This window comes from Bacillus sp. RC51 (assembly GCF_044908115.1).
Taxonomy (GTDB): Bacteria; Bacillota; Bacilli; order Bacillales; family Bacillaceae_G; genus Bacillus_A; species Bacillus_A mycoides.
Genome location: NZ_JBIYCW010000003.1, coordinates 1 through 115,343, shown reverse-complemented (window position 1 = coordinate 115,343; position 115,343 = coordinate 1). Strand labels below are relative to the sequence as shown.

The window sequence follows — 115,343 nt, the reverse complement described above, 5'->3', positions numbered from 1 at the left end:
ATATTGCGCATTGGTTCTCCTAAATTTTCACGACGGTGTGCTGTCATAAGTACAAGACGATCATTTCCAAGTTTCTCTAACACCGAATGGCTATAAGTTTCTTTTACAGTTGTCTTCAGTGCATCGATCGCTGTATTTCCTGTTACGAAAATGCGTGACTCATCTTTATTTTCTTTTTGTAAGTTCGTTGCTGATTTTGTTGTAGGTGAGAAATGAAGATCCGCCATTACACCTGTTAGTTGGCGATTCATCTCTTCTGGATATGGAGAATACTTATCCCATGTACGAAGTCCTGCTTCAACATGTCCTACTGGAATTTGATTATAGAAAGCAGCTAAGCTTGCAATAAATGTCGTCGTTGTATCACCATGCACAAGTACGATATCAGGCTTCGCTTCTTTCATTACTTTATCTAAACCTTCTAAACCACGTGTTGTAATATCGATTAACGTTTGACGATCTTTCATGATATTCAAATCGAAATCTGGCGTAATTCCAAAGATATTTAATACTTGATCTAACATTTGACGGTGTTGTGCTGTTACAGTCACAATTGATTCAATCTTTTCTGGATGCTTTTGCAACTCTAATACAAGAGGTGCCATTTTAATTGCTTCTGGTCGTGTCCCGAAAATTGTCATTACTTTTAAACGTTCAGTCATTTCATTGCCTCTTTTCTTTCACTAGTTAAAACTTCTATTATCGCATATAAAAATATGCATGTGAAAATACAGTTTTTAACGCGCCTGAGAAACATTACTATTACAGACGTCTTTTCGCCCAACTGAGTAATAATCTAATCCATGCTTCTCGGCATCCTCATTAGTATAACAATTTCTCCCATCAAATAGAATAGGTTCCCTCATAAGCTGTGCATACTTTTCTAGCGGATAATTTCGAATTGATTCCCATTCTGTTACGATAAAAGCTGCATGCGCCTCTCTAATCGATTCATCTATACACTCAGCGTATCGTATCGTATTTCCAAATAAACTTCTTACATTTTGAATAGCTTGCGGGTCATATAAAACCACATCCGCACCTATATTAATTAATTCCTCTATTATAATGAGAGATGGCGCTTCCCTAATATCGTCAGTATTCGGTTTGAATGCTGCACCAAGAACCGCAATTCGCTTCTTCTTCATATCTATAATTTTCTTCGCTTTTTCAACTAACAACAACTGTTGTTTATTATTCACTTCAATGACTGCTTTCAACAAGCGAAAATCATGAGAAACATTCCCTGCAATTTGCACAAGTGCTTTCGTATCTTTTGGAAAACAAGATCCTCCATATCCGATGCCTGCATTTAAAAAAGATGCACCAATTCTCTTATCCATCCCCATCCCTGTAGCTACATCTACTATATCTGCACCCACTTGCTCACATATATTAGAAATTTCATTAATAAAACTAATCTTCGTAGCTAAAAAAGCATTAGATGCATATTTAATCATCTCAGCACTTCGAATATCTGTAATATACGTTTGTAAGCTTAATTTGCTGTACAAATTCTCTACTTTCCTTGCAGCTTCTTCACTACATGCTCCAATTACGATACGATCACCCTGAAAAAAATCATAAATACCAGAACCTTCTCTTAAAAACTCTGGATTCGATACAATATATAATTCATGTCTACCTTGTAGTTTATCCTCAATCCATTCTCTCATTACATCATTTGTCCCTACAGGAACCGTACTTTTCGTAACAACAATAATATCGTTATTCACATATGTTCCAATATCATCACAAGCGCTACGAATATACGTTAAATCTGCTGTTCCATCTAATAAAGATGGCGTTCCAACTGCAATAAATATAAACTCTACATCATTAAATGCCGCTGATTTACTTGCTGTAAAAGTTAAATGATTATTCTCGTATGCTTCATTTATTAATTCATTTAATCCACATTCATAAATAGGTAACTCGCCTTGTTTAATCCGTTCAATTTTCCCACTATTTATATCGAAACATGTGACTGAATGTCCCAATCTCGCCAATCCTACTCCTGTAATCAATCCAACATATCCGGTACCTATTATCGTAATTTTCATTTTCTTTTCGCACAGGAATATACATAAGAAAATATACGAATACATAGAACTCCCCTGTGCTTCCCCCTCTCACACTAAGAATGAGAAAACTCTTTCACTTCTTTATTATATGAATCGTTTTTTTATTATTTTTTAAGATTTTGTAAAGTTAAATGATGCAATATATACAAAATGTAAATTCCCACAATTTAACACGGAACTTACTCATTTTACGTGCAACACTTATAATACTGAAACAAAAGTCATCGCTATATGAGAGGAGAGTACAATGTCATATTACAAGCCACAATATGAAATCAACCTTCTCAAAGGACACAACATTCCATATCCAATTGTCATATATTCTATTCACTCCCCTTTACAGTCAAAAGAAAAAAAGATTGAATTCTAATCTTTTTGTGATACCATATGTTATGAGCCTGTAAACAAACATCATAATTTTCAGATAAATACGATTGAAAAAATTACGTTAAACTATAAAGGGTGGGGTATTAATGGACTCACAAGTGATTTATGCCATTTTGGCATCTTTCATCACTGTACTCGTCGTTACTCCTTTAGTTATTAAATTAGCTTTCAAAATAGGAGCAACAGACAAGCCAAATGCGCGTAAAGTACACCAAAAAATTATGCCTCGTCTTGGCGGGTTAGCAATTTTCATCGGTGTAGCCGTAGGATTTGTTGTCGGTGGATTGTACGAACAAAGAATGTTATCGATAACTTTAGGTGCTATCATCATTGTTATCATCGGGATTTTAGATGATATGTACGAACTATCTGCGAGGGTAAAATTCGGTGGACAACTATTAGTTGCCATCATGATTGTAAAAAGTGGATTATTAGTGCAAGTATTATATATTCCAATTCTTGGAGATACTGAACTCGGATGGCTTGCTTATCCAATTACTGTATTTTGGATTGTAGGTATTACAAATGCCATCAACTTAATTGATGGATTAGATGGATTATCCGCAGGGATTTCATCTATCGTACTTGCAACGCTAGCATACATGGCCTTCACTAGCCCATGGGGTACTGGAGCAGCTATTATATTACCTCTAGCACTGATTACATTAGCAAGTACAATTGGATTTTTATTCTACAACTTCCATCCAGCAAAAATTTTCATGGGAGATACAGGAGCACTATTTTTAGGATACTGTATTTCTGTTATATCGTTACTTGGATTATACAAAAGCGTAACGTTATTCAGTTTTATCGTTCCAATCATTATTTTAGGTGTACCTATATTTGATACGACATTTGCAATTATCCGCCGTATCGTAAATAAAAAGCCTATTTCAGCACCTGATAAATCGCATTTACATCACCGTTTGCTTGCAATGGGATTCTCTCATCGTAAAACGGTACTAATTATTTACGCATTGGGTATTTTCTTTAGTGTAAATGCAATTATTTTCAGTAGTGCAACATTATGGTTATCCATTATTCTTCTTTTCATTTTAATCTTCTTTACAGAAATCATTGCTGAAGTAATCGGTCTTGTACACGAACGTTACAAACCAATTATTTCCTTCTATAAAAAAGTGAAAAAACGCGAAGACTAATTGTAGTATAGCCTTTACTATTATGAAATATTCAAATAGCATCCTCTTTTCATAAGAGGATGCTATTTTTTATTTTTTAATCCTTATTCCCCATTTCCAAAATATAGATTGTTTGAGAGTGCCTCTATTGGAGAAAGATATACGTATAACGAAAAAAGTATCAAATTTTCATTTTTACATCTTGATTGTCAAACTGAGGGTGAATGTTATGATCAAGCGATTACTTCAATGTATAATTTTATTTTTAACTATTACTATGTACGCATCATCGAATACAAAAGCAACTACAGACATTCAAGTAAAAGATTACCAAAGTACTCAAACTACCTCTCCTACAACAAAAATTGCGTACTTAACATTTGATGACGGACCAAATAAATACACACCACAAATTTTAAATATTTTAAAAGAGAAGAACGGAAAAGCAACTTTCTTCGTTATTGGCGGAAAGGTGCCACATTATAAAAAAACGATGGAGCGATTGATTAAAGATGGACATTATATCGGTCTCCATAGTATGTCGCATGATGTAAAACGTCTTTATACTGGCGATCCATCTGTTTTAATTGCAGAAATGGAGCAAACCCAAAGCATTGTCCAGCAAGTTACACATTTAAATACACATCTCGTTCGGGTCCCATACGGTAGCATGCCTTACTTAAAAAAGAATTACCGTGACGCACTCGTATCGGCCCAGTATAAAATGTGGGATTGGACAATTGATACATATGACTGGAAAAGCTATGATAATCCTTCCGCAATACTAGAAAGAGTACGAAATCAAAGCGATGAACAAGTAGAGGTTATTTTAATGCATGATTCTAGTGTCACAGTGCAAATACTCCCAAAAGTAATTGATTATTTACACTCACAAGGATATAAACTACTTCCCTACAATCCATCTTCACATCTCGAAGTGAATTTTTGGAAAGACACAAGATTGTAACAGCTTTAGTGCCTATGTACTAAAGCTGTTTTACCCCGCGTTAACGGGCAATTGGTGAAGGCTAATAATCAGTGGGAATGAACAAAAACCCCACTGATTAAAGTTTCACTTTATTTTTCTCTTCCCACACTTCTCATTTTTGTGTAAAATTTTAAATAGTGATGAAGTTTCGAGGTGAATAGAAATGAAACGAATAGATCTCATTTTTAACGCAATACAAAAAGGGAATTATACAGAAGGTATAACAGCATCAGAAATCGCTACGCTTCTACAGTTAGACCGTGCAAATGTTAGTAGCGATTTAAACAAGCTTGTGAAAGATAATCGTTTATTAAAAACGAGTACACGCCCTGTCCGTTTTTATATAGAAACGAACTCTTCATTGGAAACGCATTCAACAAAGGGCACTTCATTAGATACATTTGCTATTGAAAATACAAGCCTAAAAATTGCAATTGAAAAAGCAAAAGCTTCTATTCTCTATCCTCCAAACGGTATGCATACTTTATTACTTGGAGAAACAGGTGTCGGAAAATCGATGTTCGCTTCTTTAATGCACGAATACGCAATTGAAGTGGAACAACTTCCAAAAGATGCACCTTTTATCGTCTTTAACTGTGCTGATTATGCAAACAATCCACAACTACTACTTGGACAGTTATTTGGGATAAAAAAAGGAGCTTACACAGGTGCCAGTGATCAAAAAGGGTTAATTGAAAAAGCACATGAAGGAATCCTCTTCTTAGATGAAGTACATCGCCTTCCTCCAGAAGGACAAGAGATGCTCTTCACATTTATTGATCGCGGAGTATACCGCCGCCTTGGAGAAACGGAAAATGAACGTAAGGCACGAGTGTTGATTATTACTGCAACAACCGAAGAACCGAATTCATTTTTATTAAAAACATTTACAAGACGTATTCCGATGACCGTTACGCTTCCACCACTTCGTGAGCGAACACATAAAGAACGGTTTGCTTTACTACAGCTATTTTTCACAAATGAAGCAATTCGTCTAAGGAAAGAGATTCATGTTAGTCCAAATACAATGCGTGCTTTCGTCTTTTACAATTGTCCAAATAACATCGGCCAATTGAAAACGGACGTACAAATTGCCTGTGCGAAAGCTTATTCTGATTTCGTAACAAAAAAACGTGATTCTGTCTGTGTTTCAAGTACAGATTTACCTTGGTATATGAAAGAAGGATTATTTATTGAAAGAAAGAGCCGTCATCTATATCAAATACCAAATGAAACATTTGTATTTACAGGTGATGAAGGTTGGAGTAAACATACAATAAAACCCGAAGGAAGTCGCTCTTCTATTTACGATTATATTGATTATAAATATGAAGAACTTCAAGCACGCGGCATTGAAGAGGAAGAATTAGAATTACTAATAGAAAATGATATTCAAAGCTTTTTCGTCCAATACTTTAACCAAATATCTAAAAAAACAAGTCATGAAAATGTTTTTAAAATTGTGGATCGTAATATCGTTTCCGTATGTGAAAAAATTGCGGAACTAGCTGAAAAATATTTATCTAAAACTTTCGATGAAAAAGTATTTCTCGCTTTAAGTTTACATGTACAGACAACTCTACAACGTTTACAGGGCGGGAAACAAATTCACCACCCACAATTAAATCAAATTCGTACGAAATATAAAGAAGCTTTTTCCGTAGCTATGCAATGTATTCAGCTATTAGAAGAAGAATTACAAATAACAATACCTATTGATGAAGCTGGCTTTTTAACAATGTTCTTCGTTGTTGATCCAATTCCTGCCTCACAAACAGAAGTAAAAGTATTAATATTAGCACACGGTAATGGTATCGCAACAGAAATGGCAAACGTTGCAAACGAACTTCTCGGTATTGATGAAGTAACTGGTATCGATATGCCCTTGCATGAATCACCAAAAGACTTCCTAGAGCGTGTTAAAGTGTATATGAAAACACTTCAAAATGTAAACGGGCTTCTCTTACTTGTTGATATGGGGTCTCTCGCTTATATTGGTGATATATTAGAAACTGAATTCAAAATCCCTGTACGTGTTCTTTCCATGACGAGTACACCACACGCACTAGAAGCAGCTCGAAAAGCTCAGCTTGGCTATTCATTAGATGCACTATACGAAACAGTGAAGAACTTAACGCCGTTCTATTTAAACGTACAGGAAGAAAAGAAAAAGCCACTATCGCCAATGAAATCCGTGATTTTAACAGCTTGTTTAACCGGCGAAGGAAGTGCTTTAGCAATTCAAAAAATGTTAGAGAACTATTTACGCTTTGATAAAGACTTAATTGAAATTATTCCGATTAGCATCGTTCATGAAAAAGATTTAACGAAAATGATCGAGAACATAAAAAAAGAGCGTAATATCATTTGTATCGTCACGAATTTCGATATGCAAATACCTTGCTTAACATATCATTTCCAAGACATTGTGAACTACACAGCTATTCAACCAATTCAAGAATTGATTACGTATGAAGAAACATATGCAAAAATGGCTGATATTCTTGAACAACAAATGCAGCGTAACGATGGAGCATTACTTATTAAAACAATTCGTTATGCGTTAAATACAATTCAAGAATTGATTTCTTTACAGCTAACTCCCGACAGTTTAATGGGTGTGATTTTGCATATGAGCTGCATGGTTGACCGTCTTCAAAAAGGCGAAAGTCTCCTCCCTCATCCTGATAAAGAGAAACGAAGACAAGATGAGTACTGGATGTATATGAAAGTGAAAAAAGCATTGCAACCTATTGAAAATACATTTGAAATACAAATCCCAGATGACGAAGTATTTTATATAATGGACTTCTTCATTAAAAACCAGCCTGTAAAAAATTAAACTAGGCAGTTTTTTAAATATATCGACCGTAACGCGGATTATATCAGCGATTTTTTAAATATATCGGCGTAACCCGGATTATATCAGCGATTTTTTAAATATATCGGCGTAACCCGGATTATATCAGCGATTTTCAAAATATATCGATTTACTGACAATAATCGCTAAAATTTGCACCTTATAGCAGAAAAGACTGTTCCAAAATGTTTTTTGGACAGCCTTTTCTCTTACTTCTTTACTTCCCTTATTCTCCCCCTTATTTCTCCCTTTTTATTAGATTTCGTATTAACATTTACATATACATTTGCTTGCATTATCTCTTGAAACAAGCTGTCAAATGCTCTCCCCTGTAAAGGCCCTTCAAAATCCTCTACTCTAGCTACACCAGTAACGACTCCTTCATTCACACTAATTCCTTGCTCTAACGGACCAAACAAACTTAAAATAACTGGACCAATTTGATTCGCTTTTCCTAAATGAATTTGGCATGACGTGATTTTTTTTATATTTTTTAATATGACCCGATATTGCAACTTCTTTAAATCTTCACTAAAAATGAGCTCTGTTACACCGTAAGCTTCTGTATTTACAGGAGGTACTTCCCTCTTCCCTGTTAACCTAGCAAAGAAATGTGTTGTCATACGGGCATTCTCCTCATATAAATTTCCCAGCACTACTTCTACTACTTTATGGTTTAGACATAATCATTTATGACTTTTTCAAATTTTAATTACGAAGAAAAGATTCACACAATATTTACATTAAAATCGTTTCTTTTGCTTTACTCCCTCTTGTATAATGCACTTAGAAAAACAGTCTAGGAGGAAATTTTGAAAAATAATAACTACTCTTTCCAATCATTAATAGAGATTTTTCTCGTATCATTTAAATTAGGACTTACTTCATTTGGTGGTCCCGTCGCCCATCTTGGTTATTTTCATCATGAATACGTGCAAAAAAGAAAATGGATGGATGAACGAAGTTACGGAGACTTAGTAGCACTATGTCAATTCCTTCCTGGCCCTGCTAGCAGCCAAGTCGGGATGGGAGTTGGCTTATTGCGCGGCGGATTATTAGGAGCCATTATTTCATGGATCGGATTCACTCTCCCATCTGTGCTCGTTTTAGTTTTCTTCGCTTCATTTCTTAACCAATTCGAGCTTGGAAGTACTGGCTGGATTCACGGGATGAAACTTGTAGCGGTCGCAATTGTCGCTCATGCAATATGGGGAATGGCTCAAAAGTTAACACCAGACCGAAACCGTGCAACAATCGCAATTGCAACTGCCGCAATCGCCCTATTATGGCCAAGTAGCTGGACACAAGTAATTCTCATTATAGTAGCTGGTTTCATCGGTTGGTTTTTATATCGCGATCAACCAGTTAGCCAAGCTCATAAAATAAACGTACCTATTTCAAAGATGGTAGCCATATCTTGTCTCGTCTTATTCTTCGGACTATTAATACTGTTACCGATGTTACGACCATACTCTTATTTCATCTCTTTATTTGACAGCTTCTATCGCTCTGGTGCACTTGTATTTGGCGGAGGGCACGTCGTACTTCCTCTTCTTGAAAGTGAGTTTGTACAAAACGGGATGATGACAAAAGAACAATTTCTTGCTGGATACGGATTAACACAAGCAGTGCCAGGGCCACTATTTACATTCGCTTCTTATATAGGAGCAGTGCTAAATGGAACCGCCGGAGCAGTTGTTGCAACGATCGCTATCTTTCTTCCCGCCTTCCTGCTCGTTGTTGGCGTTTTACCATTTTGGGACAGTGTAAGGAGAGTATCTTACATACAAGGTGCACTACTTGGAGTAAACGCAGCCGTTGTCGGCATTTTACTTGCAGCTTTTTATGATCCAATTTGGACGAGTACAATTATGAATTCTGTAGATTTCGTTTTTGCTTCTCTTCTATTTTGCTTACTCGCTTTTTGGAAAACACCACCTTGGGTTATCGTTATAATCGGGGCCTTCGGTGGATATGTTCTATCCATTTTGTAAGCACAAAAAACGACGGCCCCATTTAGCCGTCGTTTTTTCTATTAAAACTTCACAAGCTCCATTCCCTCAGGCAACTCACTCTCCGTTAAAATACGCAACTCTTTCACGCGATCCATTACGTAAGAAGAACGCTTCACAAGCTCTGGGTCAATATAAGCTGGATGCACCATAATTTCTACCGTTTGCTCGTCCTGCACTCTTTCCTTTAACTTCACAAAGTAATCTTCCGTCACACCGTCAGCGTAAAAGTCACTGTAAAATACATCTGAAAATGGGTGCACCGCTCGCTCTTCCTCACAACGACGAATTGGAACATTGTATTTACTTGCTAATCTCTCAAGAACGTCGTGTAAAAGCGGTAATCCATGCACGTGATGATGGCTATCTAAATGAGTTGGTGTTAATCCGTAAGATAAAAACTTCTCAATTTGAGCAGTCCATTCTTTTTCTACCTCTTCTGGATTTATATTTCCTTCCCATACAACACTTTGTTTATGAAACAATCCATCGCTACTTACAAGTGATGGAACGTCTTTAAGAAGCGGTTCTCCTGCCGTTAATACGAGATGAACTCCTATCCCTAACGTTTTATACTCTTTCGCTAAGCGTACGGCATGCTCTGTCCCTGGCATATTCATCATCATCGTCGTTGAATTTACAATCCCGTTTTTATGTCCATCAATAATTCCGTAATTTGTACCTTCCGTAAGACCGAAATCATCTGCATTTACAATTAGTTTAATCATCGCAATACCTCCTACTAGAATTAAAAAAAGCGGGCTAAACAGCGCCGCTTTTTATTTCTCTATCTTCTTAAAGAATTGTGGAAGATGTTCTTTATGTGCTTCCAACATTTCATCTAAAATTTGTTTTGCAACTTTATCTGATGGTACAAGTGGGTTAATTGTCATAGCAAGCAGCGCTTTATGATAATCCCCTGTAACAGCAGCTTCAATTGTTGTGCGCTCAAATGATTTAATTTGCTGTACTAAACCGCGAACTGGTACCGGAAGATCTCCAACCGCAATTGGTTTTGGACCTTCTTTCGTAATAATACAGTTCACTTCAACAGCCGAATCATGTGGCAAGCTTGCAATTGTTCCGTTGTTTCGTGTATTAACAGGCTGGATATCACCTTTATTATTGTAAATAGACGTAATTAAGCTACATGCTGCGTCACTATAATAAGCTCCGCCGCGCTTTTCTAATTGTGGTGGCTTAATATCTAAATTCGGGTCTTTATATAGCTCGAATAAATCATCTTCTAATTGTTTTACTACTTCTGCACGTGTACCTTTTTCAATCGAAGCTGCTTTCTCTTCTTCCAACATTTCACGTGTTTTATAGTAGTAACGATGATATGGACACGGAATTGCACGAAGACCGCGAATAAAGTCTGGCTCCCAGTTAAGCGCAGCAATGTTTTCCATCGTAATTTGCTTTTCTGGATCTGTTACAAGTTCTAATACACGATCCATTACGCTTACGCCATCCAAGTATACATCTAATCCGTATACCATGTGATTTAAGCCTGCGAAATCAACGTGTACCCGGCTTGCATCTACTTCAAGTAATCTCGCAAGACCCATACGAATTCCAATTGGAACGTTACACAGACCAACTACTCTTTGAATGTTTGTATAACGAAGGACAGCTTCTGTTACCATACCAGCCGGATTCGCAAAGTTAATTAACCATGCATTCGGACAAAGTTCCTCCATGTCCTTACAAATATCTAAAATAACAGGAATCGTTCTCAGCGCTTTGAACAAACCACCAGGACCATTCGTTTCCTGACCAATTACATCATATTTTAATGGAATTGCTTCATCTTTTGCACGTGCTTCTAACAAACCAACGCGAAGCTGCGTTGTTACGAAGTCAGCATCTTTTAATGCCTCACGGCGATCAAGTGTTAAATGAATATCAATTGGTAAACCTGATTTTTTCACCATACGTTTCGCTAAGTCACCAACGATTTCTAACTTCTCTTTTCCTGCCTCAATATCTACTAACCAAATTTCACCAACAGGAAGCTCGTCATAACGTTTAATAAACCCTTCAATTAACTCTGGTGTATAACTAGAGCCACCGCCGATTGTAGCAATTTTAATTCCAGTCATGCTTTATTCCCCTTTCGCTTCTAGCTTTTTATAAAGGTCAATAAATTCTGCTGCTAATTCTTTTACCGTAATAGAATTCATTAAATGATCTTGCGCATGAATTAAAAGAACACTAATCTCTGTTTTTTCTCCTCTTGCTTCTGATTGTATGAGCTCTGTTTGGAAATGATGCGCTTCATTAATCGCTTCTTTCGCCTTTACCATCGCTTCATCAGCCTCTACCATTTTCCCCTGTTTGGCAAATTGAAGTGCCTCCATTGCAAAGCTTCGTGCATTACCACTATTTAAAATTAATTGGAATGGAATTTGTTCTGCTGTAGTCATCATAATTACCGCCCTCTCTATTATGGTTCAACCGATTTAAATACCCCTTCAGTTTGAACATGTCTATTAAATTATTATTTTATTAATGATAGTTTGGTGTTCTTGTAGATGGGTTTCATCTTTTTGAACATGATATAAAGGTGATTGTTCTCACAGATAATGTTACCTGTGAGAACAATTACTATGTTACATAGGTACAGAGTTGTTATTTCCTTGTGCTGCTGCTTTTTCAGTACGAACAACAGAACGGTCAGATAATACAACGAATGGATAGTAGATTACCATCGCAATTACAAAGTTGAATAACTGTAGAATTGCACCTGAAAGATGTCCACCTGTTACAAGATAACCACTAATAATTGGTGGTGTTGCCCATGGAATCATCACAACTGTTTTTGGTACCCAACCAATAGATAGAGCTGTATAAGAAGTAATTACTAATACAATTGGTGTTAGGATAAACGGTAAGAATAAAATTGGATTTAAAATAATTGGTGTACCAAAGATTACTGGTTCGTTAATATTGAATGCACCTGGTCCAATTGATAAGCGAGATACACCGCGTAATTGTGCACTTTTCGCTACAAGTAATACGACCACTAAGAACGCTAATGTTGCACCAGAACCACCAAGATATACAAAAGTATCAAAGAATGGTTTTGTAATAATGTTTGGAACATCAAATGCAGATGTACCACCTTTGAATAACGTCATATTTTTCTCTAATGCCGGTAAGTATAATGGCTCAATAATACCACCAACGATATTTGGCCCATGTAAACCGAAGAACCAAAGAAGATGAACAAGGAGTACAATGACAATTGCACTTGGTAATGTCCCTGCTAAACTTTGCAGTGGTGATTGAATCGTGTTAAAGATAAATTCATGAACACTTGTACCAGCTAATTTCACTGCTAATTGAATACCTGCAACTACTGTTAAGATAACAAATGCTGGAACTATAGCTGCGAAAGATCTTAAAACTGCTGGTGGTACTCCATCAGGCATTTTAAAAGTAATGTTTCTTTGTACAAAGAAACGGAATACCTCAGTAACAAGGAGTGCCACGATAATTGCTACAAATAGCCCTTGTGCCCCTGTCCAAGCTAAGTTCAATCCGCCTTCTTTCGGTGTTGTTGGCGTAAGAATAATTAACGCACCAAATGAAATAATACCTGCTGACAAACCATCAACGCCGTAAGATTTTGCTAAGTTATAACTTGTTGTAAATGCTATGATTAGTGCTAGAATTGCGAAAGAACCAGTCCACATTCCACCGCCAACTTGTTTCCACGTTTCACCAAACAAACCTTTCATGAACTCTTGGAAAGCTTCAGACGGAAAACCATTAATTAGTGATGCCAATGCACCAACTAAAATAAGTGGCATAACTGCAATAAATCCATCACGGATCGCAGCTAAGTGACGTTGCGATCCGATTTTACCAGCGACAGGAACAATATACTTCTCCATAAATGCAATAAATTTTTGCATTTCGCTTCCCCCCTAATTATTTTTTAAGTGTTAATGCGTGATCTAAAACTGCTTCTCCATTCATCATGCCGTAGTGCATTGAGTTAATAACATCGACTCCAACATTTTTCTCATCGGCAAGCGTTTTCATTGTAGAAAGCATGTAACGAACTTGTGGTCCTAGTAATAATACATCTGCTTGATCGATATTGTTTTTTACTGCATCCCCAGATACAGCCCAAATTTTACCTTCTAGACCACGAGCTTTTGCAGCCGCTTCCATTTTTGTAACTAGTAAACTTGTAGACATCCCTGCTGAACAACATAATAAAATATTCATTTATAAATCCCCCTTGTGTAGTATAAAAATTTTATGTTTTATTTATTTTTCTTTACGCTATTTATTAATGCAATTAGCGTGCCAACTTTTCAAAACGCCTAAAATCAGCGTTTTTTCGAGTGATTTCTTTGTGTGTTACCGCTTTCAATCAGTGTGTCCCAAAAAAAACACACAGTGTGTTATAAAACACCTCACTTTTAACACATAACTGTATGAAAATAGATTAGTGTTTAGTTGTCTAGTTGTGTTTAAACAAAAAAAACACTAAATTATTTTTTAACACATAAAAAAACCTTGCATATGCAAGGTTCATTTATCATCTTCTAATTTCCTATATAATTCTACAAACTCACTCGCCAATTCCTTCACCGTAATTGCATTCATTAAATGATCTTGCGCATGCACCATCAGAAGGGTAACTTCGGTTTTTTCCCCGGCAGCCTCTTTCTGTATGAGCTCTGTTTGTAAGCGATGCGCCTCTTGCAATTCATTTAAAGCTTCTTGTAGTTTAGCTTCCGCTTCCTTAAATTCACCGCGCTTCGCACAATCAATTGCTTCCATTGAACAACTTCTCGCATTTCCTCCATGCAAGATTAAATGAAAAGCTTTCGTCTCTATCGTATCCATGTTATTTCTTTACTCCCCCTTTTCTTCCGCTACTTTTTGTTTATCCCATATTTTTAAGAATGGCAAATAAATAAAGAATGCAATCGCAAAGTTAACGAGCTGCAAAACAACTCCTGAAATTTTCCCACCTGATCCTAAATATCCACTAAAAAGAATAGGTGTAGTCCAAGTTACAGCAGCTCCGCTCGGACGTCCAACCCATCCCCATTCCATTGCAAAATAAGAAACAACCGTTAACACGACTGGAACCAGTATAAATGGAATAAGTAAAAGTGGATTCATTACAATCGGCATTCCGAAAGTCACCATTTCATTAATATTAAAAATACCAGGTGCAATCGACAATCGTCCTAAACTTTTTAATTGCTGACTTCGTGCAAATAATAACATTCCGACAACTAAAGCAAGTGTTGCACCAGATCCACCCATATAAATCCATAGGTCAAAAAACTGTGCTGTAATTGTATTCGGTACGTCTTGCCCAGCCTGAAAAGCAATTCGATTTTGATCCATTAACGATAACCAAATTGGGCTCATTACACCACCTACAATTGTAGCCCCATGAATTCCGCATGCCCAAAGGACATGAACGAGAATAACCGCTATAACAGCTCCCCAAAGACTAGCACCAAGTACACTAAGTGGTTCTTGCAGCAACTTCCCTACAACATTATGAATGCTACCGAAAGTCGTGTGTTCAAAGATTAATCTAATAATCCAAACAACTGTCACAACAATAAATCCTGGAATAAGTGCTGCAAATGAACGTGTTACTGCTGGTGGAACTGTCTCAGGCATCTTTATAATCATCTTTTTCTGTACAACAAATCGATAAAGTTCAGTAGATATAATTGCAATAATCATCGCTACAAATAAACCTTGGCTTCCCATTAATGCCGCTGGAATTACTCCATCTACCAGTATACTTTCTTTCGTACCCGGAACGATATATGCAACTTGAAATGGAGTTGCAAGCAAGAAGGTTACAAGCGATAATGCACCAGATGCTAAAGCATCTACTTTATAATACTCACCAAGTCTGTAAGCGATTCCAAAAACAGCTATTAAAGCCATTATATTAAAAGTTGCACTAACTGGATACCCTAATGCTACGTTCCAATTTTTCCCGAACAAACTCGCCATGAATTCATTATACCCGGGGATTGGTAATGTACTAAGAATAAGAAAAACTGATCCTATAATTAAGAAAGGCATCGTCAATACAAGTCCATCACGAATTGCTAGCAAATGCCTCTGCTCTGCAACCTTCCCTGCCACTGGCATCACATATTTCTCTAAAAACTTTATCATCTATCCCACTCTCCTCATGGTTTCATGGACAAAGCTGCTTGTAAGATAGCCTCTCCATTACAAAGTCCGTAATGGACGGATTGAATGACATCAACAGGTATTCCCTTCTCCTTACATAATTCCTTCATTTTCGGTAATAAATAACGTACTTGCGGTCCAAGTAAAAGTACATCTGCAGTATCAATATGATTTCGCACTTCTGAACCTGATACTGCCCAAATCTTTACCTCTATCCCTCTTGCCTCTGCTGCTTTCTCCATTTTTGTAACAATCAAACTGGAAGACATTCCCGCTGCACAGCAAAGTAAAATATTCATCTCGCTCCCCTCCCCCTTTTTCCAAACCTAAGTTATGGTGTAGCCCTTGCCACTACTAGGTTACAAATATATATGTCTAGATTTCTAACTGTATGCCGAGCTTAAAAACAAAAATTTCTCGGTTTTCACGCTATTCCATCTATCCGTATTTTCCTAGTAAAGAAGTCTCTAACTCGCTATAATGATTCAGTATGATTTTTTATAATCGATAGGAGGGTATATTTATGAAGGCATATCGCTTTCCGCTTATTTTATTATCTTCTATCCTAATTGGTGGTTTCATTGGTTATTTCATGGGTGCCGATGCAGTTGCTTTAAAGCCGCTTGGTGACATTTTCTTAAACTTAATGTTTACGATTGTTGTACCTTTAGTATTCTTTAGCATCGCGTCATCTATTGCTAATATGGATGGATTAAAACGTTTCGGTAAAATTATGTCTAGTATGGCTGGAACTTTCTTATTTACAAGTATTTTAGCTGCTATTTTTATGATTATTATCGTGAAAGTATTCCCGCCAGCACAAGGTGTTGTATTAGAACTAACGCAGCCTGATAAAGCTGAAAAAGCAGTTAGTGTTGCTGATCAAATTGTTGGTATCATAACAGTATCAGACTTTTCAAAGTTACTATCTCGCGAGAACATGCTAGCTCTTATTTTCTTCTCTATCTTAATGGGGGTTGCAACTTCAGCAGTTGGTGAAAAAGGGAAACCATTCGCTACATTCCTACAAGCTGGTGCAGAAATTTCAATGAAAGTTGTATCTTTCATTATGTACTACGCTCCAATCGGACTAGCTGCCTACTTCGCAGCATTAGTTGGTGAATTCGGACCACAACTTCTTGGAACTTACTTCCGAGCAGCAATGGTATACTATCCAGCTTCTCTTATTTACTTCTTCGTATTCTTTACATTCTATGCGTACCTTGCAGGTCGCAAACAAGGTGTACAAGTATTTTGGAAGAACATGGTCTCTCCTACAGTTACATCACTTGCAACTTGTAGTAGTGCCGCAAGTATTCCCTCGAACTTAGAAGCAACGAAGAAAATGGGTATTTCTTCTGACGTTCGTGAAACAGTTGTCCTTCTTGGATCTACACTTCATAAAGATGGATCTGTTTTAGGCGGGGTATTAAAAATTGCTTTCTTATTCGGTATTTTCAACATGGAATTCGAAGGACCGAAAACATTAGCAATTGCACTTGTTGTTTCTCTATTAGTAGGAACAGTAATGGGTGCTATTCCGGGCGGGGGTATGATTGGTGAAATGTTAATCGTTTCTCTATATGGATTCCCACCAGAAGCATTGCCAATTATCGCAGCAATTAGTACAATCATCGATCCTCCTGCAACAGTGTTAAACGTAACAGGAGATAATGCTTGTGCCGTAATGACAGCTCGTCTTGTAGAAGGTAAAAACTGGATCAAAAATAAATTTGCTTAATATATAGAAAGAGGATGCTCGTTTGGAGCATCCTCTTTTTGTCGTTATTTGTTAGTGAATCGACATTTTGGAAGTTACCATAGATATATTAGCAAAACCGTTAATATAATCCCATCCCGCCACAAATTTGTTATAATCTTCACAAATATTCCACACCTTTCATCCTTTCTCCGTACTATAATCATGTATGGAAAAGGAGATGGACATAATGGTACAAAGTGCACCAGAATTCAAAGTTTTGCAAAGCATTGCATTTCTTGCTGTCGTTTTGCAAAGTTCCTTATTATATACAATGAATCAAGGAAATGTCTTACTCGAGCAATCCCTCATTATGGGCATGCTATTTAATCTTGCAAAATTTTCAGCACCTGCATTCATATTTATCGTCGGCTTCCATTTAATTCGGCAATATACGAAGAAACTCGTTTATACAGAGTATATTTATGAAAAATCCACACATTTACTCATCCCTTATTTCTTTTGGTCTATTCTTTATCTATTAACAACAAACGATGTCATTACACTACAAGGCGGAATAAAAAGTTTATTACTCGGAACAGCTGCACCTCATCTTTGGTACGTTATTATGATGTTCCAAATTCACTTATTGTTCCCTTTACTATGCACACTATTTTATTGGTTTCAAAAACGAACAGAAAATAAAAAAGACATATATAAATATATGACCATTTTCGCTTGTCTATATTTTTTCTTAATGTGGTACTCTTCTCACTACATTTTTAATGGAGAGAAACTGACTAGTTCAACCATTTTACATTATACAGATCGTTCCTTCTTCTTCTACTCATTCTATTTCGTCATGGGAGGAATAGCTGCTGTATCATTAAAAACTTGGCGTATATTTGTCATGAAACATATTCCGCTTATCACAATACTATTTTTCATCTTATTTTTATTCATCAATTATGAGTTATTTAGTTTTTACGGCGCCAATTCTATTCATTTAACGGTTTCTACTTATTTAAAACCGTCCATGTTTTTATATATTGTTTGTGAAATTATGATACTGTACGTGTTATCTATTACAATTGTACAGCGACGTGGTTTCTTATATAAAGCTTTACGTTTTATCGGGAATTACACGTATGGCGCTTATTTAGCTCATTTTTTCTTCTTACAACTATGTACAAAATTTCTTTCTTTATTTACATTGCAAGAAAACACAATATTATATAGCCTATTATTATTTATACTAACGGCCACATTCTCTATTTTAGCAATGGTCATTGGCAGCATACTACCATTTCATACGTGGATTACAGGACCTTCCCCTACGACAAATATGAAATGGGCGAAGATTGTACTTCGGAAAAATCACGAAAAGGTATTCAAACCATATATTTGATATAATAGTATTTCATATAAGAAAAGAAAGTAGGACACACCTATGATTAATCAAATTGGACAAATTATGTTATATGTAAATAACCAAGATGAATCAGTACAATTTTGGACAGAAACAGTAGGATTCCAAATTATTGCGGAAGAGAATAACGGACAAGGGTTTCGCTGGATTGAAATTGCGCCGGCAAAAGAAGCCGGAACAAGCATCGTCCTTCACGATAAAGCGTTAATTGCGAAGATGCAACCTGAATTAAACTTAAATACACCTTCACTTATGTTCTTCTCTAATAACTTAGATCAACTGTATAAAGATCTTTCTGAGAAAAACGTTACAGTTGGACAAGTTGTAGATTTACCTACTGGTAGAGCATTCAACTTTGCTGATAATGAAAATAATTACTTTGCGGTAATGGAAAAGAAATAAGAAAAAGCTATCCGAAAAGGTCGTAATAAAACCTTTTATCCGGATAACTTCTTTATATTATGAAACTTGCTCTGCATTCGTTTCCTTATGCTGTATATGACTCGTAACCCATGTGATTCCACCAGCAACAACGAGATAGCATAACAATATTAAAATTTGCATTCGTAATTGCGACCAATCTCCTAAAGAGATAACATCTTGTAATCCTCTAAGAGAATGGGACATTGGGAGAAATTGTCCAATTTTGCTAAGAACAGCTATATTTAATTCTCCTGGGAAAGTACCCCCGCTCGTCGCTAATTGCAGGACGAGAAGCGTTACTGCTAAGAACTTTCCAACAAGACCAAATACCGTTACTAACATAAGAATAAATGTCATGAACGTAAAGGAAATAATAATACTTGATAAAACAAAGAGTGGCACACTTGCAACTTCTAATTTCATAACTCCTAGCACAGCCACATCCACAAGTAATGCTTGAATAAGTCCAATTAAATATACCAATCCTAGTTTATTAATAAAATGTACTGTTCCGCTTACCTTCATATTTTGTCTACGGCCAAGAGGTAAAATATTCGATGCCATAATTCCGCCAACATAAAATGCCAGTGATAAAAAGTATGGTGCAATACCTGAACCGTAGTTAGGCACATCAGAAACTGTCGACTTCACTAATTGAACCGGCTCTGAGAACATCGTATTGCGTGCATCATCATTGCGAACATCCGCTATCTTCTCTGCGCCCTCTCCCAATTTCGTAGAAAGTTCTTTCGCACCATCGTCAAGTTTAACAAGTCCGTTCGTTAACTTATCAGCACCATGATTCAGCTCTGTTCCGCCACTCGCAAGGTGATTTACACCTTCTTGTAATGATGTAAATCCATTTCCCCACTTCGTAAATCCATCAGCTAAATTCGAAGTACCATCTGCTATCTTTTTCGTTCCAGCGGTAGCTTCGTTTAACTTAACTCCGAATGTATTCATGCCTTCCTCAATCTTATGCTGACCATCAGTAAGCTTCCGCGCACCTTGTGTCAATTGTTGTTGGCTATTATTTAAAGTGTTTGTTGCTTTAGCTAATCCGTTAGAAGTAGCAATGATCTTTTGAAAAGCAGGATCTTGCTGTGCTTCTGGATGACTTTTCACGTACTCTTCTAATTGTTGTTTTACACTATTTGCTGCATTGTCCGCTTTCACTTGCCCTTCAGCAAGTTTCTCACTTCCGTTCACCCATTCATTTGTACCAGCACTTAATTCACTAACTCCTGATTGTAAAGTTTTTTCACCTTGCGCTAGTAACTCCATACCACTATGAAGTGATGTCGCTCCTTGACTAAGCTCATTTGCACCGCCACTTAAGGCAGATTGGCTAGAAGCAAGTTTTTCACTTCCCTCTTTCACTTTTGATGTCCCGTCACTTAAACGATGAATACCATCTGCAAGCTGATTTGCCCCATTTTTTGCATCCGTCGTTCCTTCATATAACTTCTCAGCACCATTACTTGCATCACTCAACCCTTGTGCCAAATCTTGAAACTTTGAAAAGACACCTTCTGTATAAGATTTCGTAATACTATTTGAGATTTTTGTTTTCATATTTTCAACAGCTGTCGTTCCAATTTGAGCTGCTACAAAGTTTTTCCCTGGATTTACTTTGTACTGCAGCCTCGCCGGCTCTGGTTTCTCATCCATTAGTGTACTTACCTTTTTAGAGAACTCCTCCGGAATCGTAACCACCATATAATACTTATCTTCTTTTAGCCCTTCATCAGCATCTTTTTCTGATACGAAATGAAACGCCAATTCCTTATTCTCTTTTAAATTTTTAACAAAATCGTCTCCAGCCTGGATTGTTTTTTCATCCATCACAGCACCCTTATCTAAATTAACAACTGCGACAGGTAATTTATCTAATTTTCCGTACGGATCCCAATATCCAGCTAAGAAGAATCCTGAATAAATTAAAGGAACGATTAATAAAAAAATTAAAGCGATACGTCCATGTTTATGGTTCCACATCGCCTTCCAATCTTTAAATATAAGTTGAATTCCCTTCATGAAACATACTCCTTCTCCTAATTTAACACCCTTCGAATGGTTTAACAGATTTACTATACACGTCACTTTCCATACTGTATAATACATCTTTAATTATCAATTCATTCCTTTTGGTCTATAGAAAGGAGATTCGAAGTGGAACTTCTTCAATTAAAATACTTTCAGACAGTCGCACGACTAGAACATATGACAAAAGCAGCTGAAGAATTGCATATCGCGCAGCCTTCACTCAGTAAAACAATCGCTAGACTAGAAAAGGACTTAGGCGTCCCCTTATTTGATCGCCAAGGTCGACAGATTACATTAAACTCTTTCGGCAAAGTATTTTTAAAACGAGTAGAACGCATTTTTCATGAATTAAGTGAAGGGGAACGTGAAATTAAAGATTTAGCTGAATTACAACAAGGCTCTATTACGCTTGCAGTTTCTATTCCAAGAATATTACCCGAGCTACTCGGTTCTTTTTTACTAGAACACCCTAACGTTCGATTCCAACAATTTCTCGCATCTACTCCTTCTATGAAGCGGCAACTAGATAATATGGAAATTGATTTTTGTATCTCCTCTGTACCAATTGAAGGCGAGGAAATGGTTTGGGAACCACTTATCACAGAAGAAATTTTCTTAGCTGTTCCTTCAGGACATCGGTTATCAAACCGCGAAAGTATCTATTTGCATGAAGTAAAAGACGAATCGTTTATTAGTATGAACACCGGTTACGGATTTCGGCACTTAACAGATGAATTTTGTAAAAAAGCTGGTTTCACTCCACATATCGCTTTTGAAGTAGATGAACCAACCGTGATTAGCGATCTCATTAAGCAAGGTCTTGGCATCGCCTTTGTCCCAAGTTTAACTTTATTAAAAAACTCTACTTTAGCATCAAATAAGTTACGTATCATTGAACCTAATTGCGAACGAACTATCGGCTTAAGTTGGTCGAAGAAGCGCTATTTATCAAACACCGCCCAGCAATTTCGTGAATTCGTGATTGATTACTTCTCCAATATTAGGGCGTAAAATTATATCGCTTTACAAACAAATAACGACACAAATAGAAGGTACCATCCCCATAGGGTGGCACCTTCTATTTTTTACTCTTATCCAATTCCATTTCCGCTAAAAGCGGCAATACGTTATCGAAAATATGTGTATTATTATTCTCACCTGTTACATATCCACCATAATATCTACTAAATACATTATCATTTCGAAATGTAGTCATCCGCTCATACAATTCCTTCGCAAACTTTGTATCACCTGTTTGTAGTACGTACAAAATTGTTAATCCGTAAGATGCTGGTGATTCATAGTTCACAGCTTGTTTTCCCGTTTCTAAGTTATAACGACCATATAACTTTTCGTCTTCGCGAAATTTCTTCTTTATAAATTCCAAATAAGCATCTGATGAAAGACCGCCTAAACTACGATGATAAGCAACGTATGATTGATCAATAAGATTCACTTCTTTATCGTACGTAAATGTCCCATCATCTTTATACTCTTTCGGGAATGCCCAGCCCTGCCTTGGATAATCCGCTAAAAACTGAACAACTTCCTGATACTGCTGTGCAGAAATTTTTCCATACTTTTTCATATAAGAGAATGCATGCGGATTTATGTAAGATGTTGTTGCAAAGTTATTTTGTTTTCCTGTATCTGCATCGTAATAATCAACGTAATAATCACCTTTTTTATTATAACGAAGTACAGAATCACTCAATTGATCTGCAAGGTTTTTATAGCGATCTTCCTTGTACATTTCATAAGCACGATATAATTGTTCTATAATACGAAGATCATCGATAAGTGCATTAGTAGCTGACTGCATTTCTCCCTTTTCAGAGATTTTCCATATAACGATGCGATCCTTGTGTACAAAGTTATTTTGAATAACCTTCACTTGTTCATCAAATAAAGCTTGATCATCTTTATCAAGTGTATATTGTAGCCATAACCCTGCAGATTCTGATAAAGCTTCACGGCCCTTCGCTTCACCCTTACCTGCCTTTGTATCCTCTAAGCGATACGTTGCAAGTGTCCCATTTTCATTCACCATATGTCGTAAAATAAAATGCTCGGTACGATTTCCTTGTAAAGCTGACCAAAATACAACTCCACCTAAAGCGATTAAGAGAATAACCCCAATCCCTATATATAAACGTTTTCGCAAGCTTTTCACCTCCTTTTAAGGCTAACCTTAATTTTACCAGAACATACGCAAATATAAAAAAGACAATCCTTTAGATTGTCTCTCTCACCTTATCCTTCGCAAGCCTCTTTAGAAGGTCTATATAGCGATTCCACAAGTCGATCATATTCACGACGCGTAATTTCTTTATTATACAACTTTAATAATAAATCTCTATGCTCTCTTGAAAATGCCATCTTTTTAATGACTTCAGGATACATAAAACACCCTCTCCATTTCACATAAACTTCTTCATCCTGGAAACAGAACTTACGTTCGCATAAAAGATTATAAAAGATTCAGCCCTAAAAAACAAATAAAATATTACCAAATATCAATTTCTTTTTCTTTAGAATATTTAAACATTAAATTATCGTACTCATTTTTTAAATACATATATATTTTTGGTAGTTTTTTGAATAAATTTTCCAATTAAATCAGAAAATAATGGCAAAAAGAAGAGGAGTATACATATGGATACCGTAACATTAGCAAGGGCATTTTTTGGTTCTTCATTAGCATTCCACATTATCTTTGCAACGCTTGGAGTCGGGCTTTCTTTAATGATTTTTATAAGTGAAATACTCTATCACTGGAAGAAAGATTCCGACTATGCCATTATGGCAAAAAGATGGACAAAGGCTTTTGCTATCCTTCTCGGTGTAGCAATTCCAACTGGAACAATTGTTGGTGTACAAATTTCACTTCTTTGGCCTGGTTTCGCCAAAATTGTTGGGCAAGTTATTTCCGTTCCGTTTCAAATTGAGATTTTCGCCTTCTTTTTAGAGGCTTTATTCATGTCTATTTACGTATATGCGGCTGATAAACTGCCTCCAGTTATGAGATTAATCTCGCTATTTTTCGTTATGATTGGCGCCACTGCATCTGCCGTGCTTATTACATCGGCAAACACATGGATGAATACACCTGCGGGCTTTTCAATGAATCCAGATGGCTCAGTTTTTAACGTTGATCCGTGGAAAGCTTTCTTTAATCCGAGCTTTGGCACAAGTGCATTCCACGTCGTTATTACGGCCTATACAACTGGAGCAGCTGTTATCGCTTCTATCGCTGGATTTAAATTATTAAAGAAAAATTTAAGCGCTCGTGAAATTGCTTACCATAAAAAAGGATTACTGCTCGGGCTTGTCGTTACATTTATCACAGGTGCTACGATGTGGCTTTCAGGACACGAATCTGCTATTGCCTTACATAAACATTCACCTGAAAAACTAGCATCTGCTGAAGCTTTGTTTGAAACGACATCACACGCGCCTTTATCGATTGGCGGGGTTGTGGACCCTAACACACTTGAACTAAACTATGCCCTTGAAATTCCGAACATGCTTAGCTTATTAGTGGGACTAGACCCTAACACCGTTGTAAAAGGTCTAAAGGAATTCCCACAAGAAACATGGCCACCATTTTACACACATACACTGTTCAACTTAATGGTTGGCACCGCTGCCTTTACCTTTGCAGTTGCAGCTATTGCCCTCTTATATTGGTACTTTGTTTACCGAAAAAAAGGAGTAGAGTTACCGAAGTGGCTTCTTTGGGGAGCTGCCGCCTGTGGACCCGTTATGTTGCTCGGTATTGAATTCGGATGGATTTTTAGTTGTAGTGGTCGTCAGCCATGGACAATTTATGGCATGCAACGCACGGTAGATGCTTCTACGCGCGCTGATTTCGTCGGTCCTTTATTTGTTTTATTCATCATTTTATATATCGGACTCGGTATTTTAACAGTCTTTGTACTACGGACATTCTTTAAGAAACATCCATTAAAGAATGATTTACATCACGAAGGAGGCGATTCTCGTGCATGAGGAAAGCATTGCAATCATCATCTTATGGGCTCTTATTTTCGTATATAGCATACTAGGTTCTATTGATTTTGGAGCTGGTTTTTGGGGCATGGTATACGCTAAACACCCGACACTTGCTGCCAAGCTTGCTAATCGGTACTTATCACCAACTTGGGAAGTAACAAATACGTTTCTTGTCTTTGTCGTCGTTGCTTTTCTCGGTTTCTTCCCAAAAGCGGCCTTTACCCTTGCAACCGTTATGTTTGTACCAGTTATGTTAATTTTAGTACTCGTTGCGATTCGTAGTACTTTTATGGTATTTGCTTACTCCCTGCCAAAATACCAACACCTTCTTCGGATTATTTCAGGTATTACTGGGCTCTTAATCCCAGCTCTATTAATTACCGTTCTGCCAGTTACAGAAGGTGCCTATATTACGATGTCTGAAGGAAAAGAAGTGCTCCTTTACGGAAAACTTCTTTCTAGTCCCGTTATTTATTGTTATATGCTCTTCGGACTAACTTCGGAACTATTTCTATCATCTCTCTTTCTTGCTGATTTTGCTAGGGAACAAGGTTCTGAAGATACGTACCGAATTTATAGAAGAAATGCCATCATACTTGGTCCTGCAACGCTCGTGACTGCTATTATCGCTCTCGTTGTAATGGACCCTGAAACACACTGGCTTATGCAAGGACTCATAAAGCAATTCCCATGGTTTACAGTCTCTATCATTTTATTTGTTATCGGATACTCTTCCCTTTGGTGGACAAATAAGAAATATGGCACACTAGGCTTTCCTCGCATTGCAGTTTTAGCTGTCGTCGCTCAATATGCATTTGCAAGCTACGCTTACGGCGTCGCCCATTTACCTTATATTATTTACCCGGACGTAACTGTATTTACAAGCTTTACGACGGTCGAAACATTCTATGCACTTCTTATTCTTTACGCAATCGGGATTGCAATTTTACTACCAGGATTTATTTTCTTCTGGAATTTATTCTTAAAAGATCGAACATTTTTAAAGGAAAAATAGTAAATGAGGGGCATTCACACATTGAATGCCCCTCATTTATTAGACTCCTCTCCTAATAGTTATTACACTACTACTTATACTTGCCTTATTGCTCAAAATACACATATTCACTAGATTCAGGTAGATGCCTAGTTCTTCTTATTTTCTTTTGAATATAATGCTATATAAACTTGAGACAAGCTACATTTGTTCAAGGGAAAATAGAAAGGTAGGTTAAATATGAGCATTGAAATATGGATTACTATTATTGTATTCTTCTTAACGATGATTGTTATCTTTTGGCGCCCTCGTGGTATAAATGAGGCGTGGCCGGCAGCAGTCGGCGCCGGCATTATCCTCATTACTGGACTTGTATCAAAACCAGACGTCATAGACATTATAAGTAAAATTGGAGGCGCCTCCATAACAATATTAGCGACCATCGTTATGGCAGTTATATTAGAAAGCTTCGGCTTCTTCCACTGGTCCGCAGCAAAACTCGCAAATTTAGCGAAAGGTTCCGGACACCGCCTATACTGGTACATTCAATTACTATGTTTTCTTATGACTCTTTTATTTAATAATGACGGTAGTATTTTAATTACAACTCCAATTTTAATCCTTCTTCTGAAAAATCTTCAATTAAAACCTCATCAACAAATCCCTTATTTATTAAGTGGCGCTCTAATTGCCACTGCATCTAGTGCACCAATCGGTGTAAGTAATATCGTAAACTTAATCGCATTAAACATCGTCCATATGACTCTTTATATGCATACTGCTATGATGTTTGTACCTGCAACACTAGGACTACTGTTTATGTCATGGCTTATGTATACAGTTTTAAAGAAAAAGCTACCAGAAAGATTACCTGTTTCTTCATATGATATTGAAGAAATTTTCTTCACGAAAAACTTCCATCCGTTAAAAGGACAAAATTCTGTTAATACGAAACAAAAACGTACGAAATTCATGTTAAAAGTATTAGGCTTCGTCTTCCTTATGCGCTGTCTTCTATTCGTTGCATCCTTCTTATCGATTCCAATCGAAATTGTTGCCGTACTCGGTTCACTCGTTCTTCTCATCTGGAGATGGTACTACTTACGAACAAACCCAGTCGATATTTTGAAAAAGACACCGTGGCACATTTTAATTTTCGCCTTCTCTATGTACGTAATTATTTACGGGCTTCATAACGCAGGATTAACAGCGGCGCTTGTCCATTGGCTCGAACCAGTTGTAAGTCAGCATCTACTCTATGCCAGCTTTGCAATGGGCGGACTCGTTTCCCTCCTCTCTAACGTCTTCAATAACCACCCTGCACTTATGATTGGTACAATCACATTAACAGAAATGGGACTAGATCCAGTCACATTAAAAACGATCTACCTCGCAAATATCATCGGTAGTGACATCGGTTCACTATTATTACCAATCGGTACACTAGCTTCCCTCATTTGGATGTATATCTTAAGACAAAACAAAATTAAAGTGAAATGGAAAGATTATTTAAGCGTATCTCTCATCGTAATCCCACTCACAACAGTCGTCACATTATTCCTCTTATACTACTGGATACAATTATTCTTCGCCTTATAGACGACAGAAGCCCCCTTTGCTACCGTCTTAGCAAAGGGGGCTTCTTCTATATTTAAGTTAGGTACAGTGTGATCAATCAAGTAAAGAGGTGTGACGTGTTATTGATATAAGTGACTACCAGTTTCTTTGAATTCTACCGCTTTCTCTTTCATTCCTTTTTCAATTGCTTCTGTCGTTTCTAAGTCATTTTCTTTCGCATATTCACGAATATCATGTGAAATTCTCATACTACAAAACTTTGGGCCACACATTGAACAGAAATGCGCTGTTTTCGCCCCTTCTGCTGGCAACGTTTCATCATGGTACTCCATCGCGCGTTCAGGATCTAAAGATAAATTAAATTGGTCGCGCCAACGGAATTCAAATCGTGCTTTTGAAAGTGCATCATCACGCTGATGAGCCGTTTTATGCCCTTTCGCAAGATCGGCTGCATGCGCAGCGATTTTGTACGTAATAACCCCTTCGCGAACATCATCTTTGTTCGGTAAACCTAAATGTTCTTTCGGTGTTACATAACAAAGCATCGCCGTTCCAAACCAGCCGATCATCGCAGCACCAATCGCTGAAGTAATATGATCATAACCTGGTGCAATATCTGTCGTTAACGGCCCAAGTGTATAGAACGGCGCACCCTGACAAATATCAAGTTCTTTCTCCATATTTTCTTTAATTAAATGCATCGGTACATGCCCAGGTCCTTCAATCATAACTTGCACATCATGTTTCCAAGCGATTTTTGTTAATTCACCAAGTGTTTCAAGCTCAGAAAACTGCGCTTCGTCATTTGCATCTGCAATAGAACCTGGACGTAATCCATCTCCAAGAGAGAACGAAACATCGTACTGCTTCATAATTTCACAAATCTCTTCAAAGTGAGTATATAGGAAGTTTTCTTTATGATGGAATAAACACCACTGCGCCATAATCGAACCACCGCGCGAAACAATACCTGTCATACGCTTTGCAGTAATTGGAATGTAACGAAGTAATACACCAGCGTGAATCGTGAAGTAATCAACGCCTTGCTCCGCCTGCTCAATTAACGTATCACGATACACTTCCCACGTTAAATCCTCTGCAATTCCGTTTACCTTTTCAAGCGCTTGATAAATTGGCACAGTTCCAACTGGTACCGGAGCATTACGAATAATCCACTCACGTGTTGTATGAATGTTTTTACCTGTAGATAAATCCATAATCGTATCTGCACCCCAGCGAGTCGCCCACGTCATCTTCTCTACTTCTTCTGCAATAGAAGACGATACAGCAGAGTTTCCGATATTTGCATTTACCTTTACGTGAAAATTACGTCCAATTATCATCGGTTCCGCTTCAGGATGGTTAATGTTCGCCGGCAAAATCGCACGACCTTCTGCAATCTCCTTACGAACAAATTCAGGTTCTACCCCTTCACGAATCGCAACATATTCCATCTCAGACGTAATAATGCCATTACGCGCATAATGCATTTGCGAAACATTTGCACCTTGCTTCGCTCTAAGCGGCTTACGATCCATTTGCGGGAAAACAGGTATATGTTTTGAAGCCACTTTCACACCGTCATCCTCAGGTTTAATTTCGCGTCCTTCATAAGCTTCCACATCACCACGCCCCAAGGTCCAAGAGTGGCGCGGCGCATGCAACCCTTTTTCCAGCTCCACTTTATACTCTGGATCTGTATAAGGTCCACTCGTATCATACACACGGATTGGCGGATTTTGAACACCGTTCGTATCGCTTTGTTCAATCTCGCGCATTGGTACTTTCATACCTTCACGTGTTCCATCCACATACACTTTCTTACTTCCTGGTAAACTCGATTTCAATTCAATTTGCTCAGCTGAAACAGACTGTTTCATAACCTTTGTTGCCCCCCTGTTCGTGACAAGGACGAGATATGGCCAGCGCATGCCAAAATAAAAAGAGCCAGGTCCATAAAAGAATAAGGACCTGGCTCATAAAGACATAATTATGTAAAGCCGTTAACTTCCCTACGCTGGTACGAGCCAGATCAGGTCCAAAGGGTTAAGAAGTTCACACGCTTCTCTCTCAGCCTACGCATACGTTAGGCACCCCTAGTTTATCACTGATTTAATTTTCAATACTTTCCCATCATACACTATAATCTGAAAAATGCAAAGTTTATTTCTTTTGTTGTTTACGGGATCATCCAAGTTAAATAATAAGCCTGCACATACGTCATAATCCCAACAATAGTAACGAAGAATAAACTATGCTTCAATGTAAAGCGGAACAAATCTGACTCTTTCCCAGCAAGTCCAACTGCCGCACAAGCAATCGCAATTGATTGCGGAGAAATCATTTTACCTGTTACACCGCCCGTTGTATTTGCTGCAACGAGAAGTACTTCAGATACACCGACTTGCTGCGCTGTAATTGCTTGTAAATTCGAGAACAGTGCGTTCGCTGACGTATCTGATCCTGTTAAGAATACGCCAATCCATCCTAAGAATGGTGAGAAGAACGGGAATAATCCGCCAGTTCCTGCAAGTGCTAACGCTAATGTAGAAGATAGACCAGAATAGTTTGCGATAAATGCGAATCCTAATACGAATCCAATAGATAGAATTGGCATTTTTAGTTCATTTAACGTTGCTTTAAATGTTGCTACTGCATCTTTTGCACTCATTTTCAAAATAAAGATAGAAATGATACAAGCAATTAAAATTGCTGTTCCAGTCGCTGATAAAATATCTAATTTCAAGATTGCTTCATAAGGTGTTGGTTTATTTACAATAGGCTCTGCTTTCATTACTAAATTGTGCAAGCTTGGAACTTCAAATTTAAATACGAGACTTTCTAAAGCGCCGCCCGGGGCGAATAACGCTTTAAAGAAACTCTGGCTCCAGATGACTACCATCACAGTCAAAATAATGAACGGAGACCACGCTTTTACTACTTTTCCTACCGTTAGTTTCGGCATAGATGTCGTTGTCGTCGCCGCGGCTACTTCACTATTCGCTTGCTTAGTTTGATAAATTTCTTTCGGCTGCCAAACTTTTAAGAATAGCGATAAACTTACTAAACTTACAAGCGCTGACGTAATATCCGGAAGTTCTGGTCCTAAAAACGTCGCTGTAATAAACTGTGTAATTGCAAATGAACTACCCGCTACAAATAAAGCAGGCCACGTTTGTTTTACTCCTTTAAAGCCATCCATTAAAAATACGATAAAGAACGGAACAAATAAAGATAAGAACGGTAATTGATGCCCAGCCATTTGTCCAATTTTATGCGGATCAATGCCTGTTACTTGTCCAGCAACTGTAATCGGAATCCCCATCGCTCCGAACGCTACTGGTGCAGTATTTGCGATTAAACAAAGACCTGCTGCATATAAAGGATTTAGCCCAAGGCCTGCCAGAAGCGCTGCCGTAATCGCTACTGGTGCACCAAATCCTGCTGCCCCTTCCAAAAATGCTCCAAATGAAAATCCGATTAAAATAACGAGTAAACGATGATCATTCGTAATGGATAATACAGATGCACGAATGACATCAAATTGACCTGTTTTCACAGAAATTTTATATAAAAATACTGACATAATGATAATCCACGCAATTGGCCATAATCCGTATAAGAAACCGTATCCGGTCGCTGCCATTGCCATTGTGAATGGCATTTTATACGCAAATAACGCCACCAAAATCGTTAATACAACTGTAATAAATCCTGCCACATACCCCTTCATGCGGAAAACTGCTAAAGCTAAGAAAAAAAAGATGATTGGAATAAGTGCGACTGCTGCCGAAATCCAAATGTTACCGAACGGATCGTAAACTTGTGTCCATGTGTTCATTGTTCTCTCCCCCTAAAGAATCCCCTTTTAAATAGATATAACCTTATCAATAGACTATCAGGTCATCATACCTTTAAGTCCAAAAAAATATAAAACGTTTAAGAAAACGTTTTCAATAATTTTATCACAACAATTTTCATTTAAAAAGATTTTTTTGAAAATTTTATCATTTAAATAGAAAATCTTACAAAAGCGTCACGTTCTTGTAATGTTAATCGATAGGAAGCTCGCCAAATTTCCTGCATAATAAAAGTATAACAACGGACATTATTTATGAGGTGATATATATGAACGGAAACAAAATATTAGCAGCTTTATCATACTTTAGTGTATTATTTGCGCCCATCTTATTCCCTATTATCGTGTGGATTGTGGGCGACTCTGAAACGAAACCACATGCAAAACGTGCTCTATGGACACATATCATTCCAAGCATCGCCACATTTATTGGATTAGTTATTTTAGGAATTATGGGTATCGGATCGGATCTGATCAATCAGACGTAACACTTGGAATCGGAGCAATGATTGTCTTATGCATTTGCGGAATCATTAGCTTATACTACTTCATTTGGAATATTGTAAAAGGGATTAAGGTACTGAAAGCTTAGTTTTAAACAAACATTTGTTTAAAAAGAAACTGTCCAAAAATTGATGTCGCATGATGGTAAATAAAATTTTATCGGCGATTCGACAAGGAATATCGACTTAACTACAAAATACGACAAGAGTAACCTACCTATTAATAAGAAAGAAACCGTCCCAAAATACCTTTTGGGACGGTTTCTTTATCTTCTGCGTTTCTTCTTTTTTCTCATCATTTTCTTTCGGCGCGTATTCGCTTTATCCGCTATAATGTGGAGCGTACTTGCCACAACAATCCCCATTACAAACGTTACAATTTCAACCTCGTGTTCCTTCGCAATTTCTATTAAATTTCCGCCGAATGCGATTATATTTAATAGGAATAAAAACGGAGAAAACACGATTAACATGTATGCAATACGAATAATATCACCAATTATAATCGTATGTGTGAAGAAGGAACGATGGGGCATTACGCTCCTATATGGATACCAAAAAATACGGAGGAATCCCCATTTATTATACGCATTACTGTACGTATCTAAATCCGGTGTTAAAAATGAAGTACCTACTAAAAAGCCAATTGCAAAAGTTAATAAAAAATCAAAACTTGTTAATCCATACGAAAAGAGCATAAACAAAACAATCGGAAGGGATATTAAGTTTATTTTCGTATGCGTTCTTCCTGATGGCATAATGCACTTCCTCGCTTACGTTCGCCCTGTCATCCTATGACAGTTCTCACCTATTGATCTAATTTTTGATCGATAAATGATGTGTCTATATCCGAACCAAACCATTCTGCCAACTTCACTCGCGACTTATCTTTCACTTCTTCATTTACGTATATCGATGCTTGTAATAGTGCGGCCATTAACGCACCTAAATCATCCGTATAACCGACTCCAGCAATGAAATCTGGAATGGCATCAATCGGTGCAATGAAATAAGCAAGTGCTCCGATTACAATAATTTTCACTCGTTTTGGAACATCCGGTCTTTGCAAAACGTAAAACAACAATAAACTCGCATAGATTACCGACTGCCCTGCCTGCTTCGCAACATGTTTTATTTTCTTCCAAAACGCTTCAACTGAAAATTTTTGTTTCATTCAAAAGCCTCCCTATTTTCAAAAGAAATAAGCTACAATATGTTATGTTATCAGTAAAAGTTCATCAAAATTACACATAATCTATCAATGAAATTTCATTGTAACAAACAAAACCAAAAAGAACAAGTGTTCGTTAATTTTTTCATATTTTCCTTCATATAATAGTTTTCTAGACAACCACTTAAAGATTTCTATTCCATATTTCTCAACCAAAAAACTTTCAATTCCGCTTAACATTCTTTTCTATTTTTGTTATATTTTCTAGTTGACGGGCATATAAACGAATGTTAAAGTTTTCTCTGGTAGAGACAAATCACATACAAAAAATGTAAATTGTTATAGTGTTTCTCAGAAATGAATTTTGTTGTATAATACAGAAATGACGTTATGCTTATGAGCAGCACAAGAAACCAAAAAGGGTATGCATAGTTAAAGTCGTATATGGGTGAATATAGAAACTCTAATTATGGCCAAGAAAACTATGTATTTTTTATTTTAGCATTTTTCGCTCCAAAATCGACCAAGCCTGATAGAGAAAGGGTGGAAATGAATGAAAGAAACCATGAAATCACAATTTCAAAATGTGCGTTTCACTTTATTCGTAGCTTTGGCCGTATGGCTAAAATCCTACATCATTACACGCACTAGCTTCGATTTAAAACTTGAATCTTTCATGCAAGAATTCATTTTATTCATTAGTCCATTAGCAGCATCATTACTGTTTGTGGGTCTTGCATTATTTGCAAAAGGGAAAAAACGTAACTATATAGCACTAGGAATTAACTTTATCTTAACGTTCATTCTTGTTGGTAACGTAATGTTCTACGGATTCTACAATGACTTCGTTACTTTACCAGTACTAGGACAAACGTCTAATTTCGGAAGTTTAGGTTCCAGTGTGAAAGAATTATTTAACTTCAAAATCATCCTTGCATTTGCGGATATTATCGTATTCTTCGTTCTATTGAAGAAGAAGAAAGATTTTGCACCGACAGAGCGTGTAGCACGTCCGATGCGTTCCCTATACTTCGTGTCAACAGTTGCTATTTTCTGCGTAAACCTAGGATTTGCAGAAGCTGAGCGTCCAGAACTATTAACACGTTCATTCGACCGCGTTATGCTTGTTAAAAACTTAGGATTATATGTACACCAAGCATACGATCTTGGCCTACAAGCAAAATCAAGTTCACAAAAAGCGTTTGCTGATAGTAGTAAATTACAAGAAGCAGAAAACTATGTGAAAACAACACAAAGTAAACCAGATCCAAATATGTATGGTACTGCAAAAGGGAAAAACGTAATTGTTGTCTCTCTTGAATCATTACAAACATTCTTAATTGGTGCGCAAGTTAATGGACAAGAAGTTACACCATTCCTAAACCAATTTGCGAAAGAAAGTTATTACTTCGATAACTTCTTCCATCAAACTGGGCAAGGTAAAACATCTGATGCTGAATTCTTAGTAGATACTTCGTTATATCCACTAGACCGTGGTGCTGTATTCTTCACACACGGTAACAACGAATATACAGCAACTCCAGAAATTTTGCGTGAGCAAGGGTATCACACATCAGTATTCCATGCAAACAACGCAACATTCTGGAACCGTAATATTATGTATCCGGCACTTGGTTATGATCGTTACTACAACGAACTTGACTACAAGATTACGCCAGAAACAAAATTAAACTGGGGACTAAAGGATATCGAATACTTCGATCAGTCTATCGATATGTTAAAACAAGTGAAGCAGCCGTTCTATACTCGCTTCCTTACTTTAACAAACCATTACCCATTCACTTATGATGACAGTACGAAATTAATCGACGAGTACAATTCTGGTGATGGAGTATTTGACCGCTATATGGTAACAGCTCGCTACTTAGACGAAGCAATGAAGCACTTTATTGAGCGTCTAAAAGCTGAAGGTATTTACGACAACTCTGTTATCGTATTCTACGGTGACCATTATGGTATTTCTGAGAATCATAACCGTGCAATGGCACAGTTCTTAGGAAAAGAAGAAATCACTACATTTGACCATATGAACTTACAAAAAACACCGATGTTTATTCACGTTCCAGGTCAAAAAGAGGGTAAAACAATTTCAAAACCAACTGGTGAAATTGACATTAAACCAACAATTCTAAACCTACTTGGTGTAGATTCTTCGAATCAAATCCAATTCGGTCATGATGTATTCTCACCAGACAATAAAGGATTCGTTGTTCTTCGTGACGGTAGCTTCATTACAGATAAGTACATGTACACAAACAGTACATTCTACGATCGTAACACAGGTGAAGTTGTACAATTACCGAAAGAAGAAGCTCAACCACTTATTGATCGTGCACAAAATGAATTGCACATGTCTGACAAAATCATTGAAGGCGACTTACTTCGCTTCTCTGAAAGCAATAAGATCAAAACTGGTGAAGTAAAAACGGTTATTAAAGAAGAAAAGAAGAGCGCTGAGTAACCTCAGCCTCTTTTTTATTTTCCTCTCTACACATTCTTCTATACATTAACTTTAAAATTACATAACCTTCACCTAATATTTACACCACATTAACGAAACATCTTTATAATAAAATATGTAAACAAGGTTCTACATATTTCTTATCTCTCATCTTCAATAAGATCCCTTAAAGAAATATGTTCATCATTTGTTTTCAACTTTCTTATAATTGTCTTTCCAAGTGTTTTGTTTGCATTAATGAAACCTTTAAAGACGATGTCCCTATGAAAGATAGCTACCCTCCTTTTGCAACATTCCATACGAATGTTGCTTTTTTTTTTCAAAAAGCAGGATTCTTATTTCTCATTTCCGAATTTGTATATACAAAATGCTATAAAGTGAAACTTTCATCAGTGGGGGTTTTGTTCATCCCACACTGATTATTCGCCCTCACCAATCGGGCATTTACGGGTAGTTAATGCGGGATAAATCACCATTACTTCTCTGTGATTTACAAATACATATACGTCATATGTATAGAATTGCTTACATAAAAATTACTATAGTGATTTTTATTCATGTACTAACGAAAGGATGGGACGAAAATTGGCATACGAAAGATTTGTACTATGGAATGATGCAGTTATTGATACAACAAAACATCGCGCGTACATAGAACTTGAAGAAAGAGGTTTACAATTTGGCGATGGCGTCTATGAAGTTATTCGCCTTTATAACGGAAACTTTCACTTATTAGACCCACATTTAACAAGATTATATCGCTCCCTTGAAGAAATAGAATTATCACTTCCTTTCTCAAAAGCCGAACTCATCATCTTACTCTACAAATTAATTGAAAACAATAATTTCCACGAAGACGGAACAATTTACTTACAAGTATCTCGTGGTGTACAAGCTCGAGCACATGCATTTTCATATGACACATCTCCGACAATCTATGCTTATATTTCAAAAAAAGAAAGACCATCTTTATGGATTGAATACGGTGTACGTGCTATATCAGAACCTGATACACGCTGGCTCCGCTGTGATATTAAATCGCTAAATTTATTACCAAATGTATTAGCTTATACGAAAGCTGAACGCAAAGGTTGTAAAGAAGCACTTCTCGTACGAAATGGTATTGTAACTGAAGGTAGCCACTCTAACTTCTTTCTCATAAAAAACGGAACACTGTATACGCATCCAGCCAATCACCTTATTTTAAACGGCATTATTCGTCAGTACGTCCTTTCTTTAGCTAACACTCTTCAACTTCCTGTAAAGGAAGAGCTTTTCAGCGTTCGCGATGTTTATCAAGCAGATGAATGCTTCTTTACGGGAACGACTATTGAAATTTTACCGATGACCCATCTCGATGGAACTGCGATTCAAGATGGTCAAGTTGGCCCTATCACCAAATTACTACAAAGGTCATTTTCTCAAAGCCTTTTAAAATCCAACAGCACATCTTCCTAAATACGAATAATCTTCTCATTTTCCACATCAAATATATGTATTTAAATGGAAATCAAGGTGCAGATTTATACCTTGATTTTTTTTTGTAACCTTTTTGTCATATTCAGATTACCACATAAGTCTTGACAGTAATCGACATGCTCTTTAGAATTTTTAACAGTTGGTAAATATTTCTTCACTACATTACAGACAGAAAGGAATCGAAAAATTATGAAAAAATACCTTGCCGGTCTTGCGGCAGTGTCTGTAGCAGGAGGAGCAGCTCCTACACTTGATAGTGTTCAAGCTGCCCCTGAACAAAATACACAAAAAGCTGCTACACAAACTGTCCAAGCTTCCGCATCAAACAATTCATCATATACGGTGAATGCTAGCGTACTACACGTTCGTGCAGGATCAAGTACTTCTCACGACGTCATCTCTCGCGTTTATAATGGTCAATCATTAAACGTAATTGGAGAAGAAAATGGTTGGTTCAAAATTAACGTTAATGGACAAACTGGTTTTGTTAGTGGCGAGTTTGTATCAAAAAACGGAGCAACGAATAACAATGTAAGCACAGGTGGAAACAATAAAGTTACTGCTGATGTATTACGTGTACGTACAGCTCCTAACACTTCTAGTTCTGTTTCAGGACGTGTATATGAAGGACAAACATTAAACGTAATTGGTCAAGAAAATGGTTGGGTGAAAATCAACCATAATGGGCAAGTAGGTTATGTAAGTAGCGAATTTGTATCAGGCGCTTCTTCAAATACAGGTTCTACAAACAATAATAACAATCAAACAAATGTACAACCAGCAAGCGGAAACTACACAGTAAATGTATCTTCTCTTCGCGTTCGTACAGGTCCTAGCACTTCTCATCCAACTGTAGGTTCTGTTAAACAAGGACAAGTTGTACAAGTTGTAGGCGAAGTTCAAGATTGGTTCAAAATCAATTACGCAGGACAAACTGCTTACTTAAGCAAGGACTACGTAACAAAAGGCGGTTCTAACGAAAACGTCACTCAAGGTAACAACCAAGAGCAAAATAATAATGGAACTGTTCAAACTGGCGGTACTTACGTTGTTAACGCAACATCTCTACGTGTTCGTACAGGCCCTGCTGCTTACCATAGTGTAATTGGCGGCGTGTTAAATGGTACAACATTAAACGTAGTTGGATCTGAAAACGGCTGGTTTAAAGTAAACTACCAAGGAAAAACAGGCTATGTTAGTAGCGAATTTGTAAAATTCGTTAAAGGTGGCACTGCTACTCCTGAACAACCGAAACAACCTGATCAAGGTGCAATTGGTGACTACTACATTAATGCTTCTGCACTAAATGTACGTAGCGGCGAAGGTACAAATTATAGAATCATAGGCGCACTTCCACAAGGACAGAAGGTTCAAGTAATCTCTGAAAACTCTGGATGGAGCAAAATTAACTACAACGGTCAAACTGGTTACATCGGAACACGTTTCCTATCTAAAACACCAGTTGGTGGCGCAGTAGATAATAAGCCTAACGACAACCAAAATAACAATCAAAATAATAACAACAATAATAATACTAATAATAGCGGTGACAGTTCTTCTCTACTTGCATACGCGAAATCTATGCAAGGCGTACCATACGTTTGGGGCGGTACTTCTGCTAATGGTGTTGACTGCAGTGGTTACATCTACCACGTATTTAAGAAATTTGGTCATAACATTAGCCGCCAAAGTGTTGCTGGATATTGGAGCAGCTTGCCACAAACTTCAAGTCCACAACCTGGAGACTTGATTTATTTCAAAGATACTTATAAAGCAGGTCCTTCTCACATGGGTATCTACCTTGGCGGGGGATCATTCATCCAATCCGGAGATAAAGGTGTAGCAATCGCTTCATTAAACAACTCTTATTGGAAAAGCCATTTCTTAGGGTATACGAAAGCACCTTAAGTTATAGTTTCAGAGCCTTCTAGTTTACTAGAAGGCTCTTTTTAAAAGACTCAACATAGTAATCCCCTTTCATTCTCTCTACGAAAAAATTATGCGTTCATTCTCCTATTTCATACACTATATTCTATTGAAATTGCCCAAAACGTTATCATAATGAATATATTTCAACAAAAAACATAACCTATTTCATGTCTATTCATTTTATATGTGTTTTTTCAAAGAATTTTCTTTTTATTTAAACTTTTCGTTAGACGTTTGACCTCCGATGTCCATTATGATAAGTTACTTAAGATGTTATATTCGCAAAAGTATAGACAACTGGTTTATACACTTTTTTACTATGAGGAAGGAGCATACACTGCATGAATGTTTTATGGGGAATTGGCGGCGTGATTGGAGTATTAGCAATTGCTTTCTTACTATCTTCTAACCGCAAAGCTATTAATTGGCGCACAATTTTAATCGCGCTAGCATTACAAATGACATTTTCATTTATCGTATTGCGATGGGATGCTGGAAAAGCAGGCTTAAAAGTTGCTGCTGATGGCGTTCAAGGATTAATTAATTTTTCTTACGAGGGAATTAGGTTCGTTGCTGGGGATTTAGTCAACGCAAAAGGCCCTTGGGGATTTGTTTTCGTTATTCAAGCACTACTTCCAATTGTATTTATTAGTTCATTAGTTGCAATCTTATATTACTTAGGTATTATGCAGAAATTTGTTAGTATCGTTGGTGGTGCATTAAGTAAACTTCTTGGAACTTCTAAGGCAGAAAGCTTAAATGCAGTAACAACTGTATTTTTAGGACAAACAGAAGCACCAATTTTAATTAAACCATACTTAGCACGTTTAACTAACAGTGAATTCTTCACTATTATGGTAAGTGGTATGACAGCTGTTGCCGGATCAGTTCTTGTCGGATATGCAGCAATGGGAATTCCATTAGAACATTTATTAGCAGCAGCAATTATGGCAGCTCCATCAAGTTTATTAATTGCAAAACTAATTATGCCAGAAACAGAAAAAGTAGATAATAATGTTCAACTTTCAACAGAGCGTGAAGACGCAAACGTTATCGATGCAGCTGCACGCGGTGCATCTGAAGGTATACAACTTGTTATTAACGTAGCTGCAATGCTAATGGCCTTCATTGCATTAATCGCTTTATTAAATGGCTTATTAGGATGGGTTGGTTCTTGGTTCGATATTAAACTTAGCCTTGATTTAATCTTCGGTTACTTATTATCACCATTTGCAATCTTAATCGGGGTTTCTCCAGGTGAAGCTATCCAAGCAGCAAGCTTTATCGGTCAAAAACTTGCAATCAACGAATTCGTTGCATACGCAAACTTAGGACCACACATGGCAGAGTTCTCTGCAAAAACAAATATGATTTTAACATTTGCAATCTGTGGTTTTGCAAACTTCTCTTCTATCGCAATTCAATTAGGTGTAACAGGAACGTTAGCTCCTACTCGCCGTAAACAAATTGCACAATTAGGGATTAAAGCAGTTATCGCTGGTACACTAGCGAACTTCTTAAACGCAGCAGTCGCAGGTATGATGTTCCTATAAACTCATGTAAAGTCTCCTCTTTTAAAGAGGAGGCTTTTTTATATAACATAAATATAATTTTCGTATATATTAAATACTTTATGTATAGATGTATAGACGCTATGTTACAATAATTAGTATGTCTGTTTATTTTTTCTTATAAAAGAGGGATACTACTTGATGTATCTCGCCCCAAACAACTTCCAGCTACATGGTCATTTCTTAATAATTGTGCATACTACAAATATCCAGCACGAATTATTTTTAAGGAGGAAAGTTTCGTGAAAGATAAGTCCTATAAAGTCCTCTCTATGTGGATTTTACAAATTTTATTTTATTTTACTACTGTACATGTGACGAAATATGAGCACGCGCTCATTTTTACAATTATATATGTCATCATAAATGTACTATTCTTATTTTTACCTGATAAAACAGCATTTATTTTCTTCATACTGGGAACAATCATTTCAGTATTCTATTTATTTTATCAAGCGTGGCTTCACTTATGGAGTACATCAGATCAATGGGAATATATTATTACCCACTTCCTGATGGCAGCTAACTTCTTCATTGTTTATATTTCAACCCATCTATTAAAAAAGGTTATCCTTAAAAATAAAGAGTTAACTGAACGGGTAAGAGTGCTTGAGCAATACATTGGAGAATCAAAATTATTAACAAGACAAGAATTCGAAAGACGACAAGCTTTATTAACAACTGCGATGAATCGTCGTAATGAAACAGGCATTATCATTTTCTTTGATTTCACTTCCTTTAGTAAATATACGAAAGAAAGTGTCATGGATCGTGTAGCTTCATTATTAGTTGATACAGTCAGAGCTGACTTTGACCTTGCTGCTGAATATGACAGCAACACATTAGTTATTTTATTACAAAATACAAATGAAGCCGGTGCTGACATTGTAATGAACCGTCTACATCCAAAAATGGCACAATGGCTTGCTGCTGAAGCAATTCAAGATATTAAAATAAAACGAGAACAAATCAATGCAAAGGGACATATCACATTATGATGACACTCGTTATGCTTCTTTTATTTATTTTGTTTTGTGTACTTGTTTTCTGGATTAGCATCACATTTTCAATTAAATATGTATTGATTTTTACGGCCTTTCTATTCTCTGCTTTACTCGTTTATTACTCTTTCTTAACAATTGCGGGTTTAATTCATCGAAATAGTAAACGAAAAGATCGTACGCTAGAACATTATCCAAGTGTAGATATTTTAATACCTGCCCATAATGAAGGGGTTGTTATTAAAGATACATTAGAAGCAATGGCAAAGATTGAATACCCAGGCAAACTAAACGTTTATTTATTAAACGATAACTCTCAAGATGAAACACCTGAAATTGGAGATGATTTCGACAAAGCTTATGCTCATATTCATCACATTCGTGTACCACCTGGCGAACCGAAAGGAAAATCGCGTGTATTAAACTACGGCCTTAGCATTTCGGATGGTGAATATTTCTGTGTTTACGATGCAGATAATCAACCTGAACCACATGCACTGCGAATGCTCGTAGAACATGCTGAAACAACAAAGGATGCCGTTGGAGCAGTTGGACACGTTCGTACAGTAAATGAGAAAAGAAACTGGCTTACACGAATGATTTCATTAGAATTTCAGATTTTCCAGCTCCTTATGCAATCTGGACGCTGGCTATTATTCCAAACAGGTTCACTAACCGGAACAAACATGCTTCTTCGTCGTTCCGCATTAGAGGAACTTGGCGGCTATGATCCTTATGCAATTGCAGAGGATGCCGAATTAACATTAAGAATTACCCAAAAGGGCTATCTCTTACCAATCGTCCCGGAATCGATTACATGGGAACAAGAACCTGAACATTTAAAAATCCTTATAAAACAGCGGACACGTTGGCTTCAAGGAAACTTATACATTTTAGAAAAAATGTTTTCTTCGTTAAGCTTCTTTAAAGGAAAACTTCTCGTCCATTCCTTACAACAAGTTTTAGTGTATGTCGTATTTTGGCTATTCCTAATCATTTCAAACGTTTGGTTTGTAATTGGACTGCTCGGCATATTCCAAATTCAATATAGCATTCCATTACTATTTATGTGGTATGTCGCATATATTACATATGTTTCTCAATTATTTAGTGCCCAGAGCGTCGAACGAACCTTTACACCGACCAACATTTTCATAAGCGTCATTATGTACTTTACGTACGCACAGCTCTTTACGTATTTGTTTATTCGCAGTCTCATTCTTTACTTACGTGCAAAGAGCAAGAAACAAGTAATTGGTTGGGATAAAACAGTACGATTTAAAAAAGAAAAATAGATTTCATTAAAAAATAAGCACAGAGCGCCGTATGCTCTGTGCTTATTTTTTACCGTAATACTATATATATCAGACAATACCCCTTAGCTGAAAGTTATTTCACGTCCATCCCCCAACGAACGATCGACCTTCATTTATATACGAAAAAGTGATTGCTATTTTTGTAGAACCAATTGCTTCTCTTGATGCTCTTTACGAGTCTCAGTCTTTGGTTCCGTGCTTTCTTGGGCATTTCGATGTGCCACACGTTTCAAACAAATATGCTTCCACTTTCTTTCGTAACGTTTCATTATTCTAGTTGTCCCCCTTGAATGCGCTTTAAAACTATTTGAAATCGCTTACAGGAAATAATATAGCACATATACATAAAAGTGACAACACATTTCCGACATATTTTTGTCAAAAATATGAATATAATGTGCAAAATATCGGATAATGTCGAACTATATCGATTTTTCTTTTTAAATTAACGATATCTATAGTATTCCGCAACAAAGTAATGCTTTTCCTACAATAGTATAAAACAGTGAAAAAGGACTGCCGAATGTCGGCAGTCCTAATACTATTTATATATACAGAATTTTTTTCTTCTATTATTAATGTTGTTTCATACGTCCTTCTTTTTGCAACTCTTTAAATAGTGCTGCAATCATAAAGAAAATAACAAATACGAACGGGAAGGCCGCAATAATCGACGCAGTTTGCAGCGCCTCTAATCCTCCGACATACAATAAGATCGAAGCTAACGCCGCTAGAACAATACCCCAAACCATTTTAATACGATTTGGTGGGTTTAAGCTACCATGTGTCGTTAACATCGCTAGAACAAACGTAGCAGAGTCTGCCGATGTAATAAAGAATGTTGAAATAAGTAAAATGGCTAACACACATAAAGCTGGTCCCATACTACCCATTTGGTCTAACATAGCAAACAACCCTACTTCTGTGCCCATTTCTTTAATTTGTCCATATATATTTGCACCATCAAATAGCTCCATGTGAATACCTGTTCCTCCGAAAACAGAGAACCAAAGCGCACCAATTACTGTTGGTACGAGTAACACACCAACAACAAATTCACGAATTGTACGCCCGCGTGACACACGAGCAATAAACGTACCTACGAATGGTGACCATGCAATCCACCATGCCCAGTAGAAAATTGTCCATGACTGAATCCATTGATTTCCGCCTTCATTTAATGGACTTAAACGGAAACTCATACTCGGCAATTCTTGAATGTATGAACCGATTGTTGAAGTGAAATAATTCATAATAAAGTTTGTTGGACCTGCAAATAATACAATTATCATAAGTGCAAACGCTAAAATAATATTCGCATTACTTAAATATTTAATTCCTTTATCGAGTCCCGTTTGCGCAGATAGCATATAAAGAACAGTTACAATTCCGATGATTACTAGCTGCGTTGGTAATGAGTTTGGAATGGATGTTAAATAACTAACACCACCCGCAATTTGCTTTGCCCCAAGTCCTAATGATGTCGCCACACCAAATACTGTCGCAAATACAGCTAGAACATCAAACATATGGGCAATACGGCCATGTTCACCGCCTTTAAATAGCGGACCGACCGCCGCACTAATTGTACTTGCTCTTCCTTTTCTAAATGTAAAATACGCAATACATAATGCTACAAGTGCATATAATCCCCACGGATGTAATCCCCAATGGAAAAATGAGAAACGAAGTGCAAGGCGTGCACTCTCTTCAGTCGCACTCTCTCCAAACGGAGGTGTGTATAAATGGTTCATCGGTTCTGCGACACCCCAGAAAACCAAACCGATTCCCATACCGGCACTAAATAACATAGCAAACCATGTCATATAACTATAATCAGGTTCATCATCATCTTTACCTAAACGAATCGAACCGTACTTAGAAACAATTAAGAAAATAGCAATTCCTAAGAAAATAGAAACGGAAATAATATAGAACCATCCAAACTTACTAACTAACGCAGCTTGAATTACAGTCGTTACATTTCCTAAGCTACCTTTTCCAATAATAGATTCGGGAATAATCCCCCAAAGTGTAAATGCAATACATAATGTTAATGAGACAATAAATGTTTTCGTCAGTTTCCTCATCAAATCCCCCTTCGTATGTTTCATTTCTTGTAAAAATCATAAATTCCGATATGTTAAATCGGATAGAAAACCATAGTTTTTTGTGGTGATTTTCTTTCGGCTTTCTCAAGTTTGCCTTCACCAATTAGAGTTCTTATGGACAGCCTTACCTTCCGTACAACCTTTCCACTCTGCAAGAGCTACAAGATTGGAATACTACTGTCAAATTGTGTGAGAAAAATGCGGATGGGAAGAGATTTTCCCAAAAAAGGATGTGTTACAGTTTTAAAAAAGGGCAGATTTATTCTTTACAACCCTTTCTTCTTGTAACAATTATGCGGTTTTTTGCTAGTATATAGCGCGTGTTTATAACTTCACAAACGAGATGTTTATGTTTATATAACTATATTACCCATAAAACGGTAAAATACTCAAGGAATGTAACTGTATAGTAATCATTATGTAACACCCTTGTAATATTTTTATTTACGCCGAAAAAAATACGTTGTATTAAATATTTTGAATATAGCTAGAAACCTACTAATTATATGGAATGAAAAACGCTTTCCTCTCATTCTAGTTATATTACAAAGTGTTAACGACTTATTACGAATGGTTTGTAATTGTGTGTTTTCCCAAAATCCGAAAAAATCTGTTGCTATAATGAGGACACGAAAACAAACGCAATGGAGGCTATCATGAAAAAATTAATTGGAATAGCAACAGCAGCAGTTTTTGGTCTTGGGATTTTCACCGCATCTGCTAATGCAGAAACTGTTGTAACAACAGACGTACTAAACGTACGAGAAAACCCTACTACTGAATCAAAAGTTGTCGGTAAATTACAGAATGGTCATAAATTAGATGTTCTAAATACAGAAAACGGATGGTCACAAATCAAATTAGATGGTAAAGACGCATTCGTAAGTGCAGAGTTTACAAAGAACTCTTACTACGTAACAGCTAACGTATTAAATGTACGTGCTGAAGCGAACACAAACTCAGAAATTCTTGGAACGCTTAAGAAAGACGATATGATCGAAACAACGAACCAAGTACAAAATGAGTGGTTACAATTTGAATATAACGGGAAAACGGCTTATGTTCATGTTCCTTTCTTAACAGGTACAGCACCTGTTATCGAGAAACAAGAAACGCCTGCTCCTGCTAAAGCTGCAGCACCAGCTAAGGCTCAAGCACCTGCACCAGTAAAAACAGCTGCTAAGCCTGCTGTGAAAGCTGCTGAAACTAGCGAACCTTCTAATGGTCGTGAGTTAACAGTTGTAGCTACAGCATATACAGCTCATCCGAGCGAAAACGGTGGCACATACGGCGGCCGTGTATTAACTGCAATGGGTCATGACCTAACAGCGAACCCAAACATGAAAATGATCGCTGTTGACCCGAAAGTAATCCCATTAGGATCTAAAGTATGGGTAGAAGGTTATGGAGAAGCAATCGCTGGTGATACTGGCGGTGCAATTAAAGGTAACCGTATCGACATTCTACTTGGATCAGATAGCGCTGCTAACAAATGGGGACGCAAAACTGTTAAAGTGAAAATTTTAAAATAACCAATGACTGCTAAGTTACAGCCGGTTCTCTTTATTGAGAGCTGGCTTTTATTTTTTATATAATACATATAAGGAGGTGACGTCCATGAATTTACAAGCTAAGGTAGACTGGGTCGGTACACCAAAACCGTACATATATAAAGATGATATAACATATGATGCTATCGCAATTGACTTCTCACTCGCAAGTGATGACAATCGCTATAAATTAATTGTGCTCAAGTCTGAAGAAAATACACATTACAAACTCGTACAATACGGAATAAAACCAGGCTCTCAAAAGCCATTCCCTATTGATATTCCATTCGAGCAAGAAATGCTACCGCTCATAAAGCAAATATTAAATGATCCATATGTAGAAGCGATATTAAAGGAAGCCCGCTTCTAATTGCAAAAAAGGATATCACCTAGTAGGATTTTCCAACTAGGTGATATCCTTTTTACTTTCCCTTCATGAACACGAGTAGAGAAAATTATATCAACGGTTCAACATGGAATATCGATTTACCGACAAAGATTGACAATAACGGCAAGCTACCTAAAGAAAGAGGCTGTTCAAAATTGAACAGCCTCTTTCTTATATTAACGAGTCGGACCAGATACTTCCTCTGATTTCAGCGTATTATTCGCTCCAAGAGAATGGTACAATATCTTTCCATTTCCATTAACAGTAACGATATGGTCATTATTAAAGCTCTTGAATTTTACAGAGCCGTCACCGTAACGAATATGATATTCTTCATATGTCGTTACTTTATATTTCGTTGCACTTTGACGTTCTACATTGCGGATATTCATTGTCAATAAATCTTCTGTAATTCCTTTTTTGTGTAGATATTGTAAGTAATCACGGTCTTCCTTATACGATTTCCCGCTCTTATCATAATTATTTTCAATTAAACTAAAATCGTTTAATGCAATTGCACGCACGTTATTATAAATATGATTTTGTACAAAATCTCCAACCGCTGAACTAGAAGCTTCTTTTGGGAACTTTAAGTAATATGTACTTTGATCTCCAACTTTAATACTTTCAGATTTCATCACACCAAATTCAGCGTTTTTCTCCAAATGTACTTCTACCGTTTCATCCGTCGGTACAGGACCAAGTTTATAACTTCCGTAATTTAACTTTCCGCGTTTCTTGCCATTAACAAATACAGTTGCATCATTTTCATCAGACGAAATGGTTACATAATTTCCTTCAAGTGATAAATTCACTTCTACTGTCCCATTCTTTTCATCTGCTAAATCCACTTCTTTTTCTGTCTCTAATTCAGCAAGTTCCGTCTTCGCCTTTGCCTTTACAACATAAGCACCCGGGAAGTATGGACCTAATTCTTTCGAAGTTTTATCACTAGAAAGCTCTGTTTCTTTTTTATCATTCACATATATTTCAGCATTCTTTGCAGTTGTGCTAACATTCATGTAATACGATTTCATGCTGAACTTATACTTCGGATACAAGAACCATTCTTTCCCGTCTTCTATAATTTTCCCATCTTTAAAAGATGCTTTATCACTTGCTAACTTTTGATCTACTGTCTCTCTTTGCAAATATGATAACAGTTCTTTATTATAAGAAGGATTCTCTTTTAAATAACGGATATACGCCTTAATATCTTCTGTCTTAACCTTTAAGGTTGGATCGTCTACTTTCAAAATCTCATCGATTGCATTCACATCTTTATTTTGGAATGCTTCAATCATTGCATTTACTTGCTTTTCCTTCGAGAACTTGCTCGCACCGAATTTATATGCGCCAAACAAAATAGCAAAAACAATGACAAAACCTATAAGTAAAAACATGTTTTTCTTACTTTTCACTGGCTTTGTTTCTCTCCGCATTTCTGAATGAGAAGAAGCTGTTTGATCAGCAATTTCTTCTACTTTACTTCCGCAATCAGGACAAAAGTTCAAATGATCCGCAACTTGTTTATTGCATGTTCCACAAAACTTCAAGTATTTCTCCCCCTTATTTTTTTACTAATTTCATACCCACGAATGTTAATACGTAAGAAATAAGAAAACTACCTACTATTAAATATAGCGTGTTACTTTGAATAGATAATATCGGTCCAGAAATTCCAGCGAACTCCTTCATAATTTCCTTACTTCCTGAAGCTGTAATATGAATTTTTGCTAATCCATTTACACAAAGCATCATCACAGTATAAACAGCGCTAAACACTGCTATAGTTACGTACATATTTCGCATACGATATTGAGCCAATTTCATTCCAGCCCTAACTAGTAGAATACATGGTAGAAAAATTAATAATCCCCACCAATGTAAATATGAATTAAAATCATCAATATCTTTTATACGATCAGCACTAGCACCATTAGCGATTTCCAGGTCTTTTAAAGACGTACCCTGTATTGATATGCCTGACATATACGATACATGCAGCGGCCCTTTTTCGACTGAATATCTATGCATTTCTCTCTCCATATTCCCCCACTCAATTTCAGTTGGAGAAAGGTGGGCCATATTCCACATGAAAGGTGTTGCTTCTAAAGAAAGTAATACTTTATACGCCTTCTCTGGAAAATCAATTGGACCCATTGATTTTGAACTACTAAATAAAATCGTAATAAGCATAATACCAAATGTAATAAGTAGTCCTTTCAAAACAGTCACTATACTATAATAAATAGACGTTACATACGGGACAAACTGACTAGTAGAAGAAAGCATACGATGCGGTCCTGCTTCAATACTCATACCAATAAAGCTGAATAATAGGCCAAATATAATACCAAACAATAAACTAACAACATGAGAATATACAACATCAATAGTCATCGTTTGATAGAAATAAGAAATAGATGTAGAAGAACTTGCCATAAAGCTTACAATACATAAGAAAATACCGTATATCATGCCAATTACACATGATGTCATGAACTTCTCTCGCCAACTAATTGAAGGTTTTTTTCTTTCAACAAAAAATCCACTTCCACCTAATATAAGTGCCGGAATAGTTACCAAGATGAATAACGGGATATGAAGAAGGAATGACATCGTGTATGCCCCGCTCCCGCTAATTTCAATACCTATTAAATGACACATTAAAATTAATGGTGCTATACCAATAAATGATTGATTAATGGTAGTCATATTCAACATACCATCCGTATTTCTAACCGCTGTCTCCACTACATCATTTATAGCAGAATCTATTATTAAACTGCCAATGAAGCCTGCAATGAACATGCATACAATTGCAAAAGCACCACCGAATAATCCTTTTTTCAGCATACTTCCTGATGCATTTACATGTAATTGCGCTCCTGCATTTGGTAACTTTATGTTCGATTCTTTTTGGGCGACTCCTAATAAAGAATCACCGCATTTCTCACAATATGTAGCATATTCTTTACTTTCCTGTCCACATGTTCGGCAATACTTCGAAGATTGCGGGACTAACATAACATGGCTATCTATACTATCCGTACTTGAGCCGTCATGTGTACAATAGTTTACTGCCTCAGGCTGTTCTAAACCGCAAATTTTACAATACATGTTCCTCACTCCTTACTTTGCTTCATACCACATGCGGGACAGAATGTAGCTTCCGTTGCAATTTGTTCACCACATGAAGAACATGCTTCTTTTTCAATATTTTTTGATTGAAGGAGTAACTCATTTTCTTTACCGCACTGCCCGCAAAATTTATCATTTAATGATAATGGACCACCGCAACTACACTGTCCTTTTTGTTCTTGTCTCTGTAAATTAGAAATTTGTCTGCGCGTGTTATAAATAGCAACATCAAGCTCTTGCACTGGTGCTACAATAGCTTTCAACAAATCTACTCGAACTTCATCATCACGAAGTTGCATATACACCGTTTGACCAAGTTCAAGTAAAATTTCAGTTTTTTCTTGTAACTTCTCTTGTGTAATCTTCTTTAATTGCGCCATTTCCTGTGCTACTTGCAACTTCATCTTGCCTTGCTCAATTCCCTCTTGCAACTTATTCATGCCATTACCAAACTTCGATTGTAAATCTGACAAACAAATTCTCTCCTTTTAATTACATGGTAATATACAAAATTAACATTATATATATTACCATGATTTTCTAATTGTGTAATTAGAATTTCATTTTTTCTGTTTTGAGCATTTTTTGTTTATAATGGTAAAGGAAAGAAATCTGTGTACGGAGGAATATTATGCTGCAAGACTCAATTACGAAAGATGAAATTATGATGATTGCGAATGAGTTCGTTCAAGGGCTTGATCCACAGCAAGTTGCTGATCAAGAGCATGTCGCTACAGCTCGGCAACTATATCGTAGTGGTGTTGTCTATAACGTTGACTTTGATGGCTATACGCTATCCGGAACTGTAAATGCTGAAGGCAGTGTATATAGCGTTCACATCCCGATTCGTAATGTCACTGAAAGCTATTGCGATTGCTTCGCGCCAACGCAATGTCAGCATATGCTTGCTGTGTTACTATCTGCAGCTTCTAGTTTTGGGCAAGTAGGAGATGTATTAACTTTATTCAAAAATAATACAAAACCTTCTCTTCCTCCTATTCGAACTGCACGACAAGTATTGCAATCATCAGCTTTTGAAGAAATGGATTATAAAAGTTGGCAAACATACTTTGAAAATGAATATGAATCATTTAAAAAAGAACAAGCGCGGCTCACTTATAAACAAATGTATTTTCTTATGAGTCTTTTTACAGACTTCTATACAAAATTAGAACGGAAAGCTCCGCGCATCGTTGCTATTCATGAATTATTTAAGTTGCACGCGGCACTTTATTGCTTTCAAAAATTATTAGAAGAAATTCAAGAATTTGAAGCAAACAAACTATATTCTTATCACCAACCAGTTAACGTCGTTCGCCTATTCGTTGATAAAGTTGAATCTACCGTTAGGGACCTAAAAACAGAGGCGATTCCAGAAGAATCCAAACCGATTTTAGAAGAAACAGCGCGGCTCATACATGAATCATTCTTCTCTACCGATGCCTATACACAAGAGCGATTCTTCATTTATCGTCACGTATGGGGTGAACTGTTACGAACAGAAGAGCAGCTACAAGAAGAAAAGAAACGAATTGATACTAAAATCAATCCACTTTCCAAAGCATTAGCATCTTCTCATCTGCTCTTTTTAAACGGTGAAGATGTATCGGCAATGGAATTACTGGAAAAACAGCCTTCTTCTGTTGTGAGCCTTTACTTCTATTGGTTAGAAGAATTATTAAGTGCGATGGAGTGGGACCGCGCTAAAGATTGGCTTTCCTTTACTTATAAACAAGTAAAAGAAACGATAACGGAACAAGAGAATACCGTCTTCATACAAGATATCGTTCGATTATTTGTGATGATGTATGAGACATATGCAACGCATACGAATGAACAAGCGGGATTAGAAATGATTTTACAAGAACTATTACCGTATAGTTTCACAAATTATGAACAATATGTACTTGCGAAGAAACAATACCATGCATGGACGGAACTTCAGCTCTTATATGGATTCGAAGTAATCGAACTTTTGAAAGAACCATTGAAAGATATTGAAAAAGAAGCACCCGAAGCAGCACTTCCTCTCTATCACCATGCCGCAATGGAAGCAATTGAAGAGCGAAATCGCAAATCATATAAACGTGCCGTTCGTTACTTAAAGAAATTACGTATGCTTTATAAACGACTGAAGCGAACTGATGAATGGGATGCTTTCATTATTCATATCGCTAACTTACATTCACGTCTGCGTGCACTACAAGAGGAATTACGGAGAGGAAAATTAATCGATGATCATACAAACTGAAGTAACAATTAGGCTCCAGCACGTTAGTCAAGGTTGGTTCCTTTGGGGAGAAGATGATAGCGGTACTCTCTTATCCGTAGCAACTTGGAAAAAAAATGCGTTCGCATGGCACTCTACTTCTTTCTACGGGACGTTTTTAAAAGAAGCAACGTACGAGGGCAAACAAGGCGTTATGTTAACGAATGCCCAGGCATTTGAATACATCGCAAATAAACCGATGAATTCATTTGCAAATATGCAAATGAACGGTCCTATTACGGCACTTACAAAGGACGCAAGTGAATTATGGGACGCTTTCGTCAGCGGCAGCTTCGCACCTGACATGAAGCATTGGTCTCAGCAGCCATCTTGGAAAGTTCAGAATACCTCAATTGAAGATGACATGTTAGCATCTCTTTTCTCTGCCGCTGTGAACGAAAGTATTTTGCAAGATGCTCGCTCAAATGACGGATGGGAAGATGCAAAGAGACTATATGAACATTACGACTTTACGAAAAGGCAATTGGAAGCAGCACTACATGAAGAAGATTGGCTTCGAAAAATTGGTTACATTGAAGATGACCTTCCATTTACAGTCGGCTTAAGACTACAAGAACCGCAAGAAGAACTTGAAATGTGGAAGCTTGAAACAATCGTTACACCAAAACGTGGTGCGCATCGCATATATGTATATGAAAGTATCGATTCCTTGCCAAAACGATGGCACGATTACGAAGAACGTATCCTTGAAACACAAGAAGGATTCAGTAAGCTCGTACCGTGGCTAAAAGAGGACGACAAGTTCCGAGAAGAACTCTTTGAAACGGAAGCTTGGAACTTCTTAACCGAAGCAAGTAATGAATTACTGGCAGCAGGTATTACAATTTTACTACCATCATGGTGGCAAAATTTAAAAGCAACAAAACCGAGGTTGCGTGTACAGCTGAAGCAAAGTACAGCACAAACACAGTCTTTCTTCGGCATGAATACGCTCGTTAATTTCGACTGGCGCATTTCAACGGACGGAATTGATTTATCAGAAAGCGAATTTTTCGAACTCGTTGAACAAAACAAACGTCTTTTTAATTTAAATGGTCAATGGATGAGACTTGATCCTGCCTTTATTGAAGAAGTAAAAAAACTAATGCACCGTGCCGATAAATATGGACTTGAAATGAAAGATGTGTTGCAGCAACATTTATCTAATACGGCAGAAACAGAAATTGTAGAAGACGATAGTCCGTTTACCGATATTGAAATCGAGCTAGATGGATATTACGAAGAGCTTTTCCAAAAACTTCTGCACATTGGAGATATTCCAAAAGTAGATGTACCATCTTCACTACAAGCAACACTCCGCCCGTATCAACAACACGGTGTTGAGTGGTTGCTATACTTACGAAAGCTTGGATTTGGAGCGTTATTAGCCGATGATATGGGACTCGGAAAAAGTATTCAAACGATAACTTACTTACTATACGCTAAAGAAAACAATCTCCAAACAGGTCCTGCATTAATTGTGGCACCAACATCAGTCCTTGGAAATTGGCAAAAAGAATTTGAGCGTTTCGCACCAAGCTTACGTGTTCAGTTACACTATGGAAGTAACCGATCTAAGGATGAGTCATTTAAAGATTTTCTTCAATCAGCAGATGTTATATTAACTTCTTATGCATTAGCTCAGCTTGATGAAGAAGAACTTAGTACGTTATGCTGGGACGCCGTTATTTTAGACGAAGCACAAAATATAAAAAACCCACATACGAAACAGTCGAAAGCAGTAAGAAACCTACAAGCAAATCACAAAATTGCTTTAACCGGTACACCGATGGAAAACCGACTTGCTGAGCTTTGGTCTATTTTCGACTTTATCAATCATGGGTATCTCGGAAGCTTAGGACAATTCCAGCGCCGCTTCGTCACACCGATTGAAAAGGACCGCGATGAAGGAAAAATCCAGCAAGTTCAGCGGTTTATCTCGCCGTTTTTACTGCGTCGTACGAAGAAAGATCAAACGGTCGCATTAAACTTACCAGATAAACAAGAACAGAAAGCTTATTGTCCACTAACTGGCGAACAAGCTTCCTTATATGAACAACTTGTTCAAGATACATTACAAAATGTAGAAGGATTAAGCGGAATTGAAAGACGCGGATTTATATTACTAATGCTGAACAAGCTAAAACAAATTTGTAATCACCCAGCCCTTTATTTGAAAGAAGAAGAACCACAAAATATCGTCGAGCGCTCTATGAAAACAAAAACGGTAATGGAGCTCATCGAAAATATAAAAGACCAAAATGAAAGTTGCTTAATCTTCACTCAGTACATTGGCATGGGGAACATGCTAAAAAGTATGTTAGAAGAAACATTTGGTCAGCGCGTCCTCTTCTTAAACGGGAGCGTACCGAAGAAAGAGCGTGACAAGATGATTGAGCAGTTCCAAAATGGAACGTATGACATCTTCATCTTATCGTTAAAGGCCGGCGGAACAGGATTAAACTTAACTGCCGCCAACCATGTCATTCACTATGACCGTTGGTGGAATCCAGCTGTAGAAAACCAAGCAACAGACCGTGCTTATCGCATCGGTCAAAAACGCTTCGTTCACGTTCATAAGCTTATTACAACGGGAACACTTGAAGAGAAGATTGATGAAATGTTAGAACGAAAACAATCATTAAACAACGCCGTCATTACAAGCGATAGTTGGATGACCGAACTATCAACCGACGAACTAAAAGAATTACTTGGCGTATAAGGTGGATAAATGAAAAAGGAGCAAATCTCTAACTGAGATTAGCTCCTTTTTCTATGCCAAAACCAATTGCTTATTATAATTCCTGTTAACCCGCCGCACGTATCAAGCAATGAATCTTGCCACATCGGTGTACGGTCTCCTGTAAACCATTGATGAATTTCATCAAATGTTGCATACCCCGCAACGAAAAGGAGGGCGTATGCAAAGCACCTTTTTCTCGAATAACCCGATCGATGAAAAGCATAATACGTCAATGAACCGAGCATAAAGAACACCATAAAATGAGCACCTTTACGAAGGAAAAACTCAACAAATCCACCTACACCTTTATTTGCGATACTAACAGGCGTACCTCCGCCATAATCGATAGATACCCATGAAAAATGCTCTTTCACAAACTCAACATTTACATATTGCTCAATATCCGAGCGCATATCCTGTTTTTTATATGGCTGTGCTGAAGAATAGAAAATAAGCCCCATCCATAGTAATACAGGAATCCAAAATAACCATTTACGATTCATTCTCCCGAAAACCCCTCTCTTAGTCTTTTAAGAGTACCAAAAAAAAGAAAAAATTTCACGCCAAAACATGACATTTACACCCTATTTATAAAGTGAAAGGGGGTGATAAACATGGCAGTTGAAACAATCGTAATGGATTTAACTTTACGCCTTGTATTAAACGGAGGATTAGACAAAAACGGTAAAACAGTTTTTAAGAACAAGCAATTCAAACGTGTAAAAACAAATGCAGATTTAGGAAAAGTACATGAAGTAGCACGTGCTCTTGCTTCACTACAACAATCATCACTTCACGCTGTACAACTTGTAAGCACGTCAGATCTTTCTAATCTATAATTAAAAGGAGGGAATAAAACATGCAAGTACTAGAGTTAGTTTTCGTGAAAGAAGATGGGAAAACAGTTGCCCTTTCTATCGATAATCCCATTACACCAGTAAATGAACTAGTCGTAAATCAAGTAATGGATACCATTCTTGCTTCATCTGTATTTTCATCAATTAGTGAAAATACTCGTAAAAAAGGGGCTCGCCTCATAGAAAAAAACGTATCTGAAGTTCAAATCACTCCGTAAATCAAAAAGACGAATCTGCATTATTTTGCAGATTCGTCTTTTTTCTTCGGCATTTCAATTGGAATAAAGATGTTTGAAAAACCAACACAAACATACTTATAATTCTCTCCGCCTAAATCAAACTCTGTCGTATATGTTGAGAAGAAAATATAATCATTTCGCTTTGTATAATGCTCAATTAATAATCCAACTTGTGGTTCAACATACTTATTTGCCAATTTTTTTCCCGCCGATGCTAAGTCGCCAAGTATACCCTCTTTGTTTTCTTTCTCAACCTCTTCTAGCTTCTTACTCACATCATTACGCTTCATAAATTGTTTTGCTGCCCAATCCGTATATTCTCCCTTACCCGGATTACTGTTTGCTAAATAAACTAAGAGAACAACAGCTAGAGCCATAATAATATACTTTTTCTTCATGCTATATCACCGCCTACTCTTTTCTATTTTCATATATATGTACAAGCGATGCAAATTAGAAAGACTATCATCTATTGATTGTAAACGAACCGTAAAAATTTACAATACGAAACAAAAGATTAATAATAATTTTACATAATTCGTATATAATTATATTCAGAATAAAAATTTTTATAAGGGAGGATTTTAGAATCATGGATAATGAGAATGATATTTTTATTTCTAGTTCTACAATGATGCTCGAACCTTGCAAACACCCTTATTACCGGACAAAAATTATCGGCAGTAGCGGAAACCCTCTGTACTCTTGCCAAACAGCTATCCAACTCATAAAGAAATCTTGTCTAACACATGTTCATTCTACTTATCAAGGTAGACGTCATGCAGTCCAAATAAACTTTAAGCTCAAACAAAATGTTCCAATTCCGATTAATCACAAAGAATATATTTGCGTTTTCCCTACAGAATCTCCTTCTTCTCCAAACTGCATTTGGTTGTTCTATAACCATATAGAGGAGATAGAGTTTCCCCAAAAAACTAACAAAGCAAACATTCATTTTTTTAACGGAACTACCATAACAATACAAATAGGCTCTCATAAGTTACAGCAACAATTTTTGAAAGCTGGACATATATTATCCCGAATGAACATAAAAGATTCACTACACTTAAAAAACCCCTTGCCACATTTACTGCCTTAAAGTAAATAGAATGGAACGCAATATTTCCTTTGCCTTCCATTCTACTTATTATTCTTATCCCCTTACACTATCTCTCATTTTCTCAAGTGCTTGTCGATATACCCATCTCACTTGATAGTACGTCATCCCCATTTCAGAAGCTATCTCCCCCATATTTTTCCCTGTAAAAAATCGCTCTGAAATGATATGCTTCTCCCTCTCATCTAACACACTCATAAAGTCCTTCGCCCTCGTTCCAGCATCGTCACACTCAAATCGTTCCTCATACTCGTCCGTGCATACATAGCGCTCTTGCACTACACATTCTTTCTTCAACCTCTCCAATATATAACCCCGTACCGTTACAACAGCATAAGCAGGGAAACTACCTTTCTCCTCCTCATACCTTTCATAAGCATGCCAAAGACCAATTAAACCACATTGATAATACTCTTCATAATCTTGGTAAATATTTAACCTCTTTATTTGATTTACAATCATACCTTCATACAAAACAACCGTATCTGAAAAAGTCGCTGGCTTCACACAGTGCCCGTTTCTAAAAGGTATACCTCTTTAGTATTCCGCGGTACCTCTACAATATAAAATGAGAAAGGAAATTTCATTGTGGGTAATTTCAAATACTGCTGCTGGAATTTGAAATTACACTAGGCAGTATTTGAAATTCTAATAGGGGTATTTGAAATAGGGGTAAAAATAAAAAAGATGGCTCTAGGATGAGCCATCTTTTCAAAATAACATATTACTTACCAAAGCCAGAGAACATACCGCCTAACATACTAAATCCAATTGTAAGGATAAAGAATATAGAAATTAAAATTATTGCCTGTTTTTTACTTAAACCGGCAACGATATGCAAGCCTAAACCAGTTAAGATCAAGCTCCAAATGTTAAACACTTCAAACGCAGAACCAATACCATAAGCAATCGTTCCCTGATCAAATAAAGGCGCTAAACTTGTATATTTATCAGTACCAGTTCCACCAAGAATAAAACCTAGCACTGCATTTAGAATACCACCAAGATAATAAACAATATTTGCATATAAGTAAATAGATAATATCTTCATATACGGTGTATCATTACTCATGAACATCATAATAACCTTATAAAATCCAGCTACAATAAACAAACCAACAATTGTTCCAAGGAAACCAAAAATCGCTCCCCCTCCAAGAGTAAACCCTTTAACCATACCTGCTGAATCGCCCTTAAGCTCTTTTGCCAACTCCGGAGTATTAACTAACGCTAAATAAGCCACTACCGCTGCCGTGATTGTCCCAAGTATAGCAAACAGGAAAAATGCCCCCCAAACCGGACTTTTCGTTTTCATTCTCTCAAACTGCACACCTGGAGAAGTAATCATTCCAAATAATGACGGCTTCTTCGCACCTTCATCTTGCATATTAATATTCGCTTCCATTATAACGCCTCCCTCTATTTATATAACCCGTTCTAACGGGCGGTTCACATCCTCATTTAGAGGCTACGAACCGCCCACTAGAACGGTAATGTGTATTAGAGAGTTTTCTCTCTAATACACTAGTAAATTACTCATAACGCAGTGCTTCAATTGGATCTAATTTCGCAGCTTTGTTCGCTGGAATTAATCCGAAAATAATACCTAGTGTCATAGAGAACAATACGCCCCCAACGACAACTTCCCATGAAACGAGCGGTGGCCACTTCGCAAATGTGGAAACGATATATGCCCCGCCATACCCAAGACCGATTCCGATTAAACCACCTAGAAGCGTTAACATAACGGCTTCAATTAAAAACTGTAATAAAATTTTACTACGTGTTGCTCCAAGCGCTTTACGCACTCCGATTTCACGCGTACGCTCCGTTACAGATACGAGCATGATGTTCATAACGCCAATACCACCAACGACTAATGAAATACCAGCGATACCACCGATGATCATCGTCATGATATTAGTAACTTTAGAAACATTTTCTTGGAACTCTTTTAAATTCACCAGTTCATATTTACCTGGAATTTCACTTGGCTTACGACTATTTAATACATCAACAGCTTGTTTCCCTGCTGATTCTAAATTGTCTACATTTTTAGATTGAATTGCTATACTTTGAATCTCATCTGTTCCGTATAAAACAGGCCATAAAGTAAGGGGAATTAACGCTTCTTCCATTTCAAATCCCATAAACTCATTATCAGATGTATACACACCAATAATTTGCATTGGCTGCCCCTTCATCTCAATAATTTGTCCAACTGGGTTTACGTCCTTAAATAACGTCTCTTCTGTTTTTGTACTAATCATCACAACGTTATTTGCATGAGAAATATCGGATTCATTTAAAGTACGTCCCTTTACGACCTTTACTTTATTAACCGCAAAATATTCATTATCAAGACCAATAACATTTAGATTTGCTTTTTTATCATTTACATCAAGTACCTCTGAATTCTGGTTTGTCGTAATAACATGTGAAACATCTTTCACTTGTTTTACTTCCAAAATATCCTCTTCAGTTAACTTCGGTATTTGAAATCCACCTATAGCAAACTCATCATTAATATCTGGTTTAAACTGAATTGGCATAAGGTTATTACCACCAGAACCTGCGAATTTCGACTTCAGCATCGCTTCCCCGCCTTGCCCAATCGCAACGACAGTAATAATAGAACCAACACCAATAATAATACCGAGCATCGTAAGAGCTGAACGCAGTTTATGAGCTAAAATAGAAGATAGGGCAATTTTTATACTATCTAGTAAACTCATACTGCACACCTTCTATCTTCTGTAATTTTCCCATCTCGCAGTACAATACGGCGGGAAGAATACGCCGCTACCTCTTCTTCATGCGTAACCATAACAATCGTCGTACCTTCTGCATTTAGCTTCGTGAAAATATCCATAACTTGTGCACCAGACTTCGTATCAAGCGCACCTGTCGGCTCATCGGCCATAATGAACGTTGGATTATTTGCAATCGATCTTGCGATAGCTACACGTTGCTTCTGTCCACCTGATAATTCACTAGGTAAATGGTCTACTCTATCTGATAATCCAACTTTTCCAAGCGCTTCAAGAGCTCTTTGACGACGCTCTGCTTTCTTCACTCCACCGTAGATGAGCGGAAGTTCAACGTTTTCCACTGCGGAAAGACGCGGCAGCAAATTAAAGTGCTGGAATACAAAACCGATATATTCATTACGAATTAAAGCTAGTTTTGACTCGTCTGCTGTTAAGATATTCACATCATTCAACATATATTCACCTTCTGTTGGACGATCTAAACAACCGATAATATTCATAAGCGTTGATTTACCAGAACCAGACGGTCCCATAATAGAAACGAACTCACCGCTTTGAATTGTTAAACTAATACCATGTAAAATCGGCACTGCCAATTTTCCTTGATAATATGTTTTAGCAATATTATTTAACGTAATCATTTCTCTTTCACTTCCATTCCGTCATACACGTCGTCGGAAGGATTTTTAACCACCTTTTGCCCCACTGTTGCGCCTTCAACAATCTCTGTCCAGTCTCCATCAGTAGAACCTTTTTTCACATTTTGTTTACGAAGCTTTCCTTTCTCTTCAATATAAACAAATGCATCTTCGCCTTTTTCTACAATGCTCTTACTTGGAACAGCAATCATCGTCTTATTCTCTAAATTTACTTGCAGAGAAACGTGATAACCTGGAGATAAACCATCTTGGCTATCAAGACTTGCTTTATATGTATATTGAGACATATTTTGAGTTCCCTCACCAGCAGCTTGAGCCATCTCTGCACTCGTTGGGAATTCACTTACTTCCGTAATCTTACCTGTCCACTTTTTCTTATTATTTGCTTTCGCAGTTACAGTGAACGTTTGATCTTTTTGAATTTGTGACTTTTGAAGCTCTGTTAAAGTCCCTTGAACTTGGAACGGGTCTTTAGAAGCAACTTGTAAAAATGCTTTCCCTTGACCACCTAACGCTTGAGATGAACTTTGTGCCGCATCTTTGTCTAACTTTTGTACAACACCAGTGAAATTACTATAAATCGTAAGTTCTTTCTGTTTTTTACTTAACTCTTCTTTTTGTAACTTCCCTTTTTCTTTCTCAAGGTCAGTTGTCTTTTGTGCCATTTCTAACTCACTTAATTTCTCTTCCATTGGGTCTGTTACTTCTTTCCCAGCCCCGCTATCTTTCGCCTTCTTAATTTCTTTCTTCAATGAATCAATCGTCTTTTTCCCTTGATCATAACGCATATCCGCCATCTTCTGATCAAGCTCAGCTTGCTTCATTTGCAGATTAATTTCTTCATTATCATAAGAGAATAATTTCGTTCCCTTTTCTACCTCTTGTCCTTCTTTCACTTCAATATCTTTCACTTTTCCTTTAGTCGGATCCGCATAGAAACTTTCAATATTTCCTGGCTTCACTTGACCAGAAATTAATTTCGTATTATTAAGCTTACGCTCTGTCACTTTCTCAAAACTTACAGCATCTGTCTTCGCCGTACCTTTCTTCTTACCTTGCATAACAAAAATATTAACTGCTGCAACAATAACAATTAGTGCAATAACTCCGATGATAATCCATTTCTTCTTCTTGTTTGGAGTACGAACCGTATTTGGTAACATATTCTCTCTCCTTTTATATCTTAATAGTTTAATAGATATTTAATTGTATAAAACTTTCGGAAAATTGCATCCCCACTTACATTGTTACACTCATTTTACAAAGTTTTACACAATCATTTATATTGTAACAAAAATACCAATGATTAGAAATATGACATTCTATCTTTTAAGATAGTTTTAAGGAAAAGAAAAATCCAATTTAAATTAGTTTTTTTGTATTTAGATGATACATTTTCATCTTACACAACATCAATTTCATGCTCCGTCCTTTACTAAAGAACTTCCTACTAATTTGAATTATTAAACTAAATCCCCCAATTACATCGCCCTCATTTTTGTCATATATATTTGACATTTTATTTATCCAAGTGTAAAGTGTCATATATATATGACACTTTAGTACACGAAGCCTACAAATATTAATAGGAGGTTTATATTTGAATAACGTTAAAAACTATCGGAAATCTGAAGGCCTGTCTCAGTTAGAATTAGCTAAAAAAGTTAATGTGGCTAGACAGACAATAAACTTAATTGAAAACAATAAATATAATCCTTCTTTAGCTTTATGTATCGAATTAGCAAAAGCGTTAAAAACAGATTTAAACAACCTATTTTGGGAGGGAGATTAAATGATGAAAATTGAATGGAAAGAAAAAGTTTATAATAATTTTATTGGAACAATTAGTGAAAGAGATGAGTATCAAAAACAAGAAATCAATAAAGAATTAGCTATAGCTGGAATTGGTTTATGGTGGTTAAATATGTTCGTAATGCTTATTATGCTACTCGTCGATACTATGAACCATACAATATCTATAGGTACTATATTTATTTTTCTTATTAATATGATTTACGCTAATTATTTAATCTTTAAATTGAAAAAAAAGGGCCTAAATGATACTGAGTGTGCAACAGAAGAAGAGTATTTAAAACATAAAAAGACATTAAAAAAAGCTGGCTTAAAAGCAGGTGCACTTTGGGGATTCCAAATGTTTGTATTTATGACTTATATCCTTCCTTATTTAGGTTCAGAAGAAATCTCTGTCTCTTTATTTGATGTTGTACTTTGGGGCTGGGCTGGGGCTTTTTTTGGTCTATCCATGTATGTAATTACTTTATTAAATCTAAAAAAATTATATTAAGTAACTAGCCCCTCAGTAACTGAAAGTACTATTTAATATATAAGCGATTTACACATAAAACTTTAATTTTACATATGGTCGTCCTTTCGATTATAAAAAAAGCGATCCAAAATAATGATTGGATCGCTTCCCCGAATAAACTATTACGCCACTTTAGGACCTTTTCTCTCATGCCCACGTTGAACGATAAATAAGAATACTGTTGATAAAATACCGCCTGCTAATAGTAAGATGAAGCAGCCATCCCAGCCAGAACGGTCAACAATAACACCAATTGCTGCGTTTGCTACAAGACTTCCGCCTACATAACCGAACAGACCACACATACCAACTGTTGTACCTACTGCAAATTTCGGTACTAATTCCATCGCACTTAAACCGATTAAGAACTGTGGTACGTAAATTAAACATCCGATAATAGAAACTGCAATACTTACAACAAGTACGCTAGATGCTTGCCAATATACAACCGTACCAACAACAACCCCGGCCATACTCATAATACATAATGGCATACGTTTTCCTTTAAATAACTTATCACTTAAAAGACCAACGATTAATGAGCTTGGAATTGCCATACCTTCAAAAATCGCGTATGCAGCATGCGCTTCTGCTTTTGAAAAACCTTTAACTGTTGTTAAATAAAGCGGAACCCAGTTAATAACACCGAAACGAATTAAGTAAACAAATGCATTCGCAATACATAAATACCAAACGAACTTATTTGTCACTACATATTTCATTAAAATTTCTTTTGGTGACATCTTATTAGCATTATCTGCTTTTTCAAGATTTTCATAGTCATTACGATACTCATCAATTGGAGGAAGACCTTCAGATTCTGGTGTATCCTTCGCATTAATCCAAACAAGAACTGAAATTATCATTGCGATAATCGCTGGGAAAATAAACACTCCGCCTTGCCAATGACTTTCACCGAAAATACCTACACCGATTCCGACAAGGGGCGGCACTAGCATTCCACCAACGTTATGTGAAATATTCCAAATACCTGTTTTCGTACCACGTTCTTTCTTCGAGAACCATTTCGTCATAACGATACTACAAGGTGGTGCTCCCATACCTTGTACAATACCATTTAAGACAAGTAATGTAACAATCATCCCAAATGAAGATGCAAAACCGAAACAAATATTTACAAGCCCTGATAAGAATAATCCGACTGCGATAAAGCGCTGGGCGAAAGCTTTATCCGATAAATTCCCCATAAAGAACTTACTGAACCCATAAACAATTGCCATTACTGAACCTAGCAATCCAATTTCAGCTGTACTAAAACCATATTCTTGTACTAAATACGTACTTGATAACGTAAAGTTACTGCGCACTAAATAATAAGCAGCATACCCAACTGAAATTCCCATTAGCACACGAATACGTAATAATTTGTATACCCTGTCAATCATATCCGCCGGCAATCTCTCAATTGCAGGTGCTGGCTTAAGCCATTTAAACATATTCTTTCGTCTCCTTTTCTCACTGCTGAGAGAGACGCTGTCTATTCCATATCTCGATTATTCCACTATTTGATATATTTTTGTTCGTCCTTCTAACCGGCTGACCTTCTATCTCTTTCTGATTCTTCGCAAACATCGTTGGTACGCCAAACGAAACTTTTTCTAAAATGTGCCCCGCTTCTTCTGATAAACAATAATCAATAAATAAGTCCGCAATAATACCACTCGGTGCACGCTTCAGTTTCGAAATCGCATTAACAGATAATCCTGTTTGCTCAGGTTCATTACTTACAATAGGAAAGCCTTGTTTCTGAAGCATTCTCTGATCGCCCGCAAAATTGATGCCTATCATATATTCACCGCTCGCAACCAGTTCTGCTGGCATATAACCATTCACCGTCACTTCACCAACTTGCCTTGCAAGATTCTTAACATACTCTTTCGCTTCTTCTTCACCTAAAGTATCAATAAGTGATTGAAACAAAGTATATGCTGTGCCGGAAACATTTGGATCAGGCATTGCAATCTTACCCGTATATACCGGATCTAATAAATCTTGCCACCTTGATGGATATGGAAGACCGAGCGGCGCTATTTCTTCATTCCACCGCTCTTTATTAATCGCGATTGCCAGTTTCTCCACTTCATAACCGTACCAATAACCATCTTTATCTTTAACAGTCTTTGAAATACGATTCGCATGCTGGGTCGTAACAGGAATAGAAAGGTTCTTTTGCTTCATCATTTGATGCGCATCTACTGTACCGCCAATAATAATATCCGCCTTCGGATTTCCAGCTTCCTCTTCTACTCTCCGAAGAAGTTCTTCTGTCGATAGACGAATAAATTCATATGTACACCCGCGTTGTTTACAAAATGACGAAAGCAAAGCTTCACCAACTTCCTCGCGGGCCGCCACATACGCAACAAGATGACGATCATTCAAAATAGGGAGACCACTTTTATTATATTTAATAGAGGTTGTATCTCGAGAGCAACTAGACATCGCTCCTCCGATTATTAGCAAAAAGAAGAAAAAGGCTATCTTTCTCATGACACACTCTCCTTTACAAATAACTCTGCTAGGGAGCCCTTCATATACATGACATTCCCGTTATTATCACCGAGATATTGCACAACAAAGTAAGATGGATACACAGAAATAGTTAGAATATCTTCACGCTCATTCTTTATACGCTTACCTGTTTTATAAGCAGTAACATAAGCAATCGGATCCTTCTGCGATTGTAATAATTTCTGAATTTCTCCGTAATCTGTAATTTGCTTTGCGTATCGAATAGAATCAAATATTTGCGTAAGATCTATAGTACGTATTACATCCCCTTGCCTCACTACAACTTCCTTTGCCTCCGCAAAGAAATTACTAATGCGCTCTGGTGTATAATACAGACTTAACAAATACGTTTGAAATGCTGAGATCATCGGATCCGTGCCATTCTTTCCGTATACATTAGCCTCGTACTGGAACAAGTCACCTACTGCAAAAGTACGTTTATGTCCATTCAAGTACGTTACTTCTCCAGTAAATACTTGTTCTTGATTCCTCGCTTCTCTCGGTTCTATTCGAATTCGGTCAAAGAATGAAACAATCGTATGCAAACGAACTTCATCCGTTACAACAATTTCTCCCCACTTCTCATGCCTTACTTTCACTTCAGTAGGAAGGGATTCATTCACTCTTTGTAAAACGGCTTGTTTGTCATCCACAATTGTGATTCGATTATATATTTGCTTCTCAATAACATAAAACAAAATAAGAGAAACGATCATACAAAAGACAAACATAAGAATTTGAAATGATAGCCTTTTCATTTCTGCCTACCTCCAAGATAAAAAAACGTTGTTTCGAAAATACCGCATAATTGTTTCATAAATGTATCATTTAACCGCTTTCAAGTTTTTTATGTCTTCCATCCGTCTCGGAAGTAAAAATGTAATACATATTGTAGTTCCCATTTCTTCACTACTCTCAATTCGCATACTTCCGCCTTGCTTCTTCATAATCTCCTGACAAATGTATAAGCCATAGCCATTCCCGTAACTTGAAGGAAGCACCTTACCTTCCGGAGACTCATTCCATTCTGCAAGCACACCTTCATCCATACCAATACCATCATCATGAACAAAAACTTTCGCTTCCTGCTCATTTATAATTACATTCATACGAACTTGCGTAGCATCACTATATTTAATCGCATTATCAAGCACATTCAAGAAAATTTGCTTCGTCTTATCAAAATCCGCAACGACGTGTACTTCTGTTAACTCATTCATAACTTCAATTTCAAACTGCTGCAACCTGAGTTTCACAATCGAAATTGCTTCCTCTGCCAACTCCTTTATATTCACAACTGTAGGAGACACTTCAAACGTACTCTTCCCGTACTTGGAAGACTTAAGTAATTCCTCTACAAGTGATAATAGACGCTCACTTTCTACAGCCACATAACGAAGACTCTCCTGCACATCCTCCTTCGATTGTAACTTCGGAATTAAATCTACATAACCGATAATTGCCGTAAGCGGTGTTTTCAGCTCATGCGTAATGCGGTCCAAGAAATCTTTCTGTTTCTCTTTCTCTTCCTTCAGCTGCTTAATATGCAGTTCAATCCCATCAGCCATCGCATTAAAGGACGCTGAAAGCTGCGCAATTTCCACATACTCATTTAGCTCAATCTTACTTTCATAATCTCCGTTCGCAAGCCGATATGCCATTTGCCTTAACTGATCAATTGGCTTATGAAGAGACTTCGCCAAACGAATCGCAAAGAAAATACCAGCAGCTACTAAACAAAGAGACGTCATTAAAAACGTCCAACTTACATTTGTTAAAACTTCCTTCTCATCCGTTAACTCATTTATAAAACGAATACTTCCAATGACATCGTTTCCATAATAAACCGGACTTGAAAACAAAAGAATTGGAGCTGGGTCTCCCTCCTCGAAAACATAAGATTTCTTTCCCTTCAAAGAACTCTCAATGTCAATATTTCGATGAAGTAATGCTCCTTTTTGAGTATCTGCAACAACATCCCCATTCTTCCCAATCATCTGCACCCGGACATCCATTCGCTTCGCTAAATACGAAGCAATTAAAAGCGAATTAGGACCTAACGTCTCTACTTCTGCTTCCTTCTCTAAATAATTCATCGTATAAATTTGCGCTTCCACACTTAACTTCTCTAAGGAATCTGCCGCATTATGATACACATTCTTCTCCAGTGCAATATAAACAACCGCATACAAAAGAACAAGAATTGGAATCAACAATCCAACTATCCCGAACACCATATTTCGTTTTAAAGACATATCATCACCTTTTAGCAATCAAGCTTATACCCAACACCATAAATTGTCTTAATATACTCTCCGCTCGCACCGAGCTTCTTTCGCAGTCTCTGCACCATAATATCAACCGCTCTCGTATTTCCGATATACTCAAACCCCCATACCTTCTCGAGTAACTCATCCCTCATAAATACACGCTGCGGATTCGAAACAAACAACTGACATAAATTAAACTCTCGGTACGTTAACTGAATCTCCTGTCCACTCACATGAACCTTTCGTTCCTTAGGACAAATCACTAACTCACCTGCGCGAATTACTTCATGACTTACAGTTGCCTCCTCCTTCTTCACACGCCGTGCCATATTCTTCACCCGAAGAATAAGCTCCGCATAATTAAAAGGCTTCGTCACATAATCATCAGCTCCAAGCTGAAGACCAAGTAACTTATCATTCATCTGACTCTTCGCCGTCAGCATAAGCACCGGAATATCACGCTCCTTCTCTCTGAAGAAACGTAACAACTCATACCCATCCGTATCAGGAAGCATCACATCTAAAATAAGTACATCCGGCTGCTCATTCCATCTCTCTAAAGCTTCTCTCCCATCAGCCGCCGTCAATACTTCATACCCTTCCATCTCTAACTGCATCCGAATCAAATTACGAATACTCGATTCATCATCTACTACAAGTATTTTCATCATTCTCCTCCTCTCGTCCTGTATTATAGTACAGTTTAGTATAGCAAAAATAAGACAAAAAAAGAGAGGGTATTGTCGAACATACGTTGAACGACGATACCCTCTCTTTAATCAATTCATTATTTAGCTACAAAATAATCCGTTACATATTGTGCCCAAACTTCATGCCCTTTAGCACTTGGGAAACCGAACTCTGTTTGTAAGTACGGTAAAATTGCTTTCGTTGTTGCATCAGGCCATGCTCCCCAATGATCAATATATGTATAATTATTTTGCGTCGCAAATTGTTTTAATGCTTCAATCGCTTTTGGATAATTCTTCGCACCATACACTGGATTTGATGGTTGAATCATAATCGTAGCACCTTTTGCACTAGTAGAAAGTGCTTGCACAAACTTCTGTGTACTCGCTACAGAATTTCCATTACCAGTTTTTCCGTTGTCGGTAATAAATGGTGGTTCAAATAAAATTACATCTGGATTTTCTTTCGCAATCTCTTTATCGCGTTTATTCGCGATTAATTCCTCTGTACTTTCACCCTTATATTCCTTTACCGTCACATTCCATAAACCTTTACCGTAAGAAGCCTCTAAATTAGCAGTGAACTTAGCTACCCAAGCATCTTTTTCAGATGAAGAAGCTTCATCACCAACAATAACAAGGTTCATTGCCTTTTTATCCGCAGCAGCTTTCTTTAACTTCTCTTTCACTGCATCTGGCAAGTTCTTTGCGTACGCTTCATTAAAAGATGGCTTTGCATCTTGCTTTTTCTCTTCTTTTTTCTCTTCTTTCTTCGCTCCGCTATCTTTTACTTCAGCCTTTGTTTTCGTTACTTCACTCGTTTGTCCTGTTGCATTCGCAATCTTTTTATTCCAATACAATTTACCGCTCACAATCGAAGCAACAAACAATACAAAAATAAATAGGACAAGAACTGCTTTCTTATTCATCGATTCACCTCATCTATTAATCTCACAATATATAATACTAATATAAACCTACGCAAAAATAAACCCAACTCCTTCCAAAGGAGTTGGGTTCAATAAACATTACTTCGTTAATTCAAGATGCGCTTTTAACTTGTTCGTTATATCTTGTTTTGCTGCATCTGGAACATAGTAGTACCAAATACCATCAGCGGCTTTATGACCGTCACCTGGGATTTGAATTTCTTCACTGTTCTCCATACAATCTTTATAGTTCTTTTGAATATCAAACATTTGATCTTGTGTTAAACTTGTTTTAACGTTTTTCTCAATTGCTTTTAGTACGTCACCATAGCTCGCTAAAGAAGATACACTTGCACCTTTTTTAATTACTGCCTGGATAACTTGACGTTGACGCATTTGACGACCGAAGTCACCGCGTGGATCTTCGTAACGCATACGAGTATACTTTAATGCTGTTTCACCATTTAAATGGATATTACCTTTAGCAAAATGTTGATCCCTTGATGTAAACTCCAAATCGTTATTTACATCAACACCACCAACAGCATCTACAATATCTCTAAATCCAGCCATATTTACTTCAATGTAATGATCGACTGGTACATTAAGAAAATTCTCTACTGTTTTTACAGCCATATCAATGCCACCAAAAGCATAGGCATGGTTGATCTTATCTTTTTTACCTTTACCTACAATCTCCGTATAAGAGTCTCGTGGGATACTTGTAATTTTCATAGATTTTGTTTTTGGGTTTAAGGTAAATAACATAAGTGAATCGGATCTACCTGTTCCATTATCCTCTTGATCTACACCCATCAATAAAATAGATATAGGTTTATTATCCGCAATGTCTACCTTCTTATCTCGTTTGTCAGACTTATCACGATCCAAAGGCTTATGCACTGTATTTAATGTATTAGATACATTAGAGTAAATAGTATATGCATATACACCACCAGCAACAACAAGAACACCAATGATACCTAGAATCCAAAATAGAATCTTTTTCTTCATCGTTTTTCCTTCTTTCAAGTAACAAATTAAATAACTTTATTTTTATCAGGTATTATTCCATATAAAACTATACAGATTTACAAATCATTTGTAAATCACTAATTCCCCCACTATCTTACAAATTCTTAAGAAAATCTTTTAACGCTTTTTTCCAATCTTGGAACGATTCAAATCCATTTTGTTCAATCATCCCTTTATCTAGCACCGAATATTTAGGGCGTGCAGCAGGCCTTGGAAAATCTTCTGTCGTTAGCGGATTAACCATTATTTCAATATTAGATTGTTCAAATATCTCTTTTGCAAACTCATACCACGAACACACCCCTGAATTAGAACCATGGTATATCCCATATTTATTAGTTTGTACAAGGTTAATAATAAATCTCGCTAAGTCAGTTGTATAAGTTGGTGAACCCACTTGGTCATGAACAATCCCTAATTCTTTCTTCTCCTCTGCCAAACGTAGCATCGTCTTCACGAAATTATTACCATATAAACCAAATACCCAAGAAGTCCTAACAATATAATTTTTTGAACAATACTCTTGTGTATACTGTTCTCCAACCAATTTCGATTTACCGTATACAGTCTGAGGATTAGTTTGATCATCCGCTTTATATGGTTCATTTTTTGTTCCATCAAAAACGTAATCAGTACTTACATAACAAAACTTTGCCCCCACTGCTTCGGCAGCTTTCGCTAAATATTTCGTTCCTTCGGCATTGACATTAAAAGCAGCTTCTTCATCGCTTTCCGCTTGATCTACTTGTGTATATGCTGCCGTGTGAATAATAATATCCGGCTGAATTAATAATACTTTTTCGCTTACTTGTTTTTCATCTGTAATATTTAACTCTTCTCTGCCGAGCCCAAAGACTTCCCATGTCTGTTCTTCTAATAAATTTACTACATCCTGCCCTAACTGTCCTTTAGCTCCTGTTACCAATACTTTCATATTTTATACCTCTAATCTATTATCATATTGATTCTTGAAGTATTCTTGGTATTCTCCAGAAATAATATTTTTCCACCAATCTTGATTTTCTAAATACCATTTAATAGTTTGTTCAATGCCTGTATCAAAGTTATACTTTGGTGACCAACCTAATTCTTCACGAAGTTTTGTCGCATCAATTGCGTAACGACGATCATGACCTGGGCGATCTGTAACATACTTAATTAGAGATTCTGGTTTATCCAATGCTTTTAAGATTGTTTTTACGATTTCAATGTTTGTACGTTCATTATTTCCGCCAACATTGTACACTTCACCATTTTTTCCTTTATGAAGTACTAAATCGATTGCCTGACAATGATCTTCCACATGTAACCAATCACGTACATTTAAACCATCTCCATATACAGGTAATTGCTTATCATTCAACGCGTTAATAATCATTAGAGGAATTAACTTCTCTGGGAAGTGGAAAGGTCCGTAATTATTTGAACAACGCGTAATATTTACAGGCAATCCAAACGTTTCATGATAGGCGCGAACTAATAGGTCTGCACCAGCTTTACTTGAACTATATGGGCTATTTGATGCTAAGGGTGTTTCTTCCGTAAAGTAACCAGTTTCGCCTAAAGTTCCGTATACCTCATCTGTTGAAACTTGTAAGTATTTTTTTACTTCTGCATTTTTAGCAGCATCTAGTAATACTTGTGTACCTTGAATATTCGTTTGAATAAAGATATCAGGATTTGTAATACTTCTATCAACATGCGATTCTGCTGCAAAGTTTAATACATAATCAAACTTTTCCTCTTTAAATAATTGATTAATAAACTGACGATCTGCTATATCACCTTTGACAAATTTATAATTAGATAATCCCTCAATATCTTTTAGATTTTCTAAATTACCTGCATATGTTAACGCATCTAAGTTTACAATATTGTATTCAGGATACTTCTTCACCATATATCGAACAAAGTTACTTCCAATAAACCCTGCGCCACCTGTTACTAATAACTTCATGTTATTCCTCCTTATTTCTCGTACACAAAATTAATATTTGCTTCTTTTAATATTGGATGTTTAGTATCCTTTTCTGAAAGAATCGGTTCACTTACCGGCCAATCGATTCCTAATGCTGGGTCATTCCATAGAATACCTGCATCATGATCAGGAGAATAGTATTCATCTACTTTATACGCCACTGTTGAATTCGGTACTAATGTACAAAATCCATGCGCAAATCCTTTTGGCACAACTAATTGGCGCTTATTATGTTCACTTAAAATAACACCAATCCATTGACCATATGTAGGTGAGCCTTTACGAATATCAACAGCTACATCATAAATAGCACCTGTAATACAGCGTACTATCTTTGTCTGTGCTTTAGGATTTAACTGAAAATGTAATCCACGTAATGTTCCGGCTGGTACTGATAAAGATTGATTATCCTGAATGAATTCATACTCCAAACCAAGTTTATCAAAAACATCTTTATTATAACTTTCCATAAAATATCCACGATGATCTCCAAATACTTTAGGCTCTAAAATAACTACATCCGGAATCTTAGTTTCAACAATATTCATTATACGTACTCCCTTATTGATAAATTGGTTGTTTTTGTTTACTTTGTTCTGCCAATCGAATTAAATATTGACCGTATTGATTTTTTTTCATCGGCTCCGCTAAGTCTAATAGCTGCTCACGTGTAATATATCCTTTTCTAAAGGCTATTTCCTCTAAACAAGCTACTTTTAAACTTTGACGTTTTTCAATTGTTTCAATAAATTGAGATGCCTCTAGTAAGGACTCGTGCGTACCAGAGTCTAACCAAGAGAAGCCACGTCCAAGAATTTCAACATGCAACTCTTGTAATTGTAAATAAACCTTATTTATATCCGTAATTTCCAATTCACCACGAGATGATGGTTTAATATTCTTTGCAATCTCTATAACACGATTATCATAGAAATATAAACCTGTTACAGCATAATGTGATTTTGGATTTTGAGGTTTCTCTTCAATAGAAATAGCCTTTCCATCTTCATCAAACTCCACAACTCCAAAACGTTCTGGATCATTTACATAATATCCAAAGACAGTTGCCCCTTCTTGACGTTCTACGGCGTTTTGTAATAATTTCGTTAAACCATGTCCATAGAATAAATTATCACCAAGAACAAGAGCTACAGAGTCATTACCAATAAACTCTTCTCCAATAATGAATGCCTGAGCTAAACCATCTGGTGAAGGCTGCACAGCATATTCAAGCTTTATCCCGAACTGTGAACCATCTCCCAGTAACTCTTTAAAACGCGGTGTATCCTGTGGTGTAGAGATAATTAAAATTTCTTGAATACCAGCAAGCATTAATACTGATAATGGATAATAAATCATTGGCTTATCATATACAGGTAACAATTGTTTTGATACCGCTTGTGTAAGTGGATATAAGCGTGTTCCACTACCTCCAGCTAGAATAATACCTTTCATAAATTACTCGCACTCCTTTATATATATCATAGAAATAGGGAATAAATCTGTCTAGATTCATCCCCCTTCTAATTTTTGTTATGACTTTAAAAATAAAGATTCATAATCATTTACAATTTTCTCCCATGAGTATTCATGGATAATTCTACCTTTCGCCTTACTACTCAATTCATTAATTTGTTCTGGTGAATATCGCTCAACTTCATGAATTAAGTTAGCTAAAGAGCCACCTTCTTTAGAGAAATAAACAGCTCCTTCTTCCCCAACCTCTTTATTAAACACCACATCTAGAAGCATATTTAATTTTGTAGAAGCCAATGCTTCTAATAATGATGGATTCGTTCCACCTACTTCATGCCCATGGAAATATGCAAATGCATTTTCACGAACTTTCTTCAATAATTCTTGATCATATACAGTTCCAACAAACTTAACACGAGGATCCTTATCAAAATTCGTCGTTGCCAATAAATCTTGATAAAATTGATTTTGTTCAACGTTAGAAATAATTACAAAATCTTTCTTAGAATCTGATTTCATAAATTCACGAACCATTAGTTCATAATTATTCTCTGGAACAAAACGACCAACCACTAAGTAATATTCATTAGCATTTACATCGTGTTTCTTATACCATTCATTTAACTTCATATCATCGTCTTTTAAGGATGATGATGCAACATCCGCACCATAAGCAATAAACGTTGTCTTTGGTTCATATTTTTTATAATCAGTTTTAATGTAAGATTCGATACCTTTAGAATCACATACTAATAAATCTGCATGTTTAACCATTAGCTTCTCAGATACTTTCCAATATGTTCTGATAGCAGGACTCCATTTACTTCTCTTCCACTCATGACCATCTGGATTTACAAATACTTTGACACCCATTTTCTCTAGCTTCCCTTTATAAAAGGAAAAGAATGGTCCAATACGGCATGCTAGTACATATACAATACAGTCTGTTAGATTATTCTTTTTGATATAGCGAATACATTCTTTTAAACTAAATATATCGTATGCTACTGCTTTTGCACTACCAATTTCAGGTGTTTTCACATTAAAACATCTTGCGTTATTATGCTTAAACTCATCATTATCATTAGCTAGACAAGATACGTGATATTGAATATCTTTACTTTGTTTTCGAGCTGTTAAGTATTCTACAAATGTTTCGAATCCACCATATTTTGCGGGAATTCCTTTAGATCCGATGATAAATACATGTTTCATAATTTATGTATCTCCTAATTTAGGTATATTTAAATATTATATTTTTTAAGGACTTTTTGATATCCTTCTAATGTTCTTTCTGCAGTTTTTTCCCATGTATAGTTTTCTAAAATATATTCTCTAAAATCTGTTTTATATTGATAGGCATAAGCCCTTTCAATTGCTTCTTTTATACTTTCAATATCGTTGGGAGCACAATAAAATGCATAATCCTTAAAATAATCTTTTGTTGTTCCTCTATCACTCACTACTACATTACATCCCATACTAGCAGCCTCTAAACTAACAAGTCCAGGTGTCTCGAACCAACTTACTAAAACATGCACCTTACATTTTTTATATAATTGATACAGCATATCATTAGATATTGAATCAATATATTTATAGTTGGGGTTTTCTTCTATTTTTTTCATGACATTGGTACCATAACCTTGATGACTAGGTGCAACTTTTCCAACAAAAAGAACTTTGTAATCTGTACACTCTAATGCTCGAATTAAATTTTCTTGGTTTTTTCTTGTTTCAATTCTTCCCACACATAAGATATAATCTCTAAACTCATCAAATTCTGTAACATCCTCTTCCAAAGCACTTAAAACTTTTTCTCTATCGATTGCGTTCGGTACCACCGTATATTTTTCAGTTTTGAAATTTAATACTTGCTCTATTTGTTCCATCTCTAACCTTGAATTAGGCAAAAACCAATCAGAAGCCTTTAATATTTCCCTCTGCATAGCATTAAAACTATGCGTCATCAGATATCTAGTTCCCTTATTTCTTTCATTTTTAAACACATATTTATAAATTGCTTTAAGGGATTCAATTTGATTTACGGATAAAAGGCTACTTATCAAGCCTCTAATTCCAGTTTGTCCAATCTTTTCAAATTCATGTGATGGCCAATAGACAGTAGATAGTATTATTGGTTTATTTTGTTTTTTTGCATTCATTATCTGAATATACGTTTCCTGTACCCTTGTTAGATTAAATAAATGTACTAAATCATAGTCAGTTAAATCAGGTTCTAATTCTACACTCACATCTACCGAAATTCCCTTTTTTTCAAGGTACTCTTTTGTTTTTAACAACTGGATAGTATCGCCACCAGAACTTGTAAATAAATTAATTCTAGATTGCATTAGTATTTTCATAAATAGATTATTTCCTTTCAATTAAAGCTTAGGAAACCTATTAGTAATCTAACCGCTTTTAGGAATTATTTTACTTTCCATAAATAATTCCCTTAAGTAGCTATGTGGCTTCTTACCTGACTCTAAAAACATACTTTTAACTACTATGATTATAATTGAACTCTACTAATATTTTATTCGCAGTCTTGTATACCATTTTATGCTTTTTGAATATATTTATAGTCGAAAGTAAATGCCTCATCTAATAGCCTAAACTAAATGAATTTTAATATTAATTAGGTGGTTTATTTTTAAATTAAATATATATTTTAAACTTCAATTTCCTTTAATAAACTCTCCTATATATTCAGAAATTGCCTCTACTTGTTTTTCTCTAGAATAGTCTAGACGATCTGAAAAATTATATTCTGTTTCTACTATCTTAAACAATTTTTGACTAATATTCTTTTGGTTGTGTTTAGCACACTCTCCATATCTCGAATCTATGAATGAAATCAATTCTGAATCCTCAGTTACTGCTAATATCGGTTTGCAAGCACCTATATACTCAAAAGTCTTACCCGGGATTGCAAAATCACTACCTTTTTTATGCGTAATGATGACCGAGATATCACAGCTTTTTAAATAATCAATAGCTTCCTTATGTGGTACAGATCCAATAATATTTACTGTTACCCCTTCACTAAGATCCACTTGATTAATATCCTCTAAAGCTTCTTGATCTAGAACTCCAACAACATTAAAAACAACTCTGATACCGGTAGTTTGATAAAAATCTTCTAACCCTAATAAAAATTCCTTAACATTTCTCCCCTTATAAATAGAGCCCACATGAGCCAGTACCAAAGTTCCATTGTTAGCTAGACACGACCTATATATACTATCTTGAAATATTTCATGTTCATAACCATTTCTAATAACAACCATATTACTATTTGGCTGAAGCTCTTTATAGTGTTTATAGATACCTTTGGATAAAGCTATAATACCATCAGCATACTTTAGCATTATTTTTTCTGCTTTTCTATATATATATGTTGGATTACCCGTTCCAATATTGTGGTCTATAATATCTCTTACTTCAACAATTGCTGGAATATCTGGATACTTTTCCTTAACATATTCCAAAATATACAGCCCATATACATCTGGTACGGTAACCATAATGCAATCTATACCATTTTCTCGAAGACAGTTGTCGATGTTTTGGAAGAATGCTATATTTTTCTTTCGGAAATTATAGCGACTGTATTTATAAGTTCGCCAAAGCGGCATAATAAAACTATTCCTTATCATTTTTTCAAAAAAACTTCTCTTTTTTTGCACATCATTAATACTTTGAGTAAAGACCGTATTTGTAGTATGAAACTTATAATTTTCAGAAACAAACCTGCTTTCAAAACTTCCAAAAGCACTATCATTACATACTATAATTTTAAATCTATCTATAAAGTACTTCATCATTCCTTCATATCTAACAGAAGCAACAACTGGTTGTCCTTCAATATAATCAGATATCATTAAAATATTTCTCATTAATAATCCTCTTCTCTAATATTAGCTATTTATCTACGATTAAATTTTTGTTACCTGAGATCCCCTGCATAATGAAAATTAGAAAGCAGAATTGTGCCAGTGAATCACTTCCTAAATTAGCTAGACCGTTATTCGAATTCACCATGGCAGATAATATCAGAAAATAAAATAGCATTTGAAAATCTTTATTTTTCAAAAATACATAGCAAGGGTAAATAAATATACAAATATAAATTAATATTGTGCATATTATTCCATAATCATAAGCGAGCATCACTATTGGGTATTCAAAGTTAAATATATTCCCTCTAAAACTCTGAGCCACTTCCCTAGAATATCCCGCTCCACCACCTAACAGATTTGGGAACTGATCAGGATTAGCTAACATCAAACTTAACAAACTATTCCTTCCAGAGGTAATATCCCCACTTACTATTCCTTCTAAAAAGCGTTGTTTTAAATTTTCCTGGAATAAGTCTGTATTATATAAAACACATAAAATACAAACTAAGAATAATAAGGCCATTAAGCCTTTTCTACTTTTAATATTAGAAAAAACCAGCACTACTAGACCTAAAATAATGGCAGTTTTACTGCCACTAAGTAATAACCCCAATATAGATATGAAAATAACTATATATTTATTCAAAATGGGCTTTGCCTTTATAGCGTAAACATTATTCAAAACTAAAAAGAACAAAAAATATTTAGCATTAGTTAAAGGATGGCCTAATATAGAGTAATATCTATATACTCCCCATGAACGTTCCATATAAATAAGCTCACTAATTTCGCTGTTTTTAAACCAAGTTCCTGCTAATTTCAATTGGATTAACCCATTGGTTAGGAAGTCTATTACCCCAAAAAACAATAATAATATGACTATTATATTGAACAGCCTTAAGAAATTTTTAAAATACAATATAGTTTCTTCTTTACTTATTGAAATAGCTACTAGAACAAAGGGAAATATAACACCAACAATTGTTAGTAAAATATAAGAAACAGAATAGTGCAGGCCAACTATTCCATTCACCAAAATAATAGAGGATATACAAAAAACTATATATAAAACCAAAGTATTATATAATTTACTTTTTATAGATTTATATATCAGAATAGTCATTAACAAGGCAAAGAGGAGGTTGATACTCGCCAATCCATCCCCTAGTATCCCCCTTATATTCTCTTTAATTAAAAACAAAGCTACACAAAATATTAACCCATAATTCAATACAAGTACTTTTTCTTTCGTCCTATAATCTAAGTGCATATTATAGATCTCCTAACTATTTATCACCTTTTGTTCAATTACCTCATACCTCCCTGCCATAATGGGGAGATTCACAATTGATTGTTTGCTATCAACCCTTTGTTTATTAGGAAGTAATATCTTAAAGTTTTGTTTATTTTCGAAGCGTAAAGTAATCATTTCATTCTCAGAAATTATATTACTGTCATAATCTATATAGAAATAATTTTTATCACTAATAATAGATTTTATTGCATCTCTTACACGCACATATTCCGCCAATTCAGTTCCTGTGCAATACCAAATATTTTTATTTTTCAAATAGCTAAATACAGTTTTCAAACTTTTTTCATCATCAAATATATTAGGTGTTTGAATTCTTCCATCATCTCTTGAAGGAGCAATGTGTTCTTGAATACTAATTACAAGATTATGCTCTATCAAATAATCTATTTCTTTTAATTTCTTTCTTACTAAGAAACACTTCAAGATTTTTTTTGCTATGCCTTTAAAAGTGGTTACATTACTATTCAAAACACTTGTTAACAAGGCACCATTAACTGTAGATGGTATATCCACAACTTTGCTTTCTCCAAATCTTTTTATGTCAAAATTAGTCTTTTTATCTTTATCTTTTCCTGTTATATGTGGAATAATTTCATCCTCAATCCCTCGATTCCAATATCTACACCACCATGTAAATCCTGTTTTATCTATACTCAAATCAGAAAATTCATTACTCGTATATCCACAGTACTTTCCACCATAAGGGTTCGTTCCTATAGCATCCTTATAAATTTCTTTTCCTTGTTCAACTACTTGAATTGCTTCCTCTAAATCACTAAATAGTTCCCATTCTTGTTTAAAATCTAAATTGGTCTCTCCAACTTCACCATGAGTAGTGCCATGATATGCGATTTCAAACCTAGAATTTTCATGAATTTCTCTAAAAAATTTTTTTGTTTCTTTATCGGCATTTATTTTTTGGGATACGGAAGGTAGTACTGGATTCTTTATCATTCCAACCCTAGTTCCTACTGGTACAAAAAATGTAACTTTCACCTCAGAAAATTCATTTAATATTACTTCATTTAAATAACGAAAAGATGAATTTTTTTCGTTCTTCCAAAATCCCCAATCTCCACCTAAAGCCAATTTTCCATTTCTGTCTATATCTATCCATACATTGGCTAAATCATCTATCATAAATAAAACAGGAGCATCTGCATTATTTAACCATTTTGCCACACTAATATTCATTTTCTAACCTCTTAGTAAAAACAAATTTGTATTTTTTTATTTTTAACACCTTATACCTAATAGTTTTCTGAAAATCAAATGATAAGTATGCCCTCTCAGAAGGAGTGTTCCCCTCATGAATTAGTACATTAGCTTTCATAAATCCCATTTCCCGTGCCTTATTTATTCTAGCTAGAATAGAATATTTATGGACACCTTTACCACGATGTTTTAAAAAGGTATAATCATCAAATAATACTACTATATCATTTGATAATTTTAACTTTTTTCCTAATCCTCCACTTTTCATTTCATCTTTCACCAAATGAAAATACCCACATATTTCCTGTTCATTATTGGTTATTACATAGCCAATTTCATTCTGACTATGTAATAATCTATTTAATAAAATTTCATACTTTTCTTGATCTATTTCATCACCATACTGATACTTTAATTTCAATAAAATATCGGTATTCATTTCCTTTAAAGAGTACATCAAGTCTTTAGGCATTGGATAATGCTCAATATTTAAAGAATACATATTAATTATCGAAAACAATCTCTGATAAATTTTACTATATATTGATTTCTTCATTTTTCATCACCCATTAACAATAAACTACCTCTATTTTTTTTTATATAACATCGTATTTAAAAATACTTTTATCTCTTGCACATTAGTAAATCTAAATGCAATCAGTAATATTATATAAACCGCACATAATATAACGTTCCAGAAAAATTCAACATATAAATTTTCTAAAGAAGAAATAAAATAATAATAAACACCATATAACAGAACATATACTGCAAAGTATTTATATGGATAGAAAATACCTAAACCTAAACTATAATATTTTTCACTAAAATAATAATAAAAAATATTAGCAATCATATAAGCAATAATAGTAGCTACTGCTGCTCCATTAATCCCCATGATAGGAATCAATACAATATTAAGAACGATATTTACAACTGCGCTTATTACTACTATCAATGAATTTGAAACCATTTTATTAGCAATATGTAGTCCTAAAGAATAAAATTGTCCAATCCCCCAAATGAAATACGATATTGCGATTAAAGGAATTATTTTATAAGCTTCTAAATATTCCTTAGTGGCCAAAATATTAACCCCTATTTTTCCAAAGATCGATAATCCAAACACACAAAAACAGCCTATTATATTATAAATATGAAACATTTTTTTTATTCTATCTTTTCCATCTACTTCTTTGTATGCCTTAAATTTAAAAGATGTAAATACTTGTGCAAATGGTGCTATAAAGACTGGGTTAATAAGCATACCTATTTTATAGGATATTGAATATATACCTACAGCTGAATAATTAATTAGACCTTTTATAAAAAAACGATCAATTAAATTCAATACCCATGCTGATATTTGCCCTAGTAACAATCCTCCACCATAATACAACATATCTTTCAGATATTTCATATGAATTTGTATTTTATAAGTTTTAAAATTACTGATAAATAATATTATAAAAACTATAAAGTTTGCTATTAAAATAGACTTTAGTGCTCCCATAATACCTTCTTGATTAATAGATATGAAATAAAACGCTAAACAAAAAGTTATTATCAAAATAGTAAGTTGAGTAACTGCTGCACGAAATGCCTTAAACTCCATTTCATAAAAACTAACATAAATTGATATTAGGCAAGTCAATAATGAACTTACTACAATAATTCTTATATAATCAACTGCTATTTGCTCACCATTAAATATATATTGACTAATAGTTGGACTTATAAAATAAACAAACCCAAATATGATGCTACCCCATAAAAATGAAAAATTTAAGGCTGTGTTCCTTAATACATGTTTATTTTCTATTTCATAATAAAATCTCTTTAATCCAGAATATACCCCAATTGTAATCGCTAATCCCAGCAGTTGTTGAATGGTATTCAATAATTCATATTTACCATACTCCATTTGTGATAGATTATTTGTATACAAAGGAATAAGTAACATATTAATAACCTGTGTCAAAATAGAAAAAATAAAATACACTGCACCACTTGAGGCAAGCTTCTTACTATCACTTTTCATATTATTCACTTTTCCTTAAATTAATTTCTTCTTAATCTTTGCTATTTTATTAATGTAATGAGCCTTCTTACTATTAGGATTCCACATAGATAATGAGTAAGTAGTTAAATACGTATTTGTCCATTCAAATTTCCAAGGATATCCCCCAGCTCCCCAATCAATTGTATACTGTAACTTATTATCGAAGAGATAATTAATAATTTCATACATACGTACTTTACTTAAATTATAATTTACATACTTAGGATGATATCCAGTATTCCAAAAATGTAATTTATCATGATATCTATAACACGTATTATAAGTTATAATCTCTCCTTCATTTGAATACAAAACAAAAGTGAGAACATTCTCGTTATTTTTGAATAATTGATGTAAAAATTCTTTCTTTTTAGGATCATCAAATAAACTTTCTCTTTCTGCTCTTCCCTTTTGTTGATTTAAGAATTCTTGCTCTAATTGGTGGATTTCAACTATTTCTTTGAATATGTTTCTATCATATTTATTATTAATTACTTCAAATGTATATCCTATTTCCTTTTTTAATTTATTGACAAACTTATTTGTTTTAGCTGGCACGTTATTTTTTTTAAACTCATCAAACCCTTCAAAATCCTGTAATTTAATATTAGGGTTTTGCACCAAAAATTGGGTGTGTTTATTATATTTTCCGTTTTTCATCAGATGCCAAAACAACAATGTTTCTTCCGAAATATGCGTAAGTTCCAATTTATCCCACAAACTAGAATTTTGTTCAATTCCTAAAAAGATTTCCTTAATAATCTTCCCTTCATTCCCCTGTTCCCTATTAATAATAAAGTTTAACGAATCTCCTCGACCTAGGAAAGACAGTTTCCAATAGTGAAAGATTTTCTTACTTATTCTCTCAAGCATTAATGGCGCGATTCCGACTAACGAATTATTATGGTATACACAAACTATAAATAATTTAAGATTTATATTTACCTTATTAGTTTCCCACCATGTATAATTAAACTGGAAAGTACTATAATAGGATATGGTACTATCTTTAGACTCCATTAATTCCCATTCTTCTTTGATGTTATAAAATTCTTCTTTAGTACTAATAATCTTGTACTCCATGTTCTCCTCCTTTTTAATTCATTTTTTAATTATTTATCGATAACCTCTTTATAAATCGAAATTAGCTCATTTGAATAATCTTTAACCTCTATCTCTCTTATTCTTTCTACATACAAGGGATAGTTATGAATAACCTTATTTACCGTTTGATGTAAATCTATATTATTGCGAGATTCAAATAATATTGTTCCATGCGGTCTGTTACATACATCACTTGCTATCGAAGGAACATTGTAATAAATTGCTTCAGCAATAGATATTCCTAAACCATCGGTATTAGTGGGTCTAATAAATAAATTACTTTTTTGTAAAATGGGATATAGTTCTGTATTTTCTACCTCATAAAACATAAAACTATCTTCTAAATCTAGTTCACGTATTTTCTTTCGAAGCTCTGTATAATACTCACGTTCTTCTTCAGTCTGACTTTCCTTATCTAATAATGCAAATAACAATCGAGCCCTTACACCCTGCCCTTTCAACTTATGCATTAAGTCAACCAGCATGTCTACACCATATAAATCTTCTCCTCTATAGAATCTGATACATCCATTAGCTGTGATCAGAAAAGAGGATTCCTCAATAAACTTATAAACATCTTTTGGTATTGCCATTATGTCTTCTGTATATTCTTTAGGATGAATATACCCTGGTATGGCAACCATATTTGAATGACTTACCCCTAACAAAACTAACTCATTGAGTAACGAATCATTTACACAAATAATTTTATCTATTTTCTTTAAGCTCATCTTAAGTAAGTACCGCATCAAAAAATTAGATGTTTTTAATTGATCCGATAAGCTTTCACCATGTATGGTTAAAATAATTTTCTTCCCTAAAATCTTATACATACCTAATAGTGTTCGAATTTTTATATCTATAGAATGGATATGTAAAAGATCTGTCTTAATAAATGGTATTTTAAACATAAAGGACCTGTATCTTGATATGGGGTAAATATTTTCCTGCTCATTTCCCCAGCCAATCTCATTATAAATACAACTTTCAATACCATTTTCCTCAAGGATTCTTTTTGTTCTTTTTATATGAATAGAAATCCCACCTACTGGAGGTGGGACTGAACCAACTATTGAAACTTTCACAAACAAAACGCTCCTTTGTATTTCTTCATAATAATATACTTAATCCATAAAGCTACTTTACATTAGAAATAATAAATCTATGTTTTTGATTCAAAGGGCGATCAATTTTCTTAACTATCTTTATATTAATCTGTATTTCATCATCAATAATTTTCATTAATTCACTAATAAACTGATTGCCTTCTTTATTTGTATATGCCTCAGTAGGTACAATTAAAACCTCAAGCCTATCATATGATGATTGTATCAACTGTAAATCTTTAAAGTTTTCAACATAGTCCATTGCAAACTCTAGTACTGTTGGTGAGTAACGCTTACGATTCTTCGTTATTAGGAAATCCCCTGATCTACCATCTATTTCTTGTACGCTAATATATGGTTTACCACATTTAGGCTCAAAAGTTTCCTCTGGCAAAGTAGCCATATCCGATGTTTTATAGCGAATTAGAGGGAATGCATAGTTATTAAAACCAGTTCCTACAATTTCTGCTATTCCTCCATTTTTTGAAATACAATTCCCATTTGACTCAATAAATTCCGCCACCCCATACTCAGGAATGACATGATACATTTTACAATCTGGACAATACTCCATTAAAACCAAACGCTCATTATGTCCATAATAATCTATCACTTGGGCAGAAAATGCTTTATGAATCTCCTCTCTCTGGAATCCATAAAGTTTTTCAGAAGAACAAAAAACAGTTTTAATCTGATTTACCCTATCAAATAAATTGTATTCATTTATATATTTTGCTAACAGATATACTATTGAAGGATACGCCTGAATAAAGGATGGCCTATATTTCTCAATAACCTTAATTATTTCTTCCATTTTATTGTCATCTAAGTGCTTTGTATTTACTACAATAAAATTCCGATTAGGATTATATCTATAAAGTTGCTCATCTTCATCATATCCCCTTAAAACTAAGCATAGATCCCTATTATATCCATACTTAGTCCATATGCGATTAAAAAATGCTATTTCCCTATTATCAGTTGTCTTTGTATTAAAGAAATGCATTGGACTAGAGGTAGTTCCACCTGTATGCATGGAATTCAATTTTTTAATATCAAAGTTTCTTGCAATAAACTTTTCTGCATTATCCTTCACTATTTGCTTATTAGTAAAAGGTAATTTATTCAAATCACTTATATCCTGTATATCTGCTACCTTAATACCATATTCATTATATGTTTCTTGATAGTATGGAACATTTTCATACGCATGTTTTATTAATAATTTCAGTTGCAAATTTTGAAATTCTTCAATTTTCTCCTTATTCCATTCCTGAGAGGATTCAAGAAACTTTACATACTCCTTATACTCACCGCTATCTTTTAAATTATTTGGGATTAAAGAAACTAAGTGCAGTAATGGTAATTTTAATGAATATGGTAATTTTTTAATAATTTTTCTCAAATAAATCACCTTCTTGATCTATAAAGCTAATAGTTGTTTTAACAGAGTCACCTATAACATCCACTATTATTTTTTTACTTTCTTCCTTGACACCGTAACGTTTAGATATATATACATCCTCTACCCTTATCGACACTTCCCCACAGAAGTCTAGAACAACGTTTACGTTATTTTTAAGAATACCTATAGTATTCCCTTGCTGTGTAATTATTGTGCCTGTGTTAACAATAAAATTCAATTTATAATCAGGGATTTCATTACCTAATAATTTATCATTAATAGACAATATATTCTCATCTAACTGAAAGTATCTATTATGAATTAAACCGCATTTATTTAAATACCCTTGATGTTGGGCTTCAAACGTATTACAAGTAAATTTTTTCACTTCTGAGAAGGTTTGTTCTTTCATATAAAACAAATTATAAACATCAAAATCATTTTGTTCATATCCAGGGATTTCTAGAGTATTATGCATACATGTACTTCTAAAAACATTCCTCATCTTATAATCACTCGTATACACATATGTACCTGGATCCACAAAAATATCTTCTCCATCTACATTTAATACAAAACTCAATTGGTCATTATGACTGTGAACTCCTTCCCCTCTAAAAGAAAGCTCCCCACACTTTATGCAACAAAAAGCCCGATCATTTCTTAATATATAGTAACCACCATCAGAAAATGCAACAGATTTTAATTCATTCCCCATTCGCACATCTTTCCAGTTACCTATGGTCCATAATGAATCTTCTTTATTAGACCCACCATAATATCTGAAATCATCTCTATCAAAAAATTCCCCTGCAATATTTAAAATATGTCTAAAGTCATCTTTTGCCTCATTCGAATATCTGGAAAGGATAAGCAATCTTCCGTCATCTGCATCCCCCATTAAAGGACTGCTGTCATTTGGTTTCACAATATGCATTATAAATCCGCACATTCTCTCTAAACGTTCAAGATACTTATTACTAAATTCAATATTATTTTTTTTACATAATATAGTTGGAATTAAAAACAACTCTGTAACTAATCTATGATAAGAAGTTGATGCTTCATAATTTGTCCCGTCACCATTTACCTGTACAAACATTTCTTTTTCTAACTCTTTAACTCCAAACTCTAACCAGAATGCAATCTTAGCTTTAATTTCACTAGCATCGCCTACAAAATCCTTAAAGTACATACCAATGAAAATTAAGCCTACAACATCTGATAAATAATGGTTTCCTGTATGTGTACTTGTATTTTCTAGGTTATTTGAAATAAAATCTCCATGTAAATATAAACTTTTATTAAACTCAATCCAAAACTCTTCTTGTATAGAATTAGATTTTGAGAAAAAATAATAACCAGTAATCCAATTCACAGCACGAATTGCAACATCCATAGCGCAAGTCCAATTTACAGACATTTCCACGGGGTTTTTCTTCATCCAGTCTAGTAGTTGCTCTTTAAATTCAATAGCATACTTTTCATCACCAGTAATCCAATACGCTTTCCCCAAAGTGGGAATATGTTGAAACCTAGAGAACTCCCACGGAAATTTAACATCTGCATTATTATTTAAATCTACCACTTTGATTTTTTTATAATATTGATTATCCCATTCAAAGTTAGTCTTAAAATCAATATTCCAAGGAAAACTATTCCTAAATTGAATATCCCCGGATCCAAGTAAGTTAAATATCCGTTCACAATTTTTTTCTGCGTCAAGTAGAATCTCATCTTCTACATTTAGGTATTTAAGTTGTTCAATATAATATTCTTTTTCCTCATTATTAAATAAAAAAGGAGTTTCACTAGAAAACCCCTCAAAATATTGATCTTCAACTCCTATTGGATTCAAGATTAATTTTTTTTCTTTCCAATTAAAATAGCATTTATTATACACTAATTTAGTCACTTTTTTAGTAATATCTTCAATTGACATAGCCCTAATTTTTCGAATTTTATATTCCAGATTAGACATATTCTATTTACTCCTATACACTTCACGCATTTTGAAATTATATACTATTATTTCAAAATCCCCCTTGTATCTATTATTATTTTCTCTTTTAATAAGTTATTATCTATGTCTCCAAAGACACTATGATCTACTAAAATAACAATAATATCCCCTTCATGAACACCTTGCTCTACATTAACCATCTGCACCTCATTATTTTGTAAGCCTGTAGGCAATTCATTCACATGAGGTTCTACTACACATATTTTCCCAATTTTTTGTTGTACTAATTGTTTTACTATTTCTACCGCTGGGCTCTCACGTAAGTCGTCAATATTAGCTTTAAAGGATAATCCCAAACAAGTAATTACTGGATTTTTAAATCGTTCCGCTTTTTCTTTTATTTTTTCAACCACATACATAGGCTTATAATCATTTACATTCCTTGCCGTATGAATAAGCTTCGCTTCCTCAGGAGCAGCATCCACAATAAACCATGGATCTACTGCAATACAATGTCCCCCTACACCTGGTCCAGGCTGTAAAATATTCACACGAGGGTGACGATTTGCTAAACGAATTAATTCCCAAACATTAATATTTAACTTATCACATATTAACGATAGCTCATTTGCAAAAGCAATATTTACATCACGGAATGAATTCTCTGTTAACTTTGCCATCTCTGCTGTTCTTGCATTTGTATCCAAAATTTTCCCTTTTACGAATTGTTTATAAAATTCTACCGTACGTTTTGTAGATTCCTTGTCTAACCCACCAATAATACGATCATTTTCTACTAATTCCTTTAAAATTTGCCCTGGTAATACACGTTCTGGACAATGAGCTACATAGATTCTTCCTTTCTCACTATGCATTTCTTCAGAGGTTGTTAAATCCAAACGTTCCTCTAAAATCCATTCTGCAACCTTTTCAGTTGTGCCAATTGGACTTGTAGATTCAAGAATAATAATATCCCCATTTTTTATAACAGGAGCAATTGTTTTCGCAGCAGCCTCTACATATGCTAAATCTGGTTTATGTCCATCTTTAAATGGCGTTGGCACTGCCAAAATAAAAATGTCTGCTTCTTCAGGCTGTAATGATGCCTTTAATTTCCCACTTTGCACCGCTGCTTTTACTAAAATATCTAAATCCGGTTCATAAATATGTACTTTTCCACTATTAATCATTTCAACCGCATTTTCATTTACATCAACACCATGTACTTGAAACCCTTTTGTCGCTAGTAAACTAGCAGTAGGTAAACCAATATAACCAAGTCCCATTACACAAATCTTTTTATCCATCTCTTTCAACCTCTTTCCGTAAATTAACTACTAAGATGCTCCATTAGATTTAATCATAATTTGAATTGTTTTAAATATAATTTTCAAATCATATATTATGCTTCGCTTATTTATATATTCTAAGTCTAATTCAACCATTTCTTTGAATCCAACACTATTTCTTTCGGTCACTTGCCAAAGTCCTGCACAGCCCGGTGTAACAAGTAGTCTTTGTTTATCGTATTGCGTATATTCCTTTACTTCTCGCAGAAGTGGTGGACGCGGCCCCACTAAACTCATTTCACCTTTTACCACATTCAATAACTGTGGTAACTCATCAATACTTGTTTTACGAATGAATTTACCGATTTTTGTAACACGAGGATCATCTTTCATTTTAAACATTGCACCAGATACTTCATTATGTTGTAATAAATCCTTCAACTTCTCTTCCGCATCAGTGACCATAGAACGGAATTTATACATACCAAATTCTTGTTCATTTTTCCCCACTCGGGTTTGCTTGAATAAGATTGGACCTTTTGGATCTTCTAACTTAATGAGTAGTGCAACGATAAGAAAAACAGGTGAAAGGAAAATAAGACCACATAATGCCCCTACTACATCCATTAAGCGTTTCATAAATAAATACAACCATTTTTGATTTACCTTTTCAGCAGCAAGTAATTCTTGTTTCTTTACAGTTTCCCCCGATACTTTCATTAAGGCCACTGCTATCCCACCTCACTTTTTATACATGTACATTTTCTTTTTGTACAAGTTCATTCATATAACTCATCAATTCTTTTTTCAATTCTTCATTTTGAAGTGCCATTTCAATCGTCGTTTTAATAAATCCAAACTTTTCCCCAACATCATAACGAGTACCTTCAAAATCATAAGCAAACACACGTTGAATTTCATTTAATCGTTGAACCGCATCTGTCAACTGAATTTCTCCGCCTGCACCTGTTTGTTGATCCTCAAGGAACATAAAGATTTCTGGTGTTAATACATAACGACCCATAATCGCTAAATTAGATGGTGCTGTACCTTCTGCTGGTTTTTCAACAAATTGACGCACTTGATAGCTACGGCCATTCTGCTCAATCGGATCAATAATTCCATAACGTTGTGTTTCATTTTCTGGCACTGTTTGTACACCGATAACTGAAGACTGTGTTCCTTCATATTGATCCATCAATTGACGTAAACATGGTGTTTCTGCTTGAACAATATCATCACCAAGTAATACTGCAAATGGCTCGTTCCCAATAAATTTACGTGCACACCATACCGCATGCCCTAAACCTTTTGGTTCTTTTTGTCTTATGTAATGAATATTAATTTTTGAAGAAGCTTGCACTTTTTCAAGTACTTCGTGCTTTCCTTTTTCAAGTAGAGTTTGTTCTAACTCGAAAGAGTGATCAAAATGATCTTCAATTGCACGCTTTCCTTTTCCAGTAACAATAATAATATCTTCAATTCCTGATTCTATCGCTTCTTCTACTATGTATTGAATTGTTGGTTTATCAACGATTGGCAACATTTCTTTCGGCATTGCTTTCGTTGCTGGTAAAAACCTTGTCCCCAGTCCAGCCGCTGGGATAATTGCTTTTCTTACTTTTTTCAAATCTTGTCCCCCTAATAAGCATTGTTTTATCTATATGTAACAATAACAAAAACCCTACCTATAGAGTCATATTTATAACTCCATAGGTAGAGTTTCTATTAGAAATAAATTATGGGCATCTAACCCATCCTCACGCCACGCTCCCGACGACAAGCGTCTAAGGTAGGTTCGAAATTAAATTTCTACCCACAGCACAACCGAGTGCCCCCATTGATAATGGTTAGGAGACATCACCCAAACTCTTCAATTAAAAAATACCGAACAATTTTTTACGACGAATTTGTTCTGGATCTTCTTTATAAATTGCTTTCCCGCTAATTAATAAGTACGGATTTTCTTTTAAATCGCTCATAACGTTCATTCCGAATTCTTTTCCAATTAATTCGTAGCTTTCCGCTAAATGAAACCCTCTTGACGTTGTGTTATGTGCATCTGATGCGATCATATGTGTTAAATTATGTTCAACAAGTTGTAGTGAGAATTTTTTTATCTTTTTTCCGAACTTCCCTAAGAGACTTCCTGCTGTCACTTGTGTTAATGCGCCTTTACTTACAAGGTTATATAACTTATCTGGTCGTTCAATTAGTTCAGTATTGCGTTCCGGATGAACGATAATTGGAATCATTCCTTTAACACGTAATTCATATAATAGTTGTTCTGCATAGCGAGGTACGTGATTAGATGGGAACTCAATTAATATGTATTTATTCGTTTCGTTTAAAGTAACGATTTTACCAGCTTCATAGTCTTCTAATAAATCACCATATAACCTGACCTCTTGTCCTGGTAAAATTTTCAATGTAATTTCATTTTGTTGTAGTTCATCATTTAATTGTTTCACTTGATGAATAATAGAAGTGCGTTCATTTACATATTTTCCATTTTGATGATGTGGAGTTGCGACAATTGTATGAATTCCTTCTTGCACAGCCCTCTGTGCCATCGCTAAACTATCTGTTACTGTCTGTGCCCCGTCATCGATGCCCGGTAGAATATGACAATGCAAGTCGATCATTCTCTTCATCCTCTCCCTTTTAATTAGAACTTTTTTCCCTTACATACAATAATTGTCTTATATATAAGGGAAAAAAGGAGATATGTTTCTACCATATCTCACTTTTTTAATTAGTTTGCACCGTAGTAATAATATAGGCCATTCTCACGTTCACGGTCATTCAGAACAACACCTAACAATTTACCTTTGGCTGATTCTAATAACCCTTTTGCTTTTACCGCTGTTTCCTTTTCTGTCGATTCACTACGAACGACAAGAATAGACGCATCACATACATTTGCCATAATTTGCGCATCTGTTACAGCTAAAATTGGTGGTAAATCAATGATGACTAAATCGTACATACTATACGCTTGCGCAAGAAGTTCTTGCATTGATTTCGAACCTAACAATTCCGCTGGATTCGGCGGAATTGGGCCACACGCTAAAAAGTGTAAATTATCTACATTTGTCGTTTGTATACACTTCTCTAAACGTTGACTATGCGTTAATACATTCGTTAATCCAACAATATTGTCTACTTGGAACATTTGATGCATCGCTGGTTTACGCATATCTGCATCAATTAACAATACTTTCTTTCCTTGTTGGGCGAACACAACTGCCATATTCGCTGTTGTCGTTGTTTTCCCTTCACTCGGGTTTGCAGACGTTACCATTAACGAATGTAAATTCGTATCAACAGATGCAAACTCAATATTCGTTCGAATATTACGATATTGTTCTGAAATTGGTGATTTCGGTTGTTGATGAGCAATTAATTGACGACGTTGACGATGATTTTTTTTCTTTTGGAATAAACTTTTAAGAGCCAATTGTTTGTCCCCTCACTTTTCTTGATGATGGAGCATGTGATTTCACGTTTGCCGTTTCTTCATCCATACGAGCTACAATACCTAACACTGGTAAGCCAAGTAAGTTTTCTACATCTTCTTCTTTTTTCACTGTGTTATCTAAGTATTCTAGTAGGAATGCAAGACCGACTGAAGCGATTAAACCAACAACGAAAGCAATTGCTACATTTAACATCGGACGTGGTTTAATCGGAGATAGATTTTCTGCAACTTCTGCTTTTGAAAGTACAGTTACGCTATCAACGCTCATAATTTTCGCAATTTCACCTTTAAATACTTCTGCAGTTGTGTTAGCAATATCACGAGCTAGTTTCGGATCTTTGTCCTCAGCCGTAACAGAAATAACCTGTGAATCTTTTTCATTTGCAACATTAATCTTTCCAGTTAAATCTTGTGCTGTCGTATTTAAATTTAATTTTTCATTCACTTGATCTAAGATTACTGGACTTTTAATAATGACCTTATATGTATTCGTTAATTGAATATTTGTTTGAATTTCACCAGCTTGAATCATTGCACCCTCTTGTTTTTTCTGATTCACAAGAATTTGCGTCGAAGATTGATAGATTGGTGTCATGAAGAAAAAGCTAATGATAGCACTTACAATAGCTGCACCAAAGGCGATTACGAGGATCATTGCTAAACGTTTTTTTAAGATATGAAATAACTCTTTTAGACTAATTGTTTCTTCCATAAGTTCCTCCAACTTTCTAAAATTTACACATAGGAAAAATTATAACATATAAATCTTACATTTTTTATTTTTAATAATTCAGTTCTATATTTGTTCACAAGAAACAAGTTTAATCTTACAAAATAATCTTAAATATGACAACACATTCCAATCATTTTCCAAAATTTTTATTTTATCATGTTTTTCATGCTGTGTAACTTGATAAAGAATTTCCAGAAAACAATAAAAAGCCAACAAAAATTTTGTTGGCTTTTTATATTTTAGTAATAACCATACTGCTCTTTTTCTTCCTTTTTATCGTTTAAAATGACACCGAGTATTTTGCCAGATGCTTTATCTAATATTTGTTTCGCTTTTACTATTTTATCTTTTTCTGTTTTTTCACTGCGCACGACAAGTACGATTCCATCACATTTGTTCGCAAGTATTTGGGCATCGGTAACCGCAAGAACTGGTGGTGTGTCTATTAAAACAATATCAAACATATTATATGCTTCTAGCAATGCCTCGTCCATCGCTCGATTTCCTAATAGTTCAGCTGGGTTTGGCGGAATTGGACCTGCCGCCATTAAATATACGTTCTCTACATCTGTTTTTTGAATGCATTGCATTAATTTCGCTTGTCCTGATAATAAGCTCGTTAATCCATTTGAATTATGAATTGCAAATAAGTTTTGTATCGTCGGCTTGCGTAAGTCAGCTCCGATTACTAAAACTTTCTTTCCTTGTTGACCGAAAACAACTGCTAAGTTTGCAATTGTCGTCGTCTTTCCGTCACCTGGATCTGCTGAAGTTACAATAAGAGAACGAATATGATTATCTACAGATGTAAATTCAATATTTGTACGAATGTTGCGGTATTGTTCTGTAATACGCGATTTAGGCTCTTTATGTGTAATTAATTGTTTTAATGGCTTTCTTTTCTTTCTCCCGAACATGTTCTAGTCTCCTTTTTTAAGTGCGACCTTTTCCCTCTATTTCTATATGCTCGATATACACGCCTATTTCATTCATGATCGATATATTACGCTTATTCTCCACTTATTTCCACTGTTAAATCCATCCATTGTCACCCATATCTAACCATAATCCATACCGTTCTATTTTGTCCCATATAAAGACCGTAACAATGTGACAATAGCTTCATTTCTTTTATACCTTTATTACTTATCTCAAAAACGAGATAAATGATAAAGTAATTATATGGTAATCCCAATTAATTTACAACTAACTTTCTGAATAGTTTGTATTTTTATATTGACATATATAGTAAATAAAAAAATCTTCTTGTATTTTTACAAGAAGATTTTTTTATTCTATCTATTCTTTTTTATCACCAATTGCAAATGTAATTTCAGCTTCGCATGCAACTTCACCATCTACTGTTGCTATTGCTTTTCCTTTTCCGATTGGACCACGTACGCGCGTCATTTCTACTTCTAAACGAAGTTGATCACCTGGGCGCACTTGTTTTTTGAAACGACAGTTGTCGATGCCTGCGAAGAAAGCAAGTCTCCCGCGGTTTTCTTCTTTCTTTAATACAGCAACTGCACCAACTTGCGCTAATGCTTCTACAATAAGTACACCAGGCATAACTGCATAGTCTGGGAAGTGCCCATTAAAGAACTCCTCGTTTGCAGATACATTTTTAATTCCAACCGCTCTTTTTCCTTCATCTACTTCTAATATTTTATCAACAAGTAAAAATGGATAGCGGTGAGGAATGATTTCTTTAATTTGTTCTATATTTAGCATATAACAATCGCCCCTTTTGTAATATTGGTCTTACCACTCAGACATATTGTTATTATCCCATTTTGTTTATTATTTGTCATTATAAAGTGAAACTTTAATCAATTCAGCTTTATATATAAAAAAATGCACACACTCTATTCCATTAAAATAGTTGCACTTCCCAGCAACTGACACGGAGGTAGAAAAGAGTGTATGCCCAAATTAGGGAAAGGCAATATGTATTTAAACATTCTTTGCCTTAATGTCGTATTCCGAATCATTATATTACATACGTTTTCAAATAAGAAAACATTAAATTTAACTATATATATGAATATATCGCCCTATTCCTTTATTTTTCTCTATTTTTCTTCCGTTTTCGTAAAAAACTAGAATTAAAAAAATAAAAAAAAAGAACTAAGGTTTTCCCTTAGCTCTTTTTCACTTTATTTCAATGCACGACGTGGTAATTTATCGATATTCTCTAACATAATACCTGTACCAATAGCAACACATTGCATTGGGTTTTCAGCGATTAATACTGGTACCTTTAATTCTTCTGCTAGAAGCATGTCGATACCGTGTAATAAAGCTCCACCGCCTGTTAAAATAACACCGCGGTCGATAATGTCCGCAGATAGTTCTGGTGGTGTGCGCTCTAGTACGCCTTTTGCAGCTTGTACAATGATAGCTGCGTCTTCTTTTAGTGCTTCTGTAATCTCTTCAGAGCATACTGTAATCGTACGTGGTAAACCTGTTACCATGTCACGTCCGCGAATTTCAAGCTCTTCACTACGTGCACCTGGGAATACTGTACCAACTTTAATTTTAATATTTTCTGAAGTACGTTCTCCAATTAATAGCTTATACTTACGTTTAACGTAGTTTAAGATTTCCATATCAAACTTATCGCCAGCCATTTTGATAGAGGAAGAGGTAACAATATCACCCATAGAAAGTACGGCAATATCTGTTGTACCTCCACCAATATCAACAACCATGTTTCCGCTTGGCTGGAAGATTTCCATACCAGCACCAACTGCGGCTACTTTTGGTTCTTCTTCTAAAAATACTGTTTTACCACCTGAACGTTCAGCAGCCTCACGAATTGCTTTTTGTTCTACAGATGTGATATTTGTTGGACAGCAAATTAAAATGCGAGGTTTTGAAAAGAAGCTCTTCACGTCCAATTTGTTAATGAAATACTTTAACATTGCTTCTGTAATTTCGAAATCTGCGATTACACCATCTTTAAGTGGACGAATTGCTACAATATTACCAGGTGTACGTCCCACCATACTTCTTGCTTCTTCACCTACTGCTAATACTTTTCCACTATTACGATCAATTGCCACAACAGATGGCTCATTTAATACAATACCCTTACCTTTAACATGAATTAATACGTTAGCCGTACCTAGGTCAATTCCGATATCTCGCGCAAACATTCCCGTCATTTCCTCCTCGATATTCAAAATCAGGTTACACCCGAATTCTTTTACACCTAATTTCTGATTTTATCATAAATTTAACAGAAACGTAATATTCGCAAAAAGAATTCTTCTGAAAAATATTACCGAATTCACAAGGAATGTTTGCTATTTTAGATTTATTGGCGCACAGGGTTTTCTGTATCTTCTTTTCGATACTTTTGCTTTGTTGCTTCTCCACCTCTTAAATGACGAATAGACTTATGATAATCAAGAATTTCTTTCACTTCATTTGCGAGCTCTGGATTAATTTCTGGCAAACGTTCTGTTAAATCTTTATGGACTGTACTCTTTGATACCCCAAACTCCTTTGCGATTACACGCACTGTCTTTCTTGTCTCCACGATATACTTGCCAATCTTGATAGTTCTCTCTTTGATGTAATCGTGCACACCACTCGCCTCCCTAAATTGGATGTGAGAAGTGTGAAATGAGACTCGCTGCATACGACTATGAAGTAAATGTGAGTGCTGTTTGTAAGCGTTAAACATTCTTGGATTTATAATGAAATGATTCACGATTTCTCACCTCAAACACTCTCTTTGCATTGGTTTATACCATTGTATTGCCCGCACTACTGATATATGCTACATGTTCACTATTTTTGCGGACTAAGTTAAGAAAAATTACGTTTTTTTGTGAGAAATACGTTAACGATGACAATTATGGCGAAAAAAAGTGACACCTCTTTATAAAAGGTGTCACTCTTCTCTTTCATATTCTTCTTCTAACAACTGATGGTGGGGAACTTCTTTCTTACCGGCAATATAATAATATAAAGCGAATAAAACAAACAATAAAATGATAGCAATCGACAGAACAGATAAAAATGACACAGCATCCCCTCCCTTTTGTAATATATATTCGAGAATCTCGTCATTTTTCCTTGTTATTGCAACTTTTTTCTCGAAATTGGTTATTTTTATATGAAAATAAAGTGAAACTTTAATCAGAGGGGGTTTTGTTCATCCCCCACTGATTATTAGTTGAACCAATCGGGCGTTTACGGGCAGTTGATCTCCCACCTAACTTCTTTGCTCCAGCTGAATTTTGAGGTGGGAGTCTTACTGCCCGTTAATGCGGGATAAAAAAATCAGCTCTCCCAATGAGAACTGATTTTTTCACTTTATTATTCTTGTGAAGAAGAACCGTTAGATGATTCTGTAGAACCATTCGTTGATTTTTCTTCTTTTTGAGATTTGTCATCTTGTTTGCCGTTCGTCTCTTTATCACTAGTCGAACCGCTTGTTGATTTCTCTTCTTTTTGAGATTTCTCATCTTGTTTGCCGTTCGTCTCTTTATCACTAGTCGAGCCGCTTGTTGATTTCTCTTCTTTTTGAGACTTATCTTCTGGTTTCGTGCTTGTCGACTTTTCTTCTTTTTGAGATTTGTCATCAGCTTTTTTACCAGAAGCATTTGTCGCCTTTGCAGCACCTGCATCAGCTTTAATTTCTGCTACTGATTTATTTAAATAACGCTCAGGGTTCACAGCCACATTGTCTTTACGTACTTCAAAGTGAACGTAAGAACCTGCATCTTTATTCATTGCATTTAGACCTGATTTTCCTAACACTTCACCTTGCGCGACTCTTGCACCTTTTTCTACTTTCACACTGCCTAAGCTTTGATAAGATGCTGCTACACCATTTCCACTATCTACTGTTACAACATAACCAAGAAGTGAATCTTTTTCAGCTTTCGTTACTGTACCACTTAAAGCAGCTGTAACATCGAATTCTTTTCCGTTTTTCGCAGCAATGTCAATTCCTTTATTCGGGGAATATGTGTTGTTATAAAAGACAAGTGCTTTTTCTTGTTCCGCCTCTGATGCTGCATCTTCATAGAATTTCTTCTGTACTACTACTTCTGCATTTGCTGCAGTTGGCATTTTCACTACTTCTGAAGATTTTGTTACTGGTACTGCCGGATCTTCCGTTTGTGTATACGGTGTTGCTTGATCTTGGTTCGGAGCTTTCTTTGGATTAGCTCCCTGGAACCATAGCGCAACCATTAAGATTACCGCTGCACAAGCAATGTATAGTGCCGGAAACACCCATCTTTTTTGAAATAAATGTACTACTTTTTGCGACTTTTTACTATTTCTTCCTCGCATTCCATCATCACCTCAGCAATCATTTTGAACAATATTCACTCATCCTATACAACCTATAACTAATTACTTTTCGACAAAATCTGTAAAAATATGTATAGGAATTGCAAAATTTCCGAGGAAATGATAGAAAAAGGAAAAAACTGAGCGTTTCAGCTCAGTTTTTTAGTCTAGTTGTTTCTTTTTATAAACGATAATACAAAGAATAATAGAAAGTACACACCAAATTATTATATTTATTAAATCACCACTAACAGTTGATAATCCCTTTCCGTTCATTAGCTTCGGCATTGCATCCGCAAGGTGTTTCGTTGGAAGAAAATCAATCATTTTTTTTACAAAATCATTTTTTAAAAAAACTCCTAATATTGGAGCTAGAAGGAAAATAAATAAGATTGGCATACCTACTACTGATGTTGATGCTGTTGTTTTAGCTATTAATCCAATCGCCGTACCTAACATAAGAAAGAAAAATATACTAATAAGTAAAAATAGCACTATTAATGGAATATTCCCCTTTACTACACCTAAAATTGCGAAGTTACTAAAACAAATTGCAAATGTAATAAGACCTGTTAATGCGCTTTTTCCTAGTAACACTTCTAACGATGATGCTGGTGATAACATCAGCACACGTAGCGTATGCTTTTCTTTTTCTTCTGCAATTAAAGCCGCTTGAACAAAGCTTCCTACCATTGTTAAAGCCATTAAAGTTACCATATTAGATATTTCATCTTTCGGCCCATCCATCTGTCCATAAACAAAAGCAAATATAATTGGAAGTATTGCCATTACAAGTACAGATGCATTTGCTTTAATATCCTGTAACTCTTTCCGAAAAATAGCTGAAAATCGTCTCATTGAAAATGTCATTATAATCCCCTCCCAGTAACTTCAATAAAGATATCGCCTAGCGTTGGTTCGTGTGAATGAATGGATAGTAATTCACCTTTTTTCATCCATTCTGAAATACGTTTTGCACCTAATTCGTCTTTTTGCACTACTTCTTTTTGTTTATCTTTTAACACAACTTGTATTTGATCTTTCGCGTATTGTAGGCGAAGGTTTTCTGGTGTATCAAGCGCTACAATTTCTCCGCCGCATAGAAAGGCGATGCGGTTACAAAGTGTTTCTGCTTCGTCCATATTGTGAGTCGTTAAGAAAATCGTCGTTCCCTCTTTATTTAAGTCTTTTAAGATTTTATGAATGTTTTGTACGTTTACTGGATCAAGTGCAGATGTTGGTTCGTCTAAGAAGAGGATATCTGGTTTATGAAGGATTGCTCTAGCTAATGTGACACGCTGCTTCATTCCTTTTGATAGCTTCTTTACTGGTGTTTTTTTATCATCTAATAGATTCACTTGCGCTAGTACTTCATCGATTCGTTCTTTTTTACAATCGTATAAGTCACAAAATAATAGTAAGTTATCATAAATGCTAAGTCTTTCGTATAAGCCGCTATTGTCTGTTAAAATACCGATTCGTTTGTAATCGATACTACTTGGCCCTGTAATGTCTTTCCCTAACACTCGTACTGTTCCAACGCTATGAAGCAATTGAGAAGTTAAAATCTTTACTGTTGTTGTTTTCCCAGATCCACTCGGTCCGAGGAATCCAAAGATTTCTCCTTGCTTCACCTCAATATTTACATTTCGAAGGGCCGTTTTTCCATCGAAACTTTTCATTACATCTTTCATTTCAATTGCCAATGTCATTTCGTCATCCCCTTTGTTTTTCTTTTTATAGATGAAAGTCGCTTTAGCGCTTTTCGTTTGTTTCGCTTTTCTTGACTCAATCATATGAAAAACAAAGGGTAGGCGCAGCAAAATACCAGTAAAAGGAGTATTTTTACTGTTGAATGAATCGTATTTTGAGCTTATCGGAGCATTTTTATAGCCCAATTACACCTTTTAACTCATCCATTCGTCCTTTTGAAAGCGGGATTGAACTTTTTCTTTCGTCATCCAAAATTAAACTAAAGCTATTACGTGTCCACGTAATCACTTCTCGTACTCTTTGTAAATTAACGAGGTACGAGCGATGACATCTGAAGAACCCGAATCCTGTTAATCTCACTTCTAGTTCACTTAATGTTAATGCACATACGAAATCACCTTCGCGCACATGAATATGTGTCACTCCATTTTGTGTTTCAATGAAATGGATCTCCATCGGATCCAGTAAAATGATTTTATCGTTCACTTTCGCTGGTATTCTTTCCAGTTTCATTTGCGGAATCATTTGAACTACCTTTTCTTCATCTACTTCTTCAACTTCTTCTTGCTCTATTTCTATCTTTTTCACACCATCATTGTTTAATATGTACACATCTTCTGTCAGCGAAAGGGCATCTGATAAAAAGGAGGACGTAATAAAGATTGCCTTTCCTTGCTCTTTCATTTTCATAATCGCTTTTCGAATAATGATCGTACTCTCTGTATCGACATTTTGCTCTGGCTCTTCTAAAATAACTAAATCCGGATTATGAATCATAACTCGTCCAAGATGAAGACGGCGTTTCTCTGAAAATGACAATTTTTCTATTTTAACGTTCAACTTGTCTAGGAGGCCGACATATTGTACTACTTCTTCCATACTCATGTTGGATTCATAAAGCCCTAATATAAACTTGAAGTACTCCTTCACCTTCAAACGATCATATGCTTCATCTTTCAAAAAACAAAAGCCAATGCGGGAATAATTCTTCTTTCCAATCGCTGTGCCTTCAAATAGTACATTCCCAGTTGAAGCTTCTTCTTCACCGATAATGATGCGGTGCAACACTTTAGCTGTATGGTTATTACACTGCAAAACAACACATTGCCCTTTTTCAACCTTCAGTTCAACTGCCGGTAACTGGTTCGTCTTCCCTAACTGTTTCAACTCCAATAACGCCATTCCGTCTCCCCCAAATGTTTTTATCCTATTATACCAAACAATTAATGGAAAATTATGATATTTTAAACAAAAAAGAAGTAGGTATCAGGAAACCCCTGACACCTACTTCTTCACCATCAACTTTCCTTCATAATCATTCATCGTCTTTATTTCAATACCTTTATAGTAATGAGCGACTATATCTGTATATTTCTTACCTTCCGCTGCCATGCCATTCGCTCCGTATTGGCTCATACCGACGCCGTGACCGAATCCTTTCGTCGTAACGGTGATGTTATCCCCTTCTTGTTTCCACGTAAAGTCTGAGGAGCGTAAATCTAACTTTTCACGAACTTGTTTTCCTGTTAATGTTTTCCCTTGGAACTCTACATCCTTTACTCGCTTTCCTTCCGTAAGGTCTTTAATATTACCAACCTTTCCGTTTGCTAGTACTTTCACACCGAGACGTTTTTGAAAATCATCTACTGTGAATTTTTGCTCACTCGTAAATTTTGGAGAGGCTTGATCCCACGGACTATCTACGCTTTTCAAGTACGGATAATCATTTCCCCAATAATCAGCTGCATTTTCTGTTCGTCCGTTACTCGTTGAGAAGAAGGATGCTGAAATTGGTTTTCCATCATACGTTAAAACTTGTCCTGCAGTTTTCGAAACGGCTTCCTCAATTTTCTTTAAATTACTTTCGTAGTTATTACCCCATTGTTTCTTCAATTCCTCTTTACTTTTGTACACTTGATCTTTCACCGTATCTGTCACGTCCGCATTGTTTTTCTTACCTCCGCTTAGCATACGCTGCACTACAAATGTTCTTGCTGCTAATGCCTGCGCCTTTAGCGCCTCTATTTCAAAGCTGGCATTCATCTCAGAAGCTACTACACCGGCCACATACTCCTCCATAGGCAATGTCTCTACCTTCTTCTGCTGATCACGATATACAGCAACTTGAACCGCTGTATCCACTTTCCCTGGAGCTGGTATACTTTCTATCGCTGAAGGAGTTTTAGAAGCTGCCTCTTCCCCTACTTTTGCTTTCGCAAACGGAATAACAAGAGCAGCAGGTACAATGATAACGAGCGCTATTAAGAGCGCTACTGTAATGAAAAGCGGCTTTGAAAATTTCATCCTATTCCCCCAATATAAAGTGAAACTTTAATCAGTGGGGGGTTTTGTTCATCCCCCACTGATTATTAGTTGAACCAATCGGGCATTTACGGGCAGCCCGACTCCCACTTAACTTCTTTGCTTCAGCCGAATTTTGAGGTGGGAGTTTTACTGACCGTTAATGCGGGATAAAGTTGGATTCCTTTCATTCTTATGGAAATACGGGATCTTTTAGAACATACTTGGGGGTATCGATATAAAGTGAAACTTTAATCAGTGGGGTTTTACTGACCGCAAATAGTGGAATAAAACAAAAATTTTCTAAATATTTTCACTGAGACGTGCATAAGTATAGAATTTATTGACTATAACAGTAATAACCCAAAAAAAATAGCCCCTATGTCAAAAGACATAGAGACTACTTCAATTAAGCGTGAAGATCAGAAACTTCTTGTTCTTTCACTTCTTCTACTTTTTCGTTTACACGTTCAATAGTTGCACCTAATGCAGCTAATTTCTTATGGAAGTCTACATAACCGCGGTCAAGATGTTTTAACTCTGTTACACGAGTATAACCTTCTGATACTAAACCAGCTAAGATTAATGCTGCTGCAGCACGTAAATCAGTTGCGCCAACTTCAGCTCCTTGCAAGCTACTTGGACCGTTCATAATTACAGAACGACCTTCGATTTTAATATCAGCATTCATACGACGGAATTCTTCAACGTGCATAAAGCGGTTTTCGAATACCGTTTCTGTAATCATACTTGTTCCATCAGCATGTAGTAATAATGCCATCATTTGTGATTGCATGTCTGTTGGGAAACCTGGATGAGGCATAGTTTTAATATCAACCGCTTTTAACTTATCTGGGCCGATAACACGTACACCTTCATTTTCCTCAATAATTTTAACACCCATTTCTTCCATTTTCGCTGTAATTGAGCGTAAATGTTCAGGCACAGCATTTTCAATTAAGATGTCTCCACCTGTAATTGCCGCTGCAACCATGAATGTTCCTGCTTCAATACGGTCAGGAATAATAGGGTGGTTTGCACCATATAATTTTTCAACGCCTTCAATACGAATCGTTCCAGTTCCAGCTCCGCGTACTTTCGCTCCCATTGCATTTAAGAAGTTAGCTAAGTCAACAATTTCTGGCTCTTTCGCTGCGTTTTCAAGGACTGTTGTCCCTTTTGCTAATGTAGCTGCCGACATAATGTTTTCTGTCGCGCCTACGCTTGGGAAGTCTAAATAAATTTTAGCTCCTTTTAGTTCGCCCTCTACGTGTGCCTCAACAAATCCGTTACCAACTTTTACTTTCGCTCCCATTGCTTCGAAGCCTTTTAAATGTTGGTCAATTGGACGTGAACCAATTGCACATCCACCAGGAAGTGCAATACGAGCACGACCGTTACGTGCTAATAATGGTCCCATTACTTGAACAGATGCACGCATCTTACGTACATACTCAAATGGTGCTTCAATGTTTAATTCTTTAGAAGAATCGATTGTTACTTGGTTATTTTCAAATACGACTTCAGCATTTAAATGACGTAATACCTCGTTAATTGTGTATACATCAGATAATACTGGTACTTCAGATAGTACATTCTTTCCGTCACTCGCTAATAGGGCTGCAGCGATTATAGGTAATACAGCATTTTTTGCGCCCTCAACACGCACTGTGCCGCTTAACCGCTTTCCGCCACGGACGATGATCTTTTCCAAATTATTCCCCTCCGTGTCCTTTTTTCAGTATCTATTCACTCAATACTCAGAAGTTATGATCGGTGTGCCAACCACAATTGTATCTTTGTTGTTTGTAGAACGTATTGCTATTTGCACATTTATTTTCTCTCTATTTGTTGAAAGAGCGTCATTCCACTTTTTATTATATGCGGAGACTGATACAAATGCTCTTTCTTCTATCTGTTCGATCGCTCTTGCTGAAAGATCTTTCAAAACCTGATTGGTTTTATTTTGCAAAACACCTTCAATCTTATCATTCAGTACACCTTGAACACAAGTGTAAATTATAGGTTTTTCACTAAAAATTTTATCCATGTTCTGAACGTACTTCGGGTCCCATTTCGCCCCGCTCACTTCAAAAATAATAAAAGTGTTTTCTTTAGTATTTTCCTTACTCCAAGTTACTACTATTCGTTCTTCATGTGAAGAAGATTTTTTATAGGATGTAGCCTTATATCCATCTGGAGATTGTTCTAATTCCCAACTTTCGATGTTTGCCTCTTCCTTCACATCGTTTAACAATTTTTGAAACGTATGTATATTAGAAATTGTTTTCGTTTCTCGCGCTAACCATGACCACCGCTCTACTTTTGCATCGTTCTTCTCTAAAGCTGCAATCATGCTCTCCATTTTCTGTTCATCGCTTATAGGTTTCATCTCTTTATATCCAACCAAAAATAAAACAACACTTACGATAACGATAAGAATGGCTTTAAACTTCAATTTCATCCCCTCCTATCCCCATTGTTAACGGAGATATGAGGTTCTATACACTTACTTTACTAAATACGTTAAACTCTTTGAATAGCCTAAATAATCAAGGAAAAAGTTACTTACAGATGTCCCAATTGCAATTGTAATTAGGATAAGTAATACTCTCGTCTGCATCACTTTTCCAGACTTCATTAAGCGCTCAATGTGAATACCTTGTAAGGCCCACCACGTAATGGTAATAAACAATAAATGCGAAACAATGGCAATCAGTGCTTGTTGCCCTAAAAGATGTGCCAAAAAATCGACCCCTTTTTTTGCTTGGCTACTACTTACGCAAAATGTAAAAAACGATACCATAAATAAGTAGGAGCCACACTTTTTCAAACGTAAATAAGCATCTTACATCGTAATTTTCTCTCGGAAAACATATACCTATAGACGTTTTCATTTGCTGTTACTCCAAAATAAAAAGCGTAGAGTACGGACTCTACACCTTTTATTTCCACTATTGTACCACGTTCCCCAAGAAGAAGAAATCCTTCATTAATGGAAAATGTTCATAAAAGAAATTGTAACCAATCATCGGCATAATCCCTAGTATTACAATTGAAATTGCGCAAAGACTCATGACAATCTTTATATTTAACGGTAATCGGAGCTTTTCTTCTGTCTCTCCCTTGCGGAAAAACATTTGCTGTAATATTCGGAAATAATATACGAATGAAATAACCGTCGTCCCCATCATAATAGAAGCTAATACGTAATGAGCAGGTTCAACATGGAGTGCCCCTAAAAAAATGTTAATTTTTCCGATGAAACCTGCTGTCCCCGGTATTCCAGCTAACGATAAAATAAAGACCGTCATCACTATAGCTGTAAAGGGGGATCGCTTATATAACCCTGTAAAAATCGTCATGTTTTCCTTATCATTTTGTAAGATTAATCCGTGGATGATTGCAAATGCTCCTATATTCATAAGCATATATGCAAGCATATAAAACCACATACTATCCATCGTAAACTGCGATAGCGCTACAAGAGGGACTAGCAAATACCCAGCATGCGCGATACCTGAATAGGCAAATAGACGTTTTACGTTATATTGCTTTAATGCTACTACGTTCCCAACAATCATTGTAATACTAGCTAGTACCGCAATGTATATACTCATACGCCCGTACAAAGATTGTGCGTCTCCTTGGATTGCCACACCTGCAAACACCATAAGAAACAAACGCGTAATGAGTAGAAAACCAGCAATTTTAGAAATCGTTCCGAGAAAAGCAGTGACAGGTGTAGCCGCTCCCTCATACACATCTGGTGCCCACATATGAAATGGCACTGTTGCAATTTTGAATGAGAGTCCAACGAGCAAAAGTAGAAATGCGAGGGCTAACAATAACTGAATGCCCCCGGCCAATCCTTGCGTAAATGCCTTTTGCATTTCCAATATGTTGGTCGACCCTGTAATACCGTATAAATAGCTCATTCCAAAGAGTGTAATTGCTGTTCCAATTCCTCCGTTAATGACATATTTCATTGCAGCCTCATTCGATGCGCGGTTTCTTTTTCGGATTCCTACTAAAATATAGGAAGAAAGCGAAAGCAACTCTAAACCAACGAACAATGTGATGAAATCAACGCTTGAAGCCATGAACATCGCTCCAAGAAGCGCCATTAAAAACAAATAATAATATTCTCCTTTATCTTGAATAGGCTCCTTCTTGTCATCGCTTATTGCCATACATAAAACGAGAGCTGCTCCGCCTAATAACAACGTTTTAAATCCTTTTGAAAATCCATCTAGTACAAACGATCCATTTAAAATATCTCCTGCCGGTTCGCTATATAGCGTCATTAATGACACTATCGCTAACAAGGTAGCGGCAATTGCACCAATCGCAACGTACCTATGGTTTAGCTTAAAAAACAAATCACATATGGAAAGAAGGATGGCTGCCCCGAGAATAATGAATTCTGGTACCATGAGATGCCATGATAAGCTAAGTAACGTGTTCATATCCATCCTACTTCACCCCCAATGTTTTCAATGTAGTTTGAAGTGGATCCCCTAGTAGTTCTGGCATTACCCCAATTGCAATAATACAAACGATAAGCACTATAACAGGAACGTACTCCCATCCGTGTATATCAAATTTCGCTTCCCATTCTTTCTTACCAAATATCACTTGAAGTGTCGCTCTTAATACGTATACAGCGGTTAAAATAATTCCAATTACACCGGCAGCGGCAATAACAGGTTTCCCTTGGAATAAACCGAGAAAGGCAAGGAATTCGCTAATAAATCCGGACATCCCTGGCATTCCAAGCGATGCCATACCGCCCGCTAGGAAGAAACCGCTAAGCACCGGAACACTTTTTGCAAGTCCACCAAGTGCTGTAATATCCGAAGTCCCGAAACGCTCTTCAATAATGCCAAGCAAGAAGAAGAGTAAGGCCGCAATTAAACCGTGAGACACAACTTGGAACAATGCCCCTTGTGTACCTGGTGCATTTAACGCCGCAAGCCCCATTAATACAATGCCCATATGCGAAATACTAGAGTAAGCAAGTACCTTTCTAAAGTCCGTTTGGATGAGTGCTAGAAAGGCTCCATACAATAAATTAATTACCCCTAAAATCGCGATTAGCGTTGCAAAATCACGAAAATATTCTGGGAATAATCCTTTCCCGAAGCGAACAATACCGTACGCGCCAATCTTCAGCAAAACCCCCGCGTGAAGCATAACTACAGCAGGATGCGCTTCTATGTGTACATTGACCATCCAGCGATGCAAAGGGAAAACAGGGAGTTTAATCGCAAAAGCAATCATTATGGCAAGAAACAAGCCGAACTGTACGCTACTTGAGACGGCCATTCCTCCCCCAGCACCTACACTCGTTAATATTTCTTTAAGCTCCGCAATATTTGTTGTACCTGTTTTCGCAAATAAAACCGAGAAAACGATAAGTAAAATAGCTGATCCAATACCGTTATATATTAAATAACTATATGCAGCCTTTTCACTCGACAATTTCCCCCACTTGCCAATTAATAAAAACATTGGTGGCAACGTAATCTCAAAGAACATGAAGAACAACATTAAATTTTGAGCAGCGAAGACACCGAGCATACCTATTTCTAACATGAGTAACAGCATGTAGAATGCTTTCAAATTTCTTTTAATAGAAAATGCCGCAATAGCTGCAAGCATCGCTAGAAGGGCTGTGAGCACCATCATTACAAGCGATAAACCATCAATGCCGAGCTCGTAATAAATTGAAAACCACCTTTTGTCCACTGCTGTGAAATCCCCAAATTTAATCCATTTCACTTTTTCATCAAATATCGATAAACTCTTTCCTGAAGCGTATGTACAAGCAAGAACGATAGCAATTCCAAATGGAAGCGCCGTTCCGAATAAACCAAGCGCCTGCACTGTACGCGATTCTCGTTTCGGCGTTAATAAAAGCAAGAGAATTCCTAAAAGCGGGGAAAAAATGAAGAACGTTAATAGCAATCCATTCACCGTAAATCCCCTCCCGTATATAACAAAATAATTAGGAGAACTGCGAGCGAAACTGCTGTTACAGTTCCGTACACTTGTACATTCCCGTTTTGAAGCCGCGATCCTAGACCACTCATACCTTTAACAAGTCCAGCAATTAAAACTGCGATTCCTTCTACAACGTATACTTCAAATAAGCGAAGCACATGAGCGATTCCTTTCGTAATAGGAAGCACCGTCACATTGTATAGTTCATCCACATAATATTTTCCTTTCAAAAGGTTATAAAGAGGCGTCCCTTCTCCGCCGGCCCAATCTCTAGAGATAGATTTCTTGCCGTATATGAAATATGCAAGGGCAATTCCCGCAAATGAAACGAGCGTCGCAACAACCATAATCCAAACAGGTCCATGCACTTCCTTCACCTGGAATCCTATATCTTTCGTAAGCCAATCCCCAAGAAACGTTCCGAACCACGGTGTATTTATATAACCTGCCACTACCGCAAGAACACCAAGGACAATCATCGGATACGTCATTGTGCGAGGTGATTCATGCACCTCTTCCTCCGTCTTCGTTTCCCCTGTAAAAACAAGAAAGTATAGACGGAACATATAAAATGCTGTTAGAAATGCCGCAATTACTGCTAAAACGAATAGAAAGTAATTGCCATTCATCCAAGCCGCCGCTAAAATTTCATCTTTACTAAAAAATCCGGAAAGCAGAGGAACACCACTAATTGCAAGTGTGCCTATTAAAAATAGTGCACCGGTTACTTTCATCTTTTTCTGTAAACCGCCCATTTTATTAATGTTTTGCGTATGGACTGCATGAATTACGCTTCCTGCTGCCAGGAACAATAACGCTTTAAAAAAGGCGTGTGTCGTTAAGTGAAAGATACCAGCTACATAACCCGCCGAGCCTAGCGCAAGCATCATATACCCGAGCTGACTAACTGTAGAGTAAGCAAGAACCCTCTTAATATCAGTTTGTACTAGACCAATAGAGGCCGCAAAGATTGCGGTGAAAGCCCCAACGATTGCCACAGTTTGCATCGCTACCGCACTTGCTGAAAATAGCGGGAACATTGTCGCTACTAAATATACGCCGGCTGCAACCATCGTTGCCGCGTGAATAAGTGCCGAAACAGGCGTCGGTCCTTCCATTGCATCTGGCAACCATGTATGAAGCGGGAACTGACCCGATTTCCCCATCGCACCGATAAAAATTAATATCGCCGTTATTGTAATCATAGAAGGAGAGAGGTCGCCCGTATGAATCGCTTTAAAAATCGCGTCATATTCAAAACTACCTGCGTGCCAAAAAATTAATATCATCCCAATAAATAGCCCAACATCCCCAATGCGTGTCATAATAAAAGCCTTTTTCGCAGCAGCCTTCGCTTCTTCTTTAAAGAAATAAAAACCGATAAGTAAAAACGAACCAAGGCCGACTAACTCCCAAAATATATAAAGCTGTAATAAATTCGTCGATATAACTAGCCCAAGCATCGCAAAGGTAAAGAGCCCTAAATATGCATAAAAGGTTGGTAATCTGGTGTCACCTTTCATATAACCTTTTGAGTACACATGTACAAGAAAACTCACAAGCGTAACGATAAACAACATTAAAGCCCCTAATGCGGTAACTTCAAAACCAAATGATATATCTATATCTCCTACCCTAAGCCATACCCACTTATGCTTCACTGCCTCGGATGAAAACCGTTCTATTAGTACCACTACCGCGGATATAAAGGAGAGAAAGGTAAAGAAAATACCTAGTACACTACTTCCCTCTCTAATTTTCTTCCCGAACATAATAAGTAACAAAAACGAAACAAGCGGGAAAAGCGGTATGAGCCATGCATAATCGATCATTGTTTCCTTCCCCCTTTTCGGTCACAATGCTATCCTTTGAGCGTATCCATCTCATCTACATGAACTGTCGGGCGATTACGGTACAAAGCAATCAAAATTGCAAGACCTACCGCTGCCTCCGCTGCCGCTACAGACATCGTAAACAGCGAAAAAATTTGTCCTGTTAAATTCGGAAACAAGCCTAATTTACTAAACGCTACTAAATTTAAATTGGCGGCGTTTAACATCAATTCGATACAAACTAGTACAATTACTGTATTTCGCTTTGTTAAAGCTCCAAATAAGCCGATGCAAAACAAAATAATCGCAAGTGTTAAATACGCAGAAGCCGGAACGCTACTCATGGGAATCCTCCTCTCCCTCATCCTTCTTCGCAAGGATAATCGCTCCTACAAGTGCTACAAGTAAAATAACTGAGGTTAATTCGAATGGAATAATATATTTTGAATAGAGAAGTGTACCGATTTGAAGTGTGTTATTTTCATGGAGAGGTAAACTTCCTTGTGTGCTTTGATTTGAAAAATCGATACTATTAACAGCGAAATACATAACTGCTCCAAATGCTACAACCGCAAAGAAGATAATCCATTTTCGAAGAGTAAGGCGCGATTCATTTTCCGCGTTATGTTTCGTTAACATAATGCCAAAAATCATAATAATAGTGATTGCACCAGAGTAAAGTAAAATTTGTGCCACTCCGATAAATTCGGCTGATAAGAGAAAGTACAAACCCGCAATGCTAAGGAACGTAAGCACAAGGGCCAGCATCATATGCATTACTTTCGTTAAATTCAGCATAAGAACGCCGCCGATAATCGCAGACAAGGATAATATAAAGAAAGCTACAAACTCGCCATTCATGCTTTATTCTCCTTCCTGACGTTCTCGTCGTTCTCGTCAAGCCACTGCAAATTTTTAAATAAATCATCACGTGAATACTCTGCGAGTTCAAAGTTATTTGTCATTACAATCGCCTCTGTCGGGCAAACTTCTGTACATAAATCGCAAAGAATACAAATTTCAAAATTAATATCATACGTGTCGATAATTTTCCCTTTTTTCGTAGGATCAGGATGTTTTTTTCCTGTTAATTGAATGCAATCTGTCGGACAAATGTTGGAACACTGATTACAAACAATACATTTCTCTGGATAAAACTTTTGAATACCTCGAAAGCGGTCTGGTAATGGCAACGGTTGATTTGGATAATCATACGTCACCTTTTTCTTACTCAAATTACTAAGCGTATATTTTAACCCTTTAAATAGTCCTTTCATCTCTTGCTGGCACCCCCTTTATAGATTAGAAGAATAGCTCCTTAATCAATGCCGTTAAGAAAATATTTGCAAGTGCGATTGGTAATAATACTTTCCATCCAAACTCCATTAACTGGTCACCTCTTATACGCGGGAACGTAACGCGGAACCAAATTAATAGAAAGACCACACTGCTGAATTTTAAAGCAAACCATACGGCTCCTGGAATAAATCCAAGGAACATAACTGGATTCCATCCGCCTAAAAAGAGTACTGTAATTAAAGATGACATCCCGAAGAAATACACATACTCTGAAAGCATGAAAAACGCCCAGCGAAAACCTGAGTATTCCGTATGGTATCCTGAAACAAGTTCTGACTCCGCTTCTGGTAAATCAAACGGCGTCCTATTTAACTCTGCAACTGCCGCGATTAAGAAAATGACGAAACCGATTGGCTGTGCGAAAATGTACCATACCTTCTCCTGCGCCGCTACAATTTCATTCAAGTTAAGACTACCAGCTAACAAAACGACACCAATTACACTCATCACAAGTGGAATCTCATAAGAAATCATTTGTGCCGCCGCACGCATCCCTCCTAAAAGGGAATACTTATTATTTGATGCCCATCCCCCAGTTACAACTCCGATCGTCGTAATCCCAGAAACAGCAATGTAATACAGTAACCCTACGCCAATATCCGCGAACTGAAATTTATCGGTAAACGGGATAACCGCAAGTACCATAAATGCTGGTGCGAATGCAATAACAGGTGCTAATATAAACAACGGTTTATCAGCAGCTTTCGGAATGCTATCTTCTTTTAATAATAGTTTCAAAACATCAGCTACCGTTTGGAGTAAACCGAACCGGCCCCCAACTTGATTTGGTCCAATCCGTCCTTGCATAAATCCCATCACTTTCCGTTCTGCCAAAATACCGTATGTAACGAAGCCAAGGACTGCAAATAATAGAAGCACCGCTAACCCGAAAAAAATGAAGAAATTCGTCCAGCTTGAAGGTGATTGTAAGAGCGTCTCAATCATTAGCCGTCAACCTCCCCAAGTACAATATCAACCCCACCTAAAATCGTAATTAAATTGGCGATATTTTCACCTTTCAATAATTTCGGTAAGATTTGCAAATTATAAAAAGACGGTCTGCGAAATTTCAAACGGTACGGCTCTTTCTTTCCATCACTAGCAATATAACAGCCAATCTCCCCGCGTGGTGACTCTATACGGACAAACGCTTCTCCCTTAGGTGCTTTAATAATTTTCGGGACTTTCGCCAGCACAGCGCCGTCTTTCGGGAACTGCTCGGCTGCTTGCTCAATAATTTTCAATGACTCCTCAATTTCCTCCATCCGGCAAACGTAACGATCCCAAGCATCTCCCGTGCTCCCAACAGGAACATCAAAGTCAAAACGATCATAAATAGAATACGGCTCATCTTTGCGAAGATCAAAGTGGACTCCCGTGCACCGCAAATTTGCGCCGCTTAAAGAATACGAGATCGCCTCTTCCGCGCTATATACGCCAACGCCCTTCACACGATTTAAGAAAATTTCATTTCCGCTAACGAGGTCGTGGTAACCTGCCAATTGCTCTCTCATATACGGAACAAACTCTTTCACCTTTTCAATCCAGCCGTCTGGCGCATCCCACTTCACACCGCCAACTCTCATATAGTTGAAAGTAAGCCTTGCACCGCACAATTCACTTAATAAATTTATAATCATCTCTCGTTCACGAAAGGCATATAAAAATGGACTAACCGCTCCTATATCAAGCAAGTTCGTTCCCCACCAGACGAGATGGCTCGCAACCCTCCCAAGCTCCATCGCAAGCACCCGTAAATATTCAGCACGCTCTGGAATCTCAAGATCCATCATCGTCTCTACAGCGTGGCAAAGGACGTAATTATTCGTCATTGCTGATAAATAGTCCATTCGATCTGTATACGGGATAATTTGTGTATATTGCAAGCTCTCAGCAATCTTTTCTGTTCCGCGATGCAAATATCCGATAACCGGTGTAGCCTCTTTAATAATTTCCCCGTCAATCTTAATTACAAGCCGAAACACACCATGTGTACTCGGATGCTGCGGCCCTACATTTAAGAGCATCTCTTCCGTACGGATCACAAGCTACACCTCCACATCATACGGTTCATAATCTTTCCTAAGCGGATACCCCACCCAATCATCCGGCATTAAAATGCGAGATAAATTAGGATGACCTTCAAATATAATACCGAGCAAATCATACGCTTCACGCTCCGGCCAATCTGCCCCTTTCCAAAGCGGCGTCACTGATTTCACTTGCGGCGCTTCCCTATCCAGCTTTACCTTCACTGCTACTGACTGTTTCTTTCCATATGAAAATAAATGAACGTATACTTCCATGTGTGTCACAAAATCTGTCGCATGTAGCTCTGACATATAATCAAAAGCAAGTCCTTCATGGAATCTTAGCAATTCCATCACTTCATAATATTTCGAAGGCTCCGCCACAAGCGTTGGAACATCTTTTGAAAGCTTATTAATATAGGAATCTACTAATGCATATTCTCCTACCCTCTCCTTAACAACCTCCACATAGCGATTTAAATATGGTTGGTTAACTGATGGTTCTTCCTGTTGCGGTTCGTCTTCTATCTTATTTACAGATCCCTTTGCCCTTGCCGCAGCAGCGGCTTTCGCTTTCGCGGCTGCAATTGCCTTTGCTTTCTCATCTCCAGAATCCCCCTCACCTTGTGAGGCTTTCTGCTTCGCTAACGCTGCTGCTTTTGCTTTTGCAGCTGCTACAGCCTTTGCCTTCGCTTTAGCTTTTTCTTCGTCCGTTACTTCTTCTGACCCTTCTCGCTTCTGCTTCGCTAATACCGCTGCTTTTGCTTTTGCAGCTGCTGCAGCTTTCGCCTTTGCTTTAACTTTTTCCTCGTCCGTTACTTCTTCTGATCCTTCTCGCTTTTGTTTCGCTAATACCGCTGCTTTTGCGGCTGCTGCGGCCTTTGCCTTCGCTTTGGCTTTTTCTTCGTCCGTTACTTCTTCTGATCCTTCTCGCTTTTGCTTCGCTAGTGCCGCTGCTTTTGC

Annotated in this window: 106 protein-coding genes, 1 pseudogene and 1 riboswitch (1 of these 108 running past the window's edge); of the genes and pseudogenes, 27 read left to right on the top strand and 80 right to left on the bottom strand. The window is 36.2% G+C overall.

The features are described 5' to 3' along the window. Together wecB and ABH959_RS08960 are read right to left on the bottom strand one after the other, a co-directional pair. On the bottom strand, positions 1-662 hold the 5' portion of the coding sequence (gene wecB / locus ABH959_RS08965) for a non-hydrolyzing UDP-N-acetylglucosamine 2-epimerase (RefSeq protein WP_002034751.1). It extends 454 nt beyond the left edge of the window; 662 of the gene's 1,116 nt are visible here — the first part of the coding sequence; its start codon is at positions 660-662; its stop codon lies beyond the left edge, outside the window. 75 nt (positions 663-737) lie between these two features. Next, positions 738-2,108 (bottom strand): UDP-glucose dehydrogenase family protein, encoded by a 1,371-nt coding sequence (locus ABH959_RS08960; RefSeq protein ID WP_404492495.1) that lies wholly within the window; start codon positions 2,106-2,108, stop codon positions 738-740. Positions 2,109-2,557: 449 nt separating this feature from the next. Between ABH959_RS08960 and ABH959_RS08955 the strand changes: the two genes are divergently transcribed. From ABH959_RS08955 to ABH959_RS08945, 3 genes are all read left to right on the top strand, one after another. After that, positions 2,558-3,631 (top strand): glycosyltransferase family 4 protein, encoded by a 1,074-nt coding sequence (locus ABH959_RS08955; protein ID WP_002068377.1) that lies wholly within the window; start codon positions 2,558-2,560, stop codon positions 3,629-3,631. Positions 3,632-3,839: 208 nt separating this feature from the next. After that, positions 3,840-4,577 (top strand): polysaccharide deacetylase family protein, encoded by a 738-nt coding sequence (locus tag ABH959_RS08950; protein WP_107887206.1) that lies wholly within the window; start codon positions 3,840-3,842, stop codon positions 4,575-4,577. 184 nt (positions 4,578-4,761) lie between these two features. Next, complete coding sequence (locus ABH959_RS08945; protein ID WP_107887205.1) at positions 4,762-7,440, top strand: sigma-54-dependent transcriptional regulator; 2,679 nt, start codon at positions 4,762-4,764, stop codon at positions 7,438-7,440. A 227-nt stretch (positions 7,441-7,667) separates the two neighbouring features. Here the strand turns inward: ABH959_RS08945 and exsM are convergent, their stop codons facing one another. After that, complete coding sequence (gene exsM / locus ABH959_RS08940; RefSeq protein ID WP_002166452.1) at positions 7,668-8,081, bottom strand: exosporium regulatory protein ExsM; 414 nt, start codon at positions 8,079-8,081, stop codon at positions 7,668-7,670. A 189-nt stretch (positions 8,082-8,270) separates the two neighbouring features. On the opposite strand from exsM, the gene ABH959_RS08935 reads away from it, so the two are divergent. Next, complete coding sequence (locus ABH959_RS08935) at positions 8,271-9,452, top strand: chromate transporter (RefSeq protein WP_404492494.1); 1,182 nt, start codon at positions 8,271-8,273, stop codon at positions 9,450-9,452. 41 nt (positions 9,453-9,493) lie between these two features. Here ABH959_RS08935 and chbG read toward each other — a convergent pair whose 3' ends face one another. From chbG to ABH959_RS08895, 8 genes are all read right to left on the bottom strand, one after another. After that, positions 9,494-10,198, bottom strand: a complete 705-nt coding sequence (gene chbG, locus ABH959_RS08930) for a chitin disaccharide deacetylase (protein WP_088040431.1) — start codon at positions 10,196-10,198, stop codon at positions 9,494-9,496. A 51-nt stretch (positions 10,199-10,249) separates the two neighbouring features. Continuing rightward, positions 10,250-11,575: a 6-phospho-beta-glucosidase gene (gene celF / locus ABH959_RS08925; RefSeq protein ID WP_404492493.1), complete on the bottom strand. Its 1,326-nt coding sequence runs from the start codon at positions 11,573-11,575 to the stop codon at positions 10,250-10,252. A 3-nt stretch (positions 11,576-11,578) separates the two neighbouring features. Beyond that, positions 11,579-11,902 (bottom strand): PTS lactose/cellobiose transporter subunit IIA, encoded by a 324-nt coding sequence (locus ABH959_RS08920; protein ID WP_404492492.1) that lies wholly within the window; start codon positions 11,900-11,902, stop codon positions 11,579-11,581. Positions 11,903-12,085: 183 nt separating this feature from the next. Beyond that, a complete protein-coding gene (gene celB, locus ABH959_RS08915; RefSeq protein ID WP_113936244.1) occupies positions 12,086-13,393 on the bottom strand; it encodes a PTS cellobiose transporter subunit IIC in 1,308 nt (435 codons plus the stop codon). Between the two features lie 16 nt (positions 13,394-13,409). Further along, a complete protein-coding gene (locus tag ABH959_RS08910) occupies positions 13,410-13,712 on the bottom strand; it encodes a PTS sugar transporter subunit IIB (protein WP_002089627.1) in 303 nt (100 codons plus the stop codon). A gap of 309 nt (positions 13,713-14,021) precedes the next feature. Then, positions 14,022-14,339 carry a PTS sugar transporter subunit IIA gene (locus ABH959_RS08905; protein ID WP_113936243.1) on the bottom strand — a complete coding sequence of 106 codons (318 nt, stop codon included), beginning with the start codon at positions 14,337-14,339 and terminating at the stop codon, positions 14,022-14,024. A 9-nt stretch (positions 14,340-14,348) separates the two neighbouring features. Beyond that, complete coding sequence (celB, locus tag ABH959_RS08900) at positions 14,349-15,650, bottom strand: PTS cellobiose transporter subunit IIC (protein WP_113936242.1); 1,302 nt, start codon at positions 15,648-15,650, stop codon at positions 14,349-14,351. A 14-nt stretch (positions 15,651-15,664) separates the two neighbouring features. Then, positions 15,665-15,967, bottom strand: coding sequence for a PTS sugar transporter subunit IIB (locus ABH959_RS08895; RefSeq protein ID WP_002139105.1), 303 nt, complete (start codon positions 15,965-15,967; stop codon positions 15,665-15,667). Positions 15,968-16,191: 224 nt separating this feature from the next. Between ABH959_RS08895 and ABH959_RS08890 the strand changes: the two genes are divergently transcribed. The 3 genes from ABH959_RS08890 (at position 16,192) to ABH959_RS08880 (ending at position 19,198) form a co-directional block, all read left to right on the top strand. After that, entirely contained in the window at positions 16,192-17,409 is a 1,218-nt protein-coding gene (locus ABH959_RS08890; protein WP_002139104.1) for a dicarboxylate/amino acid:cation symporter, read from the top strand. Between the two features lie 208 nt (positions 17,410-17,617). Further along, positions 17,618-18,775, top strand: a complete 1,158-nt coding sequence (locus ABH959_RS08885) for an acyltransferase (RefSeq protein ID WP_404492491.1) — start codon at positions 17,618-17,620, stop codon at positions 18,773-18,775. 42 nt (positions 18,776-18,817) lie between these two features. Beyond that, positions 18,818-19,198, top strand: a complete 381-nt coding sequence (locus tag ABH959_RS08880) for a VOC family protein (protein WP_372488495.1) — start codon at positions 18,818-18,820, stop codon at positions 19,196-19,198. Between the two features lie 57 nt (positions 19,199-19,255). Here ABH959_RS08880 and ABH959_RS08875 read toward each other — a convergent pair whose 3' ends face one another. Beyond that, positions 19,256-21,256: a YhgE/Pip family protein gene (locus ABH959_RS08875; protein ID WP_404492490.1), complete on the bottom strand. Its 2,001-nt coding sequence runs from the start codon at positions 21,254-21,256 to the stop codon at positions 19,256-19,258. A 135-nt stretch (positions 21,257-21,391) separates the two neighbouring features. On the opposite strand from ABH959_RS08875, the gene ABH959_RS08870 reads away from it, so the two are divergent. Then, positions 21,392-22,276, top strand: a complete 885-nt coding sequence (locus tag ABH959_RS08870; RefSeq protein WP_002129960.1) for a LysR family transcriptional regulator — start codon at positions 21,392-21,394, stop codon at positions 22,274-22,276. A gap of 67 nt (positions 22,277-22,343) precedes the next feature. Here ABH959_RS08870 and ABH959_RS08865 read toward each other — a convergent pair whose 3' ends face one another. Together ABH959_RS08865 and ABH959_RS08860 are read right to left on the bottom strand one after the other, a co-directional pair. After that, positions 22,344-23,429, bottom strand: a complete 1,086-nt coding sequence (locus tag ABH959_RS08865; protein WP_404492489.1) for a transcriptional regulator — start codon at positions 23,427-23,429, stop codon at positions 22,344-22,346. 89 nt (positions 23,430-23,518) lie between these two features. After that, the gene (locus ABH959_RS08860; protein WP_002016173.1) at positions 23,519-23,668 is read right to left on the bottom strand and encodes a hypothetical protein; all 150 of its coding nucleotides are present in this window, start codon (positions 23,666-23,668) and stop codon (positions 23,519-23,521) included. A gap of 252 nt (positions 23,669-23,920) precedes the next feature. Between ABH959_RS08860 and cydA the strand changes: the two genes are divergently transcribed. The 3 genes from cydA (at position 23,921) to ABH959_RS08845 (ending at position 27,872) form a co-directional block, all read left to right on the top strand. Next, positions 23,921-25,276, top strand: a complete 1,356-nt coding sequence (gene cydA, locus ABH959_RS08855) for a cytochrome ubiquinol oxidase subunit I (RefSeq protein WP_002034780.1) — start codon at positions 23,921-23,923, stop codon at positions 25,274-25,276. After that, positions 25,269-26,294, top strand: coding sequence for a cytochrome d ubiquinol oxidase subunit II (locus ABH959_RS08850; RefSeq protein ID WP_002089640.1), 1,026 nt, complete (start codon positions 25,269-25,271; stop codon positions 26,292-26,294). Before cydA ends, ABH959_RS08850 begins: the two co-directional genes overlap by 8 nt. A 219-nt stretch (positions 26,295-26,513) precedes the next feature. Then, positions 26,514-27,872: an arsenic transporter gene (locus tag ABH959_RS08845; RefSeq protein WP_404492488.1), complete on the top strand. Its 1,359-nt coding sequence runs from the start codon at positions 26,514-26,516 to the stop codon at positions 27,870-27,872. Positions 27,873-27,970: 98 nt separating this feature from the next. On the opposite strand, the gene thiC is transcribed toward ABH959_RS08845, so the two are convergent. Both thiC and lldP read right to left on the bottom strand, forming a co-directional pair. After that, positions 27,971-29,731 carry a phosphomethylpyrimidine synthase ThiC gene (gene thiC, locus ABH959_RS08840; protein ID WP_113936237.1) on the bottom strand — a complete coding sequence of 587 codons (1,761 nt, stop codon included), beginning with the start codon at positions 29,729-29,731 and terminating at the stop codon, positions 27,971-27,973. A 112-nt stretch (positions 29,732-29,843) separates the two neighbouring features. Then, a riboswitch (TPP riboswitch) is annotated at positions 29,844-29,959 on the bottom strand. Positions 29,960-30,030: 71 nt separating this feature from the next. Continuing rightward, on the bottom strand, positions 30,031-31,692 hold the full coding sequence (gene lldP, locus ABH959_RS08835; protein ID WP_404492487.1) for an L-lactate permease: 1,662 nt from the start codon (positions 31,690-31,692) through the stop codon (positions 30,031-30,033). Between the two features lie 287 nt (positions 31,693-31,979). On the opposite strand from lldP, the pseudogene ABH959_RS08830 reads away from it, so the two are divergent. Continuing rightward, positions 31,980-32,302, top strand: a pseudogene (locus ABH959_RS08830) (magnetosome magnetite crystal formation protein family). A 177-nt stretch (positions 32,303-32,479) separates the two neighbouring features. Here the strand turns inward: ABH959_RS08830 and ABH959_RS08825 are convergent. Next, a complete protein-coding gene (locus tag ABH959_RS08825; RefSeq protein WP_113936236.1) occupies positions 32,480-32,971 on the bottom strand; it encodes a metal-binding protein in 492 nt (163 codons plus the stop codon). 50 nt (positions 32,972-33,021) lie between these two features. Further along, positions 33,022-33,387 carry a YkvA family protein gene (locus ABH959_RS08820; RefSeq protein WP_404492486.1) on the bottom strand — a complete coding sequence of 122 codons (366 nt, stop codon included), beginning with the start codon at positions 33,385-33,387 and terminating at the stop codon, positions 33,022-33,024. 550 nt (positions 33,388-33,937) lie between these two features. Here ABH959_RS08820 and ABH959_RS08815 point away from each other — a divergent pair. The 6 genes from ABH959_RS08815 (at position 33,938) to ABH959_RS08790 (ending at position 43,141) form a co-directional block, all read left to right on the top strand. Further along, positions 33,938-35,866 (top strand): LTA synthase family protein, encoded by a 1,929-nt coding sequence (locus ABH959_RS08815; RefSeq protein WP_002089649.1) that lies wholly within the window; start codon positions 33,938-33,940, stop codon positions 35,864-35,866. A gap of 573 nt (positions 35,867-36,439) precedes the next feature. Further along, positions 36,440-37,324 (top strand): D-amino-acid transaminase, encoded by an 885-nt coding sequence (locus ABH959_RS08810; RefSeq protein ID WP_242310178.1) that lies wholly within the window; start codon positions 36,440-36,442, stop codon positions 37,322-37,324. A 210-nt stretch (positions 37,325-37,534) separates the two neighbouring features. Then, positions 37,535-39,253 carry a C40 family peptidase gene (locus tag ABH959_RS08805; RefSeq protein WP_113936234.1) on the top strand — a complete coding sequence of 573 codons (1,719 nt, stop codon included), beginning with the start codon at positions 37,535-37,537 and terminating at the stop codon, positions 39,251-39,253. A 362-nt stretch (positions 39,254-39,615) separates the two neighbouring features. Continuing rightward, positions 39,616-40,827 (top strand): NupC/NupG family nucleoside CNT transporter, encoded by a 1,212-nt coding sequence (locus ABH959_RS08800; protein WP_002016182.1) that lies wholly within the window; start codon positions 39,616-39,618, stop codon positions 40,825-40,827. 260 nt (positions 40,828-41,087) lie between these two features. Beyond that, positions 41,088-41,843, top strand: a complete 756-nt coding sequence (locus ABH959_RS08795; protein ID WP_078421824.1) for a diguanylate cyclase domain-containing protein — start codon at positions 41,088-41,090, stop codon at positions 41,841-41,843. Further along, the gene (locus tag ABH959_RS08790; protein WP_002139087.1) at positions 41,840-43,141 is read left to right on the top strand and encodes a glycosyltransferase family 2 protein; all 1,302 of its coding nucleotides are present in this window, start codon (positions 41,840-41,842) and stop codon (positions 43,139-43,141) included. The genes ABH959_RS08795 and ABH959_RS08790 overlap by 4 nt, the downstream gene beginning before the upstream one ends. Positions 43,142-43,296: 155 nt before the next feature. Here ABH959_RS08790 and ABH959_RS08785 read toward each other — a convergent pair whose 3' ends face one another. Continuing rightward, positions 43,297-43,431, bottom strand: coding sequence for a hypothetical protein (locus tag ABH959_RS08785; RefSeq protein ID WP_002068447.1), 135 nt, complete (start codon positions 43,429-43,431; stop codon positions 43,297-43,299). 306 nt (positions 43,432-43,737) lie between these two features. Continuing rightward, complete coding sequence (opuD, locus tag ABH959_RS08780) at positions 43,738-45,252, bottom strand: glycine betaine transporter OpuD (RefSeq protein ID WP_088040446.1); 1,515 nt, start codon at positions 45,250-45,252, stop codon at positions 43,738-43,740. Positions 45,253-45,929: 677 nt separating this feature from the next. Between opuD and ABH959_RS08775 the strand changes: the two genes are divergently transcribed. Next, a complete protein-coding gene (locus ABH959_RS08775; protein WP_242310184.1) occupies positions 45,930-46,805 on the top strand; it encodes a cell wall-binding protein EntA in 876 nt (291 codons plus the stop codon). A gap of 85 nt (positions 46,806-46,890) precedes the next feature. After that, positions 46,891-47,193: a DUF3910 family protein gene (locus ABH959_RS08770; protein WP_113936232.1), complete on the top strand. Its 303-nt coding sequence runs from the start codon at positions 46,891-46,893 to the stop codon at positions 47,191-47,193. Positions 47,194-47,387: 194 nt separating this feature from the next. On the opposite strand, the gene ABH959_RS08765 is transcribed toward ABH959_RS08770, so the two are convergent. From ABH959_RS08765 to ABH959_RS08755, 3 genes are read right to left on the bottom strand one after another with little or no spacing between them, the layout of a single operon-like run. Further along, on the bottom strand, positions 47,388-48,767 hold the full coding sequence (locus tag ABH959_RS08765; RefSeq protein ID WP_404492485.1) for a zinc ribbon domain-containing protein: 1,380 nt from the start codon (positions 48,765-48,767) through the stop codon (positions 47,388-47,390). A 13-nt stretch (positions 48,768-48,780) separates the two neighbouring features. Beyond that, positions 48,781-50,334 carry a hypothetical protein gene (locus ABH959_RS08760; RefSeq protein WP_404492483.1) on the bottom strand — a complete coding sequence of 518 codons (1,554 nt, stop codon included), beginning with the start codon at positions 50,332-50,334 and terminating at the stop codon, positions 48,781-48,783. Between the two features lie 5 nt (positions 50,335-50,339). Then, the gene (locus ABH959_RS08755; protein WP_002016260.1) at positions 50,340-50,828 is read right to left on the bottom strand and encodes a zinc ribbon domain-containing protein; all 489 of its coding nucleotides are present in this window, start codon (positions 50,826-50,828) and stop codon (positions 50,340-50,342) included. Positions 50,829-50,986: 158 nt separating this feature from the next. Here ABH959_RS08755 and ABH959_RS08750 point away from each other — a divergent pair, with 158 nt between their 5' ends. Continuing rightward, positions 50,987-52,606, top strand: a complete 1,620-nt coding sequence (locus ABH959_RS08750; RefSeq protein WP_113936229.1) for an SWIM zinc finger family protein — start codon at positions 50,987-50,989, stop codon at positions 52,604-52,606. Further along, complete coding sequence (locus tag ABH959_RS08745; RefSeq protein ID WP_002129993.1) at positions 52,590-55,346, top strand: DEAD/DEAH box helicase; 2,757 nt, start codon at positions 52,590-52,592, stop codon at positions 55,344-55,346. Before ABH959_RS08750 ends, ABH959_RS08745 begins: the two co-directional genes overlap by 17 nt. A 38-nt stretch (positions 55,347-55,384) precedes the next feature. Here the strand turns inward: ABH959_RS08745 and ABH959_RS08740 are convergent, their stop codons facing one another. Beyond that, positions 55,385-55,870, bottom strand: coding sequence for a VanZ family protein (locus ABH959_RS08740; protein WP_212934874.1), 486 nt, complete (start codon positions 55,868-55,870; stop codon positions 55,385-55,387). A 111-nt stretch (positions 55,871-55,981) separates the two neighbouring features. Here ABH959_RS08740 and ABH959_RS08735 point away from each other — a divergent pair, with 111 nt between their 5' ends. Together ABH959_RS08735 and ABH959_RS08730 are read left to right on the top strand one after the other, a co-directional pair. Beyond that, a complete protein-coding gene (locus ABH959_RS08735; protein ID WP_002016256.1) occupies positions 55,982-56,206 on the top strand; it encodes a DUF1659 domain-containing protein in 225 nt (74 codons plus the stop codon). A 20-nt stretch (positions 56,207-56,226) separates the two neighbouring features. Beyond that, positions 56,227-56,442, top strand: a complete 216-nt coding sequence (locus tag ABH959_RS08730) for a DUF2922 domain-containing protein (protein WP_197236193.1) — start codon at positions 56,227-56,229, stop codon at positions 56,440-56,442. Positions 56,443-56,462: 20 nt separating this feature from the next. On the opposite strand, the gene ABH959_RS08725 is transcribed toward ABH959_RS08730, so the two are convergent. Continuing rightward, positions 56,463-56,861 carry a DUF4359 domain-containing protein gene (locus ABH959_RS08725; protein ID WP_002034805.1) on the bottom strand — a complete coding sequence of 133 codons (399 nt, stop codon included), beginning with the start codon at positions 56,859-56,861 and terminating at the stop codon, positions 56,463-56,465. 194 nt (positions 56,862-57,055) lie between these two features. Between ABH959_RS08725 and ABH959_RS08720 the strand changes: the two genes are divergently transcribed. Next, a complete protein-coding gene (locus ABH959_RS08720) occupies positions 57,056-57,562 on the top strand; it encodes a competence protein ComK (protein ID WP_113936225.1) in 507 nt (168 codons plus the stop codon). A 54-nt stretch (positions 57,563-57,616) separates the two neighbouring features. Here the strand turns inward: ABH959_RS08720 and ABH959_RS08715 are convergent, their stop codons facing one another. The 5 genes from ABH959_RS08715 to ABH959_RS08695 all read right to left on the bottom strand — a co-directional run bounded on the left by ABH959_RS08715 (position 57,617) and on the right by ABH959_RS08695 (position 62,173). Beyond that, positions 57,617-58,087 (bottom strand): sigma-70 family RNA polymerase sigma factor, encoded by a 471-nt coding sequence (locus ABH959_RS08715; RefSeq protein ID WP_404492482.1) that lies wholly within the window; start codon positions 58,085-58,087, stop codon positions 57,617-57,619. Positions 58,088-58,304: 217 nt separating this feature from the next. Continuing rightward, the gene (gene yknW, locus ABH959_RS08710) at positions 58,305-58,985 is read right to left on the bottom strand and encodes a YknW family membrane protein (RefSeq protein WP_404492481.1); all 681 of its coding nucleotides are present in this window, start codon (positions 58,983-58,985) and stop codon (positions 58,305-58,307) included. Positions 58,986-59,112: 127 nt separating this feature from the next. Then, on the bottom strand, positions 59,113-60,315 hold the full coding sequence (locus tag ABH959_RS08705) for an ABC transporter permease (protein ID WP_002089681.1): 1,203 nt from the start codon (positions 60,313-60,315) through the stop codon (positions 59,113-59,115). Then, positions 60,312-60,992 carry an ABC transporter ATP-binding protein gene (locus ABH959_RS08700; protein ID WP_002089682.1) on the bottom strand — a complete coding sequence of 227 codons (681 nt, stop codon included), beginning with the start codon at positions 60,990-60,992 and terminating at the stop codon, positions 60,312-60,314. Before ABH959_RS08700 ends, ABH959_RS08705 begins: the two co-directional genes overlap by 4 nt. After that, the gene (locus ABH959_RS08695; RefSeq protein ID WP_404492480.1) at positions 60,989-62,173 is read right to left on the bottom strand and encodes an efflux RND transporter periplasmic adaptor subunit; all 1,185 of its coding nucleotides are present in this window, start codon (positions 62,171-62,173) and stop codon (positions 60,989-60,991) included. The genes ABH959_RS08700 and ABH959_RS08695 overlap by 4 nt, the downstream gene beginning before the upstream one ends. Positions 62,174-62,610: 437 nt before the next feature. On the opposite strand from ABH959_RS08695, the gene ABH959_RS08690 reads away from it, so the two are divergent. Continuing rightward, the gene (locus ABH959_RS08690; protein WP_219375297.1) at positions 62,611-62,802 is read left to right on the top strand and encodes a helix-turn-helix transcriptional regulator; all 192 of its coding nucleotides are present in this window, start codon (positions 62,611-62,613) and stop codon (positions 62,800-62,802) included. Next, positions 62,803-63,315 carry a DUF3278 domain-containing protein gene (locus tag ABH959_RS08685; RefSeq protein WP_404492479.1) on the top strand — a complete coding sequence of 171 codons (513 nt, stop codon included), beginning with the start codon at positions 62,803-62,805 and terminating at the stop codon, positions 63,313-63,315. Positions 63,316-63,458: 143 nt separating this feature from the next. Here the strand turns inward: ABH959_RS08685 and pgtP are convergent, their stop codons facing one another. From pgtP to ABH959_RS08435, 50 genes are all read right to left on the bottom strand, one after another. Continuing rightward, positions 63,459-64,793: an MFS transporter gene (gene pgtP, locus ABH959_RS08680; RefSeq protein ID WP_404492478.1), complete on the bottom strand. Its 1,335-nt coding sequence runs from the start codon at positions 64,791-64,793 to the stop codon at positions 63,459-63,461. A 19-nt stretch (positions 64,794-64,812) separates the two neighbouring features. Further along, the gene (locus ABH959_RS08675) at positions 64,813-65,847 is read right to left on the bottom strand and encodes an ABC transporter substrate-binding protein (RefSeq protein WP_404492476.1); all 1,035 of its coding nucleotides are present in this window, start codon (positions 65,845-65,847) and stop codon (positions 64,813-64,815) included. After that, positions 65,844-66,626, bottom strand: a complete 783-nt coding sequence (locus tag ABH959_RS08670; RefSeq protein WP_404492475.1) for a DUF3919 family protein — start codon at positions 66,624-66,626, stop codon at positions 65,844-65,846. The genes ABH959_RS08675 and ABH959_RS08670 overlap by 4 nt, the downstream gene beginning before the upstream one ends. Positions 66,627-66,692: 66 nt before the next feature. Beyond that, a complete protein-coding gene (locus ABH959_RS08665) occupies positions 66,693-68,123 on the bottom strand; it encodes a HAMP domain-containing sensor histidine kinase (protein WP_404492474.1) in 1,431 nt (476 codons plus the stop codon). A gap of 11 nt (positions 68,124-68,134) precedes the next feature. Next, positions 68,135-68,806: a response regulator transcription factor gene (locus ABH959_RS08660; RefSeq protein ID WP_404492473.1), complete on the bottom strand. Its 672-nt coding sequence runs from the start codon at positions 68,804-68,806 to the stop codon at positions 68,135-68,137. Between the two features lie 119 nt (positions 68,807-68,925). Further along, a complete protein-coding gene (locus tag ABH959_RS08655) occupies positions 68,926-69,756 on the bottom strand; it encodes an SGNH/GDSL hydrolase family protein (RefSeq protein ID WP_404492471.1) in 831 nt (276 codons plus the stop codon). Between the two features lie 99 nt (positions 69,757-69,855). Then, positions 69,856-70,770, bottom strand: a complete 915-nt coding sequence (tagU, locus tag ABH959_RS08650) for a polyisoprenyl-teichoic acid--peptidoglycan teichoic acid transferase TagU (RefSeq protein WP_404492470.1) — start codon at positions 70,768-70,770, stop codon at positions 69,856-69,858. A gap of 115 nt (positions 70,771-70,885) precedes the next feature. Further along, positions 70,886-71,725 carry a dTDP-4-dehydrorhamnose reductase gene (rfbD, locus tag ABH959_RS08645; RefSeq protein ID WP_219300887.1) on the bottom strand — a complete coding sequence of 280 codons (840 nt, stop codon included), beginning with the start codon at positions 71,723-71,725 and terminating at the stop codon, positions 70,886-70,888. A gap of 3 nt (positions 71,726-71,728) precedes the next feature. Next, positions 71,729-72,748 (bottom strand): dTDP-glucose 4,6-dehydratase, encoded by a 1,020-nt coding sequence (gene rfbB / locus ABH959_RS08640; RefSeq protein ID WP_219300885.1) that lies wholly within the window; start codon positions 72,746-72,748, stop codon positions 71,729-71,731. An 11-nt stretch (positions 72,749-72,759) separates the two neighbouring features. Next, the gene (gene rfbC, locus ABH959_RS08635; protein WP_404492469.1) at positions 72,760-73,317 is read right to left on the bottom strand and encodes a dTDP-4-dehydrorhamnose 3,5-epimerase; all 558 of its coding nucleotides are present in this window, start codon (positions 73,315-73,317) and stop codon (positions 72,760-72,762) included. Positions 73,318-73,330: 13 nt separating this feature from the next. Next, on the bottom strand, positions 73,331-74,224 hold the full coding sequence (rfbA, locus tag ABH959_RS08630; RefSeq protein ID WP_219300881.1) for a glucose-1-phosphate thymidylyltransferase RfbA: 894 nt from the start codon (positions 74,222-74,224) through the stop codon (positions 73,331-73,333). Between the two features lie 78 nt (positions 74,225-74,302). Next, the gene (cps2T, locus tag ABH959_RS08625) at positions 74,303-75,460 is read right to left on the bottom strand and encodes a beta 1-4 rhamnosyltransferase Cps2T (protein WP_404492468.1); all 1,158 of its coding nucleotides are present in this window, start codon (positions 75,458-75,460) and stop codon (positions 74,303-74,305) included. Positions 75,461-75,489: 29 nt separating this feature from the next. Next, the gene (locus tag ABH959_RS08620) at positions 75,490-76,611 is read right to left on the bottom strand and encodes a glycosyltransferase (RefSeq protein ID WP_404492467.1); all 1,122 of its coding nucleotides are present in this window, start codon (positions 76,609-76,611) and stop codon (positions 75,490-75,492) included. 315 nt (positions 76,612-76,926) lie between these two features. Further along, positions 76,927-78,147 (bottom strand): glycosyltransferase family protein, encoded by a 1,221-nt coding sequence (locus tag ABH959_RS08615; RefSeq protein ID WP_404492466.1) that lies wholly within the window; start codon positions 78,145-78,147, stop codon positions 76,927-76,929. A 25-nt stretch (positions 78,148-78,172) separates the two neighbouring features. Continuing rightward, positions 78,173-79,420: a hypothetical protein gene (locus ABH959_RS08610; protein ID WP_404492465.1), complete on the bottom strand. Its 1,248-nt coding sequence runs from the start codon at positions 79,418-79,420 to the stop codon at positions 78,173-78,175. 12 nt (positions 79,421-79,432) lie between these two features. Further along, positions 79,433-80,659, bottom strand: coding sequence for a hypothetical protein (locus tag ABH959_RS08605; RefSeq protein WP_404492464.1), 1,227 nt, complete (start codon positions 80,657-80,659; stop codon positions 79,433-79,435). Further along, complete coding sequence (locus ABH959_RS08600; protein ID WP_404492463.1) at positions 80,649-81,236, bottom strand: GNAT family N-acetyltransferase; 588 nt, start codon at positions 81,234-81,236, stop codon at positions 80,649-80,651. The genes ABH959_RS08605 and ABH959_RS08600 overlap by 11 nt, the downstream gene beginning before the upstream one ends. 30 nt (positions 81,237-81,266) lie before the next feature. Next, positions 81,267-82,721, bottom strand: coding sequence for a lipopolysaccharide biosynthesis protein (locus ABH959_RS08595; RefSeq protein WP_404492462.1), 1,455 nt, complete (start codon positions 82,719-82,721; stop codon positions 81,267-81,269). Between the two features lie 15 nt (positions 82,722-82,736). After that, positions 82,737-83,825 carry a GNAT family N-acetyltransferase gene (locus ABH959_RS08590; RefSeq protein ID WP_404492461.1) on the bottom strand — a complete coding sequence of 363 codons (1,089 nt, stop codon included), beginning with the start codon at positions 83,823-83,825 and terminating at the stop codon, positions 82,737-82,739. A gap of 29 nt (positions 83,826-83,854) precedes the next feature. Next, entirely contained in the window at positions 83,855-84,931 is a 1,077-nt protein-coding gene (locus ABH959_RS08585; RefSeq protein ID WP_404492460.1) for a glycosyltransferase family 4 protein, read from the bottom strand. 52 nt (positions 84,932-84,983) lie between these two features. Next, positions 84,984-86,366, bottom strand: coding sequence for an acyl-CoA synthetase family protein (locus ABH959_RS08580; protein WP_404492459.1), 1,383 nt, complete (start codon positions 86,364-86,366; stop codon positions 84,984-84,986). Continuing rightward, on the bottom strand, positions 86,341-88,338 hold the full coding sequence (locus tag ABH959_RS08575) for an alginate lyase family protein (protein WP_404492458.1): 1,998 nt from the start codon (positions 88,336-88,338) through the stop codon (positions 86,341-86,343). Before ABH959_RS08575 ends, ABH959_RS08580 begins: the two co-directional genes overlap by 26 nt. Before the next feature lie 47 nt (positions 88,339-88,385). After that, the gene (wecC, locus tag ABH959_RS08570; RefSeq protein ID WP_404492457.1) at positions 88,386-89,627 is read right to left on the bottom strand and encodes a UDP-N-acetyl-D-mannosamine dehydrogenase; all 1,242 of its coding nucleotides are present in this window, start codon (positions 89,625-89,627) and stop codon (positions 88,386-88,388) included. Positions 89,628-89,657: 30 nt separating this feature from the next. Continuing rightward, entirely contained in the window at positions 89,658-90,338 is a 681-nt protein-coding gene (locus tag ABH959_RS08565; RefSeq protein WP_404492456.1) for a sugar transferase, read from the bottom strand. Between the two features lie 19 nt (positions 90,339-90,357). Next, on the bottom strand, positions 90,358-91,239 hold the full coding sequence (gene galU / locus ABH959_RS08560; RefSeq protein ID WP_404492455.1) for a UTP--glucose-1-phosphate uridylyltransferase GalU: 882 nt from the start codon (positions 91,237-91,239) through the stop codon (positions 90,358-90,360). Positions 91,240-91,486: 247 nt separating this feature from the next. Next, positions 91,487-92,254: a tyrosine-protein phosphatase gene (locus ABH959_RS08555; protein WP_404492454.1), complete on the bottom strand. Its 768-nt coding sequence runs from the start codon at positions 92,252-92,254 to the stop codon at positions 91,487-91,489. A 110-nt stretch (positions 92,255-92,364) separates the two neighbouring features. Further along, positions 92,365-93,069, bottom strand: a complete 705-nt coding sequence (locus ABH959_RS08550) for a CpsD/CapB family tyrosine-protein kinase (protein ID WP_404492453.1) — start codon at positions 93,067-93,069, stop codon at positions 92,365-92,367. Continuing rightward, positions 93,059-93,802, bottom strand: a complete 744-nt coding sequence (locus ABH959_RS08545; RefSeq protein ID WP_404492452.1) for a YveK family protein — start codon at positions 93,800-93,802, stop codon at positions 93,059-93,061. Before ABH959_RS08545 ends, ABH959_RS08550 begins: the two co-directional genes overlap by 11 nt. 260 nt (positions 93,803-94,062) lie before the next feature. Further along, positions 94,063-94,740, bottom strand: coding sequence for a CpsD/CapB family tyrosine-protein kinase (locus ABH959_RS08540; RefSeq protein ID WP_404492451.1), 678 nt, complete (start codon positions 94,738-94,740; stop codon positions 94,063-94,065). A 382-nt stretch (positions 94,741-95,122) separates the two neighbouring features. Then, positions 95,123-95,557 (bottom strand): 3-hydroxyacyl-ACP dehydratase FabZ, encoded by a 435-nt coding sequence (gene fabZ, locus ABH959_RS08535; RefSeq protein WP_000931959.1) that lies wholly within the window; start codon positions 95,555-95,557, stop codon positions 95,123-95,125. 425 nt (positions 95,558-95,982) lie between these two features. Further along, positions 95,983-96,984, bottom strand: a complete 1,002-nt coding sequence (mreB, locus tag ABH959_RS08530) for a rod shape-determining protein (protein WP_002130035.1) — start codon at positions 96,982-96,984, stop codon at positions 95,983-95,985. 161 nt (positions 96,985-97,145) lie between these two features. Further along, the gene (gene spoIIID / locus ABH959_RS08525; protein ID WP_002089714.1) at positions 97,146-97,418 is read right to left on the bottom strand and encodes a sporulation transcriptional regulator SpoIIID; all 273 of its coding nucleotides are present in this window, start codon (positions 97,416-97,418) and stop codon (positions 97,146-97,148) included. A gap of 309 nt (positions 97,419-97,727) precedes the next feature. Then, positions 97,728-97,862, bottom strand: a complete 135-nt coding sequence (locus ABH959_RS08520; protein WP_002016211.1) for a hypothetical protein — start codon at positions 97,860-97,862, stop codon at positions 97,728-97,730. A 293-nt stretch (positions 97,863-98,155) separates the two neighbouring features. After that, entirely contained in the window at positions 98,156-99,139 is a 984-nt protein-coding gene (gene spoIIQ, locus ABH959_RS08515) for a stage II sporulation protein SpoIIQ (RefSeq protein ID WP_002167338.1), read from the bottom strand. Between the two features lie 162 nt (positions 99,140-99,301). Beyond that, on the bottom strand, positions 99,302-100,009 hold the full coding sequence (locus tag ABH959_RS08510; protein ID WP_113936203.1) for an ABC transporter permease: 708 nt from the start codon (positions 100,007-100,009) through the stop codon (positions 99,302-99,304). Continuing rightward, entirely contained in the window at positions 100,009-100,851 is an 843-nt protein-coding gene (locus ABH959_RS08505; protein ID WP_113936202.1) for an ABC transporter ATP-binding protein, read from the bottom strand. Before ABH959_RS08505 ends, ABH959_RS08510 begins: the two co-directional genes overlap by 1 nt. A gap of 175 nt (positions 100,852-101,026) precedes the next feature. Further along, positions 101,027-102,034: a LytTR family transcriptional regulator DNA-binding domain-containing protein gene (locus ABH959_RS08500; RefSeq protein WP_404492450.1), complete on the bottom strand. Its 1,008-nt coding sequence runs from the start codon at positions 102,032-102,034 to the stop codon at positions 101,027-101,029. A 102-nt stretch (positions 102,035-102,136) separates the two neighbouring features. After that, on the bottom strand, positions 102,137-103,156 hold the full coding sequence (spoIID, locus tag ABH959_RS08495; RefSeq protein WP_404492449.1) for a stage II sporulation protein D: 1,020 nt from the start codon (positions 103,154-103,156) through the stop codon (positions 102,137-102,139). 406 nt (positions 103,157-103,562) lie between these two features. Continuing rightward, entirely contained in the window at positions 103,563-104,867 is a 1,305-nt protein-coding gene (gene murA / locus ABH959_RS08490) for a UDP-N-acetylglucosamine 1-carboxyvinyltransferase (RefSeq protein ID WP_002068497.1), read from the bottom strand. A 39-nt stretch (positions 104,868-104,906) separates the two neighbouring features. Beyond that, positions 104,907-105,611, bottom strand: coding sequence for a YwmB family TATA-box binding protein (locus ABH959_RS08485; protein ID WP_002139032.1), 705 nt, complete (start codon positions 105,609-105,611; stop codon positions 104,907-104,909). A 51-nt stretch (positions 105,612-105,662) separates the two neighbouring features. After that, positions 105,663-105,899 carry a DUF1146 family protein gene (locus ABH959_RS08480; RefSeq protein ID WP_002016201.1) on the bottom strand — a complete coding sequence of 79 codons (237 nt, stop codon included), beginning with the start codon at positions 105,897-105,899 and terminating at the stop codon, positions 105,663-105,665. Between the two features lie 208 nt (positions 105,900-106,107). Beyond that, positions 106,108-107,622, bottom strand: coding sequence for an NADH-quinone oxidoreductase subunit NuoN (gene nuoN, locus ABH959_RS08475; protein WP_404492546.1), 1,515 nt, complete (start codon positions 107,620-107,622; stop codon positions 106,108-106,110). Positions 107,623-107,629: 7 nt separating this feature from the next. After that, positions 107,630-109,132 carry an NADH-quinone oxidoreductase subunit M gene (locus ABH959_RS08470; RefSeq protein WP_404492448.1) on the bottom strand — a complete coding sequence of 501 codons (1,503 nt, stop codon included), beginning with the start codon at positions 109,130-109,132 and terminating at the stop codon, positions 107,630-107,632. Beyond that, positions 109,129-110,991, bottom strand: a complete 1,863-nt coding sequence (nuoL, locus tag ABH959_RS08465; protein WP_113936197.1) for an NADH-quinone oxidoreductase subunit L — start codon at positions 110,989-110,991, stop codon at positions 109,129-109,131. The genes ABH959_RS08470 and nuoL overlap by 4 nt, the downstream gene beginning before the upstream one ends. Positions 110,992-111,020: 29 nt before the next feature. Further along, entirely contained in the window at positions 111,021-111,335 is a 315-nt protein-coding gene (gene nuoK / locus ABH959_RS08460) for an NADH-quinone oxidoreductase subunit NuoK (protein ID WP_000100081.1), read from the bottom strand. Next, a complete protein-coding gene (locus ABH959_RS08455) occupies positions 111,328-111,852 on the bottom strand; it encodes an NADH-quinone oxidoreductase subunit J (RefSeq protein ID WP_001012819.1) in 525 nt (174 codons plus the stop codon). The genes nuoK and ABH959_RS08455 overlap by 8 nt, the downstream gene beginning before the upstream one ends. Continuing rightward, complete coding sequence (gene nuoI, locus ABH959_RS08450) at positions 111,849-112,268, bottom strand: NADH-quinone oxidoreductase subunit NuoI (RefSeq protein WP_000677191.1); 420 nt, start codon at positions 112,266-112,268, stop codon at positions 111,849-111,851. Before nuoI ends, ABH959_RS08455 begins: the two co-directional genes overlap by 4 nt. Positions 112,269-112,293: 25 nt before the next feature. Beyond that, the gene (gene nuoH, locus ABH959_RS08445) at positions 112,294-113,295 is read right to left on the bottom strand and encodes an NADH-quinone oxidoreductase subunit NuoH (protein WP_002068471.1); all 1,002 of its coding nucleotides are present in this window, start codon (positions 113,293-113,295) and stop codon (positions 112,294-112,296) included. After that, positions 113,295-114,395: an NADH-quinone oxidoreductase subunit NuoD gene (nuoD, locus tag ABH959_RS08440; protein ID WP_113936196.1), complete on the bottom strand. Its 1,101-nt coding sequence runs from the start codon at positions 114,393-114,395 to the stop codon at positions 113,295-113,297. Before nuoD ends, nuoH begins: the two co-directional genes overlap by 1 nt. Before the next feature lie 3 nt (positions 114,396-114,398). After that, a partial coding sequence (locus tag ABH959_RS08435) for an NADH-quinone oxidoreductase subunit C (protein WP_404492447.1) occupies positions 114,399-115,343 on the bottom strand: 945 nt, incomplete at its 5' end.

Excerpts from the sequence above, each read along its gene's own strand:
- ABH959_RS08960 (WP_404492495.1), bottom strand. The coding sequence starts at position 2,108 with ATGTATTCGTATATTTTCTTATGTATATTCCTGTGCGAAAAGAAAATG.
- ABH959_RS08955 (WP_002068377.1), top strand. The coding sequence starts at position 2,558 with ATGGACTCACAAGTGATTTATGCCATTTTGGCATCTTTCATCACTGTA.
- ABH959_RS08950 (WP_107887206.1), top strand. The coding sequence starts at position 3,840 with ATGATCAAGCGATTACTTCAATGTATAATTTTATTTTTAACTATTACT.
- ABH959_RS08945 (WP_107887205.1), top strand. The coding sequence starts at position 4,762 with ATGAAACGAATAGATCTCATTTTTAACGCAATACAAAAAGGGAATTAT.
- exsM (WP_002166452.1), bottom strand. The coding sequence starts at position 8,081 with ATGACAACACATTTCTTTGCTAGGTTAACAGGGAAGAGGGAAGTACCT.
- chbG (WP_088040431.1), bottom strand. The coding sequence starts at position 10,198 with ATGATTAAACTAATTGTAAATGCAGATGATTTCGGTCTTACGGAAGGT.
- celF (WP_404492493.1), bottom strand. The coding sequence starts at position 11,575 with ATGACTGGAATTAAAATTGCTACAATCGGCGGTGGCTCTAGTTATACA.
- ABH959_RS08920 (WP_404492492.1), bottom strand. The coding sequence starts at position 11,902 with ATGATGACTACAGCAGAACAAATTCCATTCCAATTAATTTTAAATAGT.
- celB (WP_113936244.1), bottom strand. The coding sequence starts at position 13,393 with ATGCAAAAATTTATTGCATTTATGGAGAAGTATATTGTTCCTGTCGCT.
- ABH959_RS08910 (WP_002089627.1), bottom strand. The coding sequence starts at position 13,712 with ATGAATATTTTATTATGTTGTTCAGCAGGGATGTCTACAAGTTTACTA.
- ABH959_RS08905 (WP_113936243.1), bottom strand. The coding sequence starts at position 14,339 with ATGGATACGATAGAGACGAAAGCTTTTCATTTAATCTTGCATGGAGGA.
- celB (WP_113936242.1), bottom strand. The coding sequence starts at position 15,650 with ATGATAAAGTTTTTAGAGAAATATGTGATGCCAGTGGCAGGGAAGGTT.
- ABH959_RS08895 (WP_002139105.1), bottom strand. The coding sequence starts at position 15,967 with ATGAATATTTTACTTTGCTGTGCAGCGGGAATGTCTTCCAGTTTGATT.
- ABH959_RS08890 (WP_002139104.1), top strand. The coding sequence starts at position 16,192 with ATGAAGGCATATCGCTTTCCGCTTATTTTATTATCTTCTATCCTAATT.
- ABH959_RS08885 (WP_404492491.1), top strand. The coding sequence starts at position 17,618 with ATGGTACAAAGTGCACCAGAATTCAAAGTTTTGCAAAGCATTGCATTT.
- ABH959_RS08880 (WP_372488495.1), top strand. The coding sequence starts at position 18,818 with ATGATTAATCAAATTGGACAAATTATGTTATATGTAAATAACCAAGAT.
- ABH959_RS08875 (WP_404492490.1), bottom strand. The coding sequence starts at position 21,256 with ATGAAGGGAATTCAACTTATATTTAAAGATTGGAAGGCGATGTGGAAC.
- ABH959_RS08860 (WP_002016173.1), bottom strand. The coding sequence starts at position 23,668 with ATGTATCCTGAAGTCATTAAAAAGATGGCATTTTCAAGAGAGCATAGA.
- cydA (WP_002034780.1), top strand. The coding sequence starts at position 23,921 with ATGGATACCGTAACATTAGCAAGGGCATTTTTTGGTTCTTCATTAGCA.
- ABH959_RS08845 (WP_404492488.1), top strand. The coding sequence starts at position 26,514 with ATGAGCATTGAAATATGGATTACTATTATTGTATTCTTCTTAACGATG.
- thiC (WP_113936237.1), bottom strand. The coding sequence starts at position 29,731 with ATGAAACAGTCTGTTTCAGCTGAGCAAATTGAATTGAAATCGAGTTTA.
- lldP (WP_404492487.1), bottom strand. The coding sequence starts at position 31,692 with ATGAACACATGGACACAAGTTTACGATCCGTTCGGTAACATTTGGATT.
- ABH959_RS08825 (WP_113936236.1), bottom strand. The coding sequence starts at position 32,971 with ATGCCATCAGGAAGAACGCATACGAAAATAAACTTAATATCCCTTCCG.
- ABH959_RS08820 (WP_404492486.1), bottom strand. The coding sequence starts at position 33,387 with ATGAAACAAAAATTTTCAGTTGAAGCGTTTTGGAAGAAAATAAAACAT.
- ABH959_RS08815 (WP_002089649.1), top strand. The coding sequence starts at position 33,938 with ATGAAAGAAACCATGAAATCACAATTTCAAAATGTGCGTTTCACTTTA.
- ABH959_RS08810 (WP_242310178.1), top strand. The coding sequence starts at position 36,440 with ATGGGACGAAAATTGGCATACGAAAGATTTGTACTATGGAATGATGCA.
- ABH959_RS08805 (WP_113936234.1), top strand. The coding sequence starts at position 37,535 with ATGAAAAAATACCTTGCCGGTCTTGCGGCAGTGTCTGTAGCAGGAGGA.
- ABH959_RS08800 (WP_002016182.1), top strand. The coding sequence starts at position 39,616 with ATGAATGTTTTATGGGGAATTGGCGGCGTGATTGGAGTATTAGCAATT.
- ABH959_RS08790 (WP_002139087.1), top strand. The coding sequence starts at position 41,840 with ATGATGACACTCGTTATGCTTCTTTTATTTATTTTGTTTTGTGTACTT.
- ABH959_RS08785 (WP_002068447.1), bottom strand. The coding sequence starts at position 43,431 with ATGAAACGTTACGAAAGAAAGTGGAAGCATATTTGTTTGAAACGTGTG.
- opuD (WP_088040446.1), bottom strand. The coding sequence starts at position 45,252 with ATGAGGAAACTGACGAAAACATTTATTGTCTCATTAACATTATGTATT.
- ABH959_RS08775 (WP_242310184.1), top strand. The coding sequence starts at position 45,930 with ATGAAAAAATTAATTGGAATAGCAACAGCAGCAGTTTTTGGTCTTGGG.
- ABH959_RS08770 (WP_113936232.1), top strand. The coding sequence starts at position 46,891 with ATGAATTTACAAGCTAAGGTAGACTGGGTCGGTACACCAAAACCGTAC.
- ABH959_RS08760 (WP_404492483.1), bottom strand. The coding sequence starts at position 50,334 with ATGTATTGTAAAATTTGCGGTTTAGAACAGCCTGAGGCAGTAAACTAT.
- ABH959_RS08750 (WP_113936229.1), top strand. The coding sequence starts at position 50,987 with ATGCTGCAAGACTCAATTACGAAAGATGAAATTATGATGATTGCGAAT.
- ABH959_RS08745 (WP_002129993.1), top strand. The coding sequence starts at position 52,590 with ATGATCATACAAACTGAAGTAACAATTAGGCTCCAGCACGTTAGTCAA.
- ABH959_RS08740 (WP_212934874.1), bottom strand. The coding sequence starts at position 55,870 with ATGAATCGTAAATGGTTATTTTGGATTCCTGTATTACTATGGATGGGG.
- ABH959_RS08735 (WP_002016256.1), top strand. The coding sequence starts at position 55,982 with ATGGCAGTTGAAACAATCGTAATGGATTTAACTTTACGCCTTGTATTA.
- ABH959_RS08730 (WP_197236193.1), top strand. The coding sequence starts at position 56,227 with ATGCAAGTACTAGAGTTAGTTTTCGTGAAAGAAGATGGGAAAACAGTT.
- ABH959_RS08725 (WP_002034805.1), bottom strand. The coding sequence starts at position 56,861 with ATGAAGAAAAAGTATATTATTATGGCTCTAGCTGTTGTTCTCTTAGTT.
- ABH959_RS08720 (WP_113936225.1), top strand. The coding sequence starts at position 57,056 with ATGGATAATGAGAATGATATTTTTATTTCTAGTTCTACAATGATGCTC.
- yknW (WP_404492481.1), bottom strand. The coding sequence starts at position 58,985 with ATGGAAGCGAATATTAATATGCAAGATGAAGGTGCGAAGAAGCCGTCA.
- ABH959_RS08705 (WP_002089681.1), bottom strand. The coding sequence starts at position 60,315 with ATGAGTTTACTAGATAGTATAAAAATTGCCCTATCTTCTATTTTAGCT.
- ABH959_RS08700 (WP_002089682.1), bottom strand. The coding sequence starts at position 60,992 with ATGATTACGTTAAATAATATTGCTAAAACATATTATCAAGGAAAATTG.
- ABH959_RS08695 (WP_404492480.1), bottom strand. The coding sequence starts at position 62,173 with ATGTTACCAAATACGGTTCGTACTCCAAACAAGAAGAAGAAATGGATT.
- ABH959_RS08685 (WP_404492479.1), top strand. The coding sequence starts at position 62,803 with ATGATGAAAATTGAATGGAAAGAAAAAGTTTATAATAATTTTATTGGA.
- pgtP (WP_404492478.1), bottom strand. The coding sequence starts at position 64,793 with ATGTTTAAATGGCTTAAGCCAGCACCTGCAATTGAGAGATTGCCGGCG.
- ABH959_RS08675 (WP_404492476.1), bottom strand. The coding sequence starts at position 65,847 with ATGAGAAAGATAGCCTTTTTCTTCTTTTTGCTAATAATCGGAGGAGCG.
- ABH959_RS08670 (WP_404492475.1), bottom strand. The coding sequence starts at position 66,626 with ATGAAAAGGCTATCATTTCAAATTCTTATGTTTGTCTTTTGTATGATC.
- ABH959_RS08665 (WP_404492474.1), bottom strand. The coding sequence starts at position 68,123 with ATGTCTTTAAAACGAAATATGGTGTTCGGGATAGTTGGATTGTTGATT.
- ABH959_RS08660 (WP_404492473.1), bottom strand. The coding sequence starts at position 68,806 with ATGAAAATACTTGTAGTAGATGATGAATCGAGTATTCGTAATTTGATT.
- ABH959_RS08655 (WP_404492471.1), bottom strand. The coding sequence starts at position 69,756 with ATGAATAAGAAAGCAGTTCTTGTCCTATTTATTTTTGTATTGTTTGTT.
- tagU (WP_404492470.1), bottom strand. The coding sequence starts at position 70,770 with ATGAAGAAAAAGATTCTATTTTGGATTCTAGGTATCATTGGTGTTCTT.
- rfbD (WP_219300887.1), bottom strand. The coding sequence starts at position 71,725 with ATGAAAGTATTGGTAACAGGAGCTAAAGGACAGTTAGGGCAGGATGTA.
- rfbB (WP_219300885.1), bottom strand. The coding sequence starts at position 72,748 with ATGAAGTTATTAGTAACAGGTGGCGCAGGGTTTATTGGAAGTAACTTT.
- rfbC (WP_404492469.1), bottom strand. The coding sequence starts at position 73,317 with ATGAATATTGTTGAAACTAAGATTCCGGATGTAGTTATTTTAGAGCCT.
- rfbA (WP_219300881.1), bottom strand. The coding sequence starts at position 74,224 with ATGAAAGGTATTATTCTAGCTGGAGGTAGTGGAACACGCTTATATCCA.
- cps2T (WP_404492468.1), bottom strand. The coding sequence starts at position 75,460 with ATGAAACATGTATTTATCATCGGATCTAAAGGAATTCCCGCAAAATAT.
- ABH959_RS08620 (WP_404492467.1), bottom strand. The coding sequence starts at position 76,611 with ATGAAAATACTAATGCAATCTAGAATTAATTTATTTACAAGTTCTGGT.
- ABH959_RS08615 (WP_404492466.1), bottom strand. The coding sequence starts at position 78,147 with ATGAGAAATATTTTAATGATATCTGATTATATTGAAGGACAACCAGTT.
- ABH959_RS08610 (WP_404492465.1), bottom strand. The coding sequence starts at position 79,420 with ATGCACTTAGATTATAGGACGAAAGAAAAAGTACTTGTATTGAATTAT.
- ABH959_RS08605 (WP_404492464.1), bottom strand. The coding sequence starts at position 80,659 with ATGAATATTAGTGTGGCAAAATGGTTAAATAATGCAGATGCTCCTGTT.
- ABH959_RS08600 (WP_404492463.1), bottom strand. The coding sequence starts at position 81,236 with ATGAAGAAATCAATATATAGTAAAATTTATCAGAGATTGTTTTCGATA.
- ABH959_RS08595 (WP_404492462.1), bottom strand. The coding sequence starts at position 82,721 with ATGAAAAGTGATAGTAAGAAGCTTGCCTCAAGTGGTGCAGTGTATTTT.
- ABH959_RS08590 (WP_404492461.1), bottom strand. The coding sequence starts at position 83,825 with ATGGAGTACAAGATTATTAGTACTAAAGAAGAATTTTATAACATCAAA.
- ABH959_RS08575 (WP_404492458.1), bottom strand. The coding sequence starts at position 88,338 with ATGTCTAATCTGGAATATAAAATTCGAAAAATTAGGGCTATGTCAATT.
- wecC (WP_404492457.1), bottom strand. The coding sequence starts at position 89,627 with ATGGATAAAAAGATTTGTGTAATGGGACTTGGTTATATTGGTTTACCT.
- ABH959_RS08555 (WP_404492454.1), bottom strand. The coding sequence starts at position 92,254 with ATGATCGACTTGCATTGTCATATTCTACCGGGCATCGATGACGGGGCA.
- ABH959_RS08545 (WP_404492452.1), bottom strand. The coding sequence starts at position 93,802 with ATGGAAGAAACAATTAGTCTAAAAGAGTTATTTCATATCTTAAAAAAA.
- ABH959_RS08540 (WP_404492451.1), bottom strand. The coding sequence starts at position 94,740 with ATGTTCGGGAGAAAGAAAAGAAAGCCATTAAAACAATTAATTACACAT.
- fabZ (WP_000931959.1), bottom strand. The coding sequence starts at position 95,557 with ATGCTAAATATAGAACAAATTAAAGAAATCATTCCTCACCGCTATCCA.
- mreB (WP_002130035.1), bottom strand. The coding sequence starts at position 96,984 with ATGTTTGCGCGAGATATCGGAATTGACCTAGGTACGGCTAACGTATTA.
- spoIIQ (WP_002167338.1), bottom strand. The coding sequence starts at position 99,139 with ATGCGAGGAAGAAATAGTAAAAAGTCGCAAAAAGTAGTACATTTATTT.
- ABH959_RS08510 (WP_113936203.1), bottom strand. The coding sequence starts at position 100,009 with ATGACATTTTCAATGAGACGATTTTCAGCTATTTTTCGGAAAGAGTTA.
- ABH959_RS08505 (WP_113936202.1), bottom strand. The coding sequence starts at position 100,851 with ATGACATTGGCAATTGAAATGAAAGATGTAATGAAAAGTTTCGATGGA.
- ABH959_RS08500 (WP_404492450.1), bottom strand. The coding sequence starts at position 102,034 with ATGGCGTTATTGGAGTTGAAACAGTTAGGGAAGACGAACCAGTTACCG.
- spoIID (WP_404492449.1), bottom strand. The coding sequence starts at position 103,156 with ATGAAATTTTCAAAGCCGCTTTTCATTACAGTAGCGCTCTTAATAGCG.
- nuoN (WP_404492546.1), bottom strand. The coding sequence starts at position 107,622 with ATGAACACGTTACTTAGCTTATCATGGCATCTCATGGTACCAGAATTC.
- nuoL (WP_113936197.1), bottom strand. The coding sequence starts at position 110,991 with ATGATCGATTATGCATGGCTCATACCGCTTTTCCCGCTTGTTTCGTTT.
- nuoK (WP_000100081.1), bottom strand. The coding sequence starts at position 111,335 with ATGAGTAGCGTTCCGGCTTCTGCGTATTTAACACTTGCGATTATTTTG.
- ABH959_RS08455 (WP_001012819.1), bottom strand. The coding sequence starts at position 111,852 with ATGAATGGCGAGTTTGTAGCTTTCTTTATATTATCCTTGTCTGCGATT.
- nuoI (WP_000677191.1), bottom strand. The coding sequence starts at position 112,268 with ATGAAAGGACTATTTAAAGGGTTAAAATATACGCTTAGTAATTTGAGT.
- nuoH (WP_002068471.1), bottom strand. The coding sequence starts at position 113,295 with ATGATTGAGACGCTCTTACAATCACCTTCAAGCTGGACGAATTTCTTC.